Annotated in this window: 91 protein-coding genes, 3 tRNA genes and 2 pseudogenes (1 of these 96 running past the window's edge); 25 read left to right on the top strand and 71 right to left on the bottom strand. The window is 50.7% G+C overall.

Annotated features, from left to right (window positions below):
• Window positions 1-53: 53 nt before the first annotated feature.
• Window positions 54-551 (bottom strand): ferric iron uptake transcriptional regulator, encoded by a 498-nt coding sequence (gene fur, locus H3L95_RS12525; RefSeq protein ID WP_003766333.1) that lies wholly within the window; start codon window positions 549-551, stop codon window positions 54-56.
• A gap of 158 nt (window positions 552-709) precedes the next feature.
• Here fur and H3L95_RS12520 point away from each other — a divergent pair, with 158 nt between their 5' ends.
• Both H3L95_RS12520 and dapB read left to right on the top strand, forming a co-directional pair.
• Entirely contained in the window at window positions 710-1093 is a 384-nt protein-coding gene (locus H3L95_RS12520; protein ID WP_003757199.1) for an outer membrane protein assembly factor BamE, read from the top strand.
• Between the two features lie 16 nt (window positions 1094-1109).
• On the top strand, window positions 1110-1919 hold the full coding sequence (gene dapB, locus H3L95_RS12515; protein WP_003757201.1) for a 4-hydroxy-tetrahydrodipicolinate reductase: 810 nt from the start codon (window positions 1110-1112) through the stop codon (window positions 1917-1919).
• Between the two features lie 97 nt (window positions 1920-2016).
• On the opposite strand, the gene H3L95_RS12510 is transcribed toward dapB, so the two are convergent.
• Window positions 2017-2967, bottom strand: coding sequence for a bile acid:sodium symporter family protein (locus H3L95_RS12510; RefSeq protein ID WP_003757204.1), 951 nt, complete (start codon window positions 2965-2967; stop codon window positions 2017-2019).
• Between the two features lie 350 nt (window positions 2968-3317).
• On the opposite strand from H3L95_RS12510, the gene H3L95_RS12505 reads away from it, so the two are divergent.
• Window positions 3318-4574, top strand: coding sequence for an AmpG family muropeptide MFS transporter (locus H3L95_RS12505; RefSeq protein WP_003757209.1), 1257 nt, complete (start codon window positions 3318-3320; stop codon window positions 4572-4574).
• A gap of 427 nt (window positions 4575-5001) precedes the next feature.
• Here H3L95_RS12505 and H3L95_RS12500 read toward each other — a convergent pair whose 3' ends face one another.
• From H3L95_RS12500 to H3L95_RS13930, 3 genes are all read right to left on the bottom strand, one after another.
• On the bottom strand, window positions 5002-16590 hold the full coding sequence (locus H3L95_RS12500) for a YadA-like family protein (protein WP_003757212.1): 11589 nt from the start codon (window positions 16588-16590) through the stop codon (window positions 5002-5004).
• An 842-nt stretch (window positions 16591-17432) separates the two neighbouring features.
• Window positions 17433-18362, bottom strand: coding sequence for a hypothetical protein (locus H3L95_RS12495; RefSeq protein ID WP_003757220.1), 930 nt, complete (start codon window positions 18360-18362; stop codon window positions 17433-17435).
• A 68-nt stretch (window positions 18363-18430) separates the two neighbouring features.
• Window positions 18431-18556 (bottom strand): hypothetical protein, encoded by a 126-nt coding sequence (locus H3L95_RS13930; protein WP_003764615.1) that lies wholly within the window; start codon window positions 18554-18556, stop codon window positions 18431-18433.
• Window positions 18557-18616: 60 nt separating this feature from the next.
• On the opposite strand from H3L95_RS13930, the gene ubiG reads away from it, so the two are divergent.
• On the top strand, window positions 18617-19336 hold the full coding sequence (ubiG, locus tag H3L95_RS12490) for a bifunctional 2-polyprenyl-6-hydroxyphenol methylase/3-demethylubiquinol 3-O-methyltransferase UbiG (protein ID WP_003757226.1): 720 nt from the start codon (window positions 18617-18619) through the stop codon (window positions 19334-19336).
• A 345-nt stretch (window positions 19337-19681) separates the two neighbouring features.
• Here the strand turns inward: ubiG and ftsZ are convergent, their stop codons facing one another.
• The 34 genes and pseudogenes from ftsZ to rsmA all read right to left on the bottom strand — a co-directional run bounded on the left by ftsZ (window position 19682) and on the right by rsmA (window position 53979).
• Window positions 19682-20872 carry a cell division protein FtsZ gene (gene ftsZ, locus H3L95_RS12485; protein WP_003757229.1) on the bottom strand — a complete coding sequence of 397 codons (1191 nt, stop codon included), beginning with the start codon at window positions 20870-20872 and terminating at the stop codon, window positions 19682-19684.
• Between the two features lie 223 nt (window positions 20873-21095).
• Window positions 21096-22340: a cell division protein FtsA gene (gene ftsA / locus H3L95_RS12480; protein ID WP_003757231.1), complete on the bottom strand. Its 1245-nt coding sequence runs from the start codon at window positions 22338-22340 to the stop codon at window positions 21096-21098.
• 80 nt (window positions 22341-22420) lie between these two features.
• Window positions 22421-23146, bottom strand: coding sequence for a cell division protein FtsQ/DivIB (locus H3L95_RS12475; protein WP_003757233.1), 726 nt, complete (start codon window positions 23144-23146; stop codon window positions 22421-22423).
• Window positions 23136-24050 carry a D-alanine--D-alanine ligase gene (locus tag H3L95_RS12470; protein WP_003757235.1) on the bottom strand — a complete coding sequence of 305 codons (915 nt, stop codon included), beginning with the start codon at window positions 24048-24050 and terminating at the stop codon, window positions 23136-23138. The genes H3L95_RS12475 and H3L95_RS12470 overlap by 11 nt, the downstream gene beginning before the upstream one ends.
• Before the next feature lie 149 nt (window positions 24051-24199).
• A complete protein-coding gene (murC, locus tag H3L95_RS12465; protein WP_003757236.1) occupies window positions 24200-25609 on the bottom strand; it encodes a UDP-N-acetylmuramate--L-alanine ligase in 1410 nt (469 codons plus the stop codon).
• Window positions 25610-25896: 287 nt separating this feature from the next.
• Window positions 25897-26607 (bottom strand): DUF6348 family protein, encoded by a 711-nt coding sequence (locus H3L95_RS12460; protein WP_003757241.1) that lies wholly within the window; start codon window positions 26605-26607, stop codon window positions 25897-25899.
• A gap of 165 nt (window positions 26608-26772) precedes the next feature.
• On the bottom strand, window positions 26773-27600 hold the full coding sequence (locus tag H3L95_RS12455) for a class I SAM-dependent methyltransferase (RefSeq protein ID WP_040668242.1): 828 nt from the start codon (window positions 27598-27600) through the stop codon (window positions 26773-26775).
• Between the two features lie 134 nt (window positions 27601-27734).
• Window positions 27735-28802 carry an undecaprenyldiphospho-muramoylpentapeptide beta-N-acetylglucosaminyltransferase gene (gene murG / locus H3L95_RS12450; protein ID WP_003757245.1) on the bottom strand — a complete coding sequence of 356 codons (1068 nt, stop codon included), beginning with the start codon at window positions 28800-28802 and terminating at the stop codon, window positions 27735-27737.
• A 3-nt stretch (window positions 28803-28805) separates the two neighbouring features.
• Window positions 28806-30068 carry an FtsW/RodA/SpoVE family cell cycle protein gene (locus H3L95_RS12445; protein WP_009312758.1) on the bottom strand — a complete coding sequence of 421 codons (1263 nt, stop codon included), beginning with the start codon at window positions 30066-30068 and terminating at the stop codon, window positions 28806-28808.
• 281 nt (window positions 30069-30349) lie between these two features.
• Window positions 30350-31084, bottom strand: a complete 735-nt coding sequence (locus H3L95_RS12440; protein WP_003757251.1) for a hypothetical protein — start codon at window positions 31082-31084, stop codon at window positions 30350-30352.
• Window positions 31085-31161: 77 nt separating this feature from the next.
• Window positions 31162-32658, bottom strand: coding sequence for an amidase (locus H3L95_RS12435; RefSeq protein ID WP_003757254.1), 1497 nt, complete (start codon window positions 32656-32658; stop codon window positions 31162-31164).
• A 202-nt stretch (window positions 32659-32860) separates the two neighbouring features.
• Window positions 32861-33445 (bottom strand): L,D-transpeptidase family protein, encoded by a 585-nt coding sequence (locus H3L95_RS12430; protein ID WP_003757257.1) that lies wholly within the window; start codon window positions 33443-33445, stop codon window positions 32861-32863.
• 13 nt (window positions 33446-33458) lie between these two features.
• Entirely contained in the window at window positions 33459-34796 is a 1338-nt protein-coding gene (gene murD / locus H3L95_RS12425) for a UDP-N-acetylmuramoyl-L-alanine--D-glutamate ligase (protein WP_003757259.1), read from the bottom strand.
• On the bottom strand, window positions 34793-35434 hold the full coding sequence (locus H3L95_RS12420) for a tetratricopeptide repeat protein (protein ID WP_003757262.1): 642 nt from the start codon (window positions 35432-35434) through the stop codon (window positions 34793-34795). The genes murD and H3L95_RS12420 overlap by 4 nt, the downstream gene beginning before the upstream one ends.
• A gap of 82 nt (window positions 35435-35516) precedes the next feature.
• A complete protein-coding gene (locus H3L95_RS12415; protein WP_182096173.1) occupies window positions 35517-36320 on the bottom strand; it encodes a tetratricopeptide repeat protein in 804 nt (267 codons plus the stop codon).
• Window positions 36321-36392: 72 nt separating this feature from the next.
• A complete protein-coding gene (locus tag H3L95_RS12410) occupies window positions 36393-37208 on the bottom strand; it encodes a tetratricopeptide repeat protein (protein ID WP_182096172.1) in 816 nt (271 codons plus the stop codon).
• A gap of 70 nt (window positions 37209-37278) precedes the next feature.
• Window positions 37279-38433 (bottom strand): tetratricopeptide repeat protein, encoded by a 1155-nt coding sequence (locus tag H3L95_RS12405; RefSeq protein WP_182096171.1) that lies wholly within the window; start codon window positions 38431-38433, stop codon window positions 37279-37281.
• A 70-nt stretch (window positions 38434-38503) separates the two neighbouring features.
• Entirely contained in the window at window positions 38504-39658 is a 1155-nt protein-coding gene (locus tag H3L95_RS12400; protein WP_003761492.1) for an SEL1-like repeat protein, read from the bottom strand.
• A gap of 228 nt (window positions 39659-39886) precedes the next feature.
• Window positions 39887-40375, bottom strand: a complete 489-nt coding sequence (locus H3L95_RS12395) for a group II truncated hemoglobin (protein WP_003761493.1) — start codon at window positions 40373-40375, stop codon at window positions 39887-39889.
• A 327-nt stretch (window positions 40376-40702) separates the two neighbouring features.
• Complete coding sequence (dusA, locus tag H3L95_RS12390) at window positions 40703-41716, bottom strand: tRNA dihydrouridine(20/20a) synthase DusA (protein ID WP_128887960.1); 1014 nt, start codon at window positions 41714-41716, stop codon at window positions 40703-40705.
• A 304-nt stretch (window positions 41717-42020) separates the two neighbouring features.
• The gene (locus H3L95_RS12385) at window positions 42021-42653 is read right to left on the bottom strand and encodes a GNAT family N-acetyltransferase (RefSeq protein ID WP_003761500.1); all 633 of its coding nucleotides are present in this window, start codon (window positions 42651-42653) and stop codon (window positions 42021-42023) included.
• Window positions 42654-42666: 13 nt separating this feature from the next.
• Window positions 42667-43059 (bottom strand): annotated as a pseudogene (locus tag H3L95_RS12380) (NAD(P)H-dependent oxidoreductase); the annotation flags it as partial.
• A 438-nt stretch (window positions 43060-43497) separates the two neighbouring features.
• Window positions 43498-44289, bottom strand: a complete 792-nt coding sequence (locus H3L95_RS12375) for a formate/nitrite transporter family protein (RefSeq protein ID WP_003761506.1) — start codon at window positions 44287-44289, stop codon at window positions 43498-43500.
• Between the two features lie 294 nt (window positions 44290-44583).
• The gene (gene greB / locus H3L95_RS12370) at window positions 44584-45075 is read right to left on the bottom strand and encodes a transcription elongation factor GreB (RefSeq protein ID WP_003761510.1); all 492 of its coding nucleotides are present in this window, start codon (window positions 45073-45075) and stop codon (window positions 44584-44586) included.
• A gap of 291 nt (window positions 45076-45366) precedes the next feature.
• Window positions 45367-46911: an amidophosphoribosyltransferase gene (purF, locus tag H3L95_RS12360; RefSeq protein WP_040669082.1), complete on the bottom strand. Its 1545-nt coding sequence runs from the start codon at window positions 46909-46911 to the stop codon at window positions 45367-45369.
• Between the two features lie 345 nt (window positions 46912-47256).
• The gene (locus H3L95_RS12355) at window positions 47257-47763 is read right to left on the bottom strand and encodes a CvpA family protein (RefSeq protein WP_003761516.1); all 507 of its coding nucleotides are present in this window, start codon (window positions 47761-47763) and stop codon (window positions 47257-47259) included.
• Entirely contained in the window at window positions 47756-48988 is a 1233-nt protein-coding gene (locus H3L95_RS12350) for an SPOR domain-containing protein (protein ID WP_003761517.1), read from the bottom strand. The genes H3L95_RS12355 and H3L95_RS12350 overlap by 8 nt, the downstream gene beginning before the upstream one ends.
• 12 nt (window positions 48989-49000) lie before the next feature.
• Entirely contained in the window at window positions 49001-50275 is a 1275-nt protein-coding gene (gene folC / locus H3L95_RS12345) for a bifunctional tetrahydrofolate synthase/dihydrofolate synthase (RefSeq protein WP_070865786.1), read from the bottom strand.
• Between the two features lie 133 nt (window positions 50276-50408).
• Entirely contained in the window at window positions 50409-50843 is a 435-nt protein-coding gene (locus H3L95_RS12340; RefSeq protein ID WP_003761524.1) for a protein YgfX, read from the bottom strand.
• A 4-nt stretch (window positions 50844-50847) separates the two neighbouring features.
• A complete protein-coding gene (locus H3L95_RS12335) occupies window positions 50848-51207 on the bottom strand; it encodes a hypothetical protein (RefSeq protein WP_003761526.1) in 360 nt (119 codons plus the stop codon).
• Window positions 51194-51685 (bottom strand): MepB family protein, encoded by a 492-nt coding sequence (locus H3L95_RS12330; protein ID WP_003761530.1) that lies wholly within the window; start codon window positions 51683-51685, stop codon window positions 51194-51196. The genes H3L95_RS12335 and H3L95_RS12330 overlap by 14 nt, the downstream gene beginning before the upstream one ends.
• Before the next feature lie 95 nt (window positions 51686-51780).
• On the bottom strand, window positions 51781-52509 hold the full coding sequence (locus H3L95_RS12325; RefSeq protein ID WP_003740819.1) for an amino acid ABC transporter ATP-binding protein: 729 nt from the start codon (window positions 52507-52509) through the stop codon (window positions 51781-51783).
• Between the two features lie 2 nt (window positions 52510-52511).
• Window positions 52512-53183, bottom strand: a complete 672-nt coding sequence (locus tag H3L95_RS12320; RefSeq protein WP_070498712.1) for a sel1 repeat family protein — start codon at window positions 53181-53183, stop codon at window positions 52512-52514.
• A gap of 16 nt (window positions 53184-53199) precedes the next feature.
• The gene (rsmA, locus tag H3L95_RS12315) at window positions 53200-53979 is read right to left on the bottom strand and encodes a 16S rRNA (adenine(1518)-N(6)/adenine(1519)-N(6))-dimethyltransferase RsmA (protein WP_003761535.1); all 780 of its coding nucleotides are present in this window, start codon (window positions 53977-53979) and stop codon (window positions 53200-53202) included.
• A 183-nt stretch (window positions 53980-54162) separates the two neighbouring features.
• Between rsmA and H3L95_RS12310 the strand changes: the two genes are divergently transcribed.
• The 3 genes from H3L95_RS12310 (at window position 54163) to H3L95_RS12300 (ending at window position 55811) form a co-directional block, all read left to right on the top strand.
• Entirely contained in the window at window positions 54163-55515 is a 1353-nt protein-coding gene (locus H3L95_RS12310; RefSeq protein WP_003761537.1) for a deoxyguanosinetriphosphate triphosphohydrolase, read from the top strand.
• A 131-nt stretch (window positions 55516-55646) separates the two neighbouring features.
• Window positions 55647-55723, top strand: a tRNA-Arg gene (locus H3L95_RS12305).
• Window positions 55724-55736: 13 nt separating this feature from the next.
• A tRNA-Glu gene (locus tag H3L95_RS12300) sits at window positions 55737-55811 on the top strand.
• 258 nt (window positions 55812-56069) lie between these two features.
• Here H3L95_RS12300 and H3L95_RS12295 read toward each other — a convergent pair.
• Entirely contained in the window at window positions 56070-57212 is a 1143-nt protein-coding gene (locus H3L95_RS12295; protein ID WP_003761539.1) for an extracellular solute-binding protein, read from the bottom strand.
• A 303-nt stretch (window positions 57213-57515) separates the two neighbouring features.
• Here H3L95_RS12295 and rpsT point away from each other — a divergent pair, with 303 nt between their 5' ends.
• The 8 genes and pseudogenes from rpsT (at window position 57516) to H3L95_RS12260 (ending at window position 66357) form a co-directional block, all read left to right on the top strand.
• Complete coding sequence (rpsT, locus tag H3L95_RS12290; protein ID WP_002212556.1) at window positions 57516-57779, top strand: 30S ribosomal protein S20; 264 nt, start codon at window positions 57516-57518, stop codon at window positions 57777-57779.
• 240 nt (window positions 57780-58019) lie between these two features.
• On the top strand, window positions 58020-59240 hold the full coding sequence (locus tag H3L95_RS12285; protein WP_003761547.1) for a phospholipase A: 1221 nt from the start codon (window positions 58020-58022) through the stop codon (window positions 59238-59240).
• A gap of 158 nt (window positions 59241-59398) precedes the next feature.
• Window positions 59399-60079: a DUF502 domain-containing protein gene (locus H3L95_RS12280; RefSeq protein WP_040669107.1), complete on the top strand. Its 681-nt coding sequence runs from the start codon at window positions 59399-59401 to the stop codon at window positions 60077-60079.
• Between the two features lie 183 nt (window positions 60080-60262).
• A complete protein-coding gene (locus H3L95_RS12275; protein WP_003761553.1) occupies window positions 60263-60721 on the top strand; it encodes an Ivy family c-type lysozyme inhibitor in 459 nt (152 codons plus the stop codon).
• Window positions 60722-60784: 63 nt separating this feature from the next.
• Complete coding sequence (gene aspS / locus H3L95_RS12270; RefSeq protein ID WP_003761555.1) at window positions 60785-62593, top strand: aspartate--tRNA ligase; 1809 nt, start codon at window positions 60785-60787, stop codon at window positions 62591-62593.
• A 500-nt stretch (window positions 62594-63093) separates the two neighbouring features.
• On the top strand, window positions 63094-64467 hold the full coding sequence (locus tag H3L95_RS12265) for a Slam-dependent surface lipoprotein (protein ID WP_128887959.1): 1374 nt from the start codon (window positions 63094-63096) through the stop codon (window positions 64465-64467).
• Between the two features lie 74 nt (window positions 64468-64541).
• Window positions 64542-64604, top strand: a pseudogene (locus tag H3L95_RS14275) (transposase); the annotation flags it as partial.
• A 277-nt stretch (window positions 64605-64881) separates the two neighbouring features.
• On the top strand, window positions 64882-66357 hold the full coding sequence (locus tag H3L95_RS12260) for a surface lipoprotein assembly modifier (protein ID WP_003761565.1): 1476 nt from the start codon (window positions 64882-64884) through the stop codon (window positions 66355-66357).
• 1854 nt (window positions 66358-68211) lie between these two features.
• On the opposite strand, the gene H3L95_RS12255 is transcribed toward H3L95_RS12260, so the two are convergent.
• From H3L95_RS12255 to H3L95_RS12200, 12 genes are all read right to left on the bottom strand, one after another.
• The gene (locus tag H3L95_RS12255; RefSeq protein WP_040669218.1) at window positions 68212-69423 is read right to left on the bottom strand and encodes an acetate kinase; all 1212 of its coding nucleotides are present in this window, start codon (window positions 69421-69423) and stop codon (window positions 68212-68214) included.
• Window positions 69424-69754: 331 nt separating this feature from the next.
• On the bottom strand, window positions 69755-70924 hold the full coding sequence (prpF, locus tag H3L95_RS12250) for a 2-methylaconitate cis-trans isomerase PrpF (protein ID WP_003762031.1): 1170 nt from the start codon (window positions 70922-70924) through the stop codon (window positions 69755-69757).
• Between the two features lie 407 nt (window positions 70925-71331).
• The gene (gene acnD / locus H3L95_RS12245) at window positions 71332-73941 is read right to left on the bottom strand and encodes a Fe/S-dependent 2-methylisocitrate dehydratase AcnD (RefSeq protein ID WP_003762029.1); all 2610 of its coding nucleotides are present in this window, start codon (window positions 73939-73941) and stop codon (window positions 71332-71334) included.
• Window positions 73942-74032: 91 nt separating this feature from the next.
• Window positions 74033-74944 (bottom strand): DMT family transporter, encoded by a 912-nt coding sequence (locus tag H3L95_RS12240; protein ID WP_003762026.1) that lies wholly within the window; start codon window positions 74942-74944, stop codon window positions 74033-74035.
• Window positions 74931-75164, bottom strand: coding sequence for a hypothetical protein (locus H3L95_RS13925; protein ID WP_003762024.1), 234 nt, complete (start codon window positions 75162-75164; stop codon window positions 74931-74933). The genes H3L95_RS12240 and H3L95_RS13925 overlap by 14 nt, the downstream gene beginning before the upstream one ends.
• A 116-nt stretch (window positions 75165-75280) precedes the next feature.
• A complete protein-coding gene (gene prpC / locus H3L95_RS12230; RefSeq protein ID WP_040669216.1) occupies window positions 75281-76435 on the bottom strand; it encodes a bifunctional 2-methylcitrate synthase/citrate synthase in 1155 nt (384 codons plus the stop codon).
• Between the two features lie 81 nt (window positions 76436-76516).
• Window positions 76517-77392: a methylisocitrate lyase gene (prpB, locus tag H3L95_RS12225; protein ID WP_003762018.1), complete on the bottom strand. Its 876-nt coding sequence runs from the start codon at window positions 77390-77392 to the stop codon at window positions 76517-76519.
• Window positions 77393-78595: 1203 nt separating this feature from the next.
• Window positions 78596-80050, bottom strand: a complete 1455-nt coding sequence (mgtE, locus tag H3L95_RS12220; protein ID WP_003762010.1) for a magnesium transporter — start codon at window positions 80048-80050, stop codon at window positions 78596-78598.
• 304 nt (window positions 80051-80354) lie between these two features.
• On the bottom strand, window positions 80355-81074 hold the full coding sequence (locus H3L95_RS12215; RefSeq protein ID WP_003762008.1) for a hypothetical protein: 720 nt from the start codon (window positions 81072-81074) through the stop codon (window positions 80355-80357).
• 6 nt (window positions 81075-81080) lie between these two features.
• Complete coding sequence (locus H3L95_RS12210; protein ID WP_182096170.1) at window positions 81081-82481, bottom strand: hypothetical protein; 1401 nt, start codon at window positions 82479-82481, stop codon at window positions 81081-81083.
• Window position 82482: 1 nt separating this feature from the next.
• Entirely contained in the window at window positions 82483-84951 is a 2469-nt protein-coding gene (locus H3L95_RS13680; RefSeq protein WP_220458538.1) for a type VI secretion system Vgr family protein, read from the bottom strand.
• A 191-nt stretch (window positions 84952-85142) separates the two neighbouring features.
• A complete protein-coding gene (locus H3L95_RS12200) occupies window positions 85143-85505 on the bottom strand; it encodes a hypothetical protein (protein WP_003762188.1) in 363 nt (120 codons plus the stop codon).
• A 53-nt stretch (window positions 85506-85558) separates the two neighbouring features.
• On the opposite strand from H3L95_RS12200, the gene H3L95_RS12195 reads away from it, so the two are divergent.
• On the top strand, window positions 85559-85924 hold the full coding sequence (locus tag H3L95_RS12195; RefSeq protein WP_182096169.1) for a hypothetical protein: 366 nt from the start codon (window positions 85559-85561) through the stop codon (window positions 85922-85924).
• Window positions 85925-86034: 110 nt separating this feature from the next.
• Here H3L95_RS12195 and H3L95_RS12190 read toward each other — a convergent pair whose 3' ends face one another.
• Together H3L95_RS12190 and H3L95_RS12185 are read right to left on the bottom strand one after the other, a co-directional pair.
• Window positions 86035-87036 (bottom strand): hypothetical protein, encoded by a 1002-nt coding sequence (locus tag H3L95_RS12190; RefSeq protein WP_003762182.1) that lies wholly within the window; start codon window positions 87034-87036, stop codon window positions 86035-86037.
• 340 nt (window positions 87037-87376) lie between these two features.
• Complete coding sequence (locus H3L95_RS12185) at window positions 87377-87943, bottom strand: NADPH-dependent FMN reductase (protein WP_003762179.1); 567 nt, start codon at window positions 87941-87943, stop codon at window positions 87377-87379.
• 285 nt (window positions 87944-88228) lie between these two features.
• Between H3L95_RS12185 and tsaB the strand changes: the two genes are divergently transcribed.
• From tsaB to H3L95_RS12160, 5 genes are all read left to right on the top strand, one after another.
• Window positions 88229-88906, top strand: a complete 678-nt coding sequence (gene tsaB, locus H3L95_RS12180; protein ID WP_003762177.1) for a tRNA (adenosine(37)-N6)-threonylcarbamoyltransferase complex dimerization subunit type 1 TsaB — start codon at window positions 88229-88231, stop codon at window positions 88904-88906.
• The gene (gene rimI, locus H3L95_RS12175; protein ID WP_003762174.1) at window positions 88903-89346 is read left to right on the top strand and encodes a ribosomal protein S18-alanine N-acetyltransferase; all 444 of its coding nucleotides are present in this window, start codon (window positions 88903-88905) and stop codon (window positions 89344-89346) included. Before tsaB ends, rimI begins: the two co-directional genes overlap by 4 nt.
• The gene (locus tag H3L95_RS12170; RefSeq protein WP_003762171.1) at window positions 89340-90134 is read left to right on the top strand and encodes a uracil-DNA glycosylase family protein; all 795 of its coding nucleotides are present in this window, start codon (window positions 89340-89342) and stop codon (window positions 90132-90134) included. Before rimI ends, H3L95_RS12170 begins: the two co-directional genes overlap by 7 nt.
• Before the next feature lie 60 nt (window positions 90135-90194).
• Window positions 90195-90689 (top strand): hypothetical protein, encoded by a 495-nt coding sequence (locus tag H3L95_RS12165; RefSeq protein WP_003762168.1) that lies wholly within the window; start codon window positions 90195-90197, stop codon window positions 90687-90689.
• Between the two features lie 391 nt (window positions 90690-91080).
• Window positions 91081-91749, top strand: coding sequence for an HAD-IA family hydrolase (locus tag H3L95_RS12160; protein ID WP_003762166.1), 669 nt, complete (start codon window positions 91081-91083; stop codon window positions 91747-91749).
• Window positions 91750-92309: 560 nt separating this feature from the next.
• Here the strand turns inward: H3L95_RS12160 and rsgA are convergent.
• Window positions 92310-93176 carry a ribosome small subunit-dependent GTPase A gene (gene rsgA / locus H3L95_RS12155; RefSeq protein WP_040669234.1) on the bottom strand — a complete coding sequence of 289 codons (867 nt, stop codon included), beginning with the start codon at window positions 93174-93176 and terminating at the stop codon, window positions 92310-92312.
• Window positions 93177-93389: 213 nt separating this feature from the next.
• Entirely contained in the window at window positions 93390-94118 is a 729-nt protein-coding gene (locus H3L95_RS12150) for an LOG family protein (RefSeq protein WP_039404238.1), read from the bottom strand.
• Window positions 94119-94304: 186 nt separating this feature from the next.
• On the opposite strand from H3L95_RS12150, the gene truC reads away from it, so the two are divergent.
• The 4 genes from truC (at window position 94305) to H3L95_RS12130 (ending at window position 97836) form a co-directional block, all read left to right on the top strand.
• Entirely contained in the window at window positions 94305-95012 is a 708-nt protein-coding gene (gene truC, locus H3L95_RS12145; RefSeq protein WP_040669232.1) for a tRNA pseudouridine(65) synthase TruC, read from the top strand.
• A gap of 703 nt (window positions 95013-95715) precedes the next feature.
• Window positions 95716-96951: a type VI immunity family protein gene (locus H3L95_RS12140; protein WP_003762151.1), complete on the top strand. Its 1236-nt coding sequence runs from the start codon at window positions 95716-95718 to the stop codon at window positions 96949-96951.
• 81 nt (window positions 96952-97032) lie between these two features.
• Window positions 97033-97308 (top strand): oxidative damage protection protein, encoded by a 276-nt coding sequence (locus H3L95_RS12135; protein ID WP_003762149.1) that lies wholly within the window; start codon window positions 97033-97035, stop codon window positions 97306-97308.
• A gap of 153 nt (window positions 97309-97461) precedes the next feature.
• On the top strand, window positions 97462-97836 hold the full coding sequence (locus H3L95_RS12130) for a hypothetical protein (RefSeq protein ID WP_164907896.1): 375 nt from the start codon (window positions 97462-97464) through the stop codon (window positions 97834-97836).
• Window positions 97837-97888: 52 nt separating this feature from the next.
• On the opposite strand, the gene rpsJ is transcribed toward H3L95_RS12130, so the two are convergent.
• The 15 genes from rpsJ to tuf (H3L95_RS12055) all read right to left on the bottom strand — a co-directional run.
• Entirely contained in the window at window positions 97889-98200 is a 312-nt protein-coding gene (gene rpsJ / locus H3L95_RS12125; RefSeq protein WP_002642322.1) for a 30S ribosomal protein S10, read from the bottom strand.
• A 17-nt stretch (window positions 98201-98217) separates the two neighbouring features.
• Complete coding sequence (gene tuf, locus H3L95_RS12120; RefSeq protein WP_003742643.1) at window positions 98218-99402, bottom strand: elongation factor Tu; 1185 nt, start codon at window positions 99400-99402, stop codon at window positions 98218-98220.
• An 88-nt stretch (window positions 99403-99490) separates the two neighbouring features.
• On the bottom strand, window positions 99491-101596 hold the full coding sequence (fusA, locus tag H3L95_RS12115) for an elongation factor G (RefSeq protein WP_003760496.1): 2106 nt from the start codon (window positions 101594-101596) through the stop codon (window positions 99491-99493).
• 18 nt (window positions 101597-101614) lie between these two features.
• Window positions 101615-102085, bottom strand: a complete 471-nt coding sequence (rpsG, locus tag H3L95_RS12110; protein ID WP_003745196.1) for a 30S ribosomal protein S7 — start codon at window positions 102083-102085, stop codon at window positions 101615-101617.
• Window positions 102086-102202: 117 nt separating this feature from the next.
• A complete protein-coding gene (gene rpsL, locus H3L95_RS12105) occupies window positions 102203-102574 on the bottom strand; it encodes a 30S ribosomal protein S12 (protein WP_002218431.1) in 372 nt (123 codons plus the stop codon).
• 457 nt (window positions 102575-103031) lie between these two features.
• Window positions 103032-107207, bottom strand: a complete 4176-nt coding sequence (gene rpoC / locus H3L95_RS12100; protein ID WP_003760500.1) for a DNA-directed RNA polymerase subunit beta' — start codon at window positions 107205-107207, stop codon at window positions 103032-103034.
• A 165-nt stretch (window positions 107208-107372) separates the two neighbouring features.
• A complete protein-coding gene (gene rpoB / locus H3L95_RS12095) occupies window positions 107373-111551 on the bottom strand; it encodes a DNA-directed RNA polymerase subunit beta (RefSeq protein WP_003760502.1) in 4179 nt (1392 codons plus the stop codon).
• 187 nt (window positions 111552-111738) lie between these two features.
• Complete coding sequence (rplL, locus tag H3L95_RS12090; protein ID WP_003677916.1) at window positions 111739-112110, bottom strand: 50S ribosomal protein L7/L12; 372 nt, start codon at window positions 112108-112110, stop codon at window positions 111739-111741.
• 58 nt (window positions 112111-112168) lie between these two features.
• A complete protein-coding gene (rplJ, locus tag H3L95_RS12085) occupies window positions 112169-112669 on the bottom strand; it encodes a 50S ribosomal protein L10 (RefSeq protein WP_003760504.1) in 501 nt (166 codons plus the stop codon).
• A gap of 226 nt (window positions 112670-112895) precedes the next feature.
• Window positions 112896-113591 carry a 50S ribosomal protein L1 gene (gene rplA / locus H3L95_RS12080; protein ID WP_003742647.1) on the bottom strand — a complete coding sequence of 232 codons (696 nt, stop codon included), beginning with the start codon at window positions 113589-113591 and terminating at the stop codon, window positions 112896-112898.
• The gene (rplK, locus tag H3L95_RS12075; protein ID WP_002220151.1) at window positions 113591-114025 is read right to left on the bottom strand and encodes a 50S ribosomal protein L11; all 435 of its coding nucleotides are present in this window, start codon (window positions 114023-114025) and stop codon (window positions 113591-113593) included. The genes rplA and rplK overlap by 1 nt, the downstream gene beginning before the upstream one ends.
• Window positions 114026-114131: 106 nt before the next feature.
• Entirely contained in the window at window positions 114132-114665 is a 534-nt protein-coding gene (gene nusG / locus H3L95_RS12070) for a transcription termination/antitermination protein NusG (RefSeq protein WP_003760509.1), read from the bottom strand.
• 2 nt (window positions 114666-114667) lie between these two features.
• Window positions 114668-114940, bottom strand: a complete 273-nt coding sequence (secE, locus tag H3L95_RS12065) for a preprotein translocase subunit SecE (protein WP_003760511.1) — start codon at window positions 114938-114940, stop codon at window positions 114668-114670.
• Window positions 114941-115059: 119 nt separating this feature from the next.
• A tRNA-Trp gene (locus H3L95_RS12060) sits at window positions 115060-115135 on the bottom strand.
• 6 nt (window positions 115136-115141) lie between these two features.
• Window positions 115142-115343, bottom strand: the end of a protein-coding gene (gene tuf / locus H3L95_RS12055; RefSeq protein WP_003742643.1) for an elongation factor Tu. Its footprint extends 983 nt past the window's final position; 202 of the gene's 1185 nt are visible here — the last part of the coding sequence; the start codon falls outside the window, past its right edge; the stop codon is at window positions 115142-115144.

The raw sequence follows: 115343 nt of genomic DNA, 5'->3' as shown, positions 1-115343 counted from the left end.
CCCAAATTCTCATCCAAGGTCGTCTGAACATCAAACATCTTTTAAAACGGGAATCAGCGTTTGCTCTTCGCTTGGCATTCGCCGCACACGCCGTACATATAAAGCGCATGGTCAACGATGCGGTAGCCGTTTTCTTCCGCGATTTTGTCTTGCAAGGCTTCGATTTCAGGATTGTGGAATTCCGTTACCTCGCCGCATTTCACGCAGACGATATGGTCGTGGTGGTCGCCTTTGTCCAATTCGTAAACCGCCTTGCCGGTTTCAAAATGGTGGCGCTGCAAAATGCCTGCCTGCTCGAACTGGGTCAACACGCGGTAAATCGTCGCTACGCCGATTTCCACACCCTCTTCCAGCAAAATACGGTACACATCTTCAGCACTCAAATGCTCTTCAGCATGCGACTCGAACAAATCCAAGATTTTCAAACGCGGACCGGTAACCTTCAAACCGCTGTCTTTCAATTGCGCAATATTGCTGAATTTTTCCATAATATTCAATATCCCTGTGAAGTAATAGACGTTATAATACGCAATTTCAGCCCGCTTGCCCACTATTACGCCATAGCGGTTTGCAATAAAACCACAAGTTTTGTTTGCATACAAACGATAGCCGGCTGAAATTATAATCAAAGAGATGATTATCGTTTGCTTTTTCAAAAAATTCAAGCAATGATACCCTTCCACCTGAATTCGAACAGAAAGGCATATCCGTGAACAAACCCCTCTGTCTTGCCCTCGCCGCCCTCATCGGACTTTCCGCATGCAGCGCCGAACGCGTTTCCCTGTTCCCCTCTTACAAACTCAAAGTCATCCAAGGCAACGAACTTGATCCCCGCGCCGTCGTCTCCCTCCAAGCAGGCATGAGCCGCGACCAAGTCCAACTCCTGCTCGGCACCCCGCTGCTGCGCGACGCATTCCATGCCGACCGCTGGGACTACACCTTCAATACCAGCCGCAACGGCATCATCAAAGACCGCAGCAACCTCACCGTTTATTTTGAAAACGACGTCCTTGTCCGCGCAGAAGGCGATGCCATCCAAAAATCCATCGAAACCCTCCAAGCCGAACAAAAAGCAGCCCAAACTGCACAATAATCATTAAGGAAACCGCATGAGCGCATTGAAAATCGCCATCGCCGGCGTCAACGGCCGCATGGGGCGCGTACTGGTTGAAGCCGTCAACAATCATCCCGACACCGTCCTCTCCGGCGCACTCGAACATTCAGGCTCCGAAGTCTTAGGCTTGGACGCAGGTTTCGCCTCCGGCATCAAAACCGGCATCGCCATTTCAGACGACGTTGATGCCGTCCTCGCCCAAAGCGACGTACTCATCGACTTCACCCGTCCCGAGCCGACCCTCAAACATCTGCAAAAATGCGTTGAAAAAGGCGTCAACATCATCATCGGCACCACCGGTTTCGACGACGCAGGCAAAGCCGCCATCCAAGCCGCAGGCGAAAAAACAGGTATCGTCTTCGCCGCCAACTTCAGCGTCGGCGTCAACCTCACCTTCCACATCCTCGACATCGTCGCCCGCGTCCTCAACGAAGGCTACGACATCGAAATCATCGAAGGCCACCACCGCCACAAAGTCGACGCCCCCAGCGGCACCGCCCTGCGCATGGGCGAAGTCATCGCCGACGCGCTCGGCCGCGACCTCAAACAATGCGCCGTTTACGGCCGCGAAGGCCACACCGGCCCGCGCGATCCGTCCACCATCGGCTTCGCCACCGTCCGCGCAGGCGACATCGTCGGCGACCACACTGCCCTCTTCGCCACCGACGGCGAACGCGTCGAAATCACCCACAAAGCCAGCAGCCGCATGACCTTCGCCGCCGGCGCCGTCCGCGCCGCAATTTGGGTCAACGGCAAAACGGGGTTGTACGATATGCAGGACGTTTTGGGATTGAAAAACCGCTAAAACCGTTTTCATCCGCATGACACAAAAAGGTCGTCTGAAAAATGTTTTTCAGACGACCTTTTGATTATTGATTGAAGACTGAACCGACCACCGCAGCTTATTGCTTACGCTTATCCCACCAAGCGAATAAGTTGCCCAAGACAGTTCCCGATACGGAGTGCCAGACGCAGGCGACGGCGGTAGCGACGGCGGATTCGGCGTTACCCGGGAAGAATTTGGCGCTCAGACCCGTGGCAAGACCGGCGTTTTGTACGCCGACTTCGATAGCGATGGTACGTTTTTTGGCGGTATTCATACCGGTCAGTGCGCCGCTGTAATAGCCGAGGATGTAGCCGCCGATATTGTGTGCGGCAATGGCGAGCACCATAACTAAGGCAGATTCGGCAAAGCGGTGGCCGTGGACGGCGGCAACACCGCCGACAATGCAGGCAAAGGCGGCAACGGCAACGGCGGGCATAATGGCGCGGACATCTTCAAACCAGTGTTTTTTGTGCAGCAACATATTGGCGGCAGAACCGATAACGACGGGCAACAGGGTAACGAGCAACATAAACTTGAACATGCCCCAGCCGTCCATTTCGACGGTTTGTCCCACGAGGTAAGTCATCCACAGCGGCGTCATAACGGGGGCGAGGACGGTGGAGACGGTGGTCATGCCGACTGAGAAGGCAACATCGCCTTTGGCAAGGAAACTCATGATGTTGGACGAAACCCCGCCCGGGCAAGTACCGACCAAAACCAGACCCAGCGTCAATCCGGGCGAAAGGTTGAAGGCTTTGGCGATACCGATGGCGAGCAGCGGCATAATGGTGTATTGGGCAACTGCGCCGATGAAAATATCGAGCGGGCGTTTAGCCAAAATTTGATAGTCTTCTTTGCCTAGAGTCATGCCCATGCCGAGCATAATGATGCCGAGTACGACGACTTGCGTGTCGCCTTTCACCCATGAAAAGGTAGCGGGTTCGATAAAGGCGACGATAGAGGCAAGGACGATAATCAGGGCGGTGAATCGGGTCATTTGCCGGCTGACGGCAGTCAGAAAGTTCATAGTTTGCTCCTTTGTAGGTTGTTATGTATGACAGCGATTGCCATAATTTAACGGATATTAACTTTTCTATGCAACTCTGGCAACGATAGCGGAAACAATCGGCAATTGAATAAATAAATGAATAGTCAGCACTATATTGCTGCTTGTCTCTTACTGACGGAATCTAAATTTTCAGACGACCCCATCCAGATACCAAGCAGCTCTTTGACACATATTGCGGCAATTCACGCCCTCTCATTTGTTTTTAAACCCTTACAGTAGGCAATCCCGCCCTGCTACGCAGGATTTGTTACAATGTGCCTTTCTTTTTGTACTGCTCATCCATTATGACTGATTCCCAACCAAGCACTATGCAGCGGATTTTTTCGCGCAATATGCTGATTTGTATTTTTACGGGCTTCACATCGGGGCTGCCGCTTTATTTCCTATACAGCCTGATTCCTGCGTGGCTGCGCCTCAACGAGGTTAATTTGAAAACCATCGGGCTGTTTGCTCTGATTGGTTTTCCCTACACTTGGAAATTTATCTGGTCTCCGCTTCTGGACTCTGTACGCCTGCCGTTTTTAGGTTTGCGACGCGGTTGGATGTTGGTGATGCAGATCGCGCTTTTGCTGCTTTTGGCTGCCTATGCGTTTGTCCGCCCGCAAGAACATTTGTCGATTATTTTGGGGCTGTCTTTGGTAGTAGCATTTTTTTCTGCCAGTCAGGATATTGTGATTGATGCTTTCCGTCGCGAAGTGTTGTCCGATGAAGAGTTGGTTTTAGGTAACTCGCTGTATGTGAATGCCTATCGTATTTCCTCGCTGATTCCAGCTTCATTAAGTCTGATTTTAGCCGATAGGATGCCTTGGTCATCTGTATTCGTCATTACCGCTCTATTCATGATTCCGGGTTTATTGGCTACTTTATTTGTCGCGCGAGAACCGGCACAACAACCCGTCGGTGCAAAAGGCTTGAAAGATACCGTTATCGAGCCTTTCCGTGATTTCTTTACCCGTCAAAGCGTTAAACAGGCGTTGATTATTTTGGCTTTTATCGTGCTATATAAACTGGGCGACAGCATGGCAACTGCGCTGGCAAACCCGTTTTATATCGATATGGGCTTCTCACCAACTGACATGGGACTGATTGCGAAAAACGCGGGACTGTGGCCGGCGGTGATTTTCGGGATTATCGGCGGCATTTGGGTAAACAAATTAGGCGTTAACCGTGCATTGTGGCTGTTTGGTTTGGTGCAATGGGTTACGATTTTAGGTTTTGCGTGGCTGGCAAGTTTCGGACATTTCGAGCATGTGGGCGCATCAGAACGAACCATGCTGGCAGTCGTCATTGCTGCCGAGGCAGTGGGTGTGGGCTTGGGTACAGTGGCATTTGTGTCATATATGGCGCAACAAACCAATACCGCATTTACCGCCACACAGTTTGCACTGCTGTCCAGCCTATCCGCCGTACCGCGCACGTTTATGAACGCGTCAGCAGGTTTTCTGATTGAAAAGATGGGCTATGTCAATTTCTTCTGGCTGTGTTTTATATTGGGGATTCCTGGGATGTTGCTGCTATTTAAAGTTGCGCCTTGGAACGGAGATAAAAAAGAACAATCTGCTTAAATATGCCACCAAATTTAAAGGTCGTCTGAAAACCAATGTATCCGGTTTCAGACGACCTTTTTTACAACAATGCAAATCAAGAATAGAGAAAACAGTCAAGCAAATATAGTGGATTAACTTTAAACCAGTACGGCGTTGCCTCGCCTTAGCTCAAAGAGAACGATTCTCTAAGGGGCTGAAGCACCAAGTGAATCGGTTCCGTACTATCTGTACTGTCTGCGGCTTCGTCGCCTTGTCCTGATTTAAATTTAATCCACTATAGTTTTTAGTTTTGCTTGATACCCGCCGTCTTATATCGACAATATACGAATCCGCTCTATTCGCAATTGATTTCTTCACCCTCCCTTCGTTCATATAAAAAGGTCGTCTGAAACCCTGTTTTGGATTTCAGACGACCTTTGCTTTACTTCAGCTAAGAGCCGTTAGCTTACCACTGGTACAACGCACCTGCCCCGACACCGACGTGACCGTCTGTGTTGGCAGAGAAGTTGCCTTTAACAACCCAGTTACCGCCGTCGCTCATCGCAGACACGCCGATTGCCATGGCGGATTGGCCGCCGTAGTAGCCGCTGCCCACGCCGATACCGGTCGCACCCGGACGGGTTACTTGCGGAATCGAGCCTTGTGCAATCGCACCTGCCACGCCTGCATAGGCTTTTTTGCCGACGCGTTCGATGTTGTTTTGCAGGGCGTTACCCACGCCGGCGAGCTGGTTCAGGTTGACCGCATCGGTACCTTCTTTCGCCGGAGCGACGTTGGTGATGCGTTGTCCGCCGTTGTTCAGACCGATCGGGCTGAGGCTGACGGTATTCGCCGGGTTATGGGCGGTTGGTGCAGCGATGCTGACACCTTGCGCGTTAACGGTTACACCGCCTGCGGTTACGCTGGTTACGTCGAGTTTATCGGCAGTAGCAACGTTGTACACGGTCTGTCCGCTGTTGCCGGTCGTTTGGTTAACGACGACGTTCTTACCTGCGGTAACTTCGGTTTTCGCTGCTGTCGCTTGTGTCGCTACGTTAGCAATCGCCTGATTGGTGTAATACAACTGGCTGCCGTTGATCGCATCGGTCGAATCCGCCGATACCACGCCTGCCGCCACACCTTGTACCTGACGGGTCTCGTCCGTACCGTTGCCGACGGTGACGACACCGGCGACTTTGTTCGCGGCAGCAGCCGAACCTGCTTTGCCTGCCACGGCTTTGTCGTTCAGGCCGCCGTAGGTATAGGCTTCGCCTTTGGCCGCATCAGCCGTATGGATGCCTTGGGTTTGGGCGCGGTCGCCGAGGTAGACGGAATCGTTGACCGTGGCTTTGATGTTGCTGCCCAATGCGTAGGCGTTGTCGGCGGATACGTTGTTGTTGTTACCGATGGAGTAAGAGCTGTTGCCGCTTACTACGGTCGGGTCACCGATGGCGCCGGAGTTTTTGCCGCTGACGATGTTGCCGGTACCGATGGCGATGGTGTTCTCGGCGTTGGCTTTGGCGCCTTTACCGATGGCGATGGCGTTGGTGCCTTTGGAGGCGGCTTGGAAGCCGACTGCCGTGGCGTATGCGCCGCTCGCGCTGGAGTCTTCGCTGTTGCGTGCCTGTACGTCGGGGTTCACTTCGCCGTCGTTGGTATGGAAGAACTTGATACCTTGTTCGTTCATACGGCCTACGGCTTCGATGACGTTGTTGGTCACGTACATGCCTTGGTCTTCGACGTTGTAGGTCACGAGGCTGTAACCGTTGGACTGGGCAATCTTGGTCTCGTTCGTGACGTTGGTCACGTTCGGGTTGTTGCTGTTGTCCACCAGGGTAATGTTTTTGATGTTACCCAAGCCTGCTTTGCCGTCTGCTTCGACTGACGGCGGTGCAGTGTTGACGTTGCCGCCGTTGCTGCCGATCAGTTCGTAAACCTGGTGCAGTTGTCCGCCGTTGACGGCATCGGTGCTGCCTGCGGCGACGGTGCCTGCGGCGACGCCGGTCACTTTCTTACCGCCTGCGTTGATGCCGTCGGCAGTGATGTTGACATCGCCTGCTTTCAGACCGTCTTTGCCCAGCGCCACTTTGTCGCCGACGTTGACGCCGTTGTTGTTCACAACCGTATTGCCTGCTTTGACGCTGTCTACTTTCAGGTCTTTGTTGAGGCCGACCTGAATGCCGTTCGCGCCTGCGGTAGTGGTGATGTTGGCATCGCCTTTAACCGCCACGGTATCGCCCAATTTGTTGGCAACGGTCGTACCGCTGTCGCCTGCGAAGCTGATGCCTTTGTTGTCTACCGCGTCTTTCGCCGCTACGCCTTTGGCGATGTCGGCTTTGACGGCTTTAGACAGGTCAACGGCGTAGTCGGTTACGTTATTGGCGTCTTTGTTGCCTTTGGTCACGACGATGTTGTCGGAACCTGCGGAAACGCTCGCGCCGTCTGCGTTCACGGTGTAAACGGTTTGACCGTTCGCACCTTGTTTGCCGGTAACGCTGGCAATGTTGGTACCGGCTTCGACTTCGGTCTTGGCGGCGGCAGTCAGACGGTTCAGCTGTCCGACGTTGGCGGCATCGGTGTCTTTCACACCGGCGGCAACGTTGCTGATGGCTTTGTTGCCTGCGTTGATGCCGTCAGCGGTGATGTTCACATCGCCTGCTTTCAGACCGTCTTTGCCCAATGCCACTTTGTCGCCGACTTTGACGCCGTTGTTATTCATAACGGTATCGCCTGCGGTGAAGCTGTCGGCTTTGAGGTTAGGTGCGGTCGCCACTTTGTAAGTGGTGCTGCCGTCGGCATTTTGCTCAGGTGTGACGACGATGTTGTCGTTGCCGCTGTCCACTTTGGATGTCGCTTTCGCTGCGGCTGCTTTGAGCTGTGCAACGTTCACTGCGTCGGTGTCGGCTTCGCCTGCGGCGATGTCGGTCACTTTGTTACCACCGTTGTTCAGACCGTCTTTGGTCAGGCTGACGGGCTTGCCTGCCTTGCCGTTGCCCACAGTCAGTCCGTTGTCGGTCAGGACGCTGCCGCCTACGGTCACTTTGTCGAAGGAGACGTCGTCTGAAGTCGCTACGGTGATGTGTTTACCGTTGCGGCTGACTTTGACGTTTTTGCCTTCTTTGAAGGTTACGGTGTCGCCTGCGCCGATTTTTTCAGACGAGGTTTCGTCGTTGGCGTTCAGGTTCCAACCTTTGTCGGCAGTTTCTTTCACCGCGGCAATGGCGTCGTGGACGTTGTCTTTGCCGGTGCCGCCGATGTCGGTAGTGGTCACGTTGCCTTTGTTGTTGGCCGCGTTACCACCGAGCAGGTTCGCCAGGTTGGCTTGGGCTGCGTTCAACTGCTCTTCGCTTGCGGCTTGGCCTTTAGTGGCAAAGTCCGCACCGCCCAGGGTGGTGTTGCTCAGACCGGAAATCAGACCGGCGGTACCGTCGATCACGAGCGGTTTGTTGCCGTTGCCTGCTTTGCCGACGGTAATCTTGTCGGCCAGCGAGAAGCCGATGCCGTTTTCGTCGGCGCGGGTCAGGATGTTGCCGTCGCCTTTGACGCTCAGGCTGTCACCCAGTTTCTTCGCACCGGTCGTGCCGTTGTCGGCGGCAAAGGTCAGACCTTTGTTGTCCACCGCGTCTTTCGCCGCGACGCCTTTGGCAATGTCGGCTTTGGCTTCGTCGGTCAGGTCGAGGGCGTAATCGGTAACACCGTCGGCGTCTTTCGCACCTTCGCTGACTTTAACCGCACCGCCCGCCGCTTGGCTGAGGGTGGTCTTGTCGGCGTTAACCGTGTACTCGGTGTTGTTGCCGTCCACTTTTTCGCTGACGGTAACGTTCTTACCGGCGACGACGGTGGTGGTTTTTTCAGTGGCGGCGAGTTGTTCGTTCAACTGGGCGACGTTGACGGCGTCGGTGGCTGCCGTACCTTTGGCTACGTTGGCAATCTTGTTGCCGCCGTTGTTCAGACCGGCATTAGTCAGAGACACTTGGCTTGGCGAACCGTCCGTACCGATCTTCAGACCTTCGGTAGTCAAGACGCTGTTGCCTGCGATAACACTTTCGGCAACTACGCTGGTAGCTTCTACGGAATCAGCTTTGACATGAGCAAACTCAACGTCGTCTGAAGTCTCAACCGTCAGCTCTTTACCGCTGCGTTTCACTCGGATGTTCTTACCTTGTTTCACGGTTACGGTGTCGCCTGCGGCGATGTTTTCACTGTCGCTGTCAGCTTCGTCGTTGGCTTTCAAGTTCCAGCCTTTACCTACGGTCTCTTTAACTGCTGCAATCGCGTCGTGAACATTGTCTTTACCTGTACCGCCGATGTCGTTAGTAGCTACGTTGCCTTTGTCGTTGGCCGCGTTACCACCAAGGAGTTTCGCCAGGTTGGCTTGAGTTTCGTTCAACTGTTCTTCAGTTGCAGCTTGACCTTTAGTAGCGAAGTCCGCACCGCCCAACGCTTGGTTGGTCAGTCCGCTGACAATACCTTCTTTACCGTCAATCACGACCGGTTTGCCGCCGTTCGCCGCGTCTTTGCCGATGGTGACTTTCTCGGCCAGGCTGAAGTCGATCGCTTTGCCTGTACCGCTTGTGGTAACGATGTTCTTGTCTTTGCTTGTGTAGGTAACGGTGTCGCCCAAGTTCACTTTTTCAGACGACCCATTGTCCGCAACGATGTTCAGACCTTTGCTGACTTCTTCGCCTACTTTATCCAAAGCGTCTTGAACCGTGCCTACGGCTTCATGTTTCGTACCGTCTGCTTTGGTTACAGTAAAGACAGGAGCTTCAATCGCACCGGTAGTCGGGTTGATGCTGCTATTCAACGCTTTGGCAATCGGGTTCAGCTGGCTGACGTTAACCGCATCAGTATCTGCCACACCTTTGGCTACGTTGGCGATTTTGTTGCCGCCGTTGTTCAGACCGGACGTAGTCAGGGACACTTGGTTCGGAGAACCATCTGCACCGATCTTCAAACCTTCGGTAGTCAAGACGCTGTTGCCTGCGATGACGCTTTCGGCAACCACACTGGCAGCTTCTACTGAATCAGCTTTGACATGAGTAAACTCAACGTCGTCTGAAGTGGCTACAGTAATGTTCTTACCGTCGCGGGTCACTTTGATGTTTTTGCCGTCTTTGAAGTTAACCGTTTCACCGGCAGCAACTTTCTCTTCGGTATCGTCGTTCGCTTGCAGCTTCCAACCTTTTTCCACCGTCTCCTTCACAGACTTGATTGCGTCATGAACCGTATTTTGGTTAGTCCCGCCAATGTTGCTCATAGCGATATTGCCGTTGGTATTTTCTGCGTTACCGCCCAAAATGGTTTTCAGGTTCACTTGGCTAGCATTCAGCTGTTCTTCGGTCGCAGCTTGTCCTTTGGTGGCAAAGTCCGTTCCGCCCAATGTTTTGTTGGTCAGCCCGCTTACCGTGCCGTTCGTACCGTCAAGTACAATCGGGGTGCTGCCGGCTTTACCCAACGTAACTTTGTCGTTCAAACCGAAATCAACTTTGCCTCCCGACAGGGTTTTGGTCTTAATGTTGCCATCGATACCGGTGTAAGTAACGGTGTCACCTAAGTTGACTTTTTCAGTCGACCCTGCATCAGCGGCAATCTTCAGACCTTTACCCAACTCGTCGCCCACTTTGTCCAATGCTTCTTGAACAGTATGCACAGGAGTGCCTGCCGTACCGTCAGTTTGTTTGACGGTAAAGTTAGGTGCTGCGATAGAACCATCCGTACCAACGGTCGTGTTCAACGCTGTTGCCAACGGTCTGATTTGGCTGACATTTACCGCGTCGGCGTCTTCCGTACCTTTGGCTACTTTGGTAATTTTGTTGCCGCCGTTATTCAGACCGGTATTAGTCAGGGACACTTGGTTCGGAGATCTGTCATCACCAATTTTCAGACCTTCGGTAGTCAAGACGCTGTTGCCTGCGATGACGCTGTCGGCAACCACGCTGGCAGCTTCTACTGAATTAGCTTTAACATGAGCAAACTCGACGTCGTCTGAAGTGGCTACGGTAATGTTCTTCCCATCGCGGGTTACTTTGATGTTTTTGCCGTCTTTGAACGTTACCGTTTCGCCTGCTGCTACTTTTTCGGCAGTATCGCCGTTGGCTTGCAGATTCCAGCCTTTTTCAGCAGTTTCTTTGACGGATTTAATCGCATCGCTGACGGTAGTCTTGCCTGTTCCGCCGATGTCGGTAACCGTTACCGTACCGTTTTGGTTGGTTGAACCTGTACCCAAAACATCTGCCAGATTGGTTTGCGCGGCATCTATCTGCTCTTCGGTCGCGGCTTGGCCTTTGGTTGCGAAATCCGTACCGCCCAAGGTTTTGTTGGTCAGTCCGCTTACTGTGCCTTTCGTGCCATCGATAATAACGGGGTTGCCACCTGCCGCGTTTTTGCCGACGGTGATGGTATTGGCAAGGCTGAAGTCGATTTCGTTGCTGCCTACAGTCGTTACGATATTTTTATCTTTGCTCGTGTAGGTAACGGTTTCGCCCAAATTGACTTTGTCCGCATTGCCTTTGTCTGCGGCAATGGTCAGGCCTTTATTCAACTCGTCGCTGACTTTGTTCAAAGCATCTTGAACGGTATGTACAGGAGTACCTGCCGTACCGTCGGCTTGTTTGACGGTAAAGCTCGGCTGTCCGATCGTACCGTCCGCACCGACGGTCATGTTCAATGCTTCAGCCAACGGTTTGATTTGGCTGACGTTCACTCCGTCAGTTTCTTCCGTACCTTTAGCAACTTTGGTGATCTTGTTACCGCCGTTATTCAAACCGGACTTAGTCAGGAATACGGGATTATCACCGTTGGCAATAGTTAGACCATCGGTCGTCAGTACGCTGTTACCTGCGGTGACTTGCGGTGTGTTCAGTCCGTCTGTGGTCAGAACACTATTACCTGCTTTGAGTTTATCGGTATTGACGGTTTGGACAGTGATTTCGTCTTTCAATTTGACTTTAATGCCGTCTGCTCCAGCTTCAGTAACGACGTTTTGGTCGTCGCCTTTGAGATTGACGGTTTCACCCAGTTTGGCGGCATCGGTTGTTCCGTTGTTACCCGCAAATGCAACACCCTTGCTGTCGACAGCAGTTTTCGCCTCCACACCCTTTTGAATCTCGGCTTTGGCGTCGTCTGAAAGGTCAAGTTCGTAGTTGGTAGTTTTGGTTTGGTTACTGTTTGTCGATTCAGTCGGATTCAATGCCAACTTACCGTCAGATTTTACGCTCACAGTCGTTTTATCGGCATGAACGGTATAAAGTGTCTGATTACCAGTAACTTGAGAAGCAACATGGGTATTATCGCCTGCCGCTACGATGCTGATTTTCTCGCTGTCGGCAACGGCTTTATTGATGGCATTGGCAACATCAGTTGCGGTAGCAAATGCATCACCTGCTGTATCCGCACTGATTACGCCGCCAGTACCCGCTGTCAACGTAGATTTATTGACATTGAACGCAACGGTGCCGTTTTTGTTTTCGGCGGTCGTACCTGTACCGTCAACGAAATTCAATATGGAGTCAGCTTGATTCAACGTTTTGGCAGCCGCACCGTTGACTTGTACGCCGATGTTTTGCAATGCGCTGTCGGCTTTTTTCAAGGATTCTTTGGTTTTGTCAGACAAATCCAGATTGTAGGTAGTGACATTAGTAGTTGGATTTTCAGACGACGTCAGTTTCAAACCATCTACACTACTGTCGAGCGCAACGGCTGCACCTTTGGCGTTGATGGTGTAAACCGTATGCCCGTCAGTCGGGTTATCGATTTTGGTTACACTGGCAACATTCGTACCCCCTTGAACCTCGGTTTTCGCGGCTTTGACTTGTTTGTAGCTTGCTGCGTCATTATCTGCCTCGCCGTCAGCAATGTTGGTAATCTTGTGGCCGCCGTTGGAGAGTCCGCCTGCAGTCAGTTTCACAGGGTTGCTGCCGGAGCCGATGGTTACGCCGGAGCCGTTAACGGTCGTTCCGCCAGCAGTAACGCCATCGCTGAAGGCTGCAGAAGTCAGTCCGGTCAATTCTTTTGCCAGTTTGACGTTCAGCGTATGATTTTGGTCGTCTGAAACTACACCAATATTATTATCGGATAGCTTATTTCGATCAGTTTGTCCGCCTTTGACTGCTACGGTGCTGCCGAGTTTACGGTTGAATTGGTTGCCAACATCGCCTGTAAAGTTCAGAGAGCTATTAACAGCTCTATTCAAAGCGGACAGCGCATCGCCAACAGTATTGTAGTTAACCACGCTTGAAGTAGCGGGAGAATCTGAAACAACTGCATAAGTCGGCATGGAAACGCTGCCATCAGTGCCTACTTGCGTACCCAGTGCTTCAGCTATTTTCTTCAATTGGGACACATTGACTGCATCATTATCTTTGATGCCCGATTTCACATTACCAACAATGGTCGGTACGGAAGTTTGCGGGTCTTTGGCGTTCAAAGCTGCAATGGTTACATCACCGTTATATTCTGCTCCACCATCTACATAAGTAAACGATACTACTTTTTGTCCGCCTACTTCTTTAACGTTGCGGGTTAAAAGCTTTCCGTCTTTATCAATATAAGAGAAAGGAGCATCATTGCTGACCGTAGTCAGAGTGTTGACGCGCAGATTATTCATTGCATCTTGGAGCTGCCCAACATTAACCGCATCATTAGTATCCGTACCTTGACCCAAATTAGTAATACGGTTTCCAGACATATTTAGTCCGCCTTTGGCAGTAACTACGCCTGTAAATTCAGGGTTATCCACCGTATTAATACTTACAGTGGTTCCCGATTGATGCAGATGTATATTTTTACCTGCCTCAAGTCGGAGGGTAGAACCACTTGTAATTTCCTGCGAAGAATGATTTTCGGCACGACCATTGGTTCCGGTAGCAACAGCCGTGTCTAATTGAAACGATTTAAAGGCTGACGTTTTCAAAGACGCAATTGCCCTATCAACGGTATTTTCACCCGTACCACCAATATTATTCATGGTAATACTGCCGTCTTCAGCCAACTGTGCATTACTACCCAATACATTTTTAACGGTTTTGGCAGTATTGCCCAAAACGTTTTGTACCGCGTACAGCTGGCTGCCGTTGATGGCATCCGTAGAAGTGTTAGAGATTTCGCCCGGAGCAACGTTTTTCAATTGACGTTCGTAGCCTGACGAACCGAAAGACACTTGGTCGCCGGAGGTAATATGGTTACCACCTGCAAAGCCTGAGTATTTCAGATCGTTGACTTTAGCTTCGTTGACTTCGATTGCATTGGTTGTAGTCGTACTGCCCGCACCGATTGCGACAGAGTTGCCTTTGGTGGCTTTCGCACCCATACCGAATGCGGCAGAGGCGACGCCTTCAGCAATCGTACCCGTACCAAAGGCTGTGGATAATTGGCCTATTGCCTGTGATTTAGTACCAATGGCTACCGCAGCTTCGCTTGAAGTCGTATGAGTATAACTGCCGGTTACCATCACATCGCCGGTATAGTCTTGATAAACTTGTTTAACCGTTTTACCCCCCGTACCGTCTACAGTTTTCACTGCAACGGTATCCCAGTCGTCCGCACCGATGGCGATAGAAGAATTGCCTTTTGCGTCTACATTGTTACCGATGGCAGTAGATTGATCGCCCCATGCATTGGCGTATGCACCGATAGCAACGGTTTGATTGTAATCAGGTTGTCCAGAACCTGGTATTTCGGTATTGGTTGCAGAAGCGTTATAGCCGATGACGACAGAGCGCGAGTTATTGGATCGCGCATCTTCACCGATAACAACCGCACTGAATTTCAGGGCTGTTGCATTATTACCGATAGCAACTGCTGCAGCTTGAGCAGCTTTGCTGTTTGTACCGATAGCAATGGAATTGGTATCGTCCGCGTTGGCGTTGTTACCCAAAGCTATGGCATTGGCTTCGCGGGTATGGCTGCTCAAACCAAGCGCCAAAGAAGCCGCGCCGTCTGCATTGGCAGCACGTCCTAACGCAATAGAATCAGTTTTCCAAGCATTATTGCCCGAACCGATTGCAATAGCATATCTTTTATCAGCCTTCGTACCGGCACCGAATGCAATCGTGTCGGCATCATTAGCAAAAGCCCCTTTACCGATTGCCATTGCCCGATTTTGCACAGCATCGGCACCGTTACCGATAGCAACAGTATCTTCTCCTTTTGCTTTGCTTTCATTACCTACCGAAACAGCATTTAAATTCAGAGCTTGTGCTTGTCGACCTACCGCCACAGAGCCTGTTTTTTTAGCATAAGCGCTAAAACCGAACGCTGACGCACCTGCTTGTTCAGCTTTGGTATATGGACCAACAGCAGTAGTAGAGTTATCAGTAGCTCTTGAGCCATCACCTATGGCCACGCTCGATTTACCTGATGACTCAGTATCTTGACCGCCAGCAAACGAGTTTTGACCATAGGCATTTGCTTTTTGGCCGATAGCGGTTGCATTTTTACCGTTTGCTTTACTTAGCGAACCGACGGCAACTGAACCTTCGCCAGTAGTATCGCCATTAATAGTGGAATCAGAGCCTGCTGCCGCCTCAACAGTAGCCTTGCTACCAATTACAACCGCATTGCTTGCAGCCGCCCTGGCTTCAGGACCGGCGGCAATCGCGTTTTCGCCTGTTGCGCCGTCGTTGTTGTAGTTGGCTACCGGCGTACCTAGGCGGTTGACGCTGTAATAATGGGTTTGAGCGGCTTGCATATCTTTGGCAATCGCGTAAAGCTGGCTGCCGTTAATCGCATCGGTAGAAGTTGCAGTAATTTCACCTGGTGCAACATGTTTAAGTTGACGTTCGTAATCTACCGAACCGAAAGAAACTTGCGAACCCGAAGTAATATGTGTCGCTCCTGCAAAACCGCTATAAGAAATACCATTGATTGTCGCATTCGTTACAGCTGTTGCATCGGTATTGGTGTGCGACCCCGCACCGATTGCGACAGATTTATCCTGACTGGCAGTTGCGCCCGCGCCAAACGCCGCCGCGCCAAGACCTGTGGCAGTCGTACCAGAACCAAAGGCAGTAGAAAGCACCCCATCCGCATAGGCTTTTACACCGACTGCAACGGCGGCATGATTGGAAGTCGTACCCTTAAAGGTAGGGTTAGTATCAAATACCATTTCTTTGCCCGTCAGCGATTTATAAATATCGCTTACTTTTCGGTTATTATGTCCAGAAGTGGTAACCAATTTATCTCTGACTATATTCCAATCGTCGCCACCGATAGCAATAGATGAATCCCCAGTTGCACGAGTGTTGTTACCGATAGAAGTGGATTGCGTGCCTGAGGCAACAGCATCCGGACCAATAGCAACTGCTTGGGTCGCACCTGTTGCTTGTGCCGTCCAACCGATAGCTACACTTTGCTTATTGTCTGCTCGCGTCCACTTGATGCCTTCAGACCTACCAATAGCGATAGAATCTTCTCCCGTTGCTCGCGTACCAGTACCGATAGCAATTGCATGGTTTGCCGTTGCCTGAGATTCCGTACCCACAGCAATTGCATTGTTACCACGCGCTGTTAAGTTACTACCCACACCGATGGCACCATTCCCGTTAACACCTTGATTCGCCATTCTGCTCGAATCATTGTTACCAATCGCAATGGCACCTATTCCATTAACAGTAGTATCCGCACCAATCCCTATTGCCTTCGTTCCATCCGCACGGAGATTAACACCGATGGCAATAGCATTATTACCGTTAGAAATTGTTGTATGAGTCGAATTGGGAGCAATTGCCAAAGCACCATTGATTTTAGCTTGAGCATTATGACCGATAGACATAGCACCTGCTCCGTTTGCGGAAGTCGATCCCGTACCAATAGAGAGTACCCCCCCCGTTAAAGACCCTTCCGGAATCACTGCCCAAGCCCCTTCGGAAAATCCCAATAATGCCGCGCTCAACGCGGTCAGCCTGAATAAGGTTTTCAGACGACCTTCCTCTGAGGCGCGCACATCCCCTTCAGCACCTTCGCTGCTTGATTTGACACGTCCCTTCGCCAATTCGGAAGTAACGACGAAAGAGCCGATGGTACGGTTCCATACAACTTTGAAAATCTTATTCATAACAATCTCTCTTGGTTGGATTTATTAAAAAATATCAGATTGAATTCAAGCATATACAATCAAAATAAGACGTACTCCCCGCACTGCCCCGCCGCCGGATCTTCTTCTTCAGGCACACGCGGATTTTATGAGGCAGGCATTCATTTATTTTGTTTATATATTATTGAAAACCAATCAAGCTGACGTTAATTGTCACTTAGATACAATTTTTAGAACATATCTATATCTTGGGAAATAGTGTTTTAAGCTAATCAACCTTACCGTTTGTTTAAAAAAAGCCCCGATAATCCGTAACTTTGCTTTTAAAATTAACATTTATTTACTAAATAATATAGAACTATGACTTTTACCCTGCAATTACCATGCCAAAGATGACATATCTGATTCATGCTTTCAGACTTCTATAAAGCATTTATACTAAAATGAAAAAATGCCGTAAGCGAATTTTGAAAAGGTCGTCTGAAAATAAACTGCAACAAGATCATGGACATCACTCTCCCTGTTATAGTGGATTAACTTTAAACCAGGACGGCGTTACCTCGCCTTAGCTCAAAGAGAACGATTCTCTAAGGTGCTGAAGCACCAAGTGAATCGGTTCCGTACTATCCGTACTGTCTGCGGCTTCGTCGCCTTGTCCTGATTTAAATTTAATCCACTATATTTCACGCTGTATCACAACCGCTCATTTTTCCGATTGGATTAATAAGCAACAAAGCCGCCATTGCGACAAAAAGGTCGTCTGAAACCTAAATTTTGGGTTTCAGACGACCTTTTTGCTTGGCGATTTATCCGCCCGCCGTCACGCTTTTCTCTATTAAATTAACGGTAGGAAATGCGTTGTTTTATTTCACTTTGCTGTTTTTCAATGATTTGGATGATGTCGGCGGCTGCAATGTTTCGACGGTGATGTCTTTGGGGTGCGCCGCGATAAAGGATTTGGTCGCGCGCATGATTGCCTGTATGCGCGGGTCGTTCCAGCGGACGATTTGATGGTTTTCATCGCGCTTGTCCGACCAGATAATCACGCCGTCCATATATTTGCTGCTGATTTCGAGCATTTTCTGCCAGCGTTCGGCATCGATAAATTGTTTGAAATACGGGCTGTTGCTTGCGGAATAATATTGCGGCCAGAGGTAGCCGATGATTTTTTTGTCGGGATAGCGCTTTCTAATCTCGGCAACGGTGGTTTGGACGTCTTTTTCCCATTGCGCCAAATCGGGCGTGGTGATGTAAAACACGGGATTGGCATAGTCGCTGATGGCTGCGCTCATCTGACGGCGTTTGCTAAACTGCCGCCATTTTGCCAACACTGCCTCGTTGTCCGCCTGAGCTTGGTAGTAGCGGATGGCGTGCAGGTGTTCGTCGGGCAAGCCGTAGTTGCTGATGTAGGCACGGGGATTTTCTTCTTTGAAAATCCGGTACATACGGGCAAAATCGGTTTTAAGTTCTTGAGGCGTGAGGATTTGTCCGTCTTTTTCGGCAAACCAGGTTTCGATGTCGGTGGAGATGGTGCGGTAGCCTTCGCGATAGGACTGGCGCGCCAATTCGCGGATTCGTTTTTCGTTCAATACGCCGTGTTTGCGCTTGCCGGCAGGATCGGGCATTACCAGCTCGGATTCGTAAATCAGGAATACTTTGGACAATTTGTCGGCGGTCAGGTCGGGTTTGCCGACGTAGTCCATGCGGTCGTAAATGATAAAGTCTTTGCCGGAGGCAAACGCGGAGGCTACGGCAAGGAAGAGTAGGGATGCGGCGCGGATTAGTGGTTTCATTGGGTTTTCTTTTAGATAGGGGATGGGGTATTTGCTGCTTCAGCAATGCGTGGGCAAGTTTATATAAATTAATGGGAAAGGTCGCGGCAAACAAGGCGGAAGGGGTAAAAACAAGTCAAAGGTCGTCTGAAAAGGGTAAGCGGCGTTTTCAGACGACCTTTTTGGCGGCTGGCGGCGGTTTGTCTCTGTTCCATCCTGCCGCTTTGCTATAAAATCGAAACCCTCTTCAACCCGAAATCCAAATCAGGAAAATCATGATGGAAGCAGCCGGACAACACAACGTCGATGCGGACGAAATCGCTAAATTCAGCCAAATTGCGGATAAATGGTGGGATAAAAACGGCGAGTTCAAACCTTTGCACGACATCAATCCGCTGCGCTTGGGCTATATCGACTCGTTCGCGCAGTTGGCGGGCAAACGTGTTTTGGATGTCGGCTGCGGCGGCGGGATTTTGTCGGAAAGCATGGCAACACGCGGCGCGGCGCACGTTACCGGCATCGATATGGCGGAAAAATCGTTGGAAACCGCCCAAGCCCATGCCGCTGCCGAAGGAGTGGACAATATCGATTACCGCTGCATCCGCGTCGAAGACCTTGCTGCCGAACAGCCGCACAGTTTCGATGTTGTAACCTGTATGGAAATGATGGAACACGTTCCCGATCCCGCCGCCATCGTCAAAGCCTGTTCGGAGCTAGTGAAGCCTGACGGTATGGTGTTTTTCTCCACCATCAACCGCAACCCTAAATCTTATCTCCATCTGATTGTCGGTGCGGAATATGTGTTGAACGTCGTCCCCAAGGGGACGCACGATTGGCAAAAATTCATCACACCCGCCGAGCTGGCGCGGATGTGCAGGCAGGCAGGTTTGGACGTTATCGACACCAAGGGCATGACCTACAATCTCTTGACCCGCCGCTATTCTTTATGCGACTCGACAGAAGTGAATTATATGATTGCCTGCCGTCCGGTTTAAATCTGCCTATCCGAATCATGAGAAGAGGTCGTCTGAAACTTACGTTTAAGAACGTTTCAGACGACCTCTTATTAACTTCTCACCAATGCAACTTGCCCACTTCTCTAATTCAATTTTTTGAAGCAAACTTCCCGCAGACAAAGACCGCTGTTTCCAAACAAACGGAAATTTAGCTTTAAAACGGGATCTCCCTGACAAAACCCAAATCGTATCGATAGATTTATATTCACATGACAATACCAATGAATATCATCACCCTGCCCCTTTTAAATCCTTAAAGAATTACGCTCTACATTGCACAAATACAGATACAAAAAAGCCTGCTTAAAGCAGGCTTTTTATCGATTATTTATCAGGATTGTGCTGACGGCGTAAAATCGCAGGAATTTCAAAATCATCTAAAACAGATTGATTGCCGAAATCTGCCGCAGTCAGATTCATGGAGCGAATACCGCGGTTGGTTCTTACCAGGCTTTCTACACTACCCGGTTGTTGAACATGGGAATCATCGACTCCGCTAACCAGTTTTTGTGCGCGGACAGCCGCACGCATTTGGTTTTCGCTGCCGTTTTCTTTCAAACCGGTCGCAATAATGGTTACGCGGATAGCGTCTTCGCCCATGTTGTCATCTTCGGCAGTACCGTATTTGCATTCTGCTTCAGGATGCGCATTCTCGTTAACCACTTTCATGATTTCACGGTATTCGGACATTTTCAGGCAATCCGGAGCGGTAGTGATGTTGACCAATACGCCGCGCGCGCCATCCAGAGTCACATTATCCAGCAACGGGCTGGAAATCGCTTGTTCGGTTGCCAAACGGGCGCGGTCGATGCCTTGGGAAAAACCGGAACCCATCATGGCGATACCTTTGATGCCCATTACGTTTTTAACGTCGGCGAAGTCAAGGTTGATGAAACCGGGACGGGTAACTACTTCGGAAATACCGGCTACGGCATCACGCAGGACGTTATCCGCCGCACGGAACGCTTCACGCATGGTCACGTCTTCGCCCAATGCGGTCATCAGTTTGTCGTTCGGGATGATAATCAATGAATCGACTTGACCTTTAAGCTGCTCCAAACCTTCTTGGGCAATGTGTACGCGTTTGCCTTCGTAGCCGAACGGACGGGTAACGACTGCAACGGTCAGGATACCCATTTCTTTGGCAATCTCGGCAACCACAGGAGCCGCACCGGTACCGGTACCGCCACCCATACCGGTGGTGATAAACAACATATTCGCACCGCGAATAGCATCCTCGATGGCTTCGCGATCTTCTTGTGCCGCAGCACGGCCGATTTCAGGATTGGCACCCGCACCCAAACCACGGGTCAGATTAGTACCCAATTGGATGCGCTTGGCTGCGTTATTTTTACCCAAAGATTGTGCATCAGTATTGGCACTAATAAATTCAACACCTTGGATGGTGTTGGCAATCATGTTGTTAATAGCGTTGCAACCGCCGCCACCCAAGCCGATTACTTTGATGACCGCAGGGCTTGCGGCTGATTCAGCTACGTCGTAAACAAATTCCATTCAAATACTCCTGCGCGCCCTGCATCGAGGACGGTCCAAAAATTTAGATATTACCCGTATTATATAAGAAGTATTCCGACGCTGGCAAAATACTTCTTATTCATTCACCATTACCGTTATTTTTTTACTACATTTTTTAACGAAAGCACACAAGTTTTTAATTATTGCGATTGGAACTATTCCGACAGCAATTCATTTTCCCTGTAAGCAAGTAACGGAACAATCAGAAATTGTCTTTAAAGAATTTCATCAGTTTTGCCCACAGACTGATTTTTTCAGTCTGATCGTGAACCACAATCGCACCGGTCACCGGCGCGCCGTCTTCCTCTCCCCTTGCCGCCTGCAAAAGACCGATGGCGGTTGAATAGCGCGGATTGCGGATGCGTTCGGATACGCCGCCCATTTCCTGAGGTACGCCGATACGTGCAGGCAAGGCGAATACTTCTTCGGCAAGCTCAACGATGCCGGTCAGCATAGATGCGCCGCCAGTCAGAACGATGCCCGATGTGAGGACTTCTTCAGGGAAGCCGGAACGGCGCAATTCGTTAAGGGTCAACTCTAGGATTTCTTCGACGCGAGGACCGATGACGCTTGCCAAAACGCGGCGGGAAATCTGGCGGGGTTGGCGGTCGCCGACGCTGGGAACTTCGACCATTTCGTCCAAGCCGTCCATATCGGGAATCGCTACGCCGTAGTGGATTTTGATGTATTCGGCAGCGCTGTGCGGGGTCCGCAGTGCTTGTGCCAAGTCTTTGGTAATCAAATCGCCCGCCACGGGAATCACGGCAGTATGGCGGATGGCGCCGTTGGTATAAACGGCAATATCGGTCGTACCGCCGCCGATGTCGATGACGCATACGCCCAAATCTTTTTCGTCTTCAGTCAAAACAGCCTGACCGCTCGCCAAGGGCTGAAGCATGATTTGGTCCATCTGCAAACCGCAACGATGGATACATTTTTGGATGTTTTGCAGGGCGGTATTGGCACCGGTAATGATATGTACGCGGGTATCGAGTCGGACGCCGCTCATACCGATAGGTTCTTTGACGCCGGGCTGGTTGTCGATGATGTATTCTTGCACCACGGTATGCAGGATATTGTGATCCGGCGGGATGTTGATGGCTTTGGCGGTTTCGATGGCGCGGTCGATGTCGGCTTGCGAAACTTCACCGTCTTTGATTTTGACAACCCCTTGCGAATTCAAGCTGCGGATATGGTTACCCGCGATACCGGTCGTAACGTGGCTGATTTTGGTGTCCGCCATCAATTCGGCTTCATTGACTGCCTGCTGAATGGCTTGGGCCGTCGCGTCAATGTTGGTTACCATGCCTGCTTTAAGGCCGCGAGACGGTGCCTGTCCGAGTCCGACGATGTGGATTTCGTTGTCGTCTTGTACTTCGCCAATCAGGGCGATGACTTTGGATGTGCCGATATCGAGGGCACTGATATATTTACCTTGTTGTTCCATTATATTTGCTCGTTATTTCGCTGGAGTTATAACTATTTGTCTGTATTGGCAATAGTTTGCTTCACGCCGTTTGCTTGGCTTTAGTCGTCTGAAACATTTTCAGACGGCGTCTCTGATGTGTAACGCACGGAAAATCCGTCTTTATACCGCATATCAACGTAGGATAACCGATTTTGATTTTTACGCAACAGCGTCGGCCAAATTTCAGCGAAAAGCTGTAAGCGTTTGATTTCGTTTTCCCTTCCCAGTCTGACGGTAATCCCGTTGTCCAAGACCACCAACCAGGCGGAGCGCGGCGTATAAATCAGTTCTTTAATCGCCAGATTTTGCCGGCGGAGGATGCCGGAAAATTCTTCGTAGTGTTTGACCATGTCTTTGCCCGTACCCGGCTGTCCTTCAAAGATTGGCAGCTTGGCTTTGAGCTGAGCGTCAAACACATTGCCTTTGGAATCGACCAAACCGCCGCTGCGCCAATGGGCAACAGGCACGCGCTCGGTCAAATGGATTTCGACGGTATCGGGGAAGCGGCGGCGCACCATGGCGGAATCCACCCACGGCAGCTTTTGAAAGGCTGCCTGAATACCGTCCAAATCGGCACGGAAAATATTGCTGTGCGTGTGCTGTTGAGCAGCGCGCTGAAGTGCTTTCCCGTCCGAATAGGTCAGCTTGCCCTGTATGGACACTTGTTTGACGGGAAAATGATTGGAGTTGTATAGCCAGGCTATGCAGGTACCGATGAGCAGCAATGCCATCAGCAGCAACAGCCAGCGGGTCAGCCGACCCAGTGCGCTTGCGTCATCCCACATGTGCGGTTTTCAGAATTTCAATGCATAAATCGGCAAAATCCACGCCGGTATGGGCGGCGGATTTCGGTACTAAACTGTGGCTCGTCATGCCGGGCAACGTGTTGATTTCCAAGAGGTAAAGTTTACCGTCGGTATCTTTGAGGAAATCGACGCGCACGCAGCCCTCTGCCCCGATTGCCTGCGCTCCGCGGACTGCCAGGGAACGCATCAGGTTTTCTTCAGCCTCGCTCAAGTCTTCGGACGGACATTGATAAACAGTGTCGTCGCGGTTGTATTTGGCTTCGTAGTCGTAAAACTCAGTCGCGGGGATGATGTGTATGCTGGGCAGGCCTTTGCCGTTCAACACGGGGCAGGAATATTCGCCGCCACCGATGAATCGCTCGGCAATGATTTCGCCTTGAAGGTGTTTCAATTCTTCGTAAACGCTTTTCAGACGACCTTTTTCTTTCACTTTCACAACACCGACGCTGCTGCCTTCGGCTGCCGGTTTAACGAACATGGGCAAGCCGAGTTGTTGTTCGACGGCATCGAAATCGGAATCTTCGTGCAAAACGGCAAACTCGGGAACGGGCAGCCCCAAAGCTTGCCAAATCAGTTTGCAGCGGTATTTATCCATGCCGATGGCTGAAGCGGCGACACCGCTGCCGGTATAAGGAATGCCCAACAATTCCAACGCGCCCTGAACGGCACCGTCTTCGCCGTAAGTACCGTGGAGGATATTGAAAGCAGTTTGGAAACCTTGGGTTTTCAATTCCGCCAAGGGCGTTTCTTTAGGGTCGAAGGCGTGTGCGTCTATGCCTTTGCTTTTTAAGGCATTCAAAATGGCGGCACCGCTATCCAGCGAAATTTCGCGTTCGCTGGAAAAGCCGCCCATCAATACGGCTACTTTGCCAAAATTCTGCATTGTTTTTGTTCTTTCTTGATTACTTCATTTTTTGATACAGGTCGTCTGAAAACGAATCGGGTTTTCAGACGACCTTAATCTTGCTTGCCCACCCGATGGAACATCGCTTCATTGGGCGGCTATCGCGGCATCACGATAAAATTTCCGCCTCAGGCTTTTTTCGACAACTCCAGCATCGCGGCAGGTACACGGTTGATGCTGCCTGCGCCCATATTCAACACGATGTCGCCGTCCTGTAAAACGTTCAACAGCATTTCAGGCAAGTCGGCGACGTTTTCGCAGTAAATCGGCTCGAGTTTGCCCAATACGCGGATGGCGCGGGCAAGGGCGCGGGAGTCGGCGGCGGCAATCGGCTCTTCGCCGGCGGCATAAACTTCGGTCAACACCAGCGCGTCAACGGTATTGAGGACTTTGGTGAAGTCTTCGAACAAATCGCGCGTGCGGGTATAGCGGTGCGGCTGGAAGGCGAGCACCAAACGTTTTTCCGGATACGCGCCGCGTGCGGCAGAGAGGGTCGCTGCCATTTCGACGGGATGGTGTCCGTAATCGTCCACCAACAGCGCGGTTCCGCCGTTGGGCAGCTTCATGTCGCCGTATTTTTGGAAGCGGCGGCCGACGCCTTCGAAACCGAGCAAGCCGCGCTGAATCGCTTCGACGGATGCACCAACCTCCAGCGCCACGCCGATGGCTGCCAAAGCATTGAGGACGTTGTGTCTGCCGGGCATGTTCAACACGACTTCAAACGGCGCCTGCTCATGTCCTTTCATTTGGACATGAACGGTAAACTTCATTTGTGCGCCGACGCTTTCGATGTCGGTCGCGTAAATATCGGCGGCATCGTCCAAGCCGTAAGTGGCGTAAGGTTTGCTCACTTTAGGCAGAATCGCGCGGACGTGTTCGCTGTCGATACACAAAAACGCTTTGCCGTAGAACGGCATACGGTGGATAAAATCAACAAACGCCTGATGCAGTTTTTCGACGCTGTGTCCGTAAGTATCCATGTGGTCTTCGTCGATATTGGTGACGACGGACATAATCGGAGTCAGATGTAGGAAGGACGCATCGGACTCGTCGGCTTCGGCGACGATGTATTCGCCTTTGCCCAAGCGGGCGTTGGTACCTGCGGCATTGAGTTTGCCACCGATAACGAAAGTGGGGTCGAGACCTGCCGCGCCGAGGATGGACGCCGTCAGGCTGGTGGTCGTGGTTTTGCCGTGCGTACCGGCAATGGCGATGCCGTCACGGAAGCGCATTAGTTCCGCCAGCATCAGGGCGCGCGGAATGACGGGGATTTGCTGCTCCAGCGCAGCGACGACTTCGGGATTGTCTTTTTTGACGGCGGTAGAGGTAACGACGACATCCGCGCCGTTGACGTGTTCGGCGGTATGACCGGGATAAACTTGAATACCCAAGCTGCTCAAATGCTCGGTCACCGCATTTCGCGCCTGATCCGAACCGGAAACTTTAAAGCCCAAATTGTGTAAGACTTCGGCGATACCGCTCATGCCGACGCCGCCGATACCGACAAAATGGATGTTGGTGACTCGATTTTTCATCATGATGTTGCGTTCCGGTGGATTTTCGATGCGTAAAGGCGTTATTTTAAAGGGCTATCCGCTTCTGCGCCATAGTTTTCTTGTAAATTAAAGATGTTTCGGCATACAGGATTTCACATTGGTGGCAATATGGGTAAAAAAGAGGTTTCGTTCAGCGGCGAATTACCCATTTTTAAACTCGACTTCAGCTACCAAAATACCAGCAAAAACATAATATAAGGTCGTCTGAAAACCGTTTTCAGACGATCTAAAATCTTGCAGACGGGTTGGTTTTGACGGTTTCAATAACCTTATACAGAATCCAAGGGCTTGAGCATGATGCAACGGCGTACGCTGTAATAGGCTTCCCTGCGCAACCAAGGGAGACCGGCAAGCTGTTTTTCTTCTTCAGCGGCATCTTCTTGGTTGTCAACCATAAATTCCACGTTCATCGTAACATTGTCGGATTGGGCGTAGAAAAAGCGGATTAAATGATATTGTGCTTTGAGGTTTTGATGGCAGATGATGGTTTGCAGCGTGCTTTCCAGTGCTTCGGGGATGATGTTGCCGATTGTTTCCATATCACCGCCGTCAGTGTCTTCGACCAAATTTTTCGTTACCCAGTCCCCCAAAATCGCTTGGAAACGGTTTCCATTGCGTGCCGTCCAGATTTCGTGCGGGCAATGGTTTTCGTTGGGATTGAATGTATCCAGTAAAACGTGCAGGCTGTTGGTGCAGAAGCTTTGCAGGTTGCGTGAAAGGGCTTCTTCCAGATTTTCGCCGATGTCGCCGCAGCATTCGTAGAGTTCGCGCCCGTCGGGCAGGGTAATGCCGACATCGAAACGGCTTACCACTGCGCCGTTGGCGTGTTCACGCGGAAACGCCCAAGTTTCAAGTTGTACGGGTACGGCGAAATTGGGCAGGATTTTTTCGCCCTGCATTTGGCAGGCATAGCCGTGGGCTTGCAGGATTTCGGCAAGGGCTTCGTTGAGGTCTAGGGTGTCGAGTTCCTGGGGTTCCATGATGGTTTCTCGGAAAGTTGGAAATTCAAAATCGAAATTTTCTATATGATTATGAGGTTATGCAAGTTCGCTTCGTCACTCCCGCCTATGCAGGAATGACGATATAAATTTACCATCAAAGCCCGAAGGTCGTCTGAAAACCGTTTTCAGACGACCTCTCGTTTATCAACTTAACGGCACTTGTATCCTCATCAAGCTCATATCCAATTTGCGCCGCCCCCACGCGGTCGCATACACAAGGCGCAAGAGCCACGGATAACGCGGTTTGCAGACGCTGCTCAAGCCCGCTTCTTCGATGATTTCCACACCCGGTATCAGTCGTCGGATGTCGTCCGTTCCGCTTATCGCCCAGCGGAACTCGGGCGGTTTGTCCATTTTGCCGAGCGCGTCGTGACGTTTGCTTTGTCCGGCAAGGGCTTTGGGAATGGTGTCGAACGCAAGTTGGACATTCGGCAGACTGCGGGCAACCTGTTTGAAAAAGTCCTGCACCTGCGCTTCTTCGAAATACATCAACACACCTTCGATCACGAGCAACACGGGTTTTCCGTGCGCGGCAACGGTGTTCATCCACGCTTCGTCGAACATGGACGCGCCCAGATAATGATTGTCCGACTCGGGCAGCAGCATACGCCGCACTTCAATCACTTCAGGCAAATCCAAATCATACCAAGCGGTAATGCGCGGCTTGCCCAAGCGTTCGTAACGCGCATCCAGCCCCGCGCCGATTTGCACGACGACGGCATCGGGATGTTCGGCGATAAAGTGCTGGGCCATATCGTCCAACAGCTTCGCCCGCCCGCAACAGCCGACCTGCGATGCTTTGGCTTTGGCAAACTTGCCGAAGTCGTAGTCAATCTTGTCCAACATCCGCACGGCTTCGTCATCACGCAAAAGCGGCTGCGCCCTACCCTGCTCTACGGCCTTTGCCCACAGGGGAATCAGCATGGTACTGGACAGTGCGGAAACGGTTTCGGGAGAGATTTTTGCAGACATGGCAGCCTCCAATGAGAGAAATTCCTATTTACATCATACTCCCGCACAATACGGCTGCCAAGTTGCAAAAAGGTCGTCTGAAACCGATTTCTTGGTTTTCAGACGACCTCTGTTTCGTTTATCGCATTATGTCATCATGCCGTACACGCGATGGCGGCTTCCGCCACATCGTCCGCGCTGTGCGGCAGTGCCAATGTGCGGGCGTTTTCCGCCCATTTCAGACATTTTTCACGGTTTAAGCCGCCGAGAATTTCGGCAAGTTTTTCCGCTGTCAACTGGGCTTGCGGCAACAGCAGGCCCGCCTCCGCCTGCACCATAAAACGCGCGTTGGCGGTTTGGTGGTCATCAACTGCATAAGGATACGGCACCAGCAGCGCGCCCAGCCCCGCCGCCGTCAACTCGGCAATCGTCAGCGCGCCGGCACGGCAAATCACCAAGTCGGCATCGCGGTAGGCGGATACCATGTCGGTAATAAATTCCACGCATTCGGCTTTCACGCCCAGCGCGTCGTAATCAGCCTGTAAGCTGCCCAGCTTGCCCCGGCCTGATTGGTGGTACATCTGCGGGCGCGCATCGTCGGGCAGCAAAGCCAAAGCCTGCGGAACGGTTTTGTTCAAAACGTCTGCGCCCAAACTGCCGCCGACCACCAAGATTTTCAGACGACCTTCACGCCCTTGGAAGCGTTCGGCAGGCGCGGGCAGGTTGGCAATATCGGCGCGGACGGGGTTGCCAACCAAACCGCCTTCGTGGCTGAACGCTTTCGGAAAAGCGTATAACACCCGCTTCGCCCAGCGCGACAGTTGGCGGTTGGACAAACCAGCCACGGCGTTTTGTTCGTGAATCACAATCGGCACGCCCAAGAGCTTCGCCGCCAAGCCGCCGGGGAAGGTAACGAAGCCGCCGAAACCGATAACGCATTCGACGCGGTGTTTGCGGATAATCCGCTGCGCTTCGCGGACGGTTTTATACAAAGTAAACGGCAGCATCAGCTTGCGTTTGATGCCGTTGCCGCGCACACCTTTAATCGCCAGCGTTTCGAGCAGGATGTCGTATTGCGGCACGATGCGTTCTTCCATCGAGCCTTCGCTGCCCAGCCAAATCACATGATGGCCGCGCGCGCGCAATGAGTCCGCCACCGCCAGCGCGGGGAAAATATGGCCGCCGGTACCGCCCGCCATCAGCATGAAAGTTTTACCACCCATGATTTACTCCACTTGGTAACCGCGCATTTTTTTGCGGTTTTCATAATCGACGCGCAACAATAAGGTAACGCACACCAGCATAACGGCAACCGCCGAACCGCCGTAAGACATCAACGGCAAAGTCAGGCCTTTGGTGGGCAGGATACCGATGTTGACACCGATATTGAAGAAACTTTGAATCCCTATCCAAATACCGATGCCGTTGGCGACATACGCGCTGAACGTCAGTCCGGAATCACGCGCCTGCTTGCCGATGGAGAATGCGCGCATCACCAGCCAGCCGTAGCAGAACACCAAAATACACATCCCCACAAACCCGAATTCCTCGCCGATGACGGCAAAGATAAAGTCGGTATGCGCCTCGGGCAGGTAGAAGCGTTTTTCCAAACTCGCACCCAAGCCCTGACCGAACCATTCGCCACGCGCAATCGCCATCAACGAATGCGTCAACTGATAACCTTTGCCCAAAGGGTCGCCCCAAGGGTCCAAGAATGCCGACACGCGCGCCATACGGTAGGGTGCCGCCAAAATCATTACGCCCATCCCCCCCAGTACGCTCAGTACCAAGACGGCAAAATATTTCCACGGGAAACCCGCCAAAAACAGCATACCCATCGTAATCGACACAATCACGACAAACGAGCCGAAGTCAGGTTGCGCCATCACAAAAACCAAACCCAGCGCAATCATCACGATAGGCAGCAGGATGTTTTTAAACTTCTTCAGCTTCTGCCAAGTTTTCTGACGCGCTTCCTTGCTGAACGGACACATAAAAGCATTGAACAAACCGACAAACAGCGGCTTCAAACCCAAAGAGTCCATACTGCGCAACACTTCCTCGCGCCGCGTGAACAGGCTGGACAAATACAAAACCGTCGCCAACTTGAACAACTCGGTCGGCTGAAGATTGAGCGGCCCGATATGTATCCAACGCGTCGCCCCGTTGATTTCACGGCCGACAAACAACACGACCACCAGCAAAATCGCGGAAAAAGCAAAATAAAACGGAATGATTTTCCGCCAAAAGCTCATGCTCAACAGCGACAGCCCGAGGCAGCCCAATACGCTCGCCCCGACAAACATCGCCTGCTTGCTGACAAAAGAAAACTGATTGCCGCCTTCGGACGCGGCATAGGCAATCGACGCAGAATAAATCATCACCAGGCTGAAGGCGGTCATCAAAACGACCATCCACAACAGTGACACATCGAATTTCCGACCGTCCAAAGAAATCGGGCGGTCGAGAAGTTTGGAAAGACTAATCATGAAAAACATCCGTATGGGGGCAGACGGAAAAATCTGCCCCGAAACAACCAGAACAAAGCGTTTCAGACGACCCTCCGCCTAATCGGGACATAGAAGGTCGTCTGAAAAAATAGCGTGAATCAGAAAAACGTCATTCTAAAGGTTTCTTGGCAAAGCAACAATTCAGATTCTTTAAAGACCGTCGGATTCCGGCGTTCTTTGCGCCCTCCCCTACCCATCACACACGCAAAAAAGGTCGTCTGAAACGTTTTGATGTTTTCAGACGACCTTATGGGCTGCCTTTAAAACGGTAGCAATTTGGGCAATACGGTTTGCAGATAGTCTTGGAATTCGGGCGCATCCACTTCGCTGCCAAAGCCGCCGTTGGCGAAAATGTGGCGCAGATACGCGATAAATTGTGTATTTTGCGGGGCGTACAGCACTTTACCATCCACACTTGGCTTGGTGCTTAATGCGATTTCATAAGCATTGCCGCCGCTTACATTGTCTTTGTGGTAATCATCGGGCGAAAATGTCAAACCAATCGGGCATTTTGGGTTTTCCGCAAGCAATTCTCGGGTACATTCCAGCCACTCGTTGTCTTCGTTTTCCACTTCTTCCAAAACAAAATCTATGCCGTACACACACAAAGGGTCGGCATATTCCCACACAATTTCAGGATATTCGTCATAGTCCCAGATAAAGTTGATTTCTCCGACAATCCGGTAGAAGTATTGCAGCGAAAGGGGAATGAACCCGACAGGCTGCACAGCTTGGACAAGGTGGCGGATATATTCGTCCGCATCGGGCAGGGGCGGCGTAATCACGTTATCGCGCCATCGGTTGAACCGATAGCCGAACTGCGGCAAGGTCTCCGCAACGATATTCGCGTTGTGCAGCACACGCCGAAAGGTTTCGGTAAGCAAGCGGTCGATTTCCGCTGCTGCTTCGGGTTGAAAGGCTTTTTGCCGCAGTCGGGCGATGTCGGCATAAACTTGGCTGTATTCGCCGTTCAGATAACGTTGGTAGAAAGACAAGGCAAAATTCCTTCAGTTTGATATAGAGGATGCAATCCGTTTTGTCAGCGCAGACCGCTTCTTATCCAATGCAAAACCTACGCCAACTGCGGTATTTCCGCCCACGGCTGTATCTGTTCCAATTGCGCGGCAAGGCGGAGCAGCGTGTCTTCGCGCCCGTGTGCGGCGGCGAACTGGGTGCCGACGGGCAGACCGTTATGCCGGTAAAGCGGCACGCTCATGGCGGGGTTGCCGCTCATGTTCAGCGGCGACGTATAGCCGACGTATTGCAGCGCGGCGGCGGCTTCTTTTTCTAAAAACGGGTTGTTTTTCAACAGGAAACCCAAGCGCAGCGTGCCGAACAGCAGGCGCATGGCTTTTTGCGCGGCGGGCGGCGGCATCATCTCGCCGATTTTCGGCGTGGTGCGCGGGCAGACGGGCGTCATCAACACGTCGTAGCGCGTGAAAAATGCTTTGGCGGCACGTTCCTGCGCCAGCATCACATCGCGCGCCCAAGCCATTTCGCCCGCGCTGATTTGCCGCCCCTGCACAATCATTGCCCACGTTGTCGGCTCAAGCAGGTGGTGCGGCAGTTTTTGTCCGGTTTCGTATTGATATTGGTAGAACAGTTTTGCCGTTTCACCCATGACGATGACGCGGGCGGCGCGGTTGAGCTGTTCGGGCGGTGCGAAATCGGGCGTGGCTTCTTCCAATTCGTGTCCCGCATCTTGCATCAGTTTCAAACTATGGGCGAACGCGGCTTCCGTGCCTTCGTCGTTGCCGCCGTCAAACCATGTCTGCTTCCAAAAAGCGATTTTCAGACGACCTGTTTCTTGTTTCATGCTGCCTGCAAAACCGTTTTCGGGCGGCGGCGGGCAGGCATACAGGGAGCGCTCTTGGGTTTGGGCGGCGATGTCCAGCAAAACCGCGCTATCGCGCACACTGCGGGTCAACACATGGTCGCATACCAAACCTTGCCATGCCTCCGATGCGTTCGGCGCGTAACTGCTGCGGCCGCGCGTGGGTTTCAGCCCGAACACGCCGCAGTTGTGCGCGGGTAAGCGGATGGAACCGCCGCCGTCGCTGCCGTGCGCTGCGGGGACGACGCCCGAAGCCACTGCCGCCGCCGCACCTCCGCTGCTGCCGCCTGCGGTGTAATCCAAATGCCACGGATTGCGCGTGATGCCGTAAATTTCGGTTTCGGTAACGGCATACGCGCCCCATTCGGGCGTGGTGGTTTTGCCGAATACGCGCAGCCCCGCATCGAGATAGGCTTGGGTTAAATCGCTGTTTTGCTTGGCAATGTAATGCTGCATCATGCGCGAACCCGACCATGTCGGCGCGCCTTCCCAATCCGCCAGCAGGTCTTTGAGCAAAAACGGCACGCCCGCCAGCGGCGTATCGACATTTTCAGACGACCCCTGCCACGCCGCCGCGCGTTCGCGCAAATCGTGCGCCAACAGATTGAGCTTGGGGTTGACTTCGTCCAAGCGGTTTAAAGCAGCCTGCAACACTTCATCGGCGGACACTTCTTTTTTGCGGATCAGCTCTGCCAAACCGACGGCATCGTAACGGATGTAGTCTTGAAACTTCATGGGTTTTCCTTTCGGATTGATCAACACACGTTTATCGGTCAGGCATGTCTGCCCGCCGCCTCGCCGTTTGCCCGCATAGGCAATTTTTAAGAAACAGTCACACCGGATAAAGGAAAAGAACAAGTTTGCCGCTGCTGTAAAAAGGTTGTCTGAAACCGCCTTGACGTTTTCAGACGACCTTTGAGGCGATGGCGCACAAGGCTTACGGCAAAATCTCAATTTCCGCGTTGTGTTTCACGCTGCGGTAGAGTTCGTCGATTTCCTCGTCCGTTACCGCGATGCAGCCGTCGGTCCAGTCTCTTTGCAGATGCCTTTTGCCGATAGAACCCCAGCCGTTTTTGATGCCGTGGATTTTAATCAGCCCGCCCGGGCTTTTGCCTTGTGCCGCCGCGTAGGCTTTGTCGGCTTCGTTAGGGTAAGAAACGCCTAGATTTTTGTGGTATGCGCTGTTGGGATTGCGATCGTTGATGCGGTATTTCCCTTCGGGCGTTTTACCGTCGCCTTCAAAGTGTTTATGCCCGACGGGCTGCTTGCCCAGCGCAATGGGATAGGTTTTCAGCAACTTGCCTTGCGAGTACGCCGACATGGTGCGCTTGCTTTTATGCACGACCAATCTGTCGATAACGGCATTTTCGGGCAGCGGCGTTTCGCTTGGCTCGGCAACGGACGACTCGCCTGATGTCGCAACGGTCTGCTCGGAACGGATGGGCGTGGAATACCAAACCACTCCGGCAGCGACCGCCAAAAGCAAAACCGCCGCCAAACTGATTTTCAACCCTCTTTTCATGTTTCAGACGACCTCACAAAGCCTTAAACGCCTCGATAAACACTTCCGAACGGTGCGCATAACCTTTAAACATATCGAAGCTCGCGCAGGCGGGGCTGAGCAGCACGATATCGCCCGCTTCGGCTTGGGCGTATGCCGTCTGAACGGCTTCTTCCAAAGTGGCGCAGTCGGTCATATTCAAGTCGCAGCCGTCCAAATCGCGGCGGATTTGCGGCGCATCGACACCAATCAAGAACACACCTTTTGCCTTGCCGGCAAGTGCGTCGCGCAGGGGCGTGAAGTCCTGCCCTTTGCCCATGCCGCCCAAAATTACGAAGAGCGGATTTTGCAAACCGGCAATCGCAGCGGCGGTCGCGCCGACGTTTGTGCCTTTGCTGTCATCGATGAACACCACGCCGTTTTTCTCGCCGATTTTTTCCACGCGGTGCGGCAGGCCTTGGAAGGTTTTAACGTGTTCGAGCAATGCTTCGCGCGGTAAACCGACGGCTTCGCACAAAGCGACGGCAGCCATGACGTTGGCGGCGTTGTGCAAACCTTGCAGCGGGATGTCTTGCGTGGCAATCAAATCTTCATTGCCTTGTTTCAGACGACCCGTTTCGCGCTCCAACCAAAAATCGGCTTCGTGTTCCAACGAAAACCATTTCACCTCGCGCCCTGCCCGTTTCATGGCGCGGCAGAACACGTCGTCTGAATTCAAAACCTGCACGCCATCGCCACGGAAAATCTTGGCTTTGGTATGCGCGTAGTCGAGCAAGTCGTCGTAGCGGTCGAGATGGTCTTCGGAAATGTTCAGCACTGTCGCCGCAGTCGGGCGCAGGCTTTCGGTGTTTTCCAGTTGGAAGCTGGAAAGCTCCAACACCCACACGTCCGCCTTTTTACCTTCACGCTGCAATTCCGCCTCCAAAACCGGCGTACCGATATTGCCCGCGATAACGGTATCCAGCCCGCACTTGATGCAGAGATAGCCGACCAGGCTCGTTACCGTGGTTTTGCCGTTGCTGCCGGTAATCGCAATCACCTTGTCGCCGCGGCGGTTCACAATGTCCGCCAGCAATTCGATGTCGCCCAACACGCGCCCGCCGTTTTGCTTGAACGCCTCAATATTCGGCTGCCGCTCGCTGATGCCGGGACTGAGCGCCAAAATATCGAAACCGTTGTCCAACGCATCTTTCAGACGACCCGTGTAAAACACCAGCCCGTCAAACATCTTACCGATTTGCGACACGCGCTCCGGTTTCAGCTCCGCATCATAAGCAGCAACCTCCGCACCGTTTTTGCGCAGGTAGGCAATCATGGAAATACCCGTGCCGCCAAGTCCGGCGACGAGGATTTTTTTGTTTTGGAAAATCATTTTGGTTTTGTCCTTGAAGTTTCAGGCGACGTAATCAGGATTAAATACTCCGGTATCAGTCGAAGATTTTTTTCGCACCCCCTTGAGTCTCCGTTATCGCAAGCTTTGCTGTACCATTTTTGGGCATCAGCAAAACTTCGTCTAACACCTCGCCCCTCGAAATACATCTCCCCCAGATTATATTGTGCAAGTGAAGATCCCTGTCCCGCAGCTTTACGATACCATCGTACAGCCTGAACGTCATCTTGGCGGACACCAGTTCCTCGAGCATACATCATACCCAAATTATGTTGACCACTTACATTCCCCTGCACTGCCGACTTGTGATAAAACTTAACTGCCTGGGCGTAATCTCGACGGACACCATATCCTTGAGCATAGATCATACCCAAATTATTTTGAGCATTTGAATTTCCTTGCGCCGCGGCCTTGCGATACCATTTTCTTGCTTGAACATAATCTTGACGAACGCCTTGCCCTATATCATACATCGCACCTAAAAAAAATTGAGCCTCAGCATCTCCCGATTCCGCCTTTAACATTATTTCCTTTAAATTCGGCACATCTTCTGCCCAAACTGCTTGCCCTATGCCCACTGCCAGCAAGGCGATCATCATTTTTTTCAGTAAGGTGTTCATCTCAAAATCCTGTTTTGTTCAGAAGGTTTTTGGGTTTGTCTATGTATTTCAGACGACCTTGGGAAAGGCTTCATTATCCTACTTAATCCAATGTACGGTAATCATCACAACTTTGTTGTAGTCCGTTATCACAAGCCTTACCAAACCACTCTTTGGCGATCACTAGATTTTGCCGAGCTCCTTTTCCATTAGCATACATTAGACCTAAGTTGTATTGAGCTTTGGCATTCCCTTGTTCTGCAGCCTTGCGATACCAATACACTGCCTGCTTATCATCTTGACGGACTCCTTGCCCTTTTTCATACATCACACCCAAATTAGACTGAGCTTGAGCAAGCCCTTGTTCTGCCGCTTTACGATACCACTGCACTGCCTGCTTATCATCTTGACGAACTCCTTCACCTTTTTTATACGCCACACCCAAATTATATTGGGCAACGGCATGCCCTTGTTCTGCCGCCTTACGATACCACTGAGCTGCCTGTGCATGATCTTGACGAACTCCTTGCCCTTTGTCATACATCATACCCAAATTCAATTGAGCTTCAGAATATCCTTGTTCTGCCACCTTCCGATACCACTGCACTGCTTGTGCATAGTCTTGACGAACGCCTTTCCCTTCTGCATACGCCACACCCAAATTAAATTGGGCTTCTGCAACCCCTTGTTCTGCTGCCTTGCGATACCACTGCACTGCCTTTGTATAGTCTTGACGGACTCCTCGCCCACTGTCATACATCAGACCCAAATTAAATTGGGCATCGGCATTTCCCTGTTTCGCCGATTGCAAGGTTTTCTGTAAGTCAGGAACATCATCCGCCCAAACTGCTTGCACTATGCCCAAAGACAGCAAGGCAAGCATCATGTTTTTCAATAAGGTGTTCATCTCAAAATCCTGTTTTTATTCAGAAGGTTTTTGGGTTTGTATATGTATTTCAGACGACCTTGGGATAAAGATTCAATATCCTGCCTGATTCAATTCTCGGTAAGCATCGCAACCTAGCTGTATTCCATTATCACAAGCCTTACCAAACCACTCTTTGGCAATCTTATAGTTCTGACGAACACCTTGCCCATTGTCGTACATCACACCCAAATTATATTGGGCTTCCGCAATCCCTTGTTCTGCAGCCTTACGATACCACTGCTCTGCCTGTACAAGGTTTTGAAGGACTCCTTTCCCATTGGCATACATCCCACCCAAATTATATTGGGCTTTGGCATGACCTTGTCCCGCCGCCTTGCGATACCACTGCACTGCCTGTGCATCGTCCTGACGGACTCCCTGTCCGTTGGCATACATCACACCCAAATTATATTGGGCTGGAGCATCCCCTTGTTCTGCAGCCTTGCGATACCACTGCACCGCCTGTGCATGATCTTGACGAACTCCTTCACCTTTGTCATACATCACACCCAAATTATATTGGGCTTTAGCATATCCTTGTTCTGCAGCCTTGCCAAACCACTGCACCGCCTGTGCATAGTCTTGACGGACTCCCTGTCCGTTGATATACGCCACACCCAAATTATATTGGGCTTTTGCATGCCCTTGTTCTGCAGCCTTGCGATACCACTGCACTGCCTGTGCATCGTCTTGACGGACTCCTTGCCCATTGTCGTACATCACACCCAAATTATATTGGGCAGCTGCAAATCCTTGTTCTGCAGCTTGAAGCGTTTTCTTAAAATCCGGCACATCATCCGCCCATGCTGCTTGCCCTATGCCCACAGCCAGCAAAGCAACCATCATTTTTTTCAATAAGGTTTTCATCTCAAAATCCTATTTTATTCAGAGTATTTTTTGGTTTGTCTATGTGTTTCAGACGACCTTTGGGAAAAGTTTAATGTCCTTCGTTATTCAACTTTCGGTATGCAGTGCAACCATCTTGGAATCCATTATCACAGGCCTTCTTGTACCACTCTTTGGCTATTACCGAATTTTGGCGAACACCTCTACCCGTGTAATACATCCAACCTAGACCACTTTGTGCCTCGGCAACTCCGTGCCGTGCAGCTTTATGCCATAACTGCAATGTTTGAACATAATCTTGGCGGACGCCTAGTCCTTTGGCATACATCAAGCCCAAACTATATTGAGCATTTGCATCACCTTGTTCTACCGCTCTGCGAAACCACTGTACCGCCTGAGCGTCATCTTGCCGAACACCTTGCCCTTCGACATACATCCCACCCAAATTATATTGGGCTTCTGCATTCCCCTGCTCTGCTGCTTTACGATACCACTTCACCGCCTGAACGTAATCTTTACGTACACCTTTCCCATCCTTGTACATTACGCCTAAATTATTTTGCGCATCCTTATATCCCTGCTCCGCTGCTTTGCGATACCACTGCAATGCCTGTTTATAGTCTTGACGCACACCTCGTCCTTCGTAATACATCAAGCCCAAATTATATTGGGCTGCATCAACCCCTTGTTCTACCGCTTTACGAAACCACTGCACAGCCTGATTGTCATCTTGACGTATACCTTTCCCGTCCTTGTACATCGCACCTAAATTATTTTGGGCTTCCGCATACCCTTGATCGGCAGCCTTCCGATACCATCGTACCGCCTCTACATAGTCTTGGCGAACGCCTCGTCCTTCGGTATACATTACAGCCAAATTATATTGGGCTTCTGCAAGCCCCAACTCCGCGGCCTTGCGATACCATTTCACCGCCTCTGCATCACCTTGGCGCACGCCTTGCCCTTCGGCATACATCACACCCAAATTATATTGGGCTTCTGCCTGTCCCTGTTCTGCTGCCTTGCGATACCATTGCACTGCCTCTGTATAATCTTGGCGAATGCCTTTTCCTTGTTCGTACATCACGCCTAAAGAAAATTGAGCACCTGCATCGCCAGCTTCCGCCATTCGCAGCATTTCCTTTTGCGCCACCTCTCCTACATTCAGCGTATCATCCGCCCATGCTGCTTGCCCTATGCCCACAGCCAGCAAAGCAACCATCATTTTTTTCAATAATGTTTTCATCTTAAAATCCTATTTTATTCAGAGTATTTCTTGGTTTGTCCAAGTGTTTCAGACGACCTTTGAAAATGGTTTAATGTCCTTCGTTATTCAACTGTTGGTAGTCATTGCAACCATCTTGGAATCCATTATCACAAGCCTTCTTGTGCCATTCTTTGGCAACTTTTCGATTTTTGGGGACGCCTTGCCCTTCTTCATACATCTCACCCAACCTATTTTGAGCCGGTGAGAACCCCTGTTCTGCTGCCTTGAGATACCATTGCAACGCCTCTGTATAGTTTTGGTGTACGCCTTTTCCTTCATAATACATCTCACCCAAATTATGTTGGGCTGCTGCAAACCCCTGTTCTGCTGCCTTGCGATACCACCGCAACGCCTCTGGATAGTCTTGGCGAACACCTTGCCCTTCACTATACGCCACGCCCAAATTATTTTGGGCAACTACATACCCCCGTTCTGCTGCCTTGCGATACCACCGCACTGCCTCTGCAGAGTCTTGGCGAACGCCCTGTCCTTCGTCATACAGCGCGCCCAAATTATTTTGAGCGTCTACATCGCCCTGTTCCGCTGCCTTGCGATACCATTGCGCTGCCTCTTCATAGTTTTGACGGACGCCCCGTCCATTGGCATACATCACACCCAAATGATACTGGGCATTTGCATCTCCCTGCACTGCAGCCTTGCTATACCATCGCGCCGCCTCTTCATAATTTTGACGGACGCCTTGTCCTTGTTCATACATCAACCCCAGATTTTTTTGAGCATTTACACTCCCCTGCTCTGCTGCTTTCTGAAGCCACTTCGTTGCTTCTACGTAGTTTTTAAGAACACCATACATCATGCCCAGATTATTTTGGGCGGGGAGATACCCTTTATCTGCTGCAGAGCGGCACCATTCCATTGCCTTTTCATGGTCTTGATTAACACCTTGTCCTACGTAATACATCATACACAAATTATATTGGGCTTCTGCCCGTCCCTGTTCTGCCGCTTTGCGATACCATCGCACCGCCTCTTGATCACTCTGACGAACGCCTATCCCTCTCAAATACATCGAACCCAAAACAACTTGAACATCTGCCTCTCCCGCTTCTGCCCTTTGCACTATTTTCTTTAAATTCGGTACATCATCCGCCCAAGCTGCCTGCCCTATACCCAAAGCCAGCAAAGCAACCATCATTTTTTTCAACCATGTGTTCATTTCAAACTTCCCTGATGTATGTTTCATAAAAAATCACGGCATTTTCAGACGACGGTCGAGGTCGTCTGAAAATGCCGTGATTCTATCCTTACTGTATTTAAAATGCTATTTTGCTACTTTACCTGACTGTTACCGGCAGAAATATCGTATTGGGATTCTCCGCCATTGATTGAGTGCAAACGGCTGCCACTTTACAGCAGCAGCCCTTTTATCAAACAGGGAAAACGAAAAGGGGCTCGTCTTTTTCAGACGACCTCAAGTCGGGAAGGTTGGGAAATAACCGTCCACACCGTATTGCTTTAAGACGTTTTTCAGCTCGGGAATGCGGATTGCGGGATCGACCGCCATCGGCGGCATGGGCGGTTCTACGCCTTCTTCGTTTTGGTTGCGCATCCAGTCCGCCATCGCAAAAATGCGGATAAGGACGGGCTCGGCGAGGTCTTTGCCGATTTCCAATTCGTTCATGGCTTGGGCGAAGCAGGCGATCCATTCGTCGCGCACTTGTATATTTACGGCAAAGGGCATGTGCCGCGCGCGCAGCATGGGATGGCCGTATTTCTGCTCGAACAAGGGCGGGCTGCCGAGCCAGCCGCTGAAAAATTCGTAGAGTTTTTCGCGAATCAGCGTCATGTCTTCGCCGTGCATCTGGCGCAAGGCGCGGTATTGCGGCTCGAGTTCCATCAAGTCATAAAAGCGGTCGGTCAGGTTGCGTACGCCTGCCGCGCCGCCGAATGCGTGATACATAATGTTCTTTCTTAAAGGTCGTCTGAAACGGGGATTTTATAGTGGATTAACTTTAAACCGGTACGGCGTTACCTCGCCTTAGCTCAAAGAGAACGATTCTCTAAGGTGCTGAAGCACCAAGTGAATCGGTTCCGTACTATCTGTACTGTCTGCGGCTTCGTCGCCTTGTCCTGATTTAAATTTAATCCACTATAATAGACTGGACCGATTGTGTCATACAGGGTAAAGAGAGGTCGTCTGGAAACTTGTTCCGTTTTCAGACGACCTCTCATTTTTGCGGAGAAGAGGCGATTTTCAGCTGCCGGAGAGCGGCAATCGGAAATCAACTTACCCGCGCCATTCCCACACGTTCGCCCGCTCGACCTCTTTCCACGCGTCGAGAATCAGGCTGCCGTCGTTGTCTTTCAAGAGCGTCGCGTCGGAAAGCATGCGCCGCCAAGTGCGGGCGTTTTTCAGGCCGTGCATCAGCCCGAGGCTGTGGCGGACGATATGGCGCAAGATTGTGCCGCGTCCGGCTTGGACTTGGGCTTGGCTGTATGTGTAGAGGCGCTGCACCAAATCGGCGTATTCAATCGGGCTGCGGGTATCGCCGTAAAACAGCCTGTCCCATTCGTGCATGACCATCGGGTTGTGATACGCCTCGCGGCCGACCATTACGCCGTCAACGTGTTGCAGGTGTCCGGCGATTGCTTCGTTGGTGGTGATGCCGCCGTTGATGATGATTTCCAGCTCGGGAAACTCTTTTTTCAAGCGGTAAACGTAATCGTATTTCAACGGCGGAACGTCGCGGTTTTCTTTGGGGGAGAGTCCGTCCAACCATGCGTTGCGGGCGTGGACGATGAAGGTTTTGCAGGCGGTTTTGTCGCGCAGCGTGCCGACGAAATCGGCAACGGTTTGGTATTCGGTCTGCCTGTCGACGCCGATGCGGTGTTTGACGGTAACGGGGATGCCGACCGCGTCCTGCATGGCGTTGAGGCAGTCGGCAACCAGCATGACTTCGTTCATCAGACACGCGCCGAACGAGCCTTTTTGCACGCGCGGGCTGGGGCAACCGCAGTTGAGGTTGACTTCGTTGTAGCCGTATTCTTCGGCGGCTTTGGCCGCTTTCGCCAAATCGGACGGGTCGCTGCCGCCCAGTTGCAGGGCGACGGGCTGCTCGCCTTCGTTGAACATCAAAAAGCGGTCTTTGTCTCCATAGACGATGGCGCCGGAATTGACCATTTCGCTGTAAAGCCATGTGTTGCGGGTAATCTGGCGGGCGAGGTAGCGGTAGTGGCGGTCCGTCCAGTCGAGCATGGGGGCAACGGAAAGGCGACGGGGCGGGAGGGAGGCTTGAGTCATGTGTTTCATGTATCTGATTATTTTGAGGCGGCATTATATCAGACGGACTGAGTCAAAAATCGGCTTGGAGGTCGTCTGAAACGGCAAAACCTGCTCTTAAAGCAGGTTTTGTATGCTCAAATGTAAAGTTTCAACCTTATTTTTTCTATTTTCGACTAAGACAAAAGCTGCTTGTATCAGCAAAATGGAGCTAGCACAAAAAATTGAAAAGTGAAACAGGTTTGAGAATGCACTATTTCAGTCCCTTGAAATGATGAGGTGGGGTAAGCTGACATTATCAATGCAAGACCGCATCATTAGATCTTCAAAAAGTATAAACATCAGCTAAATTTTTCTCGAAAGTCCATGTCTTGACACCTTCAACATCACGGACATCTAGTTGTTTAAATCCGTTCTTTTTGTAAAAATGACAGTTGCTTTCTGTATGAGTAATCAAAGTAAGCCGCTGGCATTTCTCTTCTTTTGCAAGCAACTCAAGTCCTTTTGAGATAAAAAGACCACCAACTCCCTGCCCTTGATAATCAGGCAGCACACCCAGTAGTTCAAGATAAAGAGTTGAAACACTCCTTTTCTTAGCTTCTTTACTGCCCTCCCCAAAGACTTTTTGAAAAGCTAAAAGCTGAGGAATATATTTCCACATCCTCCATGCTCCTGCCCGCAAAAAGGAAAGCATACCGACAGGATGATTACCGAGCTTATGAATGGTAGCGACCGCCATAAGACGCCCATCCACTTCAGCAAGCAGACAAATATGATGACGCATCGCTGCCTTAACCATAACTGCATGCAATCTATTTAGAAAATCAATATAAGACTGGCTGCTGCCAAAGAGAGGACGGAATTTTTCTCTATAGACCTCATGCTCAGCAAAAGCAGCAGTTAAAACCGAGACCGCAGCAGCAAGATCCCTTTCATCTGCTCTTCTAAAACAAATCATGATAGCTACCTCTTCAAATCTTTTCTGCTAATTTTTCTAAGAAAGCCTGCCGTTTTTCAGCTGTAGACTGAGAAATATTCCCGAAATTCAACCAACGGCGCTGTCTAGCACCGATAGACTTAAAAGTATGTCCCAACATGGCTTTCTTGATGACATCACCACAGAAATACTTAAGATAGAAAGTCGGTGCTGCAGAGGTAGTAATAGCCAACACCTCTTTAATATTGGTCAGACGACCAACTAACTGGCGAGTCTTCGTCTCCTCGTAAATCTTATTTTTCAAAAATACCTTATCTTCAAAGCCCTTGACAATAGCTGGCATATCCGCCCACCAGATAGGAAAAATCATGATAAGGCGGTCACAGGACGCAAGAGCTTCCTGATATTTTAAAACCAGTGGGTCTAGTGCCTGCCCTTTATTAAAAAGCGCTAGCTCTTCCTTTGTATAAACAGGGTTAAAACCATCCTCTTAGAGATCGACCAGTTCATAGGTCTGACCTTTCTTCTCCAACAAGTCCTAAACCTGCTCTAAAATAGCATGGTTAAAGCTTTTATCATAGGGATGTGCATAAACAATGAGATTTTTACTCATATTTGTAACCTCATAGTAAATCATTGAACATTGAGCGATAGACTTCCTCATCAAAAGGCTCTAAGCCTTTGGCAATAAAATGACCATAGCCTGTATAGTGGATTAACTTTAAACCAGTACGGCGTTGCCTCGCCTTAGCTCAAAGAGAACGATTCTCTAAGGTGCTGAAGCACCAAGTGAATCGGTTCCGTACTATCTGTACTGTCTGCGGCTTCGTCGCCTTGTCCTGATTTAAATTTAATCCACTATAGATTATTCGGCACAATCTTTCAGCGTATCTTTATAAGTATAAAGGTACGACGCGCCGACAAACGATGCGCCGCCTAAGACATTGCCTAAAAACACGGGAATCATGTTGAAGAAAAACTGCCCCCATGTAATATCTGCGCCCGCCAAAATACCGGCGGGGATGACGAACATATTGGCGACAAGGTGTTGGAAACCGTTTAACACGAAAATCATCACGGGAAACCAAATCGCCAACATCCGCCCTGCCGTATGCTTGGCGGCAAAGTGCAGCCACGCGCCCATACACACCATCCAGTTACACGCGACCGCCGAGACGAAAGCCCTGCCGAAATCCATATGGACTTTGGCTTCCGCCACCGCAATCGTTTTTTCCGCCACGCTGCCTTCGGTCATCCCGACATAGTGTCCGAGGAAAAACGCCATCGCCAGCGTTCCCGCCAAATTGCCCAGACACACGACGACCCAGTTGCGCAGCAGCATTTTTGTGGAAATCCTTCCCGCCAAACGCCCCAAAGACATAATCATCATATTGCTCGTTACCAGCTCGCCGCCGCCGAGCAGGATGCAGATCAAGGCGATGGGGAACATTGCCGCACCGAGCAAAGTCGCCAAGCCGCCCCATTCGTGCGGAATGCCGCTGACCACTTTCAAATAAGCCAGATAACCGAAGCCGATGTATCCGCCTGCCAAAACGCTCAAAACCGCCAGCGTGGAAACGCTGGATTGTGCTTTGGCACAGCTTTTATCGAGGACGACCTGTAAAATTTCCTGTGGGTATAAATCGCGCGAAGCCATGATTTTCCTTAAAGTGGATTGAGGTGGGAGCGCCGCTTTTGAAAGACGGCAAAACTGTCGCGGTAGGGCAGTGTCGGGGGATGCCGGTTTACGGTCTTATCGGATAAAAAACAATAGTGTATTAAACCTAAAATGCGGTCGCGCCGCCTTGCTTTGGCTCAAAAGAAAGATTATTACATCCAGCGGACAGGTCAGTTTGCGAAGCGGCGGCTTCAAACAAAAGGTCGTCTGAAAACCCTGATGTTTTCAGACGACCTTTTCATCACAACAAATACGGCATAGTGCAACTGCCGCTCAATCAATCCGTATGTATTCTACCGACAAAATTTCAATCTCTTCGCGCCCTTCCGGCGTATTCAAGACGACTTCGTCCCCTTCCCTCGCTTTAATCAAACAACGCGCCAACGGGGAAATCCAAGAAATTTTGTTTTGCGCGGTATCGATTTCATCGACGCCGACGATTTTGACGGTTTGTTCACGCCCGTCGCCGCGTAACAATCCGACGGTTGCGCCGAAAAACACTTGGTCGGTCGCTTCGCGCAATTCGGGATTGACGACAACGGCGGCTTCCAAACGCTTGGTCAGGAAACGGATGCGGTGGTCGATTTCGCGCATACGGCGTTTGCCGTAAAGATAGTCGCCGTTTTCGCTGCGGTCGCCGTTGCTTGCCGCCCAGTTGACGATTTGGACGATTTCGGGACGCTCTTTATTGACCAGTTGATACAGCTCGTCTTTCAACGCCTGCCAACCGACGGGCGTGATGTAGTTTTTGGTTTCGGTACTCATAATCTTGCCGTTAAAAATAATATAGTGGATTAACTTTAAACCAGTACGGTGTTGCCTCGCCTTAGCTCAAAGAGAACGATTCTCTAAGGTGCTGAAGCACCAAGTGAATCGGTTCCGTACTATAGTGGATTAACTTTAAACCAGTACGGCGTTGCCTCGCCTTGCCGTACTATCTGTACTGTCTGCGGCTTCGTCGCCTTGTCCTGATTCAAATTTAATCCACTATACAAAGGTCGTCTGAAACATGACCCCGTTTCAGACGACCTTTTGCTTTAATCGTTCAAACCGGTTTTATTCTTCGTCACCCGTATCGCTGATGCTGATGCTGTGTTCCATCCTGCTCGGGTGGACTTTCAAGCCTCCGCAGCCGGATTTCTCGGCGGACAGGCGGTCGAGGTAGGCTTGGTCGATGTCGCCGGTTTGATAGATGCCGTTGAAACAGGAAGAATCGAAGGATTCGATTTTCGGATTGAGTGCTTTGACAACGGCTTCCAAATCGCTCAAATTTTGGAAAACGATGCCGTCCGCGCCGATTTCGGCGGCAATTTCCGCTGCGCTGCGCCCGTTAGCAATCAATTCTTCGCGCGTGGGCATGTCGATGCCGTACACATTGGGATAGCGTACTTCGGGAGCGGCGGAGGCGATATAGACTTTGCGCGCGCCCGCTGCGCGTACCATTTCGACGATTTCGCGGCTGGTCGTCCCGCGCACGATGGAGTCGTCCACCAGCAATACGCTTTTGCCTTCAAACTCGGTTTCCATCGGGCTGAGTTTCTGGCGCACGGATTTTTTGCGCGTCGCCTGACCGGGCATGATAAAGGTGCGGCCGATATAGCGGTTTTTAATCAAACCTTCGCGGTAAGGCTTTTTGAGGTGGACGGCAAGTTCCATCGCGCTGGGGCGGCTGGTGTCGGGAATGGGCATCACGACGTCGATGTCGTCCACAGGCAGCTCGCGCTTGATTTTTTCCGCTAAGGACACACCCATGTCCAAACGCGATTGGTAAACCGATACGCCGTCGATCACGGAGTCGGGACGGGCAAAATAGACGTATTCGAAGAGGCAGGGGCTGAGTTTGGCGCGGTCGCTGCATTGACGGGCAATCAGTGTGCCGTCAAAGCCGACGAATACCGCTTCGCCCGGTTGGATATCGCGTTCCAAATCGTAGGCAAGCGCATTGAAGGCAACGGATTCGGAGGCGACGGCATAGGATTTTCTGCCTGCCTCGTCGGTTTGCGAACCCAACACCAGCGGGCGGATGCCGTAAGGATCGCGGAAAGCGAGCATGCCGTAGCCCGCAATCATGGCAACCACGCCGTATGCGCCGCGCACCAGGCGGTGGACTTCGGCAACGGCGTTGAAAATATTGTCGATATTGAGCCGGTGGGGATTGGCGTTTTTAGAGACTTCGCGGCGCAATTCGTGCGCGAATACGTTGAGCAAGACTTCGGAATCGGAGCTGGTGTTGACGTGGCGCAGGTGTTTGTTGCACACGTTTTCATACAGTTCGGCGGTATTGGTGAGGTTGCCGTTGTGCGCCAACACGATGCCGAAAGGCGAGCTGACGTAGAAAGGCTGCGCCTCCGCGCTGCTGCCCGCATTGCCCGCCGTAGGGTAACGGACATGGGCGATGCCCGCGTTGCCGATCAAATCGCGCATATTGCGTGTGCGGAACACTTCGCGCACCATGCCTTTGCCTTTGTGCATATGGAACGTGCTGCCTTCCGCCGTCACAATGCCCGCCGCATCCTGCCCCCTGTGCTGCAACATCTGCAAACCGTCGTACAGAAGCTGGTTTACCGGCTCATGGCTGACCAAACCTAATACACCGCACATATCGTCTTCTCCGAATTCGAGGTTAACTTGGAAAACAGAATTATAGAATAAATCGGACAAAGTTGCCCAAATTGTTGACAATCATTCGCCCGTTCAGTTTGAAATCAGATTCGGACCATGACTGATTGATGAATCAGTCCGACAACACGAAGCATCGAAAATTAAATCCAACTTCACTATAAATGCTTCTATTTCACCGCCTTATTATCAATCCGCCCACGCCTCTATCGGAGATTCAGACTATAAGCAGCGCGTTCGGCAAATATAGCTGCCGAACTTTTAACTCATGAAAAACCGGTTTCAGACGACCTTCGATGCAATCGGGGTCGTCTGAAACCGGTAGATTTACGATTCCGCCTTATCTTCCGCCTTGTCCTTCTGACCGGGCAGATAAGGCATGATGACTTCAGACAATGATTGGAAATAAGGAATGCTGTACGAGCTTTGCCAATCTTCCGTTTCCGGCAAATCGGTGTGGGCGCAGACCATGACCGCTAAAGTGACCAACAATACGCCTTTGGCTGCGCCGAACACGCCGCCCAATACTCTGTTGACGCTGCCCAAGCCCATCGATGATGCTGCGTTGGTCAGTATGGTGCGTAAAAACTGCTGTAAAAAACGCGCCAAAAAGAAAATCACGACAAACGAAATGGCAACGCCCAAGGCACGCGGTTGAATCGATTTAAACGCCACTTCCGAAAACGGCACGGCAAACGTTTTAGCCAACAAAAAGGAAATCACCCACGCAAACAGCGAACCCGCTTCGGCAATGACGCCGCGTATCATCGACATCACGATACACGCCGCGATCACGCCGAAGGCGAGTATGTCGGCTAACGGAATATCATTCATTGGTTACCTGTCCGGCAATGCCGTGTACGCGCAGTTTGTTCAAGTCGCGTTCGGCATCGTAGGCGTTTTTGTATGCGCCCGATTTGACGCGGTAAACCTTGCCTTTATCCGTCATCACTTCGGTAATGGTTGAGTCGATACCTGCTGCTTTCATTTTGCGTTGCAGGCTCAAGGCGCGTTCTTTTTCAGCATAACCTGCCTGAATGGCGGCTTTTTTACCTGATTTGACTTCGGCGGTTTTGGTTTTTGCCTTTTCAGACGACCTTTCGGCAGTAGCGGTAGCGGTTTTCTCTGCCTTGGCCGTCTGCTCGGCTTTGGCTTTGGCAACTTTCGCTTCGGCTTCCCTTACTGCGGAAGCTTTTTTGCCGGCTGTTTCGATTTTTTCATATTTGGAAGCATCTACCCGAATTCTTTCTTTAGGTTCGGATGCGGATGCTGTGACGGTTTCTTTGGCTTTTTCCGCTGCCGCTTTGTGTTTCGCCGCCGCTTCTTCTTTGGCTTTTAATGCCTTACGTTCGGCAACGGCTTTCTCGGCTTTTTCCAACTGTGCCAGCTTGTTGCGTTCGGCTGCGGCGGCACGCTCGGCCTTCTCGGCTTTGGCAGCTTGAAGGGCGCGTTTACGCGCTGCGGCATTGGCTTCGCGTTCCGCTGCTTCCTGGGCTTGAAGCTGCTGCGCTTTACGCTGCTCTTCACGATTACGGCGGCGCTCTTCCGCGCGGCGCTCGGCTGCTTCGCGTTTGGCGGCTTCGGCTTTTTGGATTTTCTCAGACTCTTCCAAACCTTTGATGTCGCTGTCTGACAGCGTATCGTTAATCAGCACCAAAGGCGGGCCTACATCTTCGGGCGCGGCTGGCGGCGCATCAGGTTGCGGCTCGGCTTGCGCATGCGCAGTTTGCTCCGGCGCGGCGGTTTCCTGCGGTTTGTCCGCTACTTCGGCATCGGCATTTTTAGCCGCTTCCGCCGCTGCTTCCAAATCTTCTTTGGTAGAAGGCTCCAACACGGTCGCATCCGCCAAGTTGGCAGGTTCTGCGTTGGCGTTGTTTTGTTGGATGGTTGTAGTTTGGGCGTTTTCTTCTGGCTTGTTTTCCGGTCCGGTTGACAGGGCGACGCCCAATAAAACGGTCGATGCCGCCACCAACCCCGATGCCATAACCAAGCGGCGGCGGTTGCGGCGTTTGAGCTGTTCGTAACCGGTCAAAACTTCATTTTGCTTATTGTCAGACATGGAGATTTCCTTTTACAACGCCGCCATCACGTCGGCAACGGTATGAAATGAGCCGAAAACAACGATTCTATCATTTTCGCCCGCCTTAGCCAAAGCTGCGCGGTACGCCTCGCGAACGGAGGTAAAAGTTTGTATATTTTCGATATTTTGTGCTTCCAGTTTCGCCTGCAAGGCTTCCGCCGTCATGCCGCGCGGCACGTCCAAAGGCGCGATATACCACTCGTCAAACTGGTCTTTAACGATTTCCAACACGCCGTCTATGTCTTTGTCGGACAGCATGCTGAACACGGCGGTGCGTTTTTGCGCAAACGCCAAATTAATCAGGCTGCGGCGTAAGGCGCGGGCGGCGTGGGGGTTGTGTCCGACATCCAAAACGGTCAGCGGACGGCCGGGCAGGACTTGGAAGCGTCCGGGGTTTTCAACCAGCAGCAATCCGCGTTTGATGGCGCCGATGTCCACCGGCAATTTGTCGTTCAAACATTCCAACACGGTTAACGCGCAGGCTGCGTTGGAAAGCTGGTATGCGCCGCGCAATGCGGGGAACGGCAGGGAATTTCGGTTGCGCGCAGGGTCGTCTGAATGCTGCGGATGGAAGCGGTAGTTCCATTGGATGTTTTCCAATGAGGCGAAATCAAAATCGCGCTGCACCATCAGTAGTTTCGCGCCTATGGCTTCGGCGTGTGCGACCAACGATTCGGGCGCGGGGTTTTGCCCGCAGATTGCGGGTTTGCCGCTGCGGAACACGCCTGCTTTTTCAAAGCCGACCTGCTCGACCGTATCGCCCAAAAACGCCTGATGGTCCAAATCCACGCTGGTAACCACCGCGCAATCGCAGTCGAACACATTGACCGCGTCCAAACGTCCGCCCAAGCCGACTTCCAATATCATTACATCGACTTGTTCGCGTATGAAGATATCGACCGCCGCCAAGGCATTGAATTCAAAATAAGTCAGCGATATTTCGCCGCGCGCCGCTTCGATGCGCTCGAAGGAAGCGGTGATGAGGTCGTCTGAAACCGGTTCGGCGTTGACGGCGATGCGTTCGTTGTAACGCAATAAATGCGGGCTGGTCAGCGTACCGACTTTGAAGCCTGCCTGTTTGTAAATCTGCGTCAGGTAGGCGCAGACCGAACCTTTCCCGTTTGTTCCCGCGACAACGACGACGGGGCATTGCGGCTCGAGCTTCATGCGTTTTTTCACTTCGCCCGTGCGTTCCAAACCCATGTCGATTAAGCCGCCGCTGTGGGCGGTTTCCAAATGCGAGAGCCAGTCTTGTAATGTTTTCATGTGTGTTTCGTTTTTCAAAAGGTCGTCTGAAACCGTCGTTTCGGCATAATGGGGCGGTTTCGGCTGCTTGTGTGGACTGTTTTTATATTGGGTTTAATTTGACAAGGACAAGGCGGGAAACCGCTTTACCGAATTAAAGCGGATGCCCGGCATCCTGAGCCTGACACCAGCGCGCCCAAACTTTCAGACGACGGTAAGATTCCTTATCCGCCATATCGGGCGTAACGCATTGCCGTATCGTCTTGCCGTCGGCGTTCCACTGCAAAAACAAAGCGTAAGGAGTCAGCATCGTCGCGCCGTCCAACACCGCGCCCTGCCCTTCTCCGTCTCCGCAAAATACGGAAGCGCACGCATGGCGGTCGATGGCGATTTTCTTTACCGCACCCGCCGTCCGCAAATTCACCACGCGCCAAGCGTGAACAAAACTGCCCGCCAACGCCGCCAGCCCGAACCACATCATCCAGCCGTAAAACCATATCAGGCACACGGCAACTGCGGACAAATGCAGCAAAACGGGCAAGGCTTTTAAAGAACGGGACGGCTTCAAGGTCGTCTGAAAAGCGCGCATCGCCCTACATCATATTGTCGAACACGGGCGTAATGCTCAATTCCGCTTCTTCCATGTCCAAAACCATATCGTGGATTTCGGTATCGAAAAATTCCCAAAACGCCTTCAGGCTCATGTCTTGCGGCCACTTGCTTTTATCGATGTCCCAGCCTGCCAACTCCGCCTCGAAAATCTGTTGGTAGCGTTCGTCAAAATAGGCAATCACGGCTTCCGGCTCGTCAAACTGCGGCACGAGGAATACGGAGCAGTTGGCACGGATTTGCTCGATGGTCAGGTCAGGCATATTTTCATCGGCGGATTTCAGCCATTCCAAAAAACGGGCGGTCGGCTTAAGCACGACGGCGGTACGGTCAACAAAATACATGGTTTTCCTTTGCTACGGCAAAATCGGAGATAGTCTCTTTACCGTCTATATCTATTCTAAAATAATCCATTTGCCATTTTTGTGTTTTCTGGGCTGTTTTATTTAAATTTGTGCACCAGGGTGGATAAAATCGCATGGACATCTTTCCTTTACAATCCTTTGTAGAGAGAATTTTTTTACTGATAGCCACCTCTTTGGGAATTATAAATAAACCGCAATGACAGCCGTCTATCACGACAATAATCAGTTCATCGCCCAAGTCCTCATCGGTATAAGGGATATTTTTGTTCTCTTGGTCTTTTTTCCAAAAGACTGTAAAGTAGCCTTCTTTTTTGGGTGTTTTCTTTGCCAAACGACATCTTTTATATTTTTGATCATACTTTGTCTTAATCAAAATGCTTTCATAGTCTTCATTCCATTTTTCCTTTATCAGATCAAAGTCACCATAATACCTATGAAGAATGTCTGTCATTTTCATTGTTTTATTGTCTTGTCTTTAGAGATGTCGGTTGCATTCACCAAAGGTCGTCTGAAAGCCCAAATCTGTCTTTCAGACGACCTTTTGGCAAACTGTTAATGCGTCATTACTTGCTGCAAGAACTGTTTGGCGCGTTCGTGTTTCGGATTGGTAAAAAACTCTTCAGGCGTTTCGTTTTCCAAAATCTGCCCTTTATCCACGAAAATAATGCGGTCGGCCACTTCGCGCGCAAAGCCCATTTCATGCGTAACACACATCATGGTCATGCCGCTTTCCGCCAAGTCCTGCATCACTTTCAATACCTCGCCGACCATTTCCGGGTCGAGCGCGGAAGTCGGTTCGTCAAACAGCATCACGCGTGGCTCCATCGCTAACCCGCGCGCAATCGCCACGCGCTGCTGCTGACCGCCGGAAAGCTGGCTGGGGAAAGCGTCTTTTTTATGCGCCAAACCCACGCGTTCCAACAGCTCCATCGCCTTTTCCTCAGCCTGTTCGCGGCTTTGTTTTTTCACCTTCATCGGCGACAGGATGATGTTTTCCAATACGGTCAGATGCGGATACAGATTGAAGCCTTGAAACACAAAACCCACTTCCTCACGCACCTTGTTCAAATCCGTTTGCGGATCGGCAACATTGATACCATCCACCCAAATCTCGCCGCTCTCAATGCTTTCAAGCTGGTTGACGGTACGGATGAGCGTCGATTTGCCGCTGCCCGAAGGTCCGCAAACCACCACCACTTCACCCTGCTTCACTTCCAGATTGACGCCGTTGATGACGTGCAGGTCTTTGAAATGTTTATGTACATTTTTGAATTTAATCATGTTTATTTTACATTCTCTAAAATTGACCAGATTTTGGCTGGTTTATCTTCGATACGTTTAACATAGCCATCTATTTTTTTCGCATTGTGTTCATAGTAAATACCGCTGCACAATACATCCATTGCATCCTTATTCAGATCACCATAACGATTATTGGTATATACCGACAAAATACAGGCTTTCAAAGGATGGAAAGGCACGCCATATTCCCGCGCAGCATCCTGATTTCCAAATAGCCATGCGGTTTTCACCAGAGCTGAAAAATTTCCCAACGTCCCCGCTTTAAACAATTTTTCCTTGATTAACGGATAATTTTTCCGTTTCTGCCTTTCCAGCTTGGCGACTTCATCCATCAATTTTTGCGAACCGTTAGGTGCAAGTTCGTCTTCCAAAGCCTTTCTATCATATTCGGCATCAATATCATGGAGTAAATCCTGTGCCTGACCATTGCCGTTTTTTGCAGCTTTCTTGAGCCAATAGTAAAACTCACTCTTCTTGAGATTCACAGGGTCAGTGGTCATTTCCAACTGCTCTGCCAGCATATATTGTGCATCTGCATCACCAGCCTTTGCCTTACTCAGCAAATCACCTTTCTTCCCACCGATACCGCCTAAGGCAAACACCGTACCTGCAATGAATATGACTACCCCGCCCCAAAGATATTTTTTAAGCATTCCATCCCCCCATTTTTCAGACGACCTTACGGACGAGATAATTGCTCAGTTCCACATATTTCTCCGGTGCGATGTGTTCGGCGCGGTCTTGCGGGCTGATGCCGACTGCCTGTAAATCCTCGTCGCCGGCAAGCTCTTTTAAATTGTTGCGTATGGTTTTGCGGCGTTGGTGGAAGGCGAGTTTCACCAGTTTGGCGAAATGCTCGAAATCGTCCGCCTTGCCGATACGGTGTTTCACCGGAATCATGCGCACCACCGCCGAATCCACTTTCGGCGCAGGGTCGAACGATTCGGGCGGCACGTCAATCAGCAGCTCCATATCGAAAAAATATTGCAGCATCACGCCCAAGCGGCCGTAGTCGTTGCTTTTCGGCGCGGCAACCATGCGCTCGACCACTTCCTTTTGCAGCATAAAGTGCATATCGACGACATCGTCCGCCACTTCCGCCAGCTTGAACAAAAGCGGCGTGGAAATGTTGTACGGCAGGTTGCCGACGATTTTCTTTTTGCCCGCTATGCTGTTGAAATCAAACTGCAATACATCGCCTTCATGAATCACGAGCTTATCCGCAAACGGCAGCGTTTTCAGACGACGTACGATGTCGCGGTCGATTTCGATAACGTGCAGGCGGTTCAGCTTTTTCGCCAAAGGCTCGGTAATCGCCGCCAAGCCCGGCCCGATCTCAATCACCACATCATCCGCCTGCGGACGCACGGCGTTGACAATATCGGCAATAATCCGCGTGTCCTGCAAAAAATTCTGCCCGAAGCGTTTCCGGGCCTTATGTTCTTTCATCGCATCTCTTCAAACTGTCGATCATTATAATAAGTGCGTATTGTAACTGAAAAACAAAGTCCTGTTCAGACCCGCAATCCAAGCAGCCGCCCTACGCCAATCGGGATTTCAAACCGTCCCGCAATGCAGTAATATCCCGTCCATCCTACACAGCTCGTCTGAAAACCCGCAAGGAGCAATTTCATGCAGATGAATTGGAAAAATCTACTCTCCACACAACGTTTCCGCACGAAAAACGGCGAAATCATCCCGACCGTCACGCCTTCCACCCAAGAAGGTGCCGACGCTTTGCGCACTGACTTCCATATCGACTACGACCGCGTCGTGTTCTCCGGCGCATTCCGCAGATTGGGACGTAAAACCCAAGTTCACCCTCTAGCCGAACACGACCTGACCCACAACCGCCTCACACACAGCGTCGAAGTCGCCAGCGTCGGGCGCAGTATCGGCAACCGTGTAGGCGTGATGCTGCAGGCAGGCGGCTTTTTACCGGAAAACAATACGCCGAGCGATATCGGCGCCGTCGTCCAAGTCGCCTGCCTTGCGCACGACCTAGGCAACCCGCCGTTCGGACACACCGGAGAAGACGCATTGCGCGACTGGTTCCGCAATCCCAAAAACCAGCCGTTTTTACAGACATTAAACGACGCCGAACGCAACGACATCCAGACCTATGAAGGCAATGCCCACAGCCTGCGCATCACGGCAAGTTTGGAAATGTATCCCGACGCAGGCGGCATGCGCCTGACGTCCGCCGCCATAGGCGCACTGCTGAAATACCCTTGGACCACGCAACACCCCAACGGAAGAAAAAAATTCAATATTTACCAAACCGAATTACCCTTTATCCGTCGCGTTGCCGACGAATTGGGGCTGATTGAATCAGGCAAAGACTGCTGGGTGCGCCATCCCCTTTCCTACCTGATGGAGGCAGCCGACGACATCTGCTACGCCCTCTTAGACTTGGAAGACGCGGTCGAACTGGATTTGCTGAGCGACGCCGAAATCGAAAGCGTATTATCCGAACTCACTTTTGAAGAAAGCACTTGGCACGCGCAATCCAGCCGCCAGCGTTGCGCCATGTTGCGCGGCATCGCCATCGGTAAAGCGATAGAAGACGTCGCCCAAACCTTCATGATGCACCAATCCGACCTGCTAAACGGCAACTTCAAAGGCAAAGACCTGTTGGCGTTGTGCAGCCCGCAGGTTCAAAACACCTTGGAAAAAGCGAAAGAACTTGCACGCACGCGCATTTTCCGCCACCGCACCAAACTCATGACCGAAATCGCCACTTTCCCGTGTCTCGGTTCCATTTTGGATTTATTGGTTCCCGCCGCATACGTCATGATTGCGCAAAAACAGGTCGATGTGCGCCAATCCCTCGCGCTTGATCTGTTAAAAAACCACGACCCCATCCAAGAAACCGACAGCCTGTATCGCGCCTACATGAAAATCTTAGATTTCGTTGGCGGTATGACAGACAACGCCGCCGCAAAAATGGCTCAAGATTTATCGGGATTGGGCATTTTGCGATAATTAATATCCTTTATTTTCATATTGTTATTTTATTATAAATATTTTTATCCAGAAAATACTGGACAGCCGCCGACAGCTTGTATATTATTCGGTCTTCTTGATTCACGACGCAGTCGCGAAGTGATGAAAATGCACCCGTAGCTCAGTTGGATAGAGTATCTGGCTACGAACCAGAGGGTCGGGCGTTCGAATCGCTCCGGGTGCGCCAACAAAACTTATCCGCGCCCATCGTCTAGCGGTTAGGACATCGCCCTTTCACGGCGGTAACCGGGGTTCGATTCCCCGTGGGCGTGCCAAATTCCGAAAGCACAGTTTGATTAAACTGTGCTTTTTCTTTGTCACTCAATTCATCACAAACAAAGTGAACCCACTTTAAAATCAATACAAGACAAACAAATCACAGCAAATACCGCCGCAAAATAAAACAAAAGAACATCACATTAAAGTTAATCCACTATACAACCGCCCCACCACGAAACCAACATAAGCAAAGGTCGTCTGAAAACCCCAATTCAAGGCTTTCAGACGACCTTTCACTTTAAAACATCAAACCATCAGTTCGAACCAACTTTAATCTTCTGCCACAGATTAACCGACAGTTTCTTCGCATCCGAACTCATTTGCGGCATAACGAAACCGTCTTTCATATCCTGAGCATTCGGGAAGATGGAGCGGGTGTTAACCAATTCGGCAGGCATTTTCTCGCGTGCCGGTTTGCTTGCGGGCGCAAAGGTAACGGCAATGCCGTTTTTCGCAGCCACTTCGGGATCAAGCGTGTAGTTGATGTATTTGTGGGCATTGGCGATGTTTTTCGCATCGGCGGGAATCAGCCAAGATTCAATCCAGAAGCCCATACCCTTCGGCGTCAAAACTTCAATGCCGACGTTGTTTTTCACTTCTTCGGAACGGGCTTTCGCCAAGTTCAAGTCGCCGCCGTTACCCGCTGCAAGACAGATGTCGCCGCGCGCCAGTTCGTCAATGATAGACGGGCTGAAACGTTTTACATCAGGACGGATGGCTTTCAGCACTTCCGCCGCCGCTTTCAAATCATCAGGATTTGTGCCTTTGGGGTCTTTACCTAAGTAGTTCAGTAAAATCGGGAACATCTCGCTCGGCGTATCCCACAAAGCGATACCGCATGATTTCAGCTTGTTGGTGTATTCAGGTTTGAACAGCAAATCCCAACCGTTTTCAGGCAGCTTGCCGCCCAAAAGCTCTTTGCCCTTCGCCGTAATTGCCAAAGTGTTGACGCCGGAGAAATAAGGAACGGCATACTGGTTGCCCGGGTCGGCGGTTTCCAGCATTTTCAACAATTCGGGATCGATGTTTTTGTAATTGGGAATCAGGTCTTTATTGATTTTTTGATAAGCACCCGCTTCGATTTGACGGGGCAGGAAGGCGATGCCGGGAACGACCAAGTCATAGCCGGATTTACCGGTCAGCATTTTGGCTTCGAGGGTTTCGTTGTTTTCGTAAAGGTCGTAGGTCAGCTTCAGCTTATTGGCTTTTTTGAAGTCTTCAACGGTACTCTCGTCAACGTAGTTCGACCAGTTGTAGATGTTCAAAGTATCGGTGGCGGCTGCTTCGGCATTGGCAGCAGGCGTGCTGCCTGCTTGAGGTTGCTCGGTTTTTTTCTCGCCACCGCCGCAAGCGGCCAGCGATAATGCCGCCAATACGGCTAATACGGATTTTTTCATACGGGCAGATTCCTGATGAAAGATTGTTAACAGAAAATAAACACTCTGCACCCCATCATTACCCCGGCGCAAAGCGGGGCTATTGTAATGGAAGTAGGTGAGAACTCAAAGCAATATCTGACTGATTTTTATTGGAATAAGGCACGATTTCTCAGACTCGGGAAAACGGCGTTGCACAAGATGTCGTTTTTGGGCAAAATACGGGCGATTTGCGCGCGCAAACAGAGAAAATACTTGCATATAGAGGAATCTGTCTTTAAAATTGCGTGTTTACAGAATTTATTTTTTCAGGAGATATTCAATATGGCAAACAGCGCACAAGCCCGCAAACGTGCCCGCCAATCAGTTAAACAACGCGCCCACAACGCCAGCCTGCGTACTGCATTCCGTACCGCAGTGAAAAAAGTGTTGAAAGCAGTTGAAGCCGGCGACAAAGCTGCTGCTCAAGCAGTTTACCAAGAGTCCGTCAAAGTCATCGACCGTATCGCTGACAAAGGCGTATTCCACAAAAACAAAGCAGCCCGCCATAAGAGCCGTCTGTCTGCCAAAGTAAAAGCATTGGCTTAATCTTTTTCGCCTATCGTCTTGGTGTTTGATCACGTCGGGACGGGCAAGCAGATAACGATGCCCCTGAGGTCTTAACCTTTCAGGGGCATTGCCGTATGTGGTGCAAGTTGATGTAAACTTTTCAGACGACCTGCTGTAACACCTGCTCAAGGCGGTAAAATGCGGTTTAATCTGTTTTTCAAACGATTAATCCCGATTTTCAGGCAAAAGGTCGTCTGAAAACACCTAATCGGCAATCCTATGAATGAAATGATGAACAAGATGTTGAAACACAATTTGGCGCAAAGCGATGTCCTAAAGAACAAAAAACCGTCATTATCCAAATGTCGGCGCGCCTTGATGCTTATCCTTGCCGGCGGCGCAGCCGCCCCTGCTGCCTACGCCGACACGGCTTTGCAATGCACCTCCATTCAAGACAATGCCACCCGTTTGGCGTGTTACGACAGCATTTACTCGGCTCAACTGCCGCCGCAAGCCCCGCTGCCCGTCATTCGCGAAGAAACCGCCAAAGCACCGGTCGATTTACCCAAAACCATCAGCACCAGCCGTGAGAAAAAAGCGGCGACAATTGTGTTTGACGAAAATAAAGAGCAATCCACCCTTTCGGAAGACAATCTCCGCACCACAGCCGATGCCTACACGCCACTGAGTCTGATGTACGATTTGGACAAAAACGACTCGCGCGGCTTATTGAGTGTGCGCGAGCACAATCCCATGTACCTGATGCCCGCATGGTACAACAGCTCGCCCAACCTGCATCCCCATTCTCCTTCGCGCGGCACAACTAATCAGGAAAAATTCAGCGAACAGAAACACATAGAAACCAAACTGCAAGTTTCGTTCAAAAGCAAAATTGCCGAAGATTTGTTTAAAACCCGCGCGGATTTGTGGTTCGGCTACACCCAAAAATCCGATTGGCAGATTTATAACCAAGGCAGAAAATCCGCGCCGTTCCGCAATACCGATTACGAACCCGAAATCTTCCTGACCCAGCCCGTGAAGGCAGATTTGCCGTTCGGCGGCAAACTGCGGATGGTCGGCGCAGGTTTCGTCCACCAATCCAACGGACAAAGCCGACCCGAATCCCGCTCATGGAACCGCGTTTACGCATTGGCGGGGATGGAATGGGGCAAACTGACCGTCATCCCGCGCGTGTGGATGCGCGCCTTTGATCAGACCGGTGAAAACAACGACAATCCCGACATTACCGACTATATGGGTTATGGCGATTTGAAGCTGCAATACCGTCTGAACGACAAACAAAATATTTCGTCCCTGCTGCGCTACAATCCCAAAACCGGACACGGCGCGGTTGAAGCCGCCTATACCTTCCCGATTAAAGGCAAACTCAAAGGCGTCGTGCGCGGCTTTCACGGCTACGGCGAAAGCCTGATTGATTACAACCACAAACAAAACGGCATCGGCATCGGTCTGATGTTCAACGACTGGGACGGAATTTGATGCTCAACCCCGTTTTCAGACGACCTTTGGCATCATGTTGCACACAGGTCGTCTGAAAGCAAAACAAACACCCTTCCCATATTAAAAACACTCGTTTCCTATCGCCCAAACGCGTATAATGCAACGTTTGGGCGATATTTGTCGGAATGACACAGAAGATGACAGAACAAACGGCCGAAGGCGGAAAAGTTGCCAAGGCATTAAAAAAATATCTGATTACAGGCATGCTGGTGTGGCTGCCGATAGCCGTAACCATTTGGGCGGTCAGCTATATCATATCAGCCGCCGACCGGCTGATCAGCCTGCTGCCCGAGCAATGGCAGCCACAATATTTCTGGGGATTCAATATTCCCGGCCTGGGCATTATTGCCGCCATCGTCGTCTTATTTCTGACCGGCGTGTTCGCCGCCAACGTTTTGGGGCGTCAAATCCTCGCCGCATGGGACAGCCTGTTGGGACGGATCCCCGTCGTCAAATCCATCTATTCCAGCGTTAAAAAAGTATCCGAGTCCCTGCTCTCCGACAGCAGCCGCTCGTTCAGAACGCCCGTGCTGGTTCCATTCCCGCAACCCAATATTTGGACGATTGCCTTTGTATCAGGGCATATTCCCGACAAACTCAAAGGCAGCCTGCCGCACGATGACGACTATCTTTCCGTCTATGTGCCGACCACGCCCAACCCGACTGGTGGCTATTACATCATGGTGAAAAAAAGCGACGTGCGCGAACTCGATATGAGCGTGGACGAAGCATTGAAATATGTGATTTCGTTGGGCATGGTGATGCCGGATGACTTGCCGCTCAAAGCCCAAACCGAAATACGATGTTTAGAAAAATAAACTAGAGATGGTAAACACATGACACATGGTCGTTTTGGCCTTGATTCATGGCTATTTGCATTGTCATTATTGTTTTTAGCTGTTGTACTTTGGCGTTGGGAAAATCGTGATGACTGAAATTTTCAGACGAGCTGAACGCATAAACCAACAGCCTGAAAGTTTATTCAACCTCAAAATATAAACATGAAATATTTATCTGCTTTACTGCTTGCCTTGTTTCTGCCCAATCTAGCCGTCTCCGCACCTGTAACCAACAGTAAAGGCGAAGAGGTATTTCTATTTGATTGGCACAAACAACCCGCTTTCAAAAAGCTTTGGCACGAACAAGTCGGCAAACATGCACCCAAAGCCCCCATGCACAATTGGGTGCGTAAAATGGCAGGTCCGATGCCGCCGCTGGAAAGTGTGAAAATCGGCGGCAAGACCTACTACTACACCACCATGTGCCAACCGCATAACTGCGGAGGCAACAACATGTATATTCTGACTGACAAGCAACATATCGCTGCTTATCATGTTGTTTATAAAAATGATGACTCCTTTTCTGCAGACAATCCGGATCAAATCTACATTTACGGTAAGCCCACGGAAGCAGAATTAAATTTTCTGAAGGCAGAATGGCGTAAAGAACAAAACAATTAAGGTGTCTTTTTTCAGACGACCTTTTCCTTCTTTTCAAATTGAACAATATAAAAAGGTGATTTTATGCGTACCAACTATTGCGGCCTGATCAGCGAGCAATACTTAGACCAAACCGTAACCGTCAAAGGCTGGGTACACCGCCGGCGCGACCACGGCGGTGTGATTTTTATCGACCTGCGCGACCGCGAAGGCATCGTCCAAGTCGTGATTGACCCCGATACGCCCGAAGCGTTTGCCACTGCCGATTCCGCCCGCAACGAATACGTTTTGAGCATTACCGGCCGCGTGCGCAACCGTCCCGAAGGCACGACCAACGACAAAATGATTTCCGGCAAAATCGAAATCCTGGCCAAAGAAATCGAAGTGTTGAACACCGCCGCTACGCCGCCGTTCCAAATCGACGACGAAAACATCAGCGAAAACGTGCGCCTGACCAACCGCGTTATCGACCTGCGCCGTCCGGTGATGCAGCGCAACCTGCGCCTGCGTTATCAAGTCGCTATGGGTGTTCGCCGTTATTTGGATGCGCAAGGCTTCATCGACATCGAAACCCCGATGCTGACCCGCTCCACTCCCGAAGGCGCGCGCGACTACCTCGTGCCGAGCCGCGTTCATCCGGGCGAGTTTTTCGCGCTGCCGCAATCGCCGCAATTGTTCAAACAACTGTTGATGGTGGCAGGTTTCGACCGTTACTACCAAATCACCAAGTGCTTCCGCGACGAAGACCTGCGTGCCGACCGCCAGCCCGAATTCACGCAAATCGACTTGGAAACCTCGTTCTTGAACGAGGATGAAATCATGGACATCACCGAAGGCATGGCAAAACAAGTCTTCCAAGACGCGCTGGGCGTGGACTTGGGCGATTTCCCGCGTATGCCTTACGCCGAAGCCATGTTCTACTACGGCTCCGACAAACCCGATATGCGTATCAACCTGAAATTCACCGAACTGACCGACCTGATGAAAACGGAAGAATTCAAAGTCTTCCGTGGCGCAGCCGACATGAAAGGCGGCCGCGTGGTTGCCCTGCGCGTACCGAACGGCGCGAAATTCAGCCGCAAAGAAATTGACGAATACACCAAATTTGTCGGCATCTACGGCGCGAAAGGTTTGGCGTACATCAAAGTGAACGATGTCAGCAACCTTTCCAACGGCGAAGACAGCGGCCTGCAATCTCCAATCGTGAAATTCCTGTCTGAAAACGCCCTGAAAGAAATCATTGCACGTACCGGCGCGCAAAACGGCGACATTATCTTCTTCGGCGCAGACAAAGCCAAAGTCGTTAACGAAGCCATCGGCGCGCTGCGTATCAAAGTCGGTTTGGAACACGGCGCGGAAAACGGCTACTTCGTGGACGAATGGAAACCTTTGTGGGTTGTCGATTTCCCGATGTTCGAATACGACGAAGACGGCGACCGCTGGGCAGCCATGCACCATCCGTTCACCTCGCCCAAACTAGGTCATGAAGACCTGATGGCGTCCGATCCTGAAAACTGCTTGGCCCGCGCCTACGATATGGTGTTGAACGGCTGGGAAATCGGCGGCGGTTCTATCCGTATCCACCGTGCCGACGTGCAGGAAAAAGTGTTCGCCGCGCTGAAAATCAGCCCCGAAGAGCAACAGGAAAAATTCGGCTTCCTCTTAGACAACCTGAAATTCGGCGCACCTCCGCACGGCGGCTTGGCATTCGGCCTCGACCGTCTGGTTACGTTGATGACCGGCGCCGAGTCCATCCGCGACGTGATTGCCTTCCCGAAAACCCAACGCGCCCAATGTCTGCTGACCAACGCGCCGAATGCGGTGGACGACAAACAGCTGCGCGAATTGAGCCTACGCCTGCGTCAAAAAGCGACCGAAAATAAAGAAGCGTAATTTTTAAAAGCAGGTGGGCAACACCTGACAGTCAAAAGGTCGTCTGAAACCTAATTACACGGGTTTCAGACGACCTTTTTCATCACGGATGTATAGTGGATTAACTTTAAACCAGTACGGCGTTGCCCCGCCTTAGCTCAAAGAGAACGATTTTCTAAGGTGCTGAAGCACCAAGTGAATCGGTTCCGTACTATCTGTACTGTCTGCGGCTTCGTCGCCTTGTCCTAATTTAAATTTAATCCACTATAATGAATGTCAGTAAGCGGGTATTTTCTATTTTAATCCTCCGACACTCATCAAGTCATGGGTAAATCGCCCTATTAAATTTAATCTAATTGAGTAATATCAGTTTATATTCATAATCCCACAGTAATTTTTTACATTTCCCCCTTGTCATGCTATCCTCGCCTCCCCTGTATGTATCAGCTTGTTTCATCAAGCAGTTTATTGTTGCACGCATACAGACAATATCCTGATTAATTATCGACAAGAGTATTGCTATGAAAAAAATAACTTCCTCTATTCTAAAAACCTGTTTTGCAGCGACGGCGGTTATCACAGCGCATTCTGCGTTTGCATATGACGCTTCCCGCCCCACCTCTGCTCCCGCACGCAGCACTTTGGACAATCACAATTTCCCCTATTCCATGCCGATTAATCCTAACGCAGCGCGCGATGGCAAACCTTATTTGAAAGCACACGACGACGTAATGACGCTGGCAGGCGCTACCCTGCCTCCTGCACGCCCGGTCAAACCGACTGCGCCGCCCCCACAACGTGCGCCATTGGCTAACCAAGATTTCCCTTACTCCATGCCAATCAACCCCAACGCAGCCAATGACGGCAAACCTTATTTGAAAGCACACGACAACGTAATGACGCTGGCGGGCGCAACCCTGCCTCCTGCACGTCCGGTCAAACCGACTGCGCCTCCTCCACAACGTGCGCCATTGGCTAACCAAGATTTCCCTTACTCCATGCCAATCGACGGCAATGTTTCGATACCGGACAGCGGTGTGATGAGCACAGCCTCCCAACCTCCTGCCCGCCCTATCAGCAAACCGATTGCACCTCCTCCGTCTAAACCTGTCGTCAACAATGGTAACTTCCCTTACTCTGAGCCAATTTATGGTAAACGTACTTCGACAACACCTGTCGGCGTCATGACCACAGCCGATGCACCTCCTGCCTACAATCCAAACAACGCAGTGGCAAAACCTCAATATACAGTCAAAAATTCCGTCCGCGTTGCTGATGCCGACAACCTGAAAAACAAAGAAATCCTGTTTGTTATCGACAGAATCGAAGGCAAGGGCGAGCGCGTCATTCGCGAACGCCGCATCAATCAGATCGAGCTGTTCAGCCTGAATACTGAAGACGGCAAAGGAAAAGGCTTGCTGACCGTCGGCAAAATCCCGACCGCTTCGGGCAATGTATTCTTCGGCGAATGGGCGCCTGCTTCAGAAGCCGCCGCTACTGCGCATGTCAAAGGCAACGCGCATCCTGCCTGGTTCTATGGCAAAAACCCGACCGGCAGCACCAAAGGCTTGGCAACCGCGACTTACAACGTAGTCGGTGTCAACGGTCATAAAGCCGGCGAACGCGATATCTATACCGGTACCGTCAAAGCCTATTTCGGTTCGGGCGACAGCGGCAGCATGACTGGCAAACTGGCGCGCCATACCGACACTCTGGACTTTGCCGGCGTGAAAATCGACAACCGCAACGGTACTTTCGCCTCTGATGCCGCCCGCAACCGCGAAGGCATCAAAGGTCAGTTCTACGGTCAAAATGCCGCCGCATTGGCGGGTATTGCGACCCGTGGTACGGAAAGCCGCGCCGACGACATCTCCTTCGGCGGTATAAAACAATAAACCGTCGATAGAACAACGGGGAAGGCGCGGATTACCGTGCTTTCCCCGTTTTATGGCAAGCTGCAGACGAATAGTATAGTGGATTAACTTTAAATCAGGACAAGGCGACGAAGCCGCAGACAGTACAGATAGTACGGAACCGATTCACTTGGTGCTTCAGCACCTTAGAGAATCGTTCTCTTTGAGCTAAGGCGAGGCAACGCCGTACTGGTTTAAAGTTAATCCACTATAGCAGCTTCCGTTTTCAGACGACCTTTTGTGCTTCTCCTTACCTCAAGGGTCGTCTGAAAACGGAAACAGACTAAAAAACAAAGCGATATTCAAAATCGCATCTTTTCAGACGACCGCTCCGCTTCGCCACAAACCCGGCTCGTCCGAAATTTACCCACCACACACCAGCCCGAAAGAAAACGAATGAACAAATCCTGCCTCCTCCTGCTCGCCCTACTGCCCCTGTCCGCCCACGCAGACAGCGACGACCTGCGCCGCCTGTCCGAAGAAAACGGGCGCGTGCAGCAGCAATATCGGGAAAGCGACTGGCTGGACGGCGGCACACCCGCAGGCGACATCGAAAACGACGACGCATACATCCGCATCGGCGGTCAGATTTACACCGTAGGCAACAATACCGAAGAGCTGGAAAGCGCGATTTATCATGCCATTAACGAACGCCAATGGAAAAAGGCTGAACGCTTCGCCACGCGCTACGCCGCCCTGCCCGACCACAATCCCGCCCTGCCCAAATTGGTGCTCGGTTTAAAACAACGCGCCGAAGGACGCCTCGCCGAAGCCTTGCGAAACCTGCAATCGGCAGAAGCACTCGACCCCGCCAACCCGCGCATCCTGCTCGAAACCGCGCGCCTTTATACCGAAGACAATCAAAACCGCGAAGCCCGAAGCGCATTCGCCCGCGCCCAAGCCGCCGATATTCCCGAAGAAACCCGCGCCCTGATCGGACAATACCTCGGCGAAATCGACAAACGCAGCCGCTGGCACGGACAAATCGGCATCGCTTACGGCTACAACAGCAACATCAACCAATCCGACGGCTCCGTCCGCTGCATCCTGCCGCTTGACGGCCAATGCCTCGCCTACCAAAACCTGCCCGACCCCATCCGTTCCCCCGTATGGAATTACAGCCTGAGCGCAGGCAAAATCACCCCCGTCAAAGGACACCACAGCCTCAAAACCAACCTCCTCGCCTACGGCACGCACTACCGCCGCAAAGACACAGACACCGCCCTGTCCGACTACGGCAGCCAAACAGGCACACTGTCCGCCGGTTACGAATACGCCGACGCACAAAGCCGCCTCTCGATGATGCCCGTTTACGAACACGAACGGCGCAACCGCCACACCTACTACAACGCCTACGGCGCCGAAACCTCGTGGACGCATACCATCAACCCCAAATGGCAGGTCAACGCCGACTGGTCGGGCAAACGCTACCGCCACAGCGGCACCGCGAAAACCTACGCCGCCGACTACACCGAATACCGCACAGGCTTAGGCGCAGAATACGCCCTGACCCCGAAAACCGGCGTGTTCGCAGGCTCCGACTACACCCGCCGCACATACAACGGCGGCACATCCGACCACCGCGAATACACCCTCCGCACAGGCTTATACACCCTGTTTGACAACGGCACCTACCTCAACGCCCTCGTCATGAAACGGCGCAACCTCTACGACCGCGCAGGCATCGCCGCAGACGGACAAAGACGCAGCGACCGCCAAACCGTCTGGCTCGCCGCCGCAGGCTTCAGACAATGGCACATCGGCGGCTTCTACCCCGAACTGCGCTTCAAACACACCACCGTCAAAAGCAATTCCGTGTTCTACCGCTACCGCCAAAACGAAATCATGCTGGGCGTGAAAAAACAGTTTTGAAGCGTTTTATTAGGATGGATAGGAAAATAGAAAGGTCGTCTGAAAATAAGGATTTATGAATTTCAGACGACCTCGTTTAATGAGTTCAAATAACAGCAAACATCTCACACCCACCGCTATCCCCTTCTATACCTTTCCAAATCTGCCGTAACCTACCCCCTCTCCTGCCCGGCGGGAGAGGGTTGGGGAGAGGGTGGCTCTATGGACCACACGAATTTGATTTTTCCCAAACAAAAAAGCCACCCCCATCCTAGCCTTCCCCCGCCGGACGGGGGAAGGGATAGGATTGCTGATACGGCAAAGAGGTCGTCTGAAAACTGGGATTTATGAATTTCAGACGACCTTGTTTAATGGATTCAAATAACAGCAAACCTCTCACACCCGCCACTATCCCCTTCCATACTTTTCCACATCTACCGCAACCTGCCCCCTCTCCCGTCCGGCGGGAGAGGGCTGGGGAGAGGGTGGCTTTATGAGCTGCACGAATTTATTTTCTCCTCAGAAACACAAAACCGCCCCCATCCTAACCTTCCCCCGCCAGACGGGGGAAGGGACAGGATTGCTGATACGGCAAAGAGGTCGTCTGAAAACTGGGATTTATGAATTTCAGACGACCTCGTACATCATCAGACCACGCCAAACACCCCGCCGTCGTCATTCCCGCGTAGGCGGGAATCCATTGGTGGGATTAGGTTTGTTCGGATGGTTCTTAAGATTTTTGTTGCGAGATTTCTGTTGCTGAAAATTAGATTCCTGTCGCAACCTGTCCTCATGAATGTGAGAATGGCAGTAGTCAGACAAAAATTTATGCCACACCCTGCAACCTGCCCCCTCTCCCGTCGGCGGGAGAGGGTTGGGGAGAGGGTGGCTCTATGTGCTGCACGAATTTGATTTTTCCCAAGCCGCAAAGCCACCCCCATCCTAGCCTTCCCCCGCCAGACGGGGGAAGGGACAAAGTTGCTGATACGGCAAAGAGGTCGTCTGAAAATTACGATTTATGAGGTTTCAGACGACCTCATTTAATGAGTTCAAATAACAGCAAACACCCCACCTGCCACTATCTCCTCCCATGCTTTTCCACATCTGCTGCAACCCACCCCCTCTCCCGTCCGGCGGGAGAGGGGGTGGGGAGAGGGTGGCTCTATGGGCTGCACGAATTTGATTTTTCCCAATCCACAAAGCCACCCCCATCCTAGCCTTCCCCCGCCGGACGGGGGAAGGAACAGAATTGCTGATAAATCGAAGAGGTCGTCTAAAAATTACAATTTATGAGGTTTCAGACGACCTCGTTTAATGAGTTCAAATAACAGCAACCATCTCACATCCGCCGCTATCCCCTTCCATACTTTTCCACATCTACCGCAACCTGCCCCCTCTCCCGTCTGGCGGGAGAGGGCTGGGGAGAGGGTAGCTCTATGGGCTGCACGAATTTAATTTTTCCCAAGCCACAAAGCCACCCCCATCCTAACCTTCTCCCGCCGGACGGGGGGGAAGGAACAGAATTGCTGATACGGCAAAGAGGTCGTCTGAAAATAAGGATTTTAGATTTCAGACGACCTCATTCAATAAGTTTTAATAACAGCAACCATCTCACATCCGCCACTATCCCCTTCCATACTTTTCCACATCTACCGCAACCTGCCCCCTCTCCCGTCTGGCGGGAGAGGGCTGGGGAGAGGGTGGCTCTATGGACTGCACGAGTTTTATTTACCTAAACCTGTAAAACCACCCCCATCCTAGCCTTCCCCCGCCGGACGGGGGAAGGAACAGGATTGCTGATACGGCAAAGAGGTCGTCTGAAACCCATCTTTCAGACGACCTCTTTTCTCTTTCAAAAATGCTCTGCCCTAACCCCTAGCCTGCTTCTTGCAAAAAGCCTGCCAGTGCGGCGGTATCGAGGGCGATCATTAACTCTTCGTTGGTCGGCACGACCAAAACGGCGGGCATGGAACCTGTCGGGCTGATGATGCCTGAATTGCCGTAGCGTTTTTCCATATTGGCTTTGGTGTCGATGTGCAGTCCCAAATAGTCGAGGTAGGCAACGGTTTTGGCGCGGATGTTGCGGGAGTTTTCGCCGATGCCGCCGGTGAAGACGAGGGCGTCTATGCCGCCGCAGGCGACCGACATCGAGGCGATGTATTTGGCGAGGCGGTAGGTCATGACTTCGAGGGCGAGGCGTGCGCCTTCGTGGCCTTCGTCGGCGGCGATTTCGAGGGTGCGGCAGTCGTTGGAGAGTTCGGAGATGCCGAGCAATCCTGATTTTTTGTTCAACATTTCATCGACTTGCTCGATGTTCATGCCGGCATGGGCGGTCAGGTAGCTGTACACGCCGGGGTCGATGTCGCCGCAGCGGGTGCCCATGACGAGGCCTTCGATGGGGGTGAAGCCCATGCTGGTATCGACGGATTTGCCGTTTCGGATGGCGGTGATGGACGCGCCGTTGCCGAGGTGGGCGACGATCATGCGCAAATCTTCCAGCGGTTTGCCCAAAATCCGCGCGGCTTCGGGGGCGACGTAGCGCATGCTGGTGCCGTGGAAACCGTAGCGGCGGAAGGCGTGTTTTTTGCGCAATTCGCGCGGCACGGCGTAGGTGTAGGCGCGTTCGGGCATGGTTTGGTGGAACGAGGTGTCCATCACGCCGACGTTGGGCAGGCCGGGGAAGTGTTCCTGCGCGGCGAGGATACCGCTGATGTTGGCGGGGTTGTGCAGCGGGGCGAGCGGGATGCAGGCTTTCAGTTCGTCGAGTACGTCTTGGTCGATGAGGACGGACTCGTGATATTTTTCGCCGCCGTGGGCGATGCGGTGGCCGATGGCTTTGATGCGGTCGTGCAGGCCGTGTTTTTCCAGTTCGTTCAACAGCATACCTACCGCGCCGGCGTGGCAGTTGCGGCCGGTCAGGGGAACTTGGCGTTTGTTGCCGTCTTTGTTGAAGGTAATGACGGCTTCGGGCGTGGTCAGACGCTCGCCGAGGCAGCTTAGGACGACGCTGCCGTTTTTGCGGTCGATAACGGCACCTTTGAGCGAGGAACTGCCGCAGTTCAGAACGAGGATGAGTTGGTCGGACATGATGTTTCTCCTTGTAGTTTGTGGTTGTTTTTTTGGGTGAGGGTCGTCTGAAAAAGGATGGGCGTTGGGCGGGATGTGTTTCAGACGGCCTCTTTGGGCAAAGCTTATGCCGCATTTTCTATCGTCATTCCCGCGTAGATGGGAATCCATATTTGCTAACAAGCAAGCTCTAATAAATCAGGAAACAGAATATCGACTGTGGATTCCCGCCACAGCCTGTTCTCGCGTAGGCGGGGACGGGAATGACGGCGGTTAGACTATTCGGCTTTATTGCAATCCTTTATCAAATGTCGTCTGAAACAGTGGACAGTGATGTCCGTCCTACATGATTTCAAAAACAATCATCGGGAACGCGCACCCGCCCTTCCATAATCACGCGCGCGCTGCGGCTCATGACGGCTTTTTTCACCACCCAGATGCCGTCCGAACACTCTGCCGCCGCGCCGACGCGCAATGTGCCGGAAGGATGGCCGAAGCGCACTTCGTTGCGCGTTCCGCCGCCGGCGGCAAGGTTGACCAGCGTACCAGGTACGGCAGCAGCAGCGGCGATGGCGACCGAGGCGGTGCCCATCATGGCATGGTGCAGTTTGCCCATGCTCAGGGCGCGTACCAACAAATCGATATCGGCGGCGTTCACGGTTTTGCCGCTGGAGGCGGTGTAATCGGCGGCGGGCGCGACGAAGGCGACTTTCGGCGTGTGCGCGCGGGCGGCGGCTTCGGACACGTCGTTAATCAAGCCCATTTTCAGCGCGCCGTAAGCGCGGATTTTCTCGAATTTTTCCAGCGCGGCGGCATCGTTGTTGATGTCGTCCTGCAACTCTTTGCCCGTGTAGCCCAAGTCGGCGGCGTTCAGGAAAACGGTCGGAATGCCCGCGTTGATGAGCGTGGCTTTCAGACGACCTATGTCCGGAACGTCCAGCTCGTCCACCAGATTGCCGGTCGGAAACATGCTGCCTTCGCCGTCGGCGGGATCGAGGAATTCGATTTGCACTTCGGCGGCGGGAAAGGTAACGCCGTCCAGCTCAAAATCACCTGTTTCCAAGACTTCGCCGTTTTGCATCGGAACATGGGCGATGATGGTTTTGCCGATGTTTTTCTGCCAGATTTTGACCGTGCAGATGCCGTCTGAAGGAATTTTGCCTTTATCGACCAAGCCCTGTTCGATGGCGAACGCGCCCACGGCGGCGGTAAGGTTGCCGCAGTTGCCGCTCCAATCGACGAAAGGCTTGTCGATGGAAACTTGCCCGAAAAGGTAATCGACATCGTGGTCGGCGCGTTCGGACTTGTCCAAAATCACCGCCTTGCTGGTCGACGAGCTGGCGTTGCCCAAACCGTCTATCTGCTTGCCGTAAGGATCGGGACTGCCGAGTACGCGCAACAGGATTTTGTCGCGCGCGCTGCCCGCTTCCCGCGCCGCCTCGGGCAGGTCGGAACGTTTGAAAAACACGCCTTTTGATGTGCCGCCGCGGTAGTAAACGGCGGGGATTTTGATTTGCGGCATTTTTGGATTCTCCTTATGTAGCGTGGGCTCTGCCCACGATTTTTACCGTGTCAATTTAGCCTTTATTTCGTGGACAAAGCCCACGCTACACCCACTTTCCAGAAGTACATTAGGCTGCCACTCCGCCAAAGCCGTTTGCTTCCGCAAAATGTCGGGGTTCGCCCCAATCTACGGCTGCTGTGTTGTGATACGGCAGACTATTAAACCCCGTCATTCCCGCGTAGGCGGGAATCCAGACTTATCCGCACAGAAACTCATCGGATAAAAAGGTTTCCTCAATTCCACTTTCTGGATTCCCGCCTGCGCGGGAATGACGATTTACAGTAGATGCCTGCCATATCGGGAATTACGTGAATGAGCAAAATGTTGAACCCGACCCACGCTACGTCTTGCTTTTCAGACGACCTCTACGCCGCGTTCCCTTCCAAAAAATCCTGTGCAAACCGTTGCAGCACGCCGCCGGCTTCGTACACCAGCACCTCCTCTGCGGTATCAAGGCGGCAGGTAACGGGGACTTCGACGGTTTCGCCGTTTTTGCGGTGGATGACGAGTGTCAGGTCGCCGCGCGGTTTGCGTTCGCCGACCACGTCGTAGGTTTCCGTACCGTCCAGTTGCAGGGTGTGGCGGTTGGTGCCGGGTTTAAATTGCAGCGGCAAGACGCCCATGCCGATGAGGTTGGTGCGGTGGATGCGCTCGAAACCTTCGGCGGCGATGGCTTCTACGCCCGCCAGCCGCACGCCTTTCGCCGCCCAGTCACGGCTGGAGCCTTGTCCGTAGTCCGCGCCGGCGATGATGATGAGCGGCTGTTTGCGGTTCATATAGGTTTCGATGGCTTCCCACATGCGCATGGTTTCGCCTTCGGGTTCGACGCGGGCGAGCGAGCCTTGGCGCACGCTGCCGTCTTCGTTTTTCACCATTTCGTTAAACAATTTGGGATTGGCGAAAGTGGCGCGTTGGGCGGTGAGGTGGTCGCCGCGGTGGGTGGCGTAGGAATTGAAGTCTTCTTCGGGCAAACCCATTTTCGCCAGATATTCGCCCGCCGCACTCGCCGCCAGAATCGCGTTGGACGGCGAAATGTGGTCGGTGGTGATGTTGTCGGGCAGAATCGCCAAGGGGCGCATTCCCGTCAGGCTGCGTTCGCCCGCCAGCGCGCCTTCCCAATAGGGCGGACGGCGGATGTAGGTGGACATCGGACGCCAGTCGTACAGCGGACTCGGGGCTTTTTGCGCTTTGCCGGTGTCGAACATCGGTACATACACGTCGCGGAATTGCTGCGGTTTCACATATTCGGCAACGACGGCATCGATTTCTTCGTCGGTCGGCCAGATGTCTTTCAGGCGGATTTCCTTGCCGTCGTCTGAAATGCCGAGTACGTCGTTTTCAATATCGAAACGGATGCTGCCTGCGACGGCGTATGCCACCACCAGCGGGGGCGAAGCGAGGAAAGCCTGTTTCGCATACGGGTGGATGCGGCCGTCGAAGTTGCGGTTGCCCGACAGTACGGCGGTGGCGTACAAATCGCGGTCTATGATTTCCTGCTGGATTTTCGGGTCGAGCGCGCCGCTCATGCCGTTGCAGGTAGTGCAGGCGAAGGCGACGATGCCGAAGCCGAGTTTTTCCATTTCGGGCAGCAGGCCTGCTTCTTTCAAATAGATTTCCGCCACTTTCGAGCCGGGGGCGAACGAGGTTTTGACCCACGGTTTGCGTTTCAGCCCGAAGCGGTTGGCGTTGCGCGCCAAGAGCGCGGCGGCAACGACGTTGCGCGGGTTGGAGGTGTTGGTGCAACTGGTAATCGCAGCGATGATGACCGCGCCGTCGGGCATGAGGCCGTCTGAAGGCTCTTCGTAAGGCTTCGCCAGCCCTTTCGCCGCCAAATCGACGGTGGCAAAACGCGCGTGCGGGTTGCTCGGACCTGCCATGTTGCGCGTTACGCTGCTCAAATCAAACTGCAACACGCGCGGATAAACGGCGGTTTTCAGATCGTCCGCCCACAGTCCGGCGGTTTTGGCGTAGGTTTCCACCAATTTCACCTGCGCGTCGTCGCGTCCGGTCAGTTTCAAATAATCAATGGTTTGCGCGTCGATGGCGAACATGGCGGCAGTCGCACCGAACTCCGGCGTCATGTTGGAAATGGTCGCGCGGTCGCCGATGGACAGGCTTCTTGCGCCCTCGCCGAAAAATTCGACAAACGCCCCGACCACGCGTTCTTTGCGCAGAAACTCGGTCAGCGCCAACACAATATCTGTCGCCGTAATGCCCGCCTGCCGTTTGCCCGTCAGCTCCACGCCGACAATATCCGGCAGGCGCATCATGGACGCGCGCCCCAGCATTACCGTTTCCGCTTCCAAACCGCCCACGCCCACGGAAATCACGCCCAGCGCGTCAACGTGCGGTGTATGTGAGTCTGTACCGACGCAGGTATCAGGGAACGCCACGCCGTTTTTGACTTGGACGACGGGCGACATTTTTTCCAGATTGATTTGGTGCATGATGCCGTTGCCCGCCGGAATCACGTCCACATTTTCAAAGGCGGTTTTCGTCCAGTTGATAAAGTGGAAACGGTCTTCGTTGCGGCGGTCTTCGATTTCGCGGTTTTTGCGGAACGCATCGGGGTCGTAGCCGCCGCACTCCACCGCCAGCGAGTGATCGACGATAAGCTGCGTCTGCACCACCGGATTCACTTTGGCAGGATTGCCGCCCTTCTCTGCAATCGCATCGCGCAAACCCGCCAAATCCACCAGCGCGGTCTGCCCCAGAATATCGTGGCACACCACCCGCGCGGGATACCACGGAAAATCGATTTCCTGCTTGCCTTCTATCAACTGGCCCAGCCAGCTTTGCAGCGTCGGCAAATCGACTTTGTCCGCGCGGTTGACCAAGTTCTCCGCCAAAATACGGCTCGTGTAAGGCAGCTTGTCGTAAGAGCCAGCTTGAATGTCCTCACACGCCGCACGCGCGTCGTAGTATTCCAAATCCGTACCGGGCAGCGGTTTGCGGTAACGTTGGTTGGCAGCCATGTTCAGTTCTCCTGTGGATCTATTTTTCTTGTGGTTTGGGGTTTCAGACGACGTTTTTGAAGGGGTCGTCTGAAATCTTGGGAAATAAAAACTATTCAACTCGCTTCAACAATGGTCTATACAATCCATTGATAGACACAATACCGGCAATAATCAGAATAGCGCCGACAAAGAAGCGTCCTTCCGGTATTTCATTCAAAAACATCCAAGCCAGTACGGCGGCAAATAATGGCTCGGCCAATTCAGTTACCTGCACCTTCGCGGCACTCAAATAATCCAATGCTTTAGTTGTACAATAAAATCCTAAAATCGTCGGCAATAAAGACAGTGCCAAGAGTGGCGGAATAAAAGACCATTGCCAATGTATATCCTCAATACCTTCCAATGAAGGGATAAACAAGAAAATACTTCCAAAAAACATCAAGATCCGTGTCAAATAAATACCGCCGTTTAAGCCGAATTTTTTAATCAAAACGGAAAAACAACCGTAACCCGAGCCCGCCAGTGCGGCATTCAGAATCAACCCTAAATTTCCTTCTCCAGTCCAAGAAATCACCGCGATCCCCGATACTGCCAAACCCACACCGACGACTGAAGAAATATAAATACGTTCGTCTAATAGTATGCTGTCCAATATCAAGGCAGATACAGCAGCCGATGCCATTAATACAACTACTACATTCGCAGCATTACCGTATTGATAAGCGGTGGTTTCAAAGAAAAACAAAGTGTAAATTCCGAAAAAAGCACAAATTGCTACTTTTAACAGCAACGGCAAGATTGCCTCTTTCTTTTTTGAAATATCCGCAATCTGTCTGGTAAAACCGGTACGGCAAAGCAAAATGCTGATAAACACAAAACCTGTCAAAGTTTTCAAAAATGCAATATGCTGAACAGACAAGCCTTGCTCCATTAATACCTTACTGAATATACCGATAGTTGCATTCAGAAGGGCTGCAGAAACTGCCAAGAATATTCCCATCATTAAATCAGGCAGCTTCATATTTACTCCATAATACTTTCCACATAGGTGCATTATTGTTTTTCGAAAAGAAAATCCCTCCAAAATCTTTATTTACCTCTTGATAATCAAACGCCTTTATTTCAGAAAGTTGCCGCGCTGCCTCCGCCATTCCCGCCGCGGCCTGTCCTCGCTTAGGCGGGGGCGGGAATGACGGCAGACGTTGCGGCTGGTTTTTCAGACGACCTTCTCTCTCGCACATTTCAACAGGTCGTCTGAAAAGCGGAACCGTAGGCGGGTTTCGGTTTTCCGCGGGCAACGCCCGCGCTACACGTCGTCTGAAATCCGATTGGTGGTCTCCTACGGTTGTTGTCCGTCTCAGCGTGCTTCCATTTCCACAAACGCCAAGTCTTCAGGGCCGGTGTAGTTCGCGCTCGGACGGATGATTTTGCCGTCTTTGCGCTGTTCGAGGACGTGTGCCGCCCAGCCGGTGGAGCGCGAAATCACGAAGAGCGGCGTGAACATGGCGGTCGGGACGCCGAGTTTTTGGTAGGACACGGCGGAGAACCAGTCTAAGTTCGGGAACATTTTTTTCTCTTCCCACATCACGCTCTCCAAGCGTTCGGCGATGTCGAAGAGGCGCATGTCGCCCGCTTCCCGGCTCAAACCGCGCGCCACTTCTTTAATCACGACGTTGCGCGGGTCGGAAATGGTGTAAACCGGATGGCCGAACCCGATAACGATTTCTTTGCGGGCGATGCGTTCGCGGATGTCGGCTTCGGCTTCGTCGGCGTTGCGGTAGCGTTTTTGGATGTCGTAGGCGACTTCGTTCGCGCCGCCGTGTTTCGGACCTTTAAGCGCGCCGATGGCGCCGGTGATGCAGGAATACATATCCGAACCCGTACCGGCAATCACGCGGGCGGTGAAGGTGGAGGCGTTGAATTCGTGTTCGGCATACAGAATCAGCGAAACGTGCATGGCTTTAATCTGCGATTCGGTCGGGCGTTTGCCGTGCAACAGGTGCAGGAAGTGGCCGCCGATAGTGTCTTCTTTGCTTTCAACGTCGATGCGTTTGCCGTTGTGCGAATATTGGTACCAGTAGAGCAGGATACTGCCGAGGCTGGCGATGAGTTTGTCCGCAATGTCGCGCGCTTCGCTTTCGGGGTGGCTTTCGCGTTCGGGATGAACACAGCCGAGCATGGACACGCCGGTACGCATGACGTCCATCGGATGCGTGTGAGCGGGCAGGCTTTCCAAAACCTTAATCACGCGGATAGGCAGGCCGCGCATGGATTTGAGCTTGGCTTTGTAGGCGGCGAGTTCGAATTTGTTGGGCAGGTGGCCGTGAATCAGCAGGTAGGCGACTTCTTCAAACTCGCATTTCTGCGCCAAATCGAGGATGTCGTAACCGCGGTAGCTCAAATCGTTGCCGGTGCGGCCGACGGTACACAGCGCGGTGTTGCCCGCAGCCACGCCGGAGAGGGCGACGGATTTTTTCGGTTTGAAGGTCGGGGTTTCGGGGGTTGCAGTCATGGTATTTCTCCTTTGTGTTTTTATGGGGTTTGGGTTTTCATACGACCTATTGAAGGTTGAGGGTCGTCTGAAAACGGTTTTTTACTTCTGAAACAATTTATCCAGCTTCTGCTCGAAGTCGTGATAATTCAAATGCTCGTAAAGCTCCGCGCGGGTCTGCATGGTATCGACCACCGCCGCCTGCGTGCCGTCGCGCATAATCGCCTCATAAACATTCAGCGCGGCCTTGCTCGCGGCGCGGAACGACGAGAGCGGATACAGCACCAGCGACACGCCGTTGTCCGCCAGCTCGCGCTGCGTATAAAGCGGCGTCGCGCCGAATTCGGTAATGTTCGCCAACACGGGCACTTTCACCGCGTCCGCAAATTGCCGGTACATCACCAAATCCGTCATCGCTTCGGGGAAAATCATGTCCGCGCCCGCTTCCACGCAAGCCTGCGCCCGCTCGATGGCGGCATCCAAACCTTCCACCGCCAGCGCGTCCGTCCGCGCCATAATCACAAAATTCTCATCCGTGCGCGCATCCACGGCGGCTTTAATGCGGTCTACCATTTCATCTTTAGAAACAATGGCCTTGTTCGGACGATGACCGCAACGCTTCTGCGCCACCTGATCTTCGATATGCACCGCCGCCACACCCGCACGCTCGAAGTTGCGAATCGTGCGCGCGATATTGAACGCCCCGCCCCAGCCGACATCGATGTCCACCAGCAAAGGCGTATCCACATTGTCCGTAATCCGCCGCGCATCAATCAGCACATCTTCCATCGTGGTGATGCCCAAATCCGGAATCCCGCACGAACAGGCCGCCACGCCGCCGCCCGACAGATACACCGCCTTAAACCCGCTCTGCGTCGCCAGCCGCGCAAAATAAGCGTTCACACAGCCGACCACGGCAAGGGGATTCGACTCCTTCACAGCTTGGCGGAAACGGGTGCCGGCAGAAAGTTGGCTCATGATATTTCTCCTTTGTAGATTAGATTTTTTTCAGTATCGACTCAACGGCCCGGTTTCCGCGAAACCCGAAACGAACCGTTCAAATAGAAACAATGGTTTCAAAACCGTTTTCAGACGACCTTTCAAAACCCAAACCCATCAGGTCGTCTGAAAATAAAAATCAATAAAAACAATTAGTTAATAAATTCAATACAAACAATTCGGCTGAAGCGGAGGTATATAAATAAAATTTTTAATAATTTTTAAATTCGGAAAGGAAATACAGTTGGAAAGACAGAATTTTCAAAACCCAAACCGTCCGCAGAAATGCGGAAACCCTGATTCGGGCGAAGAGCCGTCAGACCGCCGCGACTGCCCAAAAGCAGACGGCGACGGATGCGGCAGAGATAGAAGACAATCTATAACAAGACGGAGAAGTTTGGTACAGATTCATGATAGGGTTCCTTTGTAGTGCGATGTAGTTTTTATAAGTATGGACAAATTTAAAAAATAATTTTCAGGCTGTCAAACACTTTTTCTAAAATATTTTTAAAAAATTCAATCATTAATGAACAATACTTCAGAAACAAAACCCCAAACTCCCGCCTCAAAACACCCCAAACCCTTAGCTGAAAAAGCCTACATCGCTATCAACCAATCAGAACGTTTTTAAACAATCTATCTCAAAAACAAATATAATTAATTCATTTATTAGGAATTTTTATTCAAGTACGAAAATAGGCATCCTCACCGCCCAAACCACCAGATTTTGGACCCACTCACTTTCAGACGACCAAAATCAGAACAACACTCTGATTTAAAAACAACAATAACAATATTTAAAAATGTAGTCATGTGTAGTTTTAAATATAAAAAGGTCGTCTGAAAATCGTAACCCTATGATTTCAAACGACCTATCCACACCCAGCCGTAGCGTGGGCTTCGCCCACGAAAAAAACAATACTATTTATCGCCCGACTCGGAAACCAAGCCATCGATTTCGTGGGCAAAGCCCACGCTACAATCCACGGCAGGTATCGCAGCGTCCTACTCACAGCCCCGCCGAATTTACCTGTCAAGGAAGTTTTTTGTATTAATGGGGAAGTTTTTTGTTTATCTTCAATTCACGCTCATCCACCATAAAAGTTAAAAAGGTCGTCTGAAACCCGTAATCACATGGTTTCAGACGACCTTTTATCTTTCCCGTCCGCTTTTCAGACGACCTCACAGCAAAAACATCGTTGCCAGCCCCAAGAAAATCAGAAAACCACCGGAATCCGTTACCGCCGTAATCAGTACCGAGCTGCCCAAGGCAGGGTCGCGGCCGTATTTTTCCATGATGACAGGGATGAGTACGCCGACTGTGGCGGCGAGCAAAAGGTTCAACGTCATTGCGGCGACCATCACCAAGCCGATGCCGATGCTGCCGTACAGCAGCCATGACACCACGCCCATGACCGTTCCCCAGATGATGCCGTTGACCAAAGCGACGCCGACTTCTTTTTTCAACAACCGTCCCGCCTGCATCCCTGTCAACTGCCCCATCGCCATCGCGCGGACAATCATGGTGATGGTTTGGTTGCCGGAGTTGCCGCCGATACCGGCGACGATGGGCATCAGCGCGGCGAGTGCGACGATTTTTTCGATACTGCCTTCAAACGCGCCGATAACGCGGCTGGCGAGAAAGGCAGTGCAGAGGTTGACGGCAAGCCACATCCAGCGGTTTTTCACTGAATCCCAGACGGGCGCAAACAAATCTTCCTCTTCCTGCAAACCCGCCATGTTCAACATATCCGCTTCCGATTCTTCACGGATAACGTCCACCATCTCGTCGATGGTAATCCTGCCGATGAGCTTTTTGTTTTCATCGACTACAGGCGCGGTCACCAAGTCATAACGTTCGAACGCCTGCGCCGCCTCTTCTACGTCGTCTTCGGGACGGAAGCGCACGACTTCGGTCGCCATCACGTCCGCCACCAAGTCTTCGGGATCGGCGACCAAAAGTTTGCGGATGGGCAACACGCCTTGCAGGATGTCGTTTTCATCGACCACGAAAATCTTGTCGGTATGGTCGGGCAGGCTCTCGAAACGGCGCAGGTAACGCAGCACCACTTCACAAGTAACGTCGGCGCGGATGCTGACCAACTCGAAGTCCATAATCGCACCGACTTGGTTGTCTTCATACGACATCGCCGCCTTGACTTGGGCGCGCTCTTCCTCGTCGCGCGTCTGCAAGGCTTCATAAACCACTTGGTGCGGCAAATCGCCCGCCAGCTCCGCCAGTTCGTCCGCGTCCAAGTCATCGACTGCCGCCAACAGCTCGTCTTTGTCCATCGACTCGATCAGCGTTTCGCGCACCGCGTCGGAGACTTCCAGCAACACTTCGCCGTCGTCTTCAGGCGTAACCAGAAGCCAGACGATATTACGCTCGCGCGGCGGCAACGATTCCAACACCGCCGCCACGTCGGCAGGGTGCAGCTCGTTCAAAAGGACGGTCAGCTCGGTAAATTTCTCGCGCAACGCCTCGTCCTCAATCGGCACGCCTTCCTCAATCTGCGGGAAGGCGGGCGAGAGGATTTCGCACAGCGCGTGGATACGGTCGAAATCGGCGGAAACGCGCTCTACGTCGCTTTCGATACTGTCGTTTTCAAGGTTCGGAGGGGTTTGTTCGATGCTCATAAATGCTCCGCCCGCCGGATGCGGGAGGGCATTTCGGCGGGATGGTTATCGTGTATTTCGGGATAAACCGGAAGGGAAGTTCAGTAAAAACGAACTGGGAAGGTCCATAATAAAAGCCTACTGATTCAGGCGTCGTGTTGGAAACGGAGCGTATTTTACCGCGTTTCGAGGCGGTTTACTATTTTTAACTGAAAAGGTCGTCTGAGACCTTAGATTTCAGACGACCTTGATATGTTGGGTTTTCAATCCAATTTTTGCTTGTCGATTACTCAATACATTTTGTCTAGCCGAGATATCCTTACCATTAATTGCTTATTTTCTCCAACCGGTATTTAATCCACAACCAAAAATAGCAGAATTCAGAATACAGGAATGTGGCAGAACATATCAACATGCCTGATGTTATATAGTACTCTGCTTTGGGACCATTACGCAACAAAAATCCAAATATTAAACAAATACTTCCTAAAACGTATGGTACCCATATAATAGGTGTACATCTACTCAGGGGCCAAAATACTCCATCAGGTTCAAACGTGATTATTTCTACGTTTTTTTTATTCAAACTATTGTCAATAAGTTGCTTACAATCCAATTGAATAACATAAATCAAAGCTAGGAAAAACATTCCCAATAAACCGTATAAGTAATAGTCAAATAATTTCGATCCTTTCAGATAAGCACTTAAAATAAAGGGGGAGATAACCAGTATATTTATTATCACACCTAGATTTAAAAAAACTGACTGAAAAAACATTTTACTAAGCGGGCTGGAAGACAATATTTTTCTAACATAAAAAAATAAAACTAAGTAGATAATTTCTGATATTATTAATATCAGACCTATTATTGCCCTTTTCTCTACTTTCCAAATATCAGGAAATAAAAAAACTGCAAAGATTTCTTGTAACCCCAAAAATAGGAAAGCTATTTTAATAAAATAGTATCGACCAAAGTTCTTTTTAGTTTCTATAATGGCTTTTGCATCAAATCTCAAAAGTGCGAAATTATGCCGTCCTTTCATTTTTACTCAAGTTCCCCAAAGTTGATTTTTTATATAATTAGAGGCCATAGATAATCCATAACCCACAGCCATGACTACTACAAGACCTATAACTAATACAGCCCCCGCAGAAAGAGTAACCCCTAATGCAGCCAGAGTGGCCATCGTTGTAGCTAAGGCCGCACTTCCCAAAACAACTCCTGCACCCGCAGCAAACATACTGACCCCAGCTCTTCCCAACAACTCCCCAACTTCACGGCTGCCTTTTTCATCTAGCATTACTGCTTTATAGTCTCCAAAAAAATCAATAACCAAACCGACTGCCGCAAGTCCCTTTATCTGCTTCGCTGTATTAACTACTCCCTGTCCCACTTTTTGTCCCGCTTTTAAAGCAGTATTTTTTACCCCCTGCGACCCCGCTTGCAGCTCGACCCTTTTGGGTGCGCGAATATGCATACCACCAGACATACCTTTCAATTTATCATGCGCCAATCCTGCATAGCTAAAGTTAAAAGGTGGCTTGTACCCTTTAAATACAATTGCTAAGAAACCCTTCTTTGTCCATTTTACTTGTATTTTGCGAGTCAATGCTTTTTTCCAGTGCAAGTTGTCTTTAGTAAAACCAACACCCCCTAATAAAGCCGCACCTTCAGGATCACCAAGAGCTGCAACCACGCTAACTAATTCGAGAAAGTCTTCGCGATTAAGTTGGTTTTCCATTTGAGCTACTGTCACTTCCTTATTATCAAAAACATCTCTCCATGATACCCTTTCACCCTGCTTTGGTTTATATAAGAATACTACTGCATGCTCTTCAGGAGGTGCTTTGCATATTCCAGCCAAGTTGTTACTTACACTTTGAATGGAGTAAGGTGGTTTTAATGTAGTAGCATTATTAAATTGAGGCAGTGTACCTAACCATTTCTGCGAGACTGCATTATGCTTCTGCACTACCGGTGCTAATGGAGTTTTGATATCTACCTCACTAAACCCAATATACATGGGTTCAATCCATAAGGCTGCCTCTCTTCCATAGTTTTTAGGATCCAGTAACCTGGGCATATATCTGCCGATAACTTTCCCGTTTACTTTTGCGACAAATGTTGCTGAAAAAAACCTACTAACCTGTACCCGATACGGTACACCAGATTTGACCGTAAACTTTTCTGTAATTAGTTTTTTTATTTGAATATCATAAACACCGACATATTGAATATCCTTGCGAAGCGATAGATTTTTTTCTATTTCTATAGTTATCTCTTTAGCACTTTTAAGGCTAAAATTAAAGATTACTTCCCTAACTGCACCTAATACAACCTTATAATCACAGCCAGATACAACATTCTTAACAGGTTGCCCAGCGATATAAATGCAGCGCGTTTCTTTCATCTGTCCAGCAGGGTTTTCCTTTATGTTTTTTTTTGCCATTTTATTTATCCTCTCTCTTGGGCTGAGTTAATGTTAGCATATTGAAGTCAAGGTTTTTCAATTTTCCTTTTCCAAACTGATCCAGATTGATAGCACGTTTATCACCTTGCTTGGACACAAGGGAAATAGGTTCTCCGTTAGGAACATTTCCATATATATCCACATATTCCAAATTAATTTCTCCTCTAATATTTTCACTATTAAACATCTCATATACCCCTTGAGCTGCCGTCACCTCCAACGGTGCCTTCACCCTAACCAACTTCGGACTACCAATCTCCACTTCCCCGTTCGCCAGTTTGATATACGCCCCTTTGCAGGTAATCAGAATCTCTTCCTTCGCCGCAATGGTAATCTTTCCTGCGCTACTGGTTAACGTTGCATCCTTCAACGCATTCAGCTGCAACTCGTCATTCTGTGCCTGCACTTCCACTTTGCCCTGATTGGCCTGCACCTTAATACCGCTGCTTTGCGCAAACAGGTTGAGGCTTTCTACCGCATGGGCGGTCAGGCTTTGGCCGGCGCTGATGTCGGTATGGTTGCCGCTGACTAGGTGAATGTTTTCATTGGCGGTGTGCAGTTGGCTTTGTTGGGTTGCGGTAGCGATGCCGGCAGGGGCGGTTTGGATCAAACCGGCCTCTTTCAGGTCTTTGAGGGCGTCTTTCAGACGACCCCTTTGGGTTTCTTCATCGGTGTGGTGGTTGTTGGCGGTTTGGGCGGCTTTGTTCAGGCTTTTGGCGAGGGAGAGTGCCTGTTCGAGTTGGGAAATGGCATCGTCCATATCCAGCACTTTGCCGTTGGCGTCTTGGTTTTGTGCGCTGACGAGTATGCCTTTACCTGCCCGTACCGCACCCCAGCCGTCGGTTCTGAGTTCGAAGCCTTCACCGTTCTCTCCGCGTTTTTCCCGACTTGAGTCGACGATGTGGCCGAGGTTGAGTTGGGATTTCTGATAGTCGGTGGCGAGTTTGATGTGTTCCTGACCTTTTTGGTCTTCCATCCTGAGTTTGTTGTTCGCCCAGGTACGGATGACGTTCCTTGTGTTCCAGTCGGCAGGGATGTGGTCGGGATGGGCGCTGTCGTGCATGACGCCGGAGATATACGGGCGGTCGGGATTGCCTTGGACGAAGGACAGCATGACTTCGGTGCCTTCGTGTAAGGGGAAGTGGATGCCGTATTCGGGACCGGCATAGGGTTTGGCCAGTCGGACGGGACGGCTTTCGCCGCCGGGACTCCATTCGTCCAAATCAAACGGGAGTTTGACGCGGTAGCGGCCCATGTCGTCGATGTAGGCGTAGGTGCAGTTCTCCGCCGCGGTCACCCGTGCGGGCAGTGTGCCGGCGATATGGGGGCGCGGTGTGGTGCGTTCGGGACGGAAGGCGAGTTGGGCGGGAACGGCGGTAAAGGTGTGGCTGTAAGCGGTATCGCGGCTGCCGCTGTGTTCCATGCTGAGTACCAGCCAGCCGTCGGGTGCTTCGGGGAAGGCGGTATCGGTTTGGAACACTTTCATCGGCGCCATGGAAACGACGTTGCCGCTGCCGTTGGCGACGGTTTGGCGGCAGAGGACGGCTTCGTTCAACAGGGTCGTCTGAACTTTGGCTTCGTCGGGGGTTTTGGGATGGAGGCCCCAGTTTTGCTGTTTGCCCAATAAGACGGTATTGTCGGCAGATTCTTCGGATTGTTTGTTGTCGGTTTCGGCGAAGAGGTCGGTATCGGCAGTGCGGTAGTTGTAGTCGGCACAGCGTATGCCTTCGACGATGGGGTTGTGGCGGATGCTGAGGTTGAACAGTGCTTCGGTACCGGTGCTTTCCAGCCCGGCATGGGGACGGTAGGAAACGGGCAGGCTTTGGTCGCGGAAGTAATGTTCGGGACTGTCGCCGAAGACGACCACGTCGCCATGTTGTTCATGCTGTTCGAAGGCATACCAAATGCCTTCTTCTTCACACAGACGGTTGATAAAAGCGAAGTCGCTTTCGAGATACTGGGTCACATACTCGCGGACGGTGTAGCTGCGGCTTTTTTGGAAACGGTAGTCGACACCGGAGAAGCCGTGGTGTTTGAAGACGGCGGCAACGATGTCGGGGACGGTTTGGTTTTGAAACAGTCGGGAGGATTGGAAATGTTTTAAAGCCGCGAAACGCGGCTCTAAAACAAAGCGGTAAACGGTTTCATCCTTGGAGACGGACAGCTTCTCGCATGAAGTCACAATGCCCTGCCATTGTTTCGCCGGAGGGTCGTCTGAAGCAGACCCGAATGCACTGACTACTTCGGACAATACGGCCTCCTGCGGACGGATTTCAAATGCTGCGCGCTGGTTGAGGTAGGAAGACAGCGGCAGGGAGGAATCGGCGGAGGTGGCGGTGATTTCGACGCGGTAGGCGGTGTTGGCGGCTTCGGAGGCGGTGAAGGATTTGACGGAGAGTGAGGGGGAGAAACGGGCGAAGGTGAGGTGGTAGGATTGGCGGGCAGTCATGGCGTTGAATTTAAAGATGACAATGAGGTTCGTATGGTAACTTGAACGTCATCAACGGTAAAGCAAATGGGATAAACGGTAGAAAGGTCGTCTGAATGGAGGTTTTCAGACGACCTACTTTGGGGATAAAAATCTAATCTCAACCTGTTTATACATATCTCATGCTCGTTGCAGACATAGATAAAGACACACTAATCATTTTCTACATAAATATAGCAACCCAACCATTTTTTTAATGATATGAAATACAAATCATTCAATTCATGTGAAAAGGGCGTGCCATATTTACTGACCATAACACTATATTCTTCTAACAAGGAAAAGATATCATCGGATATTGAAAGAATAACCTGATCGTCAGTTATATCAAACTCATCTTCATCATTTACATTCAGAAAAATTCTAAAGGAAAGGCTGCATTCTTTCTTGCACTTTGTTAAAAAAACTTGCCCCTCCCAATAATTCCCTTCTCTTTGTAATGAAGAAATTATTTCTTTTAAATCATTTCTTTTTACATGCCAATTTATACTGTTACGTCTGATTTCTAAATTCATATTTCCTCTCGACAACAAATATACAGACTATTTTTGCAAAGGTCTCGGTCGATGTGTTTGGCAATCATGGCTTGTGCGGTTTGCTGGAAGAAAGTGCTCATGAGAAATCCCCTAAATGTCTTGGTGGGAATTTAGGGGATTTTGGGGAATTTTGCAAAGATCTCAGTCGATGTGTTGGCAATCATGGCTTGTTCAGTTTGCTGAAAGAAAGTGCTCATGAAAAATCCCCTAAATGTCTTAGTGGGAATTTAGGAGATTTTGGGGAATTTTGCAAAGATCTCAGTCGATGTGTTGGCAATCATGGCTTGTTCAGTTTGCTGAAAGAAAGTGCTCATGAAAAATCCCCTAAATGTCTTAGTGGGAATTTAGGAGATTTTGGGGAATTTTGCAAAGGTCTCAAACAAGGTGAATACCATTAGTAAACAGTTCGTCTGAAAACTTTCAGACGAACTCTACAAACTTCTGTTAAAGCCTTCAAATTAACCTATGTCTACTGAAATTTGAAATATTAATACTTTGCTGTAATCAGCTAAAATTTCGGCTCTTTCTGTAAATAAGGTAACACATCCGGATCCTTGTGCTCCGTATCGATTTTATACCCGTTATCAACAAGTTTTTTTTCCCTTTTAGCTCTTTCTGCCTGTTGTCGTTTTAGATAGCGTGGCCAATTTCCAAGAAGGTCAGCATCAATTCTATTTATTTCTTCTCCAAATTTATCTATATCTAGATTGTCAGGTATAAATTCATTATGCATTTGCTCACGTATACTGAATCGCACTGTTTCAAACTCTATATCCATCATATATTGTCCCCATTCTTGGTAGTCTAACTTGATATTTTTGCTATCGAAATCCTCCTGGCTACTTATGGTTTGCATAAACGTTATCAACATTAAGACACCATCCTGATAAAAAATTAGAAATGGAGCAGGACCTGACATGATAGATCTCCAAGACACATAATCAGGAACTGTCCAAGGATCTTTTACTATATCGACATTTTTATTATCAACAAGATACCGTAAAGCCTCTTTTCCTTTCAGTCGTTCACTGGATAGTTCAATGTAAGGCTGCCAACCTGCATCCTTAATTTGATTGAGCAACTTGAGCCACAAATCGTAAGCCTCAAGGTGACGGACAAACTCAGTAGAACTAATTCCTCCAGTTAACTTTATACTAGTCACTCCTTCGTTTGGATAATAAGCCCACATTGTACCCATGACATGAAAAATATGCGGAAAGGTAATGCCATGCTGGTTGTGTCGAATAGTAACAATACCCAATTGTTTAGGATGCCAGTTCAAATCCAAGAAGCCAGCAACTTCTCCAGCAGTATAGTGATCCGTAATTGTGCCGATCTGTTTGAAGCTTGCCGGCCCTTTTTTACCTAATTCCAAAGTAACCTGCTGTGGCATGTTTTTCTCATTGTTTAAAGCATGAACAGTGAATGAAACTAGAGCTAACAGGACAGTAGCCAGCGATCTCACCATGACACACTTACTGATTGCCTTGTGGGTCATTCGAATAGCCATCGATTTTTCCTTTCTTGGTACTGTTTGTCCAAGTAGCGATAATACGCGGTCTCTTCCTTTAAATCATTTCTTTTTACATGCCAATTTATACTGTCACGTCTAATTTCCAATAAAAGAAAGGTCGTCTGAAACTTTAGATTTCAGACGACCTTTTCTGCATTAAACCTTCGATGTTTAGAAAGTCAGCTATTTTCTAGGGGCTGTCGACATTTAATTTTCCAGGTGGATTTTTGTTCACAAAGCGGAAGATTCAAGGCAGAAGATATTGCTTTGGGGATAAAAAGACACGGAAACTATTGAATGTCGGCAGCCCCTAAAGTCCGACAATTTTCTGTTGGTTTTATTTGGGGTTCTTCTCGATGAGGGCGACGAGTTGGTCGATATAGCCTTGGACGAAGCTGCGCGCGGATTCGATGAGTTTGCCGTTGTCGTCAAACAAGGTGGGGGAGTTGCCGAGGAAGACTTCGGGCTGTCCGGTCAGCGGCATATTGAAGTAGGACAAGGCAAGGCGCAGGTTTTTTTGCGAACTGTAACCGCCCATTTTACCGACGGAATGGCTGATGATGCCTGCGGGCGTGTTTTTCCAGGCGACGTCGGCGTTGGGTTTGGAGCCGATGTCTACCGCGTTTTTCAGGCAGGCAGGGACGGTGCGGTTGTTTTCGGGGGTAACGAACAATACGCCGTCGGAAGCTTTGATGGTTTCGCGGAAGGCGGTGTAGCTTTCGGGCGTAGGGAAGTCGGTTTCGGCGGGGTCGTCGTAGTCGAAATTGTAGAGCGGCAAATGACCGATTTCGACGATTTGGGCATCGTAGCCTTCGGGGAACATGGGGATGACGTTTTGCGCCACTTTGCGGGCGAACGAGCCTTTACGCAGGCTGCCTACTAAAATGCTGACTTTTTTTACCATGAATTTTCTCCTGATGATGTAAAAATAATAACGATTCTTGAATTCATTTTAAAGCCGCCGGTTGATTGTCGTCAATCCTGTTGGGAACAAATTGACCATTCTGCGCAAGGTGGATTTGATTTGGAGAATTGGTTTAATGCGGCTTGCCTGTCCTGCCCCAGTTTCGAGAAAGTCCTTTTTTAAAGTGTTGAAACGTCATTGAGGTCGTCTGAAAACCCTATCGGGCATGAATCAAGACGACAATGCTATAATCCATCCTAAAATTTTTATCTTGAAGAACACGCCATGCAAGCCGATTTCAGACGACCCGTCCTTGCCATCGACACCAGCACTTCCTACCTGTCCCTCGCGTTGCAAACCGATGGGCAGATTGTTTCGTTTCATGAAGATGTCGGCACGAAACAATCCGATTTGATTCTGCCGCAGATTCGTGTTTTGTTTGAACAAGCGGGTATTGCGGCGGCGGATTTGGGTGTGATCGTCTATGCACAAGGCCCCGGCGCGTTTACCGGTTTGCGTATCGGAACAGGCGTGGCGCAAGGTTTGGCGACGCCGTTTGATACGCCCCTTATCGGCATCCCCTGTCTGGATGCGGCGGCGTATCTGCTGCCCGGACAAAGCTGCGTACTGGCAGCGACCGACGCGCGCATGGGCGAGGTGTTTTACGCATGGTTCGACACGGGCACGCACCGACGGCTCGGCGATTATCAGGTCGGCAAAGCGGCTGAAATTGTCGAACCCGAAGGCCGTGCGTTGACCGGCGGCATAGGCAATGCGTTTGCGCTGACCGATGCGCCGCCCTTTGCCGGCACGCCGCAAATGCCTGCCGCTTCCGACTATCTCAAGCTGGCACTCAGCGGGCGTTATCCCGCGTCCGATGCCGCGCACGCCGAATTGCTTTATGTCCGCAACAAAGTCGCCCTGACGGCCAAAGAGCAGGCAGAACGGAAAGCGCAGGCATGAATATCCGCCCCGCTTTTTCAGACGACTGCCCTGCCCTTGCCGCGATTGATGCGGTCGGCAACCCTTCGCCTTGGTCTGTGAAACAATTCGCCTCCGCGCTGGCGCAGAGTACGGATAAACTGTGGGTCTGCGAGACCGACGGCGTCATCAGCGGCTTCATCGTGTGGCAGGATATATTGGATGAATCCGAGCTGCATTTAATTGCCACCGCCCCCGAATACCGCCGCCAAGGCATCGCCGCCGCACTTTTGGAACATTGGTTCCGCCACGCCCAAACCGCCGGTATCACGCGCCTGCTGTTGGAAGTCCGCGCCGGCAATGCCGCCGCCCAATCGCTGTATCTCAAATACGGCTTTACCGAGGTCGGCATCCGCAAACATTACTATTCCCTGCCCGAAGGCGGGCATGAAGACGCCGTATTAATGGAAAAACCATGTTAAGCAGCCGCTATCTCCACTTGCATCAGGCATTAGGCTTAGGCCCGATGTGGCTGAATCGTCACGCCAAAGTCATCCCGCCTGCGGGCGATGCGTCCGTTACACAGCCGCAAAAACCTGCTGCCGCCCAAGTTGCCGAAGCCGTCCGCACGATTTCTGCATCGGCACATCATGCCCGCATGGCGGCGATGGCGGCGGTTCAACACGAAAAAACCGCCTCCGCAACAACGCCTCCCATCCCGTCGACCGCCGCTCCGGTTGACGCACCTTTCCCATCCGCGCGGACACATTCCGCACCCGAAAACACCGGCCAAGCTCCCGCCGCAACCGTTTCAGACGACCTCCCGCGCCTGCAAACTGAAGCGCGTCCGTCCGAAGTCATCATCATCAGTATCTGTCCCGCAACCGAAGACAGCCTGCACGGACAGCTCTTTCACGGCGCGGTCGGCGTCCTACTCGACAATATGCTTGCCGCCATCCGACTGACGCCGCAACAAGCCTACAAAACCAGTTGGGTCAAAGCAGCGCCCGTTTTCAGCCCGCACCCTACTGACGAACAAATCCAAGCCGAGCTGCCCCAGCTTGCCCGAGAGCTTGCCGATACGCAGGCGAAAGCCGTGTTATTGGTGGGGCAAATCTTTGAAAAACCCGAACTTGCCCCATTGATAGACACGCTTTGCGGCAACACCCCCCGCTTCATCCTTCCCCACCCTGCCCGCCTGCTGCGCCAACCGCAGCTCAAAGCAAAAGCTTGGCAGGTTTTGAAACAAGTGCGGCAGATACTGAATTAAGGCACGCCGACAGCATCCCAAACAAATGCCGCACCTCATCCACCCCCTTCCCTATCCATCATGTACCTCACCCAAGAAAAACCCTACCGCCCGCTGCTGATTGCCCTGATTTTCCTGACCCTGCCTCTGGCATTGCTGCTGCACGAAATCATCACGGTCGGGCTGTTCCGCCATTCCGGACTGCTGCTGACCTTCCAAGACGGGCAGTTGCGGCAAGTAGCGGGCTGGGATGACGCCATCGTTTGGTTTATCTGCGGCGTATTCGGCTTTTTCAACCTGATTATCGCGGGCGGACTGACCAAACTCGCCTACAAAAAAATGATGCGCCGCCATTTCCACTACGCCCTGTTTTTAAGCGGCGCGGCGGCGTGTGCGGCGGCTTTGGTCGTGATTATCTTGGAATCTTTGCTGGGCAGCGCGGCATTGGGCGGCATGCGGCAAGGCGGAATATTTCTTTACGCATTGAGCGTTTGGATATTGGCGATGCTGACGCTGCCGCGCCAACTGACCCGCGCGCCGGAACAGCCCATCATCTTCCACAAAATGAAAAGATAAGCCTGGCAACAGGGAGTCAAAGCAACGTCTTCCTTCATATTCTCCGGCAAGAAACCATAAACAAGGGGTCGTCTGAAACTTTTCAGACGACCCTTTTACCCAAATTCATCCGTTCTTAGCGTTTGAATTCAGTTAGGATTTTTTAACGTTTGCATCAATCCGCAAGCAGGCAGGCATCGGATTTTCTGCTATGATTTTTCTATAGTGGATTAAATTTAAATCAGGACAAGGCGACGAAGCCGCAGACAGTACAGATAGTACGGAACCGATTCACTTGGTGCTTCAGCACCTTAGAGAATCGTTCTCTTTGAGCTAAGGCGAGGCAACGCCGTACTGGTTTAAAGTTAATCCACTATATCTTGCCCAAAGGTCGTCTGAAAGAAAGCGCACGATGAAACCTAAACTAATTATCTTCGACTGGGACGGAACGCTGGCAGACACGACACGCCCGATTATCCGCACCTTCCAACAAAGTTTTGCCGACTGCGGCATGCCCGTTCCCGATGACGATGCCGTCCGCGCCCTCATCGGTTACAGCCTGCCGGAAATCATCCGCCGCCTCGCCCCGCATGCCGGCGAACACATGCGCGAAGAATTGACGGAAACCTACGCCGCACACTATCTTAACCCCAACAACCACAACATGACGCTCTTCCCCGAAGCCCTGCCCTGCCTGCACACCCTGCAAAACCAAGGCTACTGGCTCGCCGTCGCCACAGGCAAAGGCAGGATAGGACTCGACCGCTCTATCGCGCAAACCGGTACGGCTGATTTTTGGATGGCGACAACCTGCGCCAGCGAACAAGCCTCCAAACCCGCACCCGACATGGTTTTCAAACTATGCGACGAACTGGGGCTGACGCCGCAGGAAACTTTGGTTGTCGGCGATACGACCCACGACTTGGAAATGGCCGCCAACGCCAAAGCCCCCGCCGTCGCCCTCACCACAGGCGCACACTCCGCCGCCATGTTGCACACCGCCCCGCATCTTGCCATATTCGACAGCCTCTCCGAGTTGCCTGACTTCTTGGAAACGTTTGATTGGACGGGCAAGGTTTAACGCAAAGCACAAACCCTTTAACGATGTAGACAGCCAAACCGTAGCGTGGGCTTTGCCCGCGAAAAACTCGGTTTATGATCCGATTTAGAAACCGATTGACTGATTTCTGATTCGGAAACCGATTGGCAGATTTCGTGGGCAAAGCCCACGCTACACTTTTCTCGAAGCATTGCGGCGTGCTGCCGACTATCGGGCTAGGTGTACCTTTTCGGAGAAATCCTTTGTGTCGAACGAGTCAATCGCTTCTCCATCCCAAATCACTCAACGAAGACCCTCTGCCGTAGCGTGGGCTTCTCCCACGAAAAAACTCGGTTTATGGTTTGATTCAGAAATCGATTGGCAGATTTCGTGGGCAAAGCCCACGCTACACTTTTCTCGAAGTATCACGGCGTGCTGCCGACCATCGGACGAAGCAAGCCTGCTCGGAGAAATCCTCCGCGTTGAATGAATCAATCGCTTCTCCATCCCAAACCCTCTCCACAATAAAAAAGGTCGTCTGAAAACCTGTTCCCCAAGTTTTCAGACGACCTTTTTAGTTCACCAAGACCAACCGCTTCTCCCTATCTCAACAATTCATCCGTTATCCGTTGCAAAAACTCGATGCGTTCGTGCTTGGCTTCGCCTGCTTCGGCGGCGGCTTTGACGGCGCAGCCGGGTTCGGCGCGGTGGGTGCAGTTGTGGAAGCGGCATTGCCCGACGAGGTGGCTTAGGTCGGGGAAGTATTGCAGCAGGTCGGCGGCTTCTAGGTGGTGCAGCCCGAATTCTTGCAAACCGGGGGAGTCGATTAATTGGGTTGCTTCGTTTAAATCGTAAAGCTGGGCGTGGGTGGTGGTGTGTTTGCCTGAGTCGAGCGCGGTGGATATGTCGCCGGTGCGGGCGGTTTGGTTGCCCAAGAGGGCGTTGGTCAGGGTGGATTTGCCCATGCCGCTTTGTCCGAGCAGGATGTTGGTATGCCCTTGCAGGACGGGGCGCAGGATGTCGGCGTTTTCCAGCGCGCGGGTTTCGATGACGGGATAACCGAGCGTTTCGTAGAATTTGAGTTTTTCGCGCCAGAGGGCGGTTTCGGGCAGATCGGCTTTGTTCAGGACGATGACGGCTTGGATGCCCGCGGCTTCGGCGGCAAGGAGGGCGCGTTGCAGCAGGGCTTCGCTGGGCGAGGGAACGGCGGCGGTAACGATAAGGAGCTGGCTGACGTTGGCGGCGATGAGCTTGGTTTTCCAAGCGTCTTGACGGTAAAGCAGGCTTTCGCGCGGCAGGTAGTCTTCGATGACGGCTTGTTCGGCGTTGACGGTTTGGATATGCACGCGGTCGCCGCAGGCGAAGTCCACCCGCTTTTTGCGCGTGCTGGCTTCGTAGGTTTTGCCGTCGGGCGTGCGCACGATGTAGCGGCGGCCGTAGCTGGTAATGATTTGGGCGGTATCGGTCATGAACGGTTGGGTCGGGTGGAGTGGATAAAGGGAATATTCGCAGCGGCGTGGTAGCCTTGCGGCGAAGAGAAAAGATATTGTACCGAAATAGGCAGGGGTCGTCTGAAACGATTCTATAGTGGATTAACTGGAAACCGATACGGCGTTGCCGCTTGTCTTGATTTCAACGCAACCCGCGAGATTCGGAAGGTTTTCAGACGACCTCTCAGCCCATCACAATCCGAGCGACCACGCGTTGACGCCTTCAGAAAAATCTTCCAAGCGGTTTTCGTAGTGCGCGAAGATTTCTTCGATGATTTCGTCTTCACCATCAATCAGTCGGATTAAATCCATATCGGCTTCCGAAATCAGCCCGCGCCCGAGCAGCTCTTTGCGTATCCAGTCCAACAAGCCCGACCAGAAATCCTTGCCCACCAAGATAATCGGACGGTCGGGCGTTTTGCCCGTCTGCACCAGCGTCAGGCTTTCAAACAATTCGTCCAGCGTGCCGAAGCCGCCGGGCATGACGACATACGCAACCGCGTGTTTCACAAACATCACTTTGCGCGGGAAGAAATGTTGGAACTTGATGGACAAATCCTGATACGGATTGGCTTTTTGCTCGTGCGGCAACACGATATTCAGCCCCACCGCAGGGCTTGCGCCCGCAAACGCACCCTTGTTCGCCGCTTCCATAATCCCCGGCCCGCCGCCCGAAATGACGGAAAAACCGGCATCCGAGAGCTTGCGTGCCAGCCGCAGCGTAAATTCATAATCGGGATGGTTTTCCGGCGTGCGCGCGCTGCCGTAAATGCTGACCGCAGGCTGAATCGCCCGCAGCTCCTCGCCCGCTTCGACAAATTCCGAAATAATCTTCAAAACATGATACGACTCCCGCGCCTGAATCTCGCGGCGCGCCTCATCGGTCAGCATAGGCTTGGGCAGTTTTTTGAGCAGGCTCACGGTTTTTCCTTCATCTTGTTGAACCCCCACATTGTAACCGACAGAACCCGAGGTCGTCTGAAAACGCAAACATGAACGGCAGTAAGTGTTCCTTATTTGAACCGAATCGTGCGTTTCTGCCTCAAGATTGCCGTCTCAGCCGCGACCGCTTGCGTTACAATCCCCCATTTCCGCCCATATCCCGCCATGCTCGACATCCTCTACCGCGACAGCCGCACCATCGCCGTCAACAAACCCGCCGGAATGCTCGTCCACCGAAGCTGGCTCGACCGCCACGAAACACAGTTCGTCATGCAGACCCTGCGCGACCAAATCGGACAACACGTCTATCCCGCCCACCGCCTCGACCGCCCCACATCCGGCGTCCTCCTGTTTGCCCTTGACCCCGAAGCCGCCCGCCTGCTGACGCAGCAGTTCGAACAAAAAACCACACGCAAAACCTACTGGGCAATCGTGCGCGGATATTTGCCCGACGACGGACTCATCGACTACCCCCTCAAATATCAGCCCGACAAAATCGCCGAATCCCAAACCGAAGCCACCCTCCAAGAAGCCCAAACCCGATACCGCCGCCTTGCACGCACCGAATTGCCCTTCCAATCCGCCGCCCGCTACCCGACCTCGCGCTACTCGTGGGCGGAACTCATCCCACACACAGGCCGCAAACACCAACTGCGCCGCCACATGAAACACATCTTCCACCCCATCGTCGGCGACACCAACTACGGCGACCTGCGCCAAAACCACGCCACCGCCGCCCACCTCGGTCCCACCCGCCTCATGCTCCACGCCCGCAGCCTGTCGTTCCAAAGCATCGAAAACGGCGAAACCCTGACCGTCTGTGCCGATACCGACGAGAGCTGGCGGATTTGGCTGGATACGTTTGAAGCGTAAGTGAAAAGTCGCGTCAACAGGCGGGCTGGTGATGCTGCAAAGCCGGACACGTTTTTCAGACGACCTTTATTCATCAAAACTCACTTGAGATAACCGAACCCCGTAGCGTGGGCTTTGCCCGCGAGATTTGTTGTCCGTCAGTCTGAATCGGGTATTTGTGCTTACATCTGCTTCGCGGGTAGAACCCGCGCTAAGGTTTGCTGTGCCGATACCGACGAGAACTAGTGGATTTGGCTGGATACGTTTGAGGCGTAAGCGCAAAGTCGTGCCAACAGGCGGGTTGATAATGTTGCAAAACCGAACACGGGTTTTCAGACGACCTTTATTCATCAAAACACGCTTGAGATAACCGAACCCCGTAGCGTGGGCTTTGCCCGCGGGATTTTCCGTCCGTCAGTTTGAGTCGGGTATTTGTGCTGACATCTGCTTCGCGGGTAGAACCCGCGCTACGGTTTGCTGTACCGATACCGACGAGAGCCGGCGGATTTGGCTGGATACGTTTGAGGCGTAAGCGGAAGGTAGTGCCAACAAGGCGGGCTGGTGATTCTGCAAAGCCGGACACGGTTTTCAGATGACCCCATCCCTGCCACCCCATTCCGTTCAACCCTCATTTATGCCGAATAATCCTACTTTGCGGTAAAGGTCGTCTGAAAACGCTACACTCTTTCAGACGACGTTTGTCATACCAACATAAGGACATTCCATGAGCGACATCACAAAGCAACTCGCTGCCATCCGCTACACCGCCGAGCGTACCAAACGCTACAACGAACATGGCTTTACCCTGTTGCAACTGGGCATACGCGGCGTAGTCTATTTCAATACCCGCGATGATGTCGCCGATGCCTTAACCGGTTTGATGGATTTCTATTACGAATGGTCGAAAGACAAGCTGACAATAGCTAGGCACGAAAGAGGCCATAGGGATATTAAAAAAGTCAAACTGACCGAAAAATCATATCTGAAAGAACGGGATACAATCTACCGGTGGTTGGACAATCGGAAGGAAAATCCGCCAGAGGTGATGTGGGGAATGCAAAGCGAGCATGCAGATACCAGCGCATCCTATTATTTCGACATTACCTCTATTGCCGCAGGTTTGGCAAATGAGCCGCATATGCCGTTAGGCACTCTGCTTTTTAATCTGCCACTGGAAATTTTGTCTTCCCCCAAAGATTTGGCAAAATTAGATGAATTTGTCGACAAGATTGCAGAGAAGCTGGATGTTTTCCACGGTTATATCGGACTGGCAGCAATTCCACCGCATAACTATTACGATGGTGCGCCATACGAATACGGGGTTTGCCGCGAGAATTTCGGTCTAATTCCGGTTACTACCGATTATTTGTCAACGTTTTATAGATACAACATACGCAGTATCAGTTGGTATACATTGGTTGGCAGGGAACTTTACGGACAGCTACCGGCAGGCAGGATAGAGCCTGTTTTGGCAAATCATCCCGATATTACTCTGCGCGACTTTGCCGGTATCAAGGTTTTTAAAATCGGCAGCTTGCCCGAAACAGGGGATATCCGCGAAGATTTACCCTTGGACTACATTGCGCTAAACCGAGCTTTAGAACCGATACGCGAAAAATATCCGCGCGAAAATATGGGCGGCATTACCCGCGAACAGATGTATTATTGGTCGAGAAGATGGGACGGCTGGGAAGTGGAAGAAAAGGACGGCAAGCGGATCTACACCCAAGCGCCGCAGGAAATCATCGGCGTCGAGGAAGAGCCAGTTCCAATTTCAGGTATGTGGAAAATCACCAGCTTTGACGGTGAGACCCGCCATTTCAATAAAGGCGAAATTTTCCCTGAAGGAGAAGGAGTACGGACACAAAAAGCACTTCTTGGCCCCCAAATGGGTCTGACCATTTGGGAGCTTGTCAAAGGAGACCATAACGAACCTTTGCGTAGAAAGGCAATGTGGTAAGCCCCTCCCCGCCTTTCCGAACGTCAGCCGATACGTTAAAATATGCCTCGTCTGAAACCCCGTTTTTGAAGGAAAACCGCCATGACCCGTATGGTTCACTGCGTCAAACTCGGCAAAGAAGCCGAAGGTATGAAATTCCCACCACTGCCCAACGAATTGGGCAAGCGCATTTTTGAAAATGTATCCCAAGAAGCTTGGAATGCGTGGACACGCCACCAAACCATGCTGATTAACGAAAACCGTTTAAGCCTCGCTGATCCGCGCGCACGCGAATATCTGGCACAACAAATGGAACAGTATTTCTTTGGCGACGGTGCAGATGCCGTTCAAGGTTATGTGCCGCAAGAGCCAAAATAACGTCATCATTTGCTCAAAAGGTCGTCTGAAAACGAAAATCGGATTTCAGACGACCTTTTTGTATCAATAAACTTGCTGCAAAGCCGTTTCATTTTATTCCCGCTATCCCCGATATTCCCGTATTTTCCCTATTCCTCTCCCCCGCAAAAGAGGATGAAAAATACCAAAATCGCAACCGTTTATCAGCTTATCAAATTTACCGCCAGCTTATTGCATTCTTTGGACAAGAGTTGGCCGAATCGCAATAACCCATCAAAATTTGCCGTACTTCAATATAGGTTTCGCAAAAGCTCAAATGAATTTCGCCAATCATCTGTTTTCAGACGACCTCAACATGGTTTCTTTGACCTGCTGCACCATAGTGGATTAACTTTAAACCGGTACGGCGTTGCGTTGCCTCGCCTTGCCGTACTATCTGTACTGTCTGCGGCTTCGTCGCCTTGTCCTGATTTAAATTTAATCCGCTATACCAATCAACAGAATGCCCTATTCCTATTTGAATCCACCATAAATGCTTCAATGGGTTAATAAATAAAAAGCCGAACGGATAAACCATTCAGCTTTCTATCAAAAGCAGCGATTATTGAACTTTAATTTCTACATCAACACCGGCTGGCAAGTCCAGTTTCATCAGTGCATCGGTAGTTTTGTCAGTCCAGTCCACGATGTCCATCAGGCGCAAGTGAGTGCGGATTTCCAATTGTTCACGAGAAGTTTTGTTCACGTGAGGAGAACGCAGAATGTTGAAACGTTCGATTTTAGTCGGCAACGGAATCGGACCTTTTACAACGGCACCGGTACGTTTTGCAGTTTCAACGATTTCTTGAGCAGAACGGTCGATCAGGCTGTAATCATAAGCTTTCAGGCGGATACGGATTTTTTGGTTTGCCATTTATCGATATCCTTCAATTAAGCGATGATAGAAGAAACCACACCTGCACCTACGGTACGGCCACCTTCGCGAATCGCAAAGCGCAGACCTTCTTCCATAGCGATAGGTGCAATCAGTTCTACAGTGATGGCTACGTTCTCACCAGGCATAACCATTTCTACACCTTCTTCCAAAGTAACCGCGCCGGTTACGTCGGTAGTACGGAAGTAGAATTGAGGACGGTAGTTGGCGAAGAACGGAGTATGACGGCCACCCTCTTCTTTGCTCAATACGTACACTTCCGCTTTGAATTTGGTGTGCGGAGTGATGGTACCCGGTTTAGCCAATACTTGACCGCGTTCCACTTCTTCGCGTTTGGTACCGCGCAGCAATACGCCTACGTTGTCACCTGCTTGACCTTCGTCCAGCAGTTTGCGGAACATCTCAACACCGGTACAAGTGGTTTTTTGGGTTTCTTTCAGACCTACGATTTCGATCTCGTCACCAACGTGGATGACACCGCGCTCTACACGGCCGGTTACTACGGTACCGCGACCGGAGATGGAGAATACGTCTTCGATAGGCAACAGGAACGGTTTGTCCACGGCACGCTCTGGAGTCGGGATGTAGCTGTCCAATGCAGCAGCCAGTTCGAAGATTTTTTCTTCGTAAGCTGCGTCGCCTTCCAAGGCTTTCAGTGCAGAACCTTGTACGATCGGGCAGTCGTCGCCTGGGAAGTCGTAGCTTGACAGCAAGTCACGGATTTCCATTTCAACCAGTTCCAACAGCTCGGCATCGTCAACCATGTCGCATTTGTTCATGAACACGATGATGTAAGGTACGCCTACTTGGCGGGCCAACAGGATGTGTTCGCGGGTTTGCGGCATAGGACCGTCGGCAGCGGAACATACCAAGATTGCGCCGTCCATTTGTGCGGCACCGGTAATCATGTTTTTAACGTAGTCGGCGTGACCCGGGCAGTCTACGTGTGCGTAGTGGCGGGTTTCGGTTTCGTATTCTACGTGTGAGGTATTGATGGTAATACCGCGGGCTTTTTCTTCGGGAGCGTTGTCGATTTGGTCGTAAGCTTTTGCAGCACCGCCGAATTTTTTAGCCAAAATAGTAGTCAAAGCAGCAGTCAGGGTGGTTTTACCATGGTCAACGTGACCGATGGTGCCAACGTTTACGTGCGGTTTGCTACGTTCAAATTTTTCCTTAGCCATGAGCTAATTCCTTTACATTAAAGATCGATTAAAGAACAGAGGCCGTCTGAAAAATCATTTCAGCCTTTCAGACGACCTATTTGCCTGATTAGCCTTTACGGGCTTCAGTTACAGCAGCAGCTATGTGGGCAGGAGCTTCAGAATATTTCTTGAACTCCATAGAGTAAGTAGCGCGGCCTTGGGTTGCAGAACGCAGGTCGGTCGAATAACCGAACATTTCTGCCAGAGGTACTTCGGCACGGACTTTTTTACCGCCGATACCGTCATCATCCATACCCAATACGACGCCGCGACGACGGTTCAAGTCGCCCATTACGTCACCCATGTATTCTTCAGGGGTTTCCACTTCAACTGCCATGATTGGCTCAAGCAGAGCAGGATTGGCTTTACGCATACCTTCTTTGAAGGCTTGGGAAGCAGCCAATTCGAAGGCCAGTTGAGAGGAGTCGACGTCGTGCGAAGAACCGAAGATCAAACGTACACGTACGTCAACTACTGGGTAGCCTGCAACGATACCGTTAGGCAGGGTATCGCGGATACCTTTATCGACAGACGGAATGAATTCGCGAGGAATCACACCACCTTTAATTTCGTCGATAAATTCGTAGCCTGCGCCACCCGGCTCCATAGGTTCCATTTTGATCACAACGTGACCGTATTGACCTTTACCACCGGATTGTTTGGCGTGTTTGTATTCGGCTTCGACTTCTTTGCGGATAGTTTCGCGGTAAGCCACTTGAGGCGCACCGATATTTGCTTCCACGCCGAATTCGCGTTTCATACGGTCAACAATAATTTCCAAGTGCAGCTCACCCATACCGGAAATAATGGTTTGACCGGATTCTTCGTCCGTACGAACACGGAAAGAAGGGTCTTCTTTAGCCAGACGGTTCAGAGCGATACCCATTTTCTCTTGGTCGGCTTTGGTTTTCGGCTCAACGGCAATATGGATTACCGGCTCAGGGAATTCCATGCGTTCCAAGATAATCGGCGCGCTTTCTGCACACAAGGTTTCACCAGTGGTAACGTCTTTCAGACCGATAGCGGCTGCGATGTCGCCAGCACGTACTTCTTCAATTTCAGTACGGTCTGCAGCAGTCATTTGTACCAAACGGCCGATACGTTCACGAGTGCCTTTTACAGAGTTCAATACGGTATCACCGGATTTCACGACGCCAGAGTAAACGCGGATGAAAGTCAGTTGACCAACGTATTTGTCGTTCAACATTTTGAACGCCAATGCAGAGAATTTCTCTTCATCGCTGGCTTGGCGGCTGTCGGCTTCTTCAGTGTTAGGGTTAACACCTTGAACCGGAGGAATATCGGTAGGAGCCGGCAGCAATTCTACAACTGCGTCCAACATACGTTGAACACCTTTGTTTTTAAATGCAGAACCGCACAACATAGGTTGGATTTCGCCTGCCAAAGTACGTTGACGCAATGCGCCTACGATTTCTTCCTCGGTCAGCTCATCACCGCCCAAGTATTTGTCCATCAATTCTTCGCTGGCTTCGGCTGCGGCTTCAATCATGTTTTGACGCCATTCTTCAGCAGTTTCAACCAATTCAGCGGGAATGTCGCCATAGGTAAAGGTCGTACCTTTATCGGCTTCATTCCAGATGATGGATTTCATTTTCAGCAGGTCAACAACACCGGTGAAACTATCTTCTGCGCCTACCGGAATGACGATAGGTACTGGGTTTGCGCGCAAACGGGTTTTCATTTGCTCTACAACGCGGAAGAAGTTGGCACCTTGACGGTCCATTTTATTTACAAACGCCAAGCGTGGCACTTGGTATTTGTTGGCTTGACGCCATACGGTTTCAGATTGCGGTTGAACACCACCCACCGCACAGTAAACCATTACCGCACCATCCAATACACGCATAGAACGCTCTACCTCTACGGTAAAGTCAACGTGTCCTGGTGTGTCGATAATGTTGAAGCGGTGTTCTGGGAATTGTTTCGCCATACCGGACCAGTAGGAAGTAACGGCAGCGGAGGTAATGGTAATACCACGCTCTTGCTCTTGTTCCATGTAGTCGGTAGTAGCCGCGCCATCATGTACCTCGCCCAATTTGTGGGTCAAACCGGTATAGAACAAAATACGTTCTGTAGTAGTGGTTTTACCCGCGTCAATATGGGCGGAAATACCGATGTTGCGGTACAGGCTGATCGGGGTCTTACGAGCCATTTTATTAGCCTTTCAAAATTAGAAACGGAAGTGAGAGAATGCTTTGTTGGCTTCAGCCATGCGGTGTACTTCTTCACGTTTTTTCAACGCACCGCCACGACCTTCGGACGCATCAATCAACTCGCCTGCCAAACGCAGGTCCATGGATTTCTCACCACGTTTGCGGGCTGCATCGCGAACCCAGCGCATTGCAAGAGCCAGACGGCGTGAAGGACGAACCTCAACAGGAACTTGGTAGTTTGCACCACCCACACGGCGGCTTTTCACTTCCACGATAGGTTTGGCGTTTGCAATGGCTTCGTTGAATACTTCGATTGCTGCTTTGCCGGTTTTTTTCTCAATTTGCTCCAATGCACCGTAAACGATACGTTCGGCAACAGATTTTTTACCGTCAATCATCAATACGTTCATGAATTTAGTCAGCTCGACGCTGCCAAATTTAGGATCAGGCAACACATCGCGCTTGGGGACTTCTCTACGTCTTGGCATTTTAATTTCCTTTAATCTATTCAGTCGGGTCAATTCCCATGAATACCCAAAAGAGTATTCACTTACTCGGCCGTTGTTCAGCTTAGGCGGCCGACGTGCCTATTTAAGTCCCTGTAATTATTTAGGACGCTTAGCACCGTATTTAGAACGGGCTTGTTTACGGTCTTTAACACCTGCAGTATCCAAGGAACCGCGTACAGTGTGGTAACGTACACCCGGCAAGTCTTTTACACGACCGCCGCGAATCAGTACGACGCTGTGCTCTTGCAGGTTATGGCCTTCACCGCCGATGTATGAAATGACTTCAAAACCGTTGGTCAGACGAACTTTACATACTTTACGCAATGCAGAGTTAGGTTTTTTAGGGGTAGTCGTGTATACACGGGTGCATACGCCGCGTTTTTGCGGACAGGCTTCCAGTGCAGGCACTTTGTTTACGTACACGGGCTTTTGACGGCCTTTGCGTACCAATTGGTTGATAGTTGGCATATTTTCTCGTCCTGTTGAGTTAAATACTTGCCGACACCATGTCAGCAAGAGTGGAATTATATTTTTATTGCAAGAGTTTAGTCAAGCAAACGGTAGAGAAAAGTTGGTATTTTGTATTAACTAAGAACTATTTAGCAACTGAGGTCGTCTGAAATGGATAAAGAGTTCTCAAACTCTGCACTCCCTATTTCAGACGACCTTTATTAAAAATAAGTCAGTTCGCAACTCCATTAGAGCCACCCTTCCCACCGTACTTTTCACAACGGCATTGATATAGTGGATTAAATTTAAATCAGGACAAGGCGACGAAGCCGCAGACAGTACAGATAGTACGGCAAGGCGAGGCAACGCCGTACTGGTTTAAAGTTAATCCACTATAATCCACACAGGTCGTCTGAAAAAGAAAACCGCAAGTGATATTGCCTTGCGGTTTTCTTTCAAACAAACATCCTACGGATTATTCATCTGTTGCTTCGATTTCGGAAGCTTCTTGCTCCGCTTCCTGCCATTGCTGGCGACGGCTGCGGTGGTAGGTCAAACCGGTACCGGCAGGAATCAGACGACCTACGATTACGTTCTCTTTCAGACCGCGCAACTCGTCTTGCTTGCCCATAATGGCAGCTTCGGTCAGAACGCGGGTCGTTTCTTGGAACGATGCGGCAGAAATGAAGCTGTCGGTTGACAAGGAGGCTTTGGTAATACCCAACAATACGTTTTCGTAACGTGCCGGCTCTTTGCCTTCTTCCAAAGCTTTTTCATTGGCTGTCATGACATCGCCGCGTTCGACTTGCTCACCGGTAATGAATTCGGTTTCACCTGAATCGACAATATTCACACGGCGCAGCATCTGACGGATGATGACTTCGATGTGTTTATCGGAAATCTTCACACCTTGCAGACGGTAAACCTCTTGCACCTCTTGAACAATGTAGCGTGCCAGTGCTTCGATACCTTGCAGACGCAGAATATCATGAGGATCTACCGCTCCGTCCACAATGGTTTCGCCACGGTTTACCACTTGACCGTCGTGCACCAAAATTTGTTTCTCTTTGGAAATCAAAGTCTCGTATGCTACGCCGTCTACATCAGTGATAATCAGACGCTGTTTGCCTTTAGTCTCTTTACCGAATGAAACGGTACCGGTGATTTCTGCCAACATACCTGCATCTTTCGGCACACGTGCTTCAAACAACTCGGCAACGCGCGGCAGACCACCGGTAATATCGCGGGTTTTGGAAGAGGCTTGCGGGATACGCGCCAATACGTCGCCTTTACCAACTTCCTGACCTTCGCGCACGGTAATCACTGCACCCACAGGGAATGCCATAGATACCGGAGTAGAGGTACCCGGAATGCAGATTTCCAGACCGTTTTCATCCAACAGTTTTACAGTAGGACGCAGCAGTTTGGATGCGCTGCCGGAGCGGCGCTTGCCGTCGATAACCACCAAGGTAGACAAACCGGTTACATCGTCAGTTTGTTTGGCAACGGTTACGCCCTCTTCCACGTTTTCGAATTTCACCCAACCTGCGTGTTCGGTAATCATCGGACGGGTATGCGGATCCCAGGTTGCCAACGTTTGACCGGCTTTAATGGCTTCACCATCTTGAACCATCAAGATAGCACCGTAAGGCACTTTGTGGCGTTCGCGTTCACGACCGATGTCATCATGGATAACGACTTCGCAAGAGCGGCCGATAACAACCAATTCGCCTTTGTTGTTGGCAACATAACGCATTTGGCTGCTGAATCGTGCGGTACCGTTGGATTTGGCTTCAACTTGGCTGGCTGCTGCCGCACGGGATGCCGCACCACCGATGTGGAACGTACGCATGGTCAACTGAGTACCCGGTTCACCGATAGACTGAGCGGCAATCACGCCGACTGCCTCACCGGCATTAACCAGTTTGCCGCGTGCCAAGTCGCGACCGTAACAGTGCGCACACAAGCCATGGCGGGTTTTACAAGTAATCGGGGTACGGACTTTGACTTCATCGACACCGGATTGGTCAATCATATCCACCAGTTTTTCAGTCAACAACGTACCGGCTTCAACCAAGGTTTCGCCACTTGACGGATCGACAACGTCAGACGCAGTAACACGACCCAAAATACGATCGCGCAATGCTTCAATCACATCACCGCCTTGTACAACTGCCTTCATAACAAAGCCGTCTGAAGTACCACAGTCGTCTTCAACAACGACCAAATCTTGAGTTACGTCTACCAGACGACGGGTCAGGTAACCGGAGTTCGCGGTTTTCAATGCGGTATCCGCCAAACCCTTACGTGCACCGTGGGTCGCAATAAAGTATTGCAATACGGTCAAACCTTCGCGGAAGTTTGAGGTAATCGGCGTTTCAATAATCGAGCCGTCTGGTTTTGCCATCAAGCCACGCATACCAGACAACTGTTTAATCTGAGCCGCAGAACCACGAGCACCAGAGTCTGCCATCATATAGATGGAGTTGAATGACTCTTGATCGACTTCGTTGCCATCACGATCGATAACTTTTTGTTTGGACAAGTTATCCATCATCGCTTTAGCAATTTTATCGCCGGCACGACCCCAAATATCCACCACTTTGTTGTAGCGTTCGCCATTGGTTACCAAACCTTGACGGTATTGGTCTTCGATTTCTTTAACCTCGGCATTGGCTTCAGCCAACAAGGCCGCTTTTTCTTTCGGAATCTCCATGTCGTCAACAGCAATGGAAATACCGCCTTTGGCTGCGAATCCGAAACCGGTATACATCAAGTGGTCGGCGAAGATAACCGTATCGCGCAAACCGCATAGGCGGAACGATGCGTTAATCAGCTTGGAAATTTCTTTTTTCTTCAGCGCTTTGTTGATGTATTCGAACGGCAGGCCTTTAGGCAGGATTTCGCTCAACAATGCACGACCGACAGTCGTTTCGTAACGGGTAACGACTGGTTCGAATTCGCCAGCTTCGTTTTTCACCCATTCGCGCAGACGTACGGTGATTTTCGTACCCAGCTCAACCTGTTTGGTATGGTATGCACGATGCACTTCTTTCACATCAGCAAACAGACTGCCCTCACCTTTGGCATTGATGCGGTCGCGGGTCATGTAGTACAGACCCAATACGATGTCTTGGGAAGGTACGATAATCGGTTCACCGTTTGCAGGAGACAATACGTTGTTTGAAGCCAGCATCAGGGTGCGCGCTTCCATTTGCGCTTCCAAGCTCAATGGAACGTGTACCGCCATTTGGTCACCGTCAAAGTCGGCGTTAAACGCGGCACATACCAACGGATGCAGCTGAATGGCTTTACCTTCAATCAGGATGGGTTCAAACGCTTGAATACCCAAACGGTGCAGGGTCGGCGCACGGTTCAGCATAATCGGATGTTCACGAATGACTTCTTCCAAGATATCCCATACTTCAGGTACTTCTTGCTCTACCAATTTTTTCGCTGCTTTAACGGTAGAGGCCAGACCTTGTTTTTCCAGTTTATGGAAAATGAACGGTTTGAACAGTTCCAAAGCCATTTTTTTCGGCAGACCGCATTGGTGCAGACGCAGGTATGGACCTACGGTAATCACGGAACGACCTGAATAGTCCACACGTTTACCCAGCAGGTTTTGACGGAAACGACCACCCTTACCTTTAATCATGTCTGCCAATGATTTCAGCGGACGTTTGTTGGCACCGGTCATGGCTTTACCGCGACGGCCGTTATCCAACAGCGAGTCAACCGCTTCTTGCAACATACGTTTTTCGTTGCGGACAATGATGTCAGGAGCGTGCAGTTCCAGCAGGCGTTTCAGACGGTTGTTACGGTTGATGACGCGACGGTACAAATCGTTCAAATCGGAAGTGGCAAAACGGCCACCGTCCAACGGAACCAGAGGGCGCAAATCAGGCGGCAATACCGGCAGCACGTCCATAATCATCCATTCCAGTTTCATGCCGGAACGATGGAAGGCTTCCAATACTTTCAAGCGTTTGGCGATTTTTTTGATTTTGGTATCTGAACCGGTCGACTCAAGTTCTTGGCGCAGGATTTCGATCTCGCCTGCTACATCCAGGGTACGCAACAATTCGCGGATACCTTCTGCACCCATTTTGGCATCGAAATCGTCGCCGTATTCGTCCAGTTTGTTGTAGTAGTCATCTTCAGTCAGCAATTGACGGCGTTGCAGCGGAGTCATGCCGGGGTCGGTCACAACAAATGCTTCAAAGTACAATACGCGCTCGATGTCGCGCAAAGTCATGTCCAACACCATACCCAAACGAGAAGGCAGGGATTTCAAGAACCAAATGTGTGCCACAGGCGCGGCCAATTCGATATGACCCATGCGTTCGCGGCGCACTTTGGACAAAGTTACTTCCACGCCACATTTTTCACAGGTTACACCTTTAAATTTCAAGCGTTTATATTTTCCGCACAAGCACTCGTAGTCTTTGACCGGACCAAAGATTTTGGCGCAGAACAGACCGTCACGCTCAGGTTTGAACGTACGATAGTTGATGGTTTCAGGCTTTTTAACTTCGCCGTAAGACCATGAACGGATGGTTTCGGGAGAAGCAATGCCGATTTTGATGGCATCAAACTCTTCTTCCATGCCGGCAGTTTGCAACGGATTAAATAAGTTCAACAAATTCATTTTTGCTCCTTGAAGGAAGTATTTTTACCGCATGGCGGATTTTCGATATTGGAAACGGTACGTTACGGTTTCAGACGACCTGATATTTTCAGATTTCGATTCATTCATTCTTATTCTGCAACCGCTTTTTCAGACGACCTAGAGAGGTCGTCTGAAAACTTCTGTTTAGTAACGTTCCAAATCGATATCCAAGCCCAGTGAGCGAATCTCTTTAACCAATACGTTGAAGGACTCAGGCATACCGGCATCGATTTTGTGTTCGCCTTTGACGATGTTCTCGTACATTTTGGTACGGCCTGTTACGTCGTCGGACTTCACGGTCAACATCTCTTGCAGCGTGTAGGCTGCGCCGTATGCTTCCAGCGCCCAAACCTCCATCTCACCGAAACGTTGGCCACCGAACTGAGCTTTACCGCCCAGAGGCTGTTGAGTAACCAAACTATATGGACCGGTAGAACGCGCGTGCATTTTTTCGTCAACCAAGTGGTGCAGCTTCAGATAGTGCATCACACCTACTGTTACCTTACGGTCAAACGGTTCGCCAGAGCGTCCGTCATACAGTGTGATTTGGGTTTTGCTGTCGTTAAAGCCCAGTTTTTCAACTTCAGGATCATCGCTTGGGTAAGCCAAATTCAGCATTTCGCGGATTTCGGATTCTTTCGCACCATCAAACACCGGCGATGCGAAAGATGCGCCTTTACGCAGGTTGGAAGCCAGTTCGATGATTTCTTCATCAGTCAGGGCATCCAAATCTTCTTTCTTACCGCTGCCGTTGTAGAGTTTGTTCAAGAACTCGCGCAGCTCGCTGGCTTTGCGTTGTTCTTTCAGCATACGGTCGATACGCTCACCGATACCTTTTGCTGCCCAACCTAAGTGAACTTCCAAAATCTGACCGATGTTCATACGGGAAGGTACGCCCAACGGGTTCAGTACGATGTCCACAGGACGACCGTCCGCCATGTAAGGCATGTCTTCCACCGGCAGAATGCGTGATACCACACCTTTGTTACCGTGGCGACCCGCCATTTTGTCACCGGCTTGCAGACGGCGTTTGATGGCGATAAAGACTTTCACCATTTTTTGTACGCCAGGCTGCAATTCGTCGCCTTGGGTCAGTTTTTTCTTCTTGATTTCGTACAACTCGTCCGCTTCTTCGCGTTTTTGTTGCAGACTCAATTTAATCAGTTCTAATTGTTTGGCCAAATCTTCATCAGACAAACGGATATCAAACCAATCGTGTTTGCTGGGCAGACCCGCCAGATATTCGGTAGTGATTTCACTGCCTTTAGCCAGCTTCATCGGACCGCCGTTGGCTTTTTGACCGACGATCATGCGCTCAATACGGTCGAATGCATCGTTATCAAAAATACGCAACTGGTCGCCCAAGTCTTGACGGTAACGTTTCAGCTCGGAATCAATAATGGATTGAGCACGTTTGTCGCGTTGGATACCTTCGCGAGTAAAGACTTGAACGTCGATAACCGTACCGCTCATGCCGGTAGGCATACGCAACGAGGTGTCTTTTACGTCGGATGCTTTTTCGCCAAAGATGGCGCGCAGCAGTTTTTCTTCCGGAGTCAGTTGGGTTTCGCCTTTAGGCGTTACTTTACCTACCAACACATCACCTGCTTCCACTTCCGCACCGATATAAACGATACCGGATTCGTCCAAACGGTTTTGCATACGCTCGGACAAGTTCGGAATATCGCGGGTGATATCTTCCGCACCCAGCTTGGTATCGCGGGCAACGACATTCAATTCCTCAATGTGAATCGAAGTATAGCGGTCGTCTGCAGCTACTTTTTCGGAAATCAGAATCGAGTCTTCATAGTTATAGCCATTCCACGGCATGAAGGCGATAGTCATATTTTGACCCAAAGCCAATTCGCCCAAATCGGTAGATGCACCGTCAGCAATCAAATCGCCGCGTTGCAAAACGTCGCCGGCTTTGACGGCAGGACGTTGGTTAATGTTGGTAGATTGGTTGGAACGGGTGAATTTAACCAAGTTGTAAATATCGACACCCACTTCACCAGCAGTCGCTTCATCGTCATGAACACGAATCACAACACGGTTGGCATCGACATACTCAACCACACCGCCACGACGTGCAACGATTGCAGTAGCAGAGTCAACGGCAACAGAACGCTCAATACCGGTACCAACCATCGGTTTTTCAGGACGCAGGCACGGTACAGCCTGACGTTGCATGTTGGCACCCATCAATGCACGGTTCGCATCATCGTGCTCCAAGAACGGAATCAGAGATGCCGCTACAGATACCACTTGACCAGTTGCCACGTCCATATATTGGACACGGTCAGGCGTTGCCATAATGGTTTCGCCTTTTTCACGACAAGTTACCAAGTCACCAATCAAATTACCGTCTTTGTCCAAATCAGCATTCGCCTGTGCAATCACATAGCGGCCTTCTTCAATGGCAGACAAGTAATCGATTTCCTCGGTTACTTTGCCGTCGATAACGCGGCGATAAGGAGTTTCCAAGAAACCATAATCATTGGTACGCGCATAAACGGACAATGAGTTAATCAAACCGATGTTCGGACCTTCAGGCGTTTCAATCGGACATACACGGCCATAGTGAGTCGGATGCACGTCTCGCACCTCGAAACCGGCACGTTCACGGGTCAAACCACCCGGGCCCAACGCAGATACGCGGCGCTTGTGGGTTACTTCAGATAAGGGGTTGGTCTGATCCATAAACTGACTCAATTGGCTTGAGCCGAAGAATTCTTTGATGGCAGCAGAAACAGGTTTTGCATTAATCAAATCATGCGGCATTAAGTTTTCTGATTCCGCTTGATTCAGGCGTTCTTTTACGGCACGTTCCACACGAGCCAAACCGCTGCGGAATTGGTTTTCAGTCAACTCACCTACCGAACGCACACGACGGTTGCCCAAGTGGTCGATATCGTCCACTTCGCCATGACCGTTACGCAATTCAACCAAAGTAGCAATAGAAGCAACAATATCTTCGACGCTCAGAACATAACCGCCTTTTTCGGCAGCACCTGCGAAGGTTTCGTTCAACAAACGGCCATACCAAGAATGTTGTTGTGCTTCAGACAATTTTTGCTCATAAGTACGCGTATTGAATTTCATACGGCCTACGCGAGACAAATCGTAGCTGTCTTCACTGAAGAACAAGCGGTTAAACAACTGCTCGACTGCTTCCTCGGTAGGAGGTTCGCCCGGGCGCATCATGCGGTAAATCGCAACACGTGCTGCTTGCTGATCAACAGTCTCATCAGTGCGCAGAGTATTGGAAATGTAACCACCCTGATCCAATTCATTAATGTAAAGCGTAGTAAGCTGTTTTACACCATGAATATCAAATTTTGCCAACAATTCTTCAGTGATTTCATCATTGGCTACAGCCAATACTTCACCCGTTTCAGGGTCAATCAAATCCGCGGCCAAAGCTTTGCCAATCAAACTTTCCGGCTCCACATCCAAACGGGTTAATCCCGCATTGCTAATATCACGGATATTTTTTGCGGTAATGCGTTTACCTTTAGCAACCAAGACGTTGCCTTCTTTATCCAAGATATCAACTTTGGCAGTTTCACCTTTCAGACGACCTACAACCAAATCAGTTTGGACACCATTTTCAGACAGATAGAACGTTTCTTTATCGTAGAAAATATCCAAGATCTGCTCATTGTTGTAGCCCAAGGCCTTCAACAAAATCGTAACCGGCATTTTACGGCGACGGTCGATACGGAAATACAGCAAATCTTTCGGGTCAAATTCGAAATCCAACCACGAACCACGGTAAGGAATGATTCGAGCAGAGAACAACAATTTACCGGAGGAATGGGTTTTACCGCGGTCATGCTCAAAGAACACACCGGGAGAACGGTGCAACTGAGAAACAATCACACGTTCGGTACCGTTAATGACAAACGAACCGCTTGGAGTCATCAATGGGATTTCGCCCATGTACACTTCATTTTCACGGACTTCTTTGACTGTCGGTTTAGACGCTTCCTTGTCTAAAATAACCAGTCGGATACGCGCGCGCAAAGGGGCTGCATAAGTGATTCCGCGCAATTGACATTCAGGAATATCGAACAAAGGCTCACCCAACGTGTAATGCACAAACTCCAGACGCGCATAACCATTGTGGCTTACGATAGGAAAAATAGAATTAAATGCAGCCTGCAGACCATCGTCAGTGCGCTGATCAAAAGCATTTTCTAATTGCAGAAATTTCGCATAAGAATCAATTTGTGTTGCCAACAAAAAGGGAACGTCCAATACGTTCTCTCGTTTTGCAAAACTCTTACGGATACGTTTTTTCTCGGTAAACGAATAGTTCATATACACTCCGAAAAGCAATTTTAAAAAAGAGGTCGTCTGAAATAACGCCTATTGTTTGTGTTATTTACATTTATTTAAACTTAGCTTGCGAATAAATTGCAAATAAATGTAAATAACAAATTAACCTAATAACAATAAGCAAAATAAGGCTGGCAGAAAACTGCCAGCCTTCACAGGAAGCATCAAATTATTTGATTTCGACTTTAGCGCCGGCTTCTTCCAATTGTTTTTGGATGTCTTCAGCTTCAGCTTTAGAAACACCTTCTTTAAGAGTTTTAGGTGCACCATCAACGATGTCTTTAGCTTCTTTCAGACCCAGACCGGTAATTGCGCGAACTACTTTAATCACGCCAACTTTTTGGTCACCGGCAGAAGCCAATACTACGTCAAATTCAGTTTTTTCTTCAGCGGCAGCAGCACCAGCGCCAGCAGGACCCGCAACTGCAACAGCAGCAGCAGAAACGCCGAATTTTTCTTCAAAAGCTTTAACCAAGTCGTTCAATTCCATTACGGTCAAAGAACCAACTGCTTCCAAAATGTCTTCTTTAGTAATAGCCATGCTATTTATACTCCAAATATTGTATTAAAAAATAATTGATTAACAGAAACAAAATTGATTAAGCGGCTTCTTCGCCTGCTTTTTTCTCTGCCAAAGCAGCCAAACCGCGCGCAAAGCCTGATACAGGAGCTTGCATAACGAACAACAGTTTGGACAACAGCTCTTCGCGGCTCGGAATAGAAGCCAACTCAGCAACCTGAGCAGCATTCATTACTTCACCATTGTAAGAACCGGCTTTAACTACAATCTTGTCATCTTTTTTCGCGAATTGGTGCAACACTTTAGCAGCAGCAACAGCATCTTCAGAAGCAGCATAAACCAATGGACCAACCATTTGATCAGCCAAAGCTGCGAATGAAGTACCCTCTACTGCACGACGAGCCAATGTGTTTTTCAGAACGCGCAAATAAACGCCTTCTTTACGCGCATTTGCACGAAGCTCAGTCATACTGGAAACACTGATACCGCGATATTCAGCAACCACGAGAGTCTGAGCGTTAGCAATTGCTGCGCTGATTTCCTCTACGGCTACTTTCTTGGTTTCAATATTGAGACTCAAGGTCTACCTCCCACTGTTTATAAACAGGATATCGGAATGATATCCCACCAGCGCGGTAACCTAAAAAGACATCTTACAAGCAATCTTGTAATGTGTTTCAGGACTACCGTCTGCGTAGGGCAGTTACGATTAAATCTTGCGATCCCTACGGTCTTGGACATCTACTTAATTCTAAGTAGCCCAAATTCAAGCAACTCTATTTTGAGTTGCTTGAAAATTTCTTAGATTAGTTATTCACGCTTGATGTATCAACGCGAACACCTAAACCCATAGTGCTGGATACAGCAACTTTTTTCAGGTACTGACCTTTAGCAGCAGCAGGTTTAGCTTTAACGATAGCATCCAGCAATGCATCAAAGTTCTCTTTCAAATCAGCCTCAGCGAATGAAGCACGACCGATAGTTGCATGAACGATACCAGCTTTGTCTGTACGATATTGCACTTGACCTGCTTTTGCATTTTTAACTGCTTCAGCCACATTAGGAGTAACAGTACCTACTTTAGGGTTTGGCATCAAGCCACGTGGACCCAAGATGGTACCCAATTGACCAACGATGCGCATTGCATCAGGAGAAGCAATAACAACGTCAAAGTTCAGATTACCTGCTTTAATTTCAGCAGCCAAATCTTCAAAGCCGACAACATCAGCACCAGCTTCTTTAGCTGCATCAGCATTTGCACCTTGAGTAAATACTGCTACGCGGGTTGTTTTACCGGTACCTTTAGGCAGAACAACTGAACCACGGATAACTTGGTCAGATTTACGCGGATCAACACCCAAGTTGAAAGATACGTCAACAGACTCGTCAAATTTAGCAGTCGCTGCTTTTTTTACCAAAGCAATTGCTTCATCAATTGCATATAATTTATTGGCTTCAACAGAAGAGCGCAAAGCTTTCAAGCGTTTAGATACTTTAGCCATTATACAACACCCTCCACATCCAAACCCATTGAACGAGCAGAACCGGCAATAGTGCGAACAGCGGCATCCAAATCAGCAGCAGTCAAATCAGGTTCTTTAGTTTTAGCAATTTCTTCCAACTGAGCACGGGTCAATTTACCCACTTTATTGGTCAGAGGATTAGAACTACCTTTTTGCAAACCGGCGGCTTTTTTCAACAGAATAGAGGCCGGAGGAGTTTTCATCACAAAAGTGAATGACTTATCCGCAAATGCAGTAATTACAACTGGAATCGGCAAACCAGGCTCCATGCCTTGGGTTGCAGCATTAAATGCTTTACAGAATTCCATAATATTCAGACCACGTTGACCCAAAGCAGGACCAACTGGGGGAGATGGATTGGCTTTACCTGCAGGAATTTGCAGTTTGATATAGCCGATAATTTTCTTTGCCACTTATAGGACTCCTAAAAACGGGTATAGCGCGGAACCATTTCCGCTTCCCAAAAAAGAATTCAGCATTATATTTACTTAGAGATTTTTTTTCAAGGGATTTAAAAACTTAAATCTTTTCTACTTGACCAAACTCCAGCTCAACCGGGGTTTCACGACCAAAAATCTGAACTGAAACCCTCAATTTATTACGCTCATAATTCACTTCATCTACAATACCGTTGAAGTCAGCAAAAGGTCCTTCGTTTACACGAACTTGCTGCCCCACTTCAAATTCAACTTTAGGTTTAGGCTTCTCAACTCCAGAACGAACCTGTTGCAAGATTGCATCAGCTTCTCTTTGAGAAATCGGAGTAGGCTTATTTGCCGTACCGCCAATAAAGCCTGAAACACGAGGAGTACTTTTCACCAAATGCCATGAGTCATCAGTCATTTCCATTTCGACCAAAACATAGCCCGGATAGAACTTACGCTCGCTAATGGTTTTGCGACCATTTTTAATATCGACCACTTCTTCAACCGGAACAAGAATCTGACCGAAATAACCTTCCATACCTTCGCGAGCGATACGCTCTTTTAGGGTCTTCTGGACATTTTTCTCAAAGCCGGAATAAGCCTGCACAACATACCAACGTTTTGACATTTTTACCCCCTCTTCAACAACACATCAAAAAACAGCCAGGAAATAGCACTGTCTGCCGCGTAAATAAATACTGCCAAGATTGCAACAAATATAACGACGAAGACCGTCATCTTAACTGCATCATCCCGCGTAGGCCAAACAACTTTTTTAAACTCAGACCATGAGTTTTTAAAATAGGAAAGCAGCCCTTCTCGCTTAGGCGGCGTAGAATGATTGCCGGATGTTACAAGCTGACCCGACTTTTCTGCTTTATGTTCAGATGTATGTTCAGTCATCTTTACTCACTCACCACAGCATCAAAGTCGCACTATCTCACTCATGCAATGGTTTAAATTAATTACTAAAAAAGAAATGCAAAAAAATTAACCGGCACAGGGCCGGTTAATTTTTTATTTGGCAGGCCAAGAGGGTCTCGAACCCCCAACCCTCGGTTTTGGAGACCGATACTCTACCAATTGAGCTATTGGCCTCTAAACTTAAGCGATGATAGAAGAAACCACACCTGCACCTACGGTACGGCCACCTTCGCGAATCGCAAAGCGCAGACCTTCTTCCATAGCGATAGGTGCAATCAGTTCTACAGTGATGGCTACGTTCTCACCAGGCATAACCATTTCTACACCTTCTTCCAAAGTAACCGCGCCGGTTACGTCGGTAGTACGGAAGTAGAATTGAGGA

This window comes from Neisseria sicca (assembly GCF_014054945.1).
GTDB lineage: Bacteria > Pseudomonadota > Gammaproteobacteria > Burkholderiales > Neisseriaceae > Neisseria > Neisseria sicca.
Note: the sequence above shows the minus strand (reverse complement) of the source record. Positions and strands in the feature narration are given on the sequence as shown.

Bases quoted from the DNA above. Each gene is read 5' to 3' on its own strand.
- rimI (WP_003762174.1), top strand. From the start codon at position 88,903: ATGAATATCCGCCCCGCTTTTTCAGACGACTGCCCTGCCCTTGCCGCG.
- H3L95_RS12140 (WP_003762151.1), top strand. From the start codon at position 95,716: ATGAGCGACATCACAAAGCAACTCGCTGCCATCCGCTACACCGCCGAG.
- tsaB (WP_003762177.1), top strand. From the start codon at position 88,229: ATGCAAGCCGATTTCAGACGACCCGTCCTTGCCATCGACACCAGCACT.
- rpsG (WP_003745196.1), bottom strand. From the start codon at position 102,085: ATGCCAAGACGTAGAGAAGTCCCCAAGCGCGATGTGTTGCCTGATCCT.
- H3L95_RS12410 (WP_182096172.1), bottom strand. From the start codon at position 37,208: ATGAAAACCTTATTGAAAAAAATGATGGTTGCTTTGCTGGCTGTGGGC.
- folC (WP_070865786.1), bottom strand. From the start codon at position 50,275: ATGAAAACATTACAAGACTGGCTCTCGCATTTGGAAACCGCCCACAGC.
- H3L95_RS13680 (WP_220458538.1), bottom strand. From the start codon at position 84,951: ATGACTGCCCGCCAATCCTACCACCTCACCTTCGCCCGTTTCTCCCCC.
- H3L95_RS12260 (WP_003761565.1), top strand. From the start codon at position 64,882: ATGAACAAATCCTGCCTCCTCCTGCTCGCCCTACTGCCCCTGTCCGCC.
- aspS (WP_003761555.1), top strand. From the start codon at position 60,785: ATGCGTACCAACTATTGCGGCCTGATCAGCGAGCAATACTTAGACCAA.
- fusA (WP_003760496.1), bottom strand. From the start codon at position 101,596: ATGGCTCGTAAGACCCCGATCAGCCTGTACCGCAACATCGGTATTTCC.
- murC (WP_003757236.1), bottom strand. From the start codon at position 25,609: ATGATGAAAAATCGAGTCACCAACATCCATTTTGTCGGTATCGGCGGC.
- H3L95_RS12130 (WP_164907896.1), top strand. From the start codon at position 97,462: ATGAAAAATACCAAAATCGCAACCGTTTATCAGCTTATCAAATTTACC.
- H3L95_RS12310 (WP_003761537.1), top strand. From the start codon at position 54,163: ATGCAGATGAATTGGAAAAATCTACTCTCCACACAACGTTTCCGCACG.
- truC (WP_040669232.1), top strand. From the start codon at position 94,305: ATGCTCGACATCCTCTACCGCGACAGCCGCACCATCGCCGTCAACAAA.
- ftsA (WP_003757231.1), bottom strand. From the start codon at position 22,340: ATGGAACAACAAGGTAAATATATCAGTGCCCTCGATATCGGCACATCC.
- H3L95_RS12460 (WP_003757241.1), bottom strand. From the start codon at position 26,607: ATGGAACCCCAGGAACTCGACACCCTAGACCTCAACGAAGCCCTTGCC.
- H3L95_RS12135 (WP_003762149.1), top strand. From the start codon at position 97,033: ATGACCCGTATGGTTCACTGCGTCAAACTCGGCAAAGAAGCCGAAGGT.
- mgtE (WP_003762010.1), bottom strand. From the start codon at position 80,050: ATGAGCATCGAACAAACCCCTCCGAACCTTGAAAACGACAGTATCGAA.
- H3L95_RS12475 (WP_003757233.1), bottom strand. From the start codon at position 23,146: ATGTGGGATGACGCAAGCGCACTGGGTCGGCTGACCCGCTGGCTGTTG.
- prpB (WP_003762018.1), bottom strand. From the start codon at position 77,392: ATGAGCCAACTTTCTGCCGGCACCCGTTTCCGCCAAGCTGTGAAGGAG.
- H3L95_RS12215 (WP_003762008.1), bottom strand. From the start codon at position 81,074: ATGAAAGGACGGCATAATTTCGCACTTTTGAGATTTGATGCAAAAGCC.
- rsmA (WP_003761535.1), bottom strand. From the start codon at position 53,979: ATGAAAGAACATAAGGCCCGGAAACGCTTCGGGCAGAATTTTTTGCAG.
- H3L95_RS12160 (WP_003762166.1), top strand. From the start codon at position 91,081: ATGAAACCTAAACTAATTATCTTCGACTGGGACGGAACGCTGGCAGAC.
- H3L95_RS12340 (WP_003761524.1), bottom strand. From the start codon at position 50,843: ATGCGCGCTTTTCAGACGACCTTGAAGCCGTCCCGTTCTTTAAAAGCC.
- rpsT (WP_002212556.1), top strand. From the start codon at position 57,516: ATGGCAAACAGCGCACAAGCCCGCAAACGTGCCCGCCAATCAGTTAAA.
- H3L95_RS12510 (WP_003757204.1), bottom strand. From the start codon at position 2,967: ATGAACTTTCTGACTGCCGTCAGCCGGCAAATGACCCGATTCACCGCC.
- H3L95_RS12335 (WP_003761526.1), bottom strand. From the start codon at position 51,207: ATGTATTTTGTTGACCGTACCGCCGTCGTGCTTAAGCCGACCGCCCGT.
- H3L95_RS12500 (WP_003757212.1), bottom strand. From the start codon at position 16,590: ATGAATAAGATTTTCAAAGTTGTATGGAACCGTACCATCGGCTCTTTC.
- H3L95_RS12275 (WP_003761553.1), top strand. From the start codon at position 60,263: ATGAAATATTTATCTGCTTTACTGCTTGCCTTGTTTCTGCCCAATCTA.
- H3L95_RS12355 (WP_003761516.1), bottom strand. From the start codon at position 47,763: ATGAATGATATTCCGTTAGCCGACATACTCGCCTTCGGCGTGATCGCG.
- ftsZ (WP_003757229.1), bottom strand. From the start codon at position 20,872: ATGGAATTTGTTTACGACGTAGCTGAATCAGCCGCAAGCCCTGCGGTC.
- acnD (WP_003762029.1), bottom strand. From the start codon at position 73,941: ATGGCTGCCAACCAACGTTACCGCAAACCGCTGCCCGGTACGGATTTG.
- H3L95_RS12375 (WP_003761506.1), bottom strand. From the start codon at position 44,289: ATGGCTTCGCGCGATTTATACCCACAGGAAATTTTACAGGTCGTCCTC.
- H3L95_RS12330 (WP_003761530.1), bottom strand. From the start codon at position 51,685: ATGAAAATGACAGACATTCTTCATAGGTATTATGGTGACTTTGATCTG.
- H3L95_RS12185 (WP_003762179.1), bottom strand. From the start codon at position 87,943: ATGGTAAAAAAAGTCAGCATTTTAGTAGGCAGCCTGCGTAAAGGCTCG.
- murD (WP_003757259.1), bottom strand. From the start codon at position 34,796: ATGATTTTCCAAAACAAAAAAATCCTCGTCGCCGGACTTGGCGGCACG.
- H3L95_RS12385 (WP_003761500.1), bottom strand. From the start codon at position 42,653: ATGATTTGTTTTAGAAGAGCAGATGAAAGGGATCTTGCTGCTGCGGTC.
- H3L95_RS12455 (WP_040668242.1), bottom strand. From the start codon at position 27,600: ATGTCTGCAAAAATCTCTCCCGAAACCGTTTCCGCACTGTCCAGTACC.
- rsgA (WP_040669234.1), bottom strand. From the start codon at position 93,176: ATGACCGATACCGCCCAAATCATTACCAGCTACGGCCGCCGCTACATC.
- H3L95_RS12200 (WP_003762188.1), bottom strand. From the start codon at position 85,505: ATGAATTTAGAAATCAGACGTAACAGTATAAATTGGCATGTAAAAAGA.
- H3L95_RS12395 (WP_003761493.1), bottom strand. From the start codon at position 40,375: ATGTATCACGCATTCGGCGGCGCGGCAGGCGTACGCAACCTGACCGAC.
- H3L95_RS12325 (WP_003740819.1), bottom strand. From the start codon at position 52,509: ATGATTAAATTCAAAAATGTACATAAACATTTCAAAGACCTGCACGTC.
- H3L95_RS12415 (WP_182096173.1), bottom strand. From the start codon at position 36,320: ATGAACACCTTATTGAAAAACATGATGCTTGCCTTGCTGTCTTTGGGC.
- prpC (WP_040669216.1), bottom strand. From the start codon at position 76,435: ATGACTGCAACCCCCGAAACCCCGACCTTCAAACCGAAAAAATCCGTC.
- murG (WP_003757245.1), bottom strand. From the start codon at position 28,802: ATGGGTGGTAAAACTTTCATGCTGATGGCGGGCGGTACCGGCGGCCAT.
- H3L95_RS12350 (WP_003761517.1), bottom strand. From the start codon at position 48,988: ATGTCTGACAATAAGCAAAATGAAGTTTTGACCGGTTACGAACAGCTC.
- prpF (WP_003762031.1), bottom strand. From the start codon at position 70,924: ATGCCGCAAATCAAAATCCCCGCCGTTTACTACCGCGGCGGCACATCA.
- H3L95_RS12405 (WP_182096171.1), bottom strand. From the start codon at position 38,433: ATGAAAACATTATTGAAAAAAATGATGGTTGCTTTGCTGGCTGTGGGC.
- rpoB (WP_003760502.1), bottom strand. From the start codon at position 111,551: ATGAACTATTCGTTTACCGAGAAAAAACGTATCCGTAAGAGTTTTGCA.
- H3L95_RS12255 (WP_040669218.1), bottom strand. From the start codon at position 69,423: ATGTCCGACCAACTCATCCTCGTTCTGAACTGCGGCAGTTCCTCGCTC.
- H3L95_RS12295 (WP_003761539.1), bottom strand. From the start codon at position 57,212: ATGAAAAAATCCGTATTAGCCGTATTGGCGGCATTATCGCTGGCCGCT.
- H3L95_RS12210 (WP_182096170.1), bottom strand. From the start codon at position 82,481: ATGGCAAAAAAAAACATAAAGGAAAACCCTGCTGGACAGATGAAAGAA.
- rplA (WP_003742647.1), bottom strand. From the start codon at position 113,591: ATGGCTAAAGTATCTAAACGCTTGAAAGCTTTGCGCTCTTCTGTTGAA.
- H3L95_RS13930 (WP_003764615.1), bottom strand. From the start codon at position 18,556: ATGGAACAGAGACAAACCGCCGCCAGCCGCCAAAAAGGTCGTCTGAAA.
- H3L95_RS12190 (WP_003762182.1), bottom strand. From the start codon at position 87,036: ATGGCTATTCGAATGACCCACAAGGCAATCAGTAAGTGTGTCATGGTG.
- rplL (WP_003677916.1), bottom strand. From the start codon at position 112,110: ATGGCTATTACTAAAGAAGACATTTTGGAAGCAGTTGGTTCTTTGACC.
- tuf (WP_003742643.1), bottom strand. From the start codon at position 99,402: ATGGCTAAGGAAAAATTTGAACGTAGCAAACCGCACGTAAACGTTGGC.
- H3L95_RS12320 (WP_070498712.1), bottom strand. From the start codon at position 53,183: ATGCTTAAAAAATATCTTTGGGGCGGGGTAGTCATATTCATTGCAGGT.
- H3L95_RS12420 (WP_003757262.1), bottom strand. From the start codon at position 35,434: ATGAACACCTTACTGAAAAAAATGATGATCGCCTTGCTGGCAGTGGGC.
- H3L95_RS12445 (WP_009312758.1), bottom strand. From the start codon at position 30,068: ATGATTAGTCTTTCCAAACTTCTCGACCGCCCGATTTCTTTGGACGGT.
- H3L95_RS12505 (WP_003757209.1), top strand. From the start codon at position 3,318: ATGCAGCGGATTTTTTCGCGCAATATGCTGATTTGTATTTTTACGGGC.
- rpoC (WP_003760500.1), bottom strand. From the start codon at position 107,207: ATGAATTTGTTGAACTTATTTAATCCGTTGCAAACTGCCGGCATGGAA.
- H3L95_RS12170 (WP_003762171.1), top strand. From the start codon at position 89,340: ATGTTAAGCAGCCGCTATCTCCACTTGCATCAGGCATTAGGCTTAGGC.
- H3L95_RS12265 (WP_128887959.1), top strand. From the start codon at position 63,094: ATGAAAAAAATAACTTCCTCTATTCTAAAAACCTGTTTTGCAGCGACG.
- H3L95_RS12280 (WP_040669107.1), top strand. From the start codon at position 59,399: ATGACAGAACAAACGGCCGAAGGCGGAAAAGTTGCCAAGGCATTAAAA.
- H3L95_RS12430 (WP_003757257.1), bottom strand. From the start codon at position 33,445: ATGAAAAGAGGGTTGAAAATCAGTTTGGCGGCGGTTTTGCTTTTGGCG.
- greB (WP_003761510.1), bottom strand. From the start codon at position 45,075: ATGAGTACCGAAACCAAAAACTACATCACGCCCGTCGGTTGGCAGGCG.
- H3L95_RS12495 (WP_003757220.1), bottom strand. From the start codon at position 18,362: ATGAAACCACTAATCCGCGCCGCATCCCTACTCTTCCTTGCCGTAGCC.
- rpsL (WP_002218431.1), bottom strand. From the start codon at position 102,574: ATGCCAACTATCAACCAATTGGTACGCAAAGGCCGTCAAAAGCCCGTG.
- H3L95_RS12470 (WP_003757235.1), bottom strand. From the start codon at position 24,050: ATGCAGAATTTTGGCAAAGTAGCCGTATTGATGGGCGGCTTTTCCAGC.
- rpsJ (WP_002642322.1), bottom strand. From the start codon at position 98,200: ATGGCAAACCAAAAAATCCGTATCCGCCTGAAAGCTTATGATTACAGC.
- ubiG (WP_003757226.1), top strand. From the start codon at position 18,617: ATGATGGAAGCAGCCGGACAACACAACGTCGATGCGGACGAAATCGCT.
- dapB (WP_003757201.1), top strand. From the start codon at position 1,110: ATGAGCGCATTGAAAATCGCCATCGCCGGCGTCAACGGCCGCATGGGG.
- H3L95_RS12285 (WP_003761547.1), top strand. From the start codon at position 58,020: ATGAATGAAATGATGAACAAGATGTTGAAACACAATTTGGCGCAAAGC.
- H3L95_RS13925 (WP_003762024.1), bottom strand. From the start codon at position 75,164: ATGTGCGAGAGAGAAGGTCGTCTGAAAAACCAGCCGCAACGTCTGCCG.
- purF (WP_040669082.1), bottom strand. From the start codon at position 46,911: ATGTGCGGTGTATTAGGTTTGGTCAGCCATGAGCCGGTAAACCAGCTT.
- H3L95_RS12435 (WP_003757254.1), bottom strand. From the start codon at position 32,658: ATGAAGTTTCAAGACTACATCCGTTACGATGCCGTCGGTTTGGCAGAG.
- nusG (WP_003760509.1), bottom strand. From the start codon at position 114,665: ATGTCAAAACGTTGGTATGTTGTGCAGGCTTATTCCGGCTTTGAGAAA.
- H3L95_RS12165 (WP_003762168.1), top strand. From the start codon at position 90,195: ATGTACCTCACCCAAGAAAAACCCTACCGCCCGCTGCTGATTGCCCTG.
- dusA (WP_128887960.1), bottom strand. From the start codon at position 41,716: ATGACTCAAGCCTCCCTCCCGCCCCGTCGCCTTTCCGTTGCCCCCATG.
- H3L95_RS12400 (WP_003761492.1), bottom strand. From the start codon at position 39,658: ATGAAACATACATCAGGGAAGTTTGAAATGAACACATGGTTGAAAAAA.
- H3L95_RS12240 (WP_003762026.1), bottom strand. From the start codon at position 74,944: ATGAAGCTGCCTGATTTAATGATGGGAATATTCTTGGCAGTTTCTGCA.
- secE (WP_003760511.1), bottom strand. From the start codon at position 114,940: ATGACTGAACATACATCTGAACATAAAGCAGAAAAGTCGGGTCAGCTT.